Consider the following 115,343-nt stretch of genomic DNA (forward strand, 5'->3'; position numbering starts at 1 on the left):
TGTGCCTTCCTGCTACTTGCTCTTTCAACCAGTTCTAATATTTTAGATACAGTTGACTCTCTAAAGCCTTTGGTAACTTCTACTGTTAAAACACCATTCTTATTAATAGCTCCACTAAAAACTTCATCTCCTACTTGAACTTTTCTTGGTATAGCTTCTCCAGTGAGTATAGATGTATCTATCATAGATGCTCCTGCCACAACTTTTCCATCTAACGGAATTTTTTCTCCTGGTTTTACAATAATATCTTGACCAATATTCACTTCGTCAGGAGATACCTTAAAAATCCCATCTTTTGTTTTTAAATTTGCAAAATCAGGTCGAATATCAAGTAAAGCTTCTATAGACTTTCTTGAACGATTTACAGCTGCCCCCTCGAAAATCTCTCCTACTCTAAAAAATAACATAACTGCTACAGCTTCTGGAAATTCTTTCATTACAAAAGCACTTATTCCTGCAATAGTCATTAAAAAATTTTCGTCTAAAAATTCTCCCCTAAAAATATTTCTTATCGCTTTTAATAAAACATCTTTACCAATTAAAAGATAACTTACTACATACAATAACAGCTCAATCCAAAAATTAAATTGAAATATTATAGCTATAAAAAACAATACAGCTCCACTAGTAAGGGCTATAACCTCTTTTTTATTGAAGTTTTCATGTTCATGATAATGTTCACCACTGCTTCCATTGCTTTGATCATCATGTGCATGATTATGTCCACAACAATCCCCATTAGCACCATAATGATTATTCTTATCTAGAAAGCATTCTTTTTTACCTTTATCAACCACTTGCACATGAGGCTCTATTTTTTTTATAATCTCTTTAATCTCTTTTATAGTCTCCTCTAATTCATAAGCATCAGACTCAATTGTCAGCTTTTTAGTAGCAAAATTTATATCAGCATGAGTAATCTTTTGAATTTTTTTTATTCTTCTTTCTATTTTTGCTGCACAATTAGCACATCCGAGTCCCTCTAATAAAAATTCTCTTTGTATCTTATTCATGCACTTTCCCCTTTCATATTTCATCTATGATTAATATGATGAAGTCCTTGTTCAAATATTTTCTGAACATGCTCATCATCTAAAGAGTAATAAACTACCTTTCCTTCTTTTCTATATTTTACAAGTCTTTCTTTTTTTAATATCCTCAATTGATGAGATATAGCAGACTGCTTCATTTCAAGCAATGCTGCAATATCACATACACACATTTCTGCTTCAAATAAAGCACATATAATTTTAATCCTCGTGCTATCTCCAAATACCTTGAAAAATTCTGCTAAATCATATAATTTTTCTTCCTCAATCATCTTTTCTCGAACCTTTTTAACTATCTCTTCATGAATAATATTACAGTTACAACAATTATTATTTTGTTCCATAATACTCCTCCTTTTGTAGGCTTGATTTCCTTACATACTATTTACGCTAATCTTTTTAGGTTATATATTTCAACTTACTTCACAACATATGAATAGCTGTTCATATGTTTATATATATTATATTCACCTATCACTAAAAAGTCAATATTCATTTCGTAAAGCTATTGTAAACCATATCTTTTATTTAGTTGACAATGTATTGTTTTAGAGTTATTCTATATGTAAACAAAAAGCTCAGAAAATACCTTTTTATGATTCGAGGTGTAAATATGTCAAAAGGAATTTTTATCGTTGGAACAGATACAGATGTAGGAAAAACTGTTGTTACAGCAGGACTTATCCATCTTCTTCGTTCAAAAGGTTATAATGCTTGTTATTTTAAGCCTGTCTTAAGTGGAGCAGTCTTAAAAAACAACGAGTTGATTCCAGGAGATACCCATTTTGTAAAAACAATAGGAAATATTCCTGAATCTTTAGAAAATATGACCCCATATAAATTTCATACTCCAGTTTCACCACATTTAGCTTCAGAAATAGAAAATATACAAATCAAAATAGCTTTAATCAAAGAAAAGTTTCTCCAACTAAAAGAAAAATATGCTTATATAGTTGTAGAAGGTGCTGGTGGACTAGTTGTTCCAATATTTAAAAATTATATGCTATATGATTTGATCAAGGAATTAAACTTACCCATTCTTATAGTAGCTCATGCAGGCTTAGGCACCATTAATCATACTATGCTTACTGTAAATTTTGCAGAAGATATGGGGATTGAAGTAAAGGGAATTCTATTAAATGGTTATAATGCTTTAAACATATGTCATGCTGACAATAAACAAATCCTTGAAAAAGCTACAAATCTTCAAGTTCTTACTCTACCCAAGCTCAAAAATATAAATGTAGAAAAAATGCAATATGGAGATTTAAAAGAAGCTATAAAAACTCATATTCAAATTGAAACAATCATAAAATGGATGAAAGCATGTTAGGAGAGATGATTATGCATGAATTACAAAGGAAGGATTTACAATATATATGGCACCCATGTTCTCAAATGAAAGATTATGAAGCCTTTCCACCCATCATTATTAAAAATGCAAAAGGTCCTTATCTTTATGATATAGATGGTAATAGATATTTAGATGTGATCTCTTCTTGGTGGGTTAATTTATTTGGACACTGCAATGAAAGAATCAATCAAGCTATTATAAAACAAATCAATCAATTAGAACATACTATCTTTGCAAATTTTTCTCATAAACCTGCTATTGAATTAGCCGAAAGGCTTATAAAAATAACTCCAGAGGGGCTTAATAAAATATTTTTTTCAGATAATGGTTCTTCAGCAGTAGAAAATGCTTTAAAGCTAAGCTTTCAATATCATCAACAAACTGGAAATTCTAGTAAAACAAGATTTGTTGCCCTTTCTGATGCCTATCATGGAGAAACCATTGGAGCTCTTGCTGTAGGTGATATCGACCTTTATAAAAGAATTTATAAGCCTCTTCTTATGGAAACTCATAAAGTACAGGGACCTGACTGCTATAGATGTCCTTATAATAAATGTAGAAAAAGCTGTAACGCCGAGTGCTTTAGCGCTATGGAAAAACTAGTTTTAGAAAAACACAGTGAAATTGCTGGCATAATTGTAGAACCATTAATTCAAGGCGCTGCAGGAATGAAAATATATCCTCCAATTTATCTAAAAAAATTAAGGGAGCTTTGTACAGCCTATAATATTCATTTCATTGCAGATGAAATTGCAGTAGGCTTTGGACGAACAGGAAAAATGTTTGCCTGTGAGCATGCAAATGTGTCTCCTGACATTATGTGTATATCAAAAGGTATTACAGCTGGATATATGCCTCTTTCTGCAATGCTTATGACTGATGAAATTTATGATGCATTCTACAGCGACTATGTGAACTTAAAAGCATTCATGGATAGTCATAGTTATACAGGAAATGCAATGGCATGTGCAGTAGCCTGTGAAACATTGAATATATTCGAGGATGAAAGAATACTTGAAAAAAACAATGAAAAATCTAAAATAATAAAAGAAATGGTACAATCTGCTTTTCACAATCATCCTTATATAGGAGAGTTCCGTCAATTAGGAATGGTTGGTGCATTAGAGCTAGTAAAAAATCAACAAACAAAGGTAGGGTTTGACTGGAAAGAACGGGTAGGCTATAAGATTTATCAGATTGCTCTAAAAAAAGGATTATTACTTCGTCCTTTAGGAAATGTAATCTACTTTATGCCTCCATATGTCATTGAAAAGGAAGATATTGAGCATATGGTATCTAGTACATTATCTTCAATAAACGAATATTTTAGAATCTGATTTAATTTGAGAAAAAAAGGTGAGTCTTAATCACTCACCTACTATACAATCCAATACTTTCCCTATGCTGTCCTGAATTACCAAATTAGCGACATGATCATAAGGAGTAGTACTTTTATTGATAAGTATTAATTTATTTCCTCTATAATATTCAATTAGTCCTGCTGCTGGATATACCACAAGTGATGTTCCTCCTACAATCAACACATCAGCATTAACTATATACTCTATAGACTTTTCAAGTGTATATGTATCTAGTCCCTCTTCATATAAAACTACATCAGGCTTTATAATGCCTCCACATTTTTTACATTTAGGAACCATTTCTATACTATTCACTACATCATCTAAAGAATAGCTTGCTCTACACTTTATACAATAATTTCTATATACAGAACCATGAAGCTCTAAAACATTTTTACTTCCCGCCATTTGATGTAGTCCATCTATATTTTGAGTAATTACAGCTTTTAATTTGCCTTGTTTTTCTAATCTTGCAAGTGCTAAATGAGCCAAATTAGGCTTTGCTTCTGGATAAATCATTTTTTCTTTATAAAATCGATAAAATTCTTTTGTGTATTTCATAAAAAAGCTGTGACTAAGTATTACTTCTGGTGGATATTTTTGTCCCTTACTACTGTATAATCCTGTATCAGCTGTTCTAAAATCAGGTATATTACTTTCTGTAGATGTACCTGCCCCTCCAAAGAAAACAATATTGTCACTTGCGTCAATCATTGATTTTAATTTTTCCATGCTCAAAGCCTCCTCAAATCAATAGGATATCCATATTTTTCATATCTTCATTATATCATATTTGTATTTTTTTAATTTTCCCTCTCTTATGTTCATATATATCTTTATATATTTTCCAAATAATAACCATTTTCCAATTATTTAGAAGGAATTTATAAAAGAATATAGAATATAACAAAAAAAACAAAGATAGGAGTGTCCCCAATGAGAATCTTAAAAGAAAATACAACTGCTGTTATCATTGATATTCAGGAACGTCTTCTTCCTCATATGAATAGTAAAGAATTATTAAAAAATCTAACAATTCTTATTGAAGGTTTAAAAGCTTTGGATATTCCCATTATAGTATCTGAACAATACACAAAAGGATTAGGCCCTACTGTAAGTAAAATAAAAGGAATGCTAGAAGACTCTGAAAATATAGAAAAAATATCCTTTAGCTGCTGTGATGAACCAAAGCTTCAAGAAAAAATTGATAATTTAAATAAAGAATGGATTATTATTGCTGGAATTGAATCTCACATATGCGTCCTTCAAACAGTAATTGATTTAATAGACAATGGTTATACTCCTGTTGTAATAGAAGATTGTATCTCTTCAAGAAAAGAAAATGATAAAAAAATAGCTATTGAAAGAATGAAAAAAGAAGGTGCAATTATCTCGACATATGAATCTATTCTTTTTGAATTATGCAGATATGCAGGTAATGATACCTTCAAAACAATATCTAAGCTAGTTAAATAAAGCAAGCCAAAATTTTGGCTTGCTTTTATCTTTTTAATAAATTTTTCAACTTTTTATATAAATATATAATTATAACTATTTATGTAAAATATATGCAGGATTTTTAAAATTTATGTAGAAATTTGTTGTATATAGATTATAGCCTTATGATATATAGGAGGAATAACAGATGAAAAAGATAAGCACCAAAATTATTTTAACTGTTGTTATATGCTCAGTACTCATGGCGGCTTTTATAACAACTATAAGCCTCAATAAATCTACCAAAGTAATCGTTAATGAAATCGAGAAAAATCTTTCCTTAAAATCTGAAAATATAAGCAGTTACTTTAACAGTACAATTTCTACTGTAGAAATGAATGTAAATAATCTAGAGTCAGCATTAGCAGTAAGCTTTGATAAAAGTAAAATGAATGACCCTAATTATTATAAAGAATATACTGATCATGTCTCTTTGACAGTTAAAGATTTTGGAGAATATTCAAAAGGAATTACAGCTTCCTATTTTATCTTAAATCCTGAACTTACTAAAAACATTTACAATATTCTCTATGCAGATCAAGAAGGCAATGGAGAATTTATAAAAATAGAAGGTGACATTTATACAATAGAGGATTTTAATCCTGATAATGAGCTTTTATCATGGTATTATGATCCAATAAAATTAAAAAAAGGGATATGGAGTGATATTTACATAGATAGTTTAACTAAAAAAGAAATTATCACATATAGCACTCCAGTTTTTGTAGATGATATTTTAATTGGTGTAGTAGGAGTAGACTTTGATTGTGATATATTTAAAAATAAAATTAATAATATTAAACTCTATGATACAGGATATGCATTTTTACTGAATGAAAAATATGACTATATTATACATCCTACATTAACAAAAAATGATAACTTATTGACTTTAGATGGAGGAAGGTATAAATATATTGCTGACCTTCTTTCTAAAAAAGATAAAGGACTGTCTGAAGTTAAATTTGGTGGGGTTGATAAAATTTTAAGCTATGAAAAATTAGATAATGGTTGGTTCCTACTTATGGCAATAAGTAAAGAAGAAATTTTTAAAGATATGAAAGACCTCACACAGCTATTAATAATTGTTACATTATCAGGAATAATTTTATCTATACTAATTGCTCTTTATTTAGGAAGAAAAATAGCAAAACCAATTGTTATGCTAACAGAATTAATAGATAAAACAAAAAACTTTAATCTAATCTATGACAAAAAATTCGAATCAGCTTTAAAATATAAAGATGAAACAGGAGTTATTGCACAATCAATATTTGATATGCGCCAAGCTCTACGAACAATCGCCGAAACGATGAAAGAAAATGCACTGCACGTTACAGCATATGCTCAAAATCTTGCAGATTCATCTAGAGATGTTTCTGCATCTGTTGATGAAGTTGTAAAAGCTGTTGAAGAGCTCGCAAATGGAGCAACCTCTCAAGCTCAAGAAGCTCAAGCTAGCGCATTAAAGCTGTCTGACTTTGCAGATAAAATAAAAAATGTAACAGAAAGCTCCAGTTTAATGGAAGAAAGCTCAAATGAAGTTATAAAAGTAAATCAACAAGGTATTAAAGCCATTACAGATTTAGAAAAGAAATTTGTTGAAAATAATAAAATCATTGATGAAGTAGGGAAAAAAGTTAATGCACTTTCAAATAAATCTGGTACTATAAGTGAAATAGTTCATGCTATTAATACAATCTCTGAACAAACAAATCTTTTGGCTTTAAATGCAGCTATTGAAGCTGCAAGAGCAGGTGAAGCAGGCAAAGGCTTTGCTGTAGTTGCTGAAGAAATTAGAAAGCTTGCAGAAGAAACAGGTAAATATTCAAAGGAAATAGAAAAAATAATACATGAAATTCAATTAGAAGTTCACGGAACAAAAGAACATACAGACCTAGCTCAAGAAATAAATGATCAAACAAATGAAGTTTTATGTAGTACTGCACAAGTATTTGACAAAATAGAAGAAACCATAAAAAATACTGTACAGCAAATACAAAATGTATATATCAATATAAAAGATATTGATGAAAATAAAGAACATATTGTTACTTCTATCCAAGAAATTTCAGCAATATCTGAAGAAGCTGCTGCATCTACAGAAGAAGTTTCTGCATCTGTCGAGGAACAATCAACAAGTATAGACGTAATTTCTAATACAGCACAAGACCTTAATAAGGTATCAATCCAATTAAAAGAGCTTGTTGACAGATTTAATATTTAAAGTGGACAATTTTGTCCACTTTAAATCATTTCAATAGCAATAAGGTGATTTTATTATTATTAATCATGTATTCTAATATGATCGTCTCTATTTTCCTAATATAACATTTTTTTATATTTGATTCATATAGCTTTGCCTTGTATAATGAGGCATAAAATGATTCGAGGTGAAATATGAAAGGATTCATACAATTATTAATTATTATATGCATATGGCAATTAGGGGAATGGCTTCATGGAATATTAAATATTCCTATTCCAGGAAGCATATTAGGAATGTTCATACTCTTTGGCTTATTATCATTAAAAATAATCAAACTATCTTGGGTTGAAGAATGTGGAGAATTCTTTTTAAAGCATCTGGCTTTTTTCTTCATTCCCTCTGGTGTAGGACTTATTGCTTCTTTAGAACTTATAAAAGCAAACTGTCTCCCCATTACTATTATTATTATTTTAAGCACCATTATTGTAATGGGTGTAACAGGCTTGATCGTACAAAAATTGATAAAGGACTGAAATTTATGCTTGACAACCCATTATTTGGAATAATTGTTTCTTTATTATCATTCAACATTGGATTATATATCTATAAAAAAACAAAGCTGGCTATTTTAAATCCCATACTCATAAGTATTTTTATTATCATTACGATTTTATTGTATTTTAATATACCACTAGAGGTTTACAACAAAGGTGGAAATTTAATTTCTTTCTTTTTAGGCCCTGCTACAGTAGTATTGGCCATTCCTATGTATAAACAAGTTCCAGCTCTAAGGAGTCATATGACAGCTATTATCATTGGTATTACTACTGGAGTTATTACCTCCATCACTGTTGTTGCTTTATTAGCAAAATTATTTGATTTAGAAAATCGTCTTAAGCTTTCTTTAATCCCTAAATCAATTACAACACCTATTGGTATCGCTGTATCAAACAGCTTAGGTGGATTAACCTCTATTGCTGTTATTGCAATTATTATAACTGGGATTATTGGGGCGGTGATTGCACCATTAATATGTAAAGCTTTAAAAATCAATCACAGTGTAGCAAAGGGTATTGCTATTGGAACAGCTTCACATGCTGTTGGAACATCTAAAGCTTTTGAAATGGGAGAAACAGAAGGAGCTATGAGCAGTCTTTCTATTGCCTTAGCAGGAATTATAACTGTTTTACTCGCCCCTTTATTAATCAATTTATTTTCTCTTATAAACTTATAATAATAAAGACAAAAGAATGGTACTCCATTAACAAAGTACCATTCTCTTTTATTATAATCAAAATTTATATCTTAACTTATTTCATACTTCCTGTTTTCATAAACCTTGTATGCCATGAAAGAGCTTCTTCTAATATATGAGGCGTATGCTTATATCCACTTTCATAAGCTCTATTATAATAATCTAATAATTTATCCTTATAATCTGGGTGTACGCAATTATTAATAATTTCTAACGCTCTTTGCTTTGGACTAAGTCCCCTTAAATCTGCAACTCCTTGCTCTGTTACAATAACCATAACATCATGCTCTGTATGGTCTACATGTGAAACCATTGGTACAATAGATGAAATATCTCCATTTTTTGCAGTAGATGCTGTTGTAAATATTGTAAGATATGCATTTCTAGCAAAATCTCCAGAACCACCGATTCCATTCATCATACGAGACCCCATCACATGAGTAGAATTAACATTTCCGTATATATCAACCTCTAGGGCTGTATTCATAGCAATAACCCCTAATCTTCTTGCCACTTCTGGATGATTGCTGATTTCTTGCGGTCTTAAAATAATTTTATCTTTAAAGAATTCAATCTCTTCTTCAAACTTTACCAAGCCTTCTGGTGACGGGCTGACAGATGTAGTAGAAGCTATTTTTGCCTTCCCACATCTTAATAACTCAAGCATTGAATCCTGAACAACTTCTGTATAACATGTTAAATCTTCAAAGCTTGATTCACATAGTCCATAAAGTACTGCATTTGCAACACTTCCTACACCTGATTGTATTGGAAGTAAATTTTTAGGAAGCCTTCCTAATTCTACTTCTTTTTGTAAAAACTTTAATATATTAGCAGATATTTTTTTAGATACATCATCTACTGGTGTAAGTGGTCTAGTTTTATCCTGTAAATCTGTTATAACAATTCCTGCGATTTTATCTAACCCACATGGAATATAAGTAGTTCCTATCCTTTGATCTGGCTTTGTAATTGGAATAGGCTCTCTATTTGGTGGATTTTCAATCATATAAATATCAGCCATTCCTTCTAGTGCTAAAGGCTTTTTCAAATTGATTTCCACAATAACCTTATCTGCTTGTTTTACAAATACAGGTGTATTACCAATACCAGTAGTAGGAATAATATGTCCTTCTTCTGTAATCGCTACAGCTTCTACAATAGCAACATCAACCTTTGGTAATATTCCATAGTTTACATACTGAGGTGTATGACTTAAATGCATATCTAAATACTCGGCTTCTCCGTTATTGATAGCATTTCTTAATTTACTATTTGTTTGATAAGGAAGTCTTTTAGCAATAATACCTGCCTCTGTCCAAGCCCCATCTACCTCTGGTCCTAACGAAGCTCCAGAATACAGGCTTAAACGCATTTTTTCTCCACTCTTTTTTACTCTTTCTGCAAGTGCAAGAGGTACTGCTTTTGGATATCCTGATGGTGTAAATCCACTAACACCAATTACCATACCATCATGAATCAATTCTGCTAATTCTTCAGCTGTTGCTATTTTATTAATTAAATCCTTATTTCTTATTCTGTCGCCATACTTCATGTCTCTTCCCCCAATCTTGTATCAATAACATTATTATATCATTACATTGGCATCTTATGGAGTATAATTGTAAAAATAACCATTCCTAATAATGCAAATGGATAAGTTGCTCCATAACCTGCAGCAGGATCATCACTACCTATTGCATCTACTGCTGCTCCAAGTCCAGGTGTAGATGTCATTCCCCCACAGATTGCTCCTGATAACATGATCCAATTGATTTTGAATATATATCTTCCAATAAAAAAACCAATAAGCATTGCTACTATCCCTACTACTAAAGATACTAATGCTAAATAAGTTCCTGTACCCATTAGTGCATCAAATACCTTAAAACCATATCTTAATCCTACAATAGCTAAGAAAAATGCAAGAGATAATTGTCTAACAACACCTAAAATCTTACTATTCATCCTAAAGTTAATAAAACCTATTTTCCCAATATGTCCAAGTATCAATGAACCGATCAATACCCCACCAGTAGATCCTAAACTAAAATATCCTAAAGGTCCTAAGAAAATCTTAATCTTTCCTATAGTATATCCAAAGAAACAGGCAATTGAAAATGCAATCAAATCAAAGCTAGTCTCTTGAATTTGTTTTCCTCCTGCTGCACTTCTTGCTTCTTTCATTTCTGTTCTAAATTCTTCTTGTTCCTTTTCAACATCAATTCCAAATATTTTCGGGAAGAAATTCACTGCAATTATTACAATTAATACACCAAATGGATATCCTATAGCATGACCTACACCAATACCTGCTTCTGCATTCCTTACGAATTGCTCCTTTTGTTCATCTGTCAATACAGGTGTATTTTCTGGTGTAAGTTTTCCAGAAGAATCTAATAGCTTTAAAAATCTTGCTTTTTCATTTTTATCTAATGCTTCATATTTTCCAACCCATTCAGTAGAATGTCCTCTTGCAGTTTCTATAGCTGCTGCAAGACCCGGAGAGCTTGTTAAAGCTCCTGTATATACTCCTGATACTTCATATGGACTAGCTTCTGAACTTAATAAAGTCATTCCATAAGTAGCCGATGCTCCTAAAAAAGTTATCAAAAATCCTAATATTACAAATTTTACTCCATATTTTTTAAGTACTACTCCCATATCCTTTGCTGCTAGCAGACCTACTGCTGCAACAAATAATATTAAAAATAATAAGAAAAAGTTTTTACTAACCACTCCAGCTTTTATCATCTTTTGAACTGCATCAAAGCCAGCATCTCCTTCAGAAAAGCCTTTTGCATATTTTACAATCCACCAACCTAAAATAAGTCCTGTAAACAATGTCCCTGAAACACCAAAATTAAACTTTCCAAATTTTATTTTCCCAAATAGCATTCCTGTAAAAACAGCTATAAACATTAATACAAATGGATTTGTAATCCAAGCAACTACATCAAACTTCATAATACTCCCTCGCTTTCTTTTATCATTAATGATAATTCAACTCTTATTCATTAATATTTTGTTTGTTAAATAACTAACACCTAATTTTTCAAAAAATACCTTTGCATGGATACTTTTATTATTTGCTCTTTTTTTATTACTTCTAAAAATAATACCTATCTTCTTTTAACCGGTTTTCATATTATTGCTTTAAATATTTCATTAGGAATTCCCTTTTATACTCTTTTACATAGTAACTTTTTATGTTAATTTATTAACTATGTATGATAAAAAAAATGCTCTAATTAATCAAGTACTTAATTGTATACTTGTGCATTAGTATTTTGTTAATATTTTAACATCTTTTCTTGTAATCTTCAATCCTTTTTTTATTTTTATTAATAGAAAAACAGCATCAACATAAAAAAAGAACTATCTTTTATATATTTCTTTTTAAAAGTATCTATCTATAATAAAAAAAACAGCATCAAAATTAATGCTGCAAAACAAATATTTTTTATCAAAGCTCGTCCATTTACTATTTATTTTTCTTTTTTAACAAATAATATATACCCATGCTAACACAAATAATCAGAAGTAATGCTACAGCAACTCTGTGAAAATTCTTCACCCAAAGCTCCCATCTTTCACCTACAAAAACTCCTAATGTAACAAATGTAGTTACCCAAAGCAAACCTCCCAAATTTGCATAAAAAGCAAATCTCATGTAAGGTCTCTTTGTAATTCCTGCATAATAAGCATTCAATTGACGAACCCCTGGAATAAAATAACCTATAACAATCGCATACTTTCCATATTTGTCAAACCATTTTTCAACCTTGTTAAAGGATTTCTCCTTGATATGCAAAAATTTTCCATACTTTTCTAAAAACGGCCATCCCAAACAATACCCGATCATATAGCTAACAGATACCCCTATAATACTTCCTATAAAAGCAATGCAAACCACTGAAAAAAAATCCATTTTCCCTTTGGTAACTAAAAAGCCTGCAAAAGTTAATAATACCTCATCAGGTATCGGAAGTCCTATAATTCCAAATACTAAAGCTAAAAATATACCTATATATCCATAAATAGTAATTAGATACAATACTTTTTCTTGGAGCAACTTGATTCCTCCTTATTTTATGACTTCATTCTTTTTGCTCAAAATATGCTCTATTAAAAGTTAGCAAATATTATCAAAAAATGTCAATGATAATTGCAAAAAATTTTTCTACCTATTTTATTATAATGCAAAAGCACCTTTGAACTCAATGATTTCTGTTTTTTACCACTAGGATTATTTTATATCATAATGATCTACTTTACATAGTAGAATAATTTAGATATTTAAAAAGACCCAAGGGAATTTAATCCCTTGAGTCTTTTATTCATTTACATTATATGCTTGTTTTTCTACTTTTATAAAAGCTTTTTTTACCTGTATTCCTAATGGCAATGCAATAAGTAATCCTACACTTGTAGTAAGTAATGAACCCGGTATTTTTGCGATAGGTGCAATAAAGTTTCCACTAAAATATACATTTGTTAGATAATATCCTACCAATGAAATAATTCCTCCAATAATATATCCTAAAAAGTTTATCTTTATATTTGTCCCATTATAGCTCTTTTGTTGAACAATTTTTGCTACAACATATGCCATTAACCCCTTGATTACTAAAGTAAATGGTGCATAGCTAAAATAGCCTCCAAAAATATCAAATAAAAACATTCCTCCACCTGCCGCAATAGCTGAATCAATTGGATTTAAAATAAGCGCTGTGATAAAAAGAGTTGTTGTGCCTAAATGCATCATACTAGGTCCTACAGGAATATGAATATAGGTAGCTGTCATATTCACTGCTATAAATAATCCTAAAAGAACCATTCTTCTTGTTGTCCAAGTATTATTTTTCATTATTTTCCCTCCCTATATTATGACCATCCAATTTTGTTAAAATATTACACAATCATTACAATTATATTATTGCACAAATATTGTATCGCGTCAACACTACAATACAAAATTGTATTGTAGTGTTTCTAAAAACAAATAAAATAAATTTTCTCTGTCTGCAATTATCATTTTTCATAAATTATAAAAAGGTCATAAATTCAAGCTTTTCAGCCCAAATTTTATGACCTTTAAAAATATGCTTCTTTTAAATTTATAATATTTCCTTTAACTTATCTAATGACTTTACTGCATTTTCTCTTGGTCTTACTTCAATAATATAATAAACATCTATATCTTTCATTTTTTGTATATGCCATTTAAAATCTACATTACCTCTACCTATAATCTGATGATCACTTTTTCCATTATGATCATGTAAGTGGCAAGTCTTTATATACGCTATATGCTTTAAGAAAAATGCTATTTCATTGTATTGATTAGTATAGCTATGTCCTATATCCCAAGTCAAATAAATATTTTCTTTTCCAATAATTTCATCTAACACTTCTTGAACAACTTTTTCTGGAAATCTTCCTGAATTTTCAATGCATAAATAGACTTTATTCTCAGCATAGTTCCCTAATTCTATCAAGCTTTCTTTTAGCACCTTCTTGTATTCTTCACAGTAAAATTCATCTAAATAAGATTTTCTATCTGTAAGGGTAAAGCATACTACACTACCTATATGCATTGTAATTCTACTTGCCCCTATATCATGTCCAAAATCAATAACCTCCTTTAATCTGTCTATAGTAGCTCTTCTAATATTTTCTTGAAGCTGCAAAAGTGTAATATCCTCAGGAGCATGAAGAGTTATAGCAATATTATTTTCCTCTTTATATTTTTTTATTTTTTCTCTATCTTCCTTCGTAAAGTTTTCTGGAAAAAAAATTGGCATATTTACATTTAGTTCAACACAATCAAAACCATTTTCTTTCGTATATTTTAGCGTATCAAATATATCTATTTCCCCAGCAGATGCTGCATATCCTACTTTCATATTCAATCCTCCTAACATAAACTTCATAATTTATTGATACATTACAAACCTTCAAAAGTTATCTGGAATGAACTGTTCTTTATATTTCATTTTGAAGTTGGATCCATATATATTATAATATAAAAATTCATTTAAGTTCATTTTATCATTCATTATTTTCTAAAATATTGCAATGCTTCTAACACATTACTTACCTGCATTGCTACACCAATAGTAAGACAATCCTCATCTATATCGAAGCAAGGATGATGATGTTTTCCTTCTATTCCTTTCTCTAAATTTTTGCATCCTAATCTAAAAAAAGCACTTGGTTTTTCTGCTGCAAAATAAGCAAAATCTTCTACCCCTAAAGAAATTTCTTCTATAAAATGCAACTTATCTTCTCCTAAAATATTTTTTACTGAATTCACTACAATATCAACCATTCTGTCATCATTGACAAGAGTTCTATATCCTTCAGTCTGAATAAGTTCTCCTCTTCCTCCTAAAGCCTTAGGAATAATTTTTACAATATCCTCAATTCTCTTCATTACTTCTTTTCTTGTAGCTTCATTAATGTTCCTAACAGTTCCCACAAGAACAACATGATCTGCAATGATATTTTCTTGGGTTCCTCCTATGATTTTTCCAATTGTAACCACAGATGCATCTGTTGGTGCTACATTTCTTGATACAATAGATTGAAGAGCAACAACTACATGAGATGCTATCAATATACTGTCTGCACCTTCATGAGGATATGCCCCATGTGTTGATTTTCCATATATATGAATTTCAATCGTATTAGAAGCTGCATTCATTTGATTATATTTTATACCTATTTTTCCAGTATCTAAATCTGCATCTACATGAAGTCCAAATACAGCATCTACCTCTGGATTTTTAAGGACTCCTTCTTCAATCATAGGCTTTGCCCCTCCAACTGTTTCTTCTGCTGGTTGAAAAAGCAGTTTGATATTTCCATGAATTTGATCCTTCATTTCGTTTAAAACCTTTCCTGCCCCTAAAAGAATAGCTGTATGAGCATCATGGCCACATGCATGCATTACCCCATCATTTTTTGATTTATATAAAACCTTCTTACCATCTTGAATAGGTAAAGCATCTATATCAGCTCTTAACGCAATGGTTGGACCATCATATTTTCCTTGAATAAGCCCAACAACTCCAGTATTTACAACATTATTATTATATGAAATATTCATTTTCTCTAAATATTTACATATTTTTTTTGATGTTCGAAATTCCTGCATTCCCAATTCTGGATATTGATGAAAATCCCTTCTAATATTAATAAGCCAATCTTTAATTTGTTCACTTTTTTTCATTATTTTTTCCATATCTGCCAGCTCCTTAAATAGGATACGACCACTATATACAATCATAGTGATCGTATTTCAATTTTTATCTTTAATAATTTTTTATAATAACCTTTTTATTTGTTGCATCTAATTCACAAACCCTTCCTAGAGGAATAGTAATCATCGGTTCACAATGACCTGACCTAAAATTATATACTGTAGGCTTAGAAATAGGCTTTATAATATTTTCAAACACTTCAAAAACAGTAAAGCCTTCATCATCTTTGCAATCAGCAAAATCACCTAAAATAATGCCTTCACACTTCTCTAATTTCCTTGATAATACAAGCTGTGTAAGCATTCTATCTATACTATATGGTTTTTCATTTATATCTTCTATAAAAAGGATTTTGCCCTTTGTATCTATTTCGTATGGTGTTCCCATAGTAGCAACAATCAAAGCTAAATTTCCACCTACCAATCGTCCCTTTGCAAAGCCTTCTACCATTACTTTTATTTCATTATCTTCTGGATTCTTTAATTCTATATCATCTTTTTCATTTATAACATTGAAAAATGATTTCTTAGTAAATGGGTTGAAATCTAGCATATTTGATACAACCATAGGTCCATGATATGTAGCCAAATCAGCTTTTTGGTTAAAAAGTAAATGGAGTGCTGTTACATCTGAATATCCTACAAATATTTTAGGATTTTTCTTAATCAACTCTATATCAAGCAGCTCCATCATACGTGTACAACCATATCCACCCCTGATACAAATAATTGCAGCTACATCCTTATCTTTAAACATATTATTTACATCTTCAGCTCTTATTTCATCTTCCCCAGCTAAATATCCACCATATGACAAATAACAACTCTTTCCCATTTTTACCTTAAATCCCATTTCCTCCAAAACAGCTTTTGCACAATCTGCTTTTTCCCTGCTCACTGGTCCTGCTGGAGCAACAACCCCAATAGTGTCTCCAAAATTTAATCCTTTTGGAATCATCATTTTTTATTCCCCCAAAATATCCTTTAATAAAATATCAAAAATCCAGTAAAATTCTATAATCCTAAGCTTTTACTGGATTTATTTCTTCATAAATTATGTTATAGTATTGCATCTACTAATTTTAATATATTTTACAAATTTTCCTATTATTAGTATAGCTAAATTGTTATATAATTTAAAGTGTTTTCCTAACCCATAAAACTTCGCAATTTTCTACAATATTCTCTTTTTTCAAATTTATACAAATTATGCTATAATAGAATTAATTACTACATTAGGGGGGACAGTCTATGCGAATAGAATTTTTAGGTGCAGCAAAAGTTGTAACAGGTTCTAATTATTTAATAACCACCAATAAGTATAAAATATTGTTAGATTGTGGTATGTTTCAAGGCAGTAAACAACTAGAAAAATTAAACTTTGAAGATTTTGCATTCAATCCTGCTGAAATAGACTTTTTAATCCTTAGTCATGCTCATATTGATCACAGCGGCAGAATCCCAAAGCTTGTCAAAGATGGCTTCAAAGGAAAAATAGTAACTACCAAAGCAACAAAGGATTTATGTAACCTCATGCTAATAGACAGCGGACATATTCAAGAAGCCGATGCTTTATGGGAAAACAATAAAAGAAAAAGAGCAGGCTTACCTTTTATTGAACCTTTATATACAGCTGAAGATGCTAAAATCAGTTTAAATTACTTTGATGCTTACCTTTATGATCAAATTATTGAATTAAACGAAGATATTACTGTTCGTTTTAAAGATGCTGGACATATATTAGGCTCTTCCATTATTGAGCTATGGGTTACTGAAAATAATAAAACTGCTAAAATTGTTTTTACAGGAGATCTAGGGATCAAAAATAAACCTATTCTTAAAAACCCCGAGCTTATTGAAGAAGCTGATTATCTCATTATAGAATCTACTTATGGTAATAGACTTCATGAAAAGCAAGAAGAAAGAACTAAGGAATTAATATCAATCATCAACAAAACAGCCCTTCGCGGCGGAACTGTCATTATACCTTCTTTTGCCATCAACAGAACACAAGAACTCATTTATACTCTTAACAAATATTATGAGCATACAGATGAATTAGAAGCCTTTATGAAAGTACCGATATACATAGATAGTCCTATGGCTATATCAGCAACACAAGTTTATAGAAATAATTCTTATTGCTTTGATGATGAAACAAAAAAACTTATTTTAAGTGGAGAAGATCCTTTCCAATTTGAAAATCTTTACTATGTAAACAGTCAGCAAGAATCCATGCGATTGAATAGCCAATCCTATCCAAAGGTAATTATATCTGCTAGTGGCATGTGTACAGCAGGAAGGATTAGACATCATTTAAAGCACAATTTATGGAAGAAAAATAACAGCGTAGTTTTTGTAGGCTATCAAGCAGAAGGTACATTAGGCCGTCAGTTAAAAGAAGGTGCAAAAAAGGTGCGTCTTCTAGGAGAAAAAATCTCAGTTGAAGCTGAAATTTACAGTATTGAAGGTTTTTCAGGACATGCCGACCAAAAGGATTTATTAGATTGGTTAAAAGGCTTTAAAAAGCTACCTAAAAGAATATTTGTTGTTCACGGAGAAGAGGAATCCGCAAAAACCTTTGCAGCACTCATTAAAGAAAAGTTTAATGTGCAAACAATCATTCCTAATATGGGCTATGTATTTGAAATTAAAAATGATCTTCTAAAAAGCTATTCAGGAGAAATGCTAGAACCATTAAAGAAAAAGGAAAATATCATCAAAGAGCTTCAGGAGGTTTATGATACCTTTGATAGTTTAGTACATAAAACAGATTTCTTAATCGATGAAAAAGTTCTTCAAAAGGATTATATACAACTTAAAAATAAGCTTTTAGATTTGAATCAAAAGCTTTTGGATATTAATATGCTTATTAGCAAATAATCAAAAGCATAGCATTATAAAAAGACCCAATCGGGTCTTTTTTCTATTAAACCTATTTATATAAACCAAATTTTCTAATTTTTTCATATCTTTTATTGAGCAATGTATCATGATCTAATTTTAATAAATTAGGTATTTCTTTTAATACATAATCCTTTATTCCTTTAGCAACAAAATCTATATCTTTATGGACACCACCTAATGGTTCTTCAATAATCTTATCAATCACTTTAAATGATAATAAATCCTCAGCAGTTAATTTCATAATGTCCGCTGCTTTTTCAGCTAAAGTTGCATCTTTCCAAAGAATACTTGAAAGTCCTTCTGGAGAAATAACGGAGTATATTGAGTTTTGAAGCATACAAACCTTATCTCCTATTCCTAAAGCTAATGCTCCTCCACTTCCACCTTCTCCAATCACTATATTAATGATTGGTGTTTTAAGTCCGCTCATTTCAAATAAATTAAGGGCAATAGCTTCTCCTTGCCCCCTCTCCTCTGCACCTAATCCACAGTAAGCACCAGGCGTATCTACAAAAGTAATAATAGGTCTTTTAAATTTTTCAGCCTGCTTCATAAGCCTTAAAGCCTTTCTATATCCTTCTGGATGAGCCATTCCAAAGTTTCTTTTTATATTTTCCTTAGTATCCTTACCTTTTTGATGTCCAATCACCGTAACAGGAATTCCTTCAATAGTTCCAATCCCACCAACAATAGCTGCATCATCTCCATATACTCTATCTCCATGAAGCTCTAAAAAATCAGGAATAATTCTCTCTATATAGTCTAAAGTAGTAGGTCTTCCCTGCATTCTTGCTAATTTTACTTTCTGCCACGGTGTCAAATTAGTATATGCATCTTTTTTAATATTTTCTAATTTATCTCTTAAAATATTGAGTTCCATATCTAAGGATACTTCATTTTCTTTTGCAAAATTCTCTAATTCTTTTATTTTATTTTCAAGCTCTATAATAGGCTTTTCAAAGTCTAGACAATTATTCATTTTTTTCACCTCTTAATGTGTGGATGCTTAATATTTTATATAATACATCTCTTAAATCTTTTCTATGGACAATCTTGTCTACAAAGCCTTTTTCCTTTAAAAACTCAGCCCTTTGAAATCCTTCAGGTAATCTTTGTCTTATTGTTTGTTCGATAACCCGAGGACCTGCAAAGCCTATTAATGCTTTTGGTTCTGCTATAATAATATCTCCAAGCATAGCAAAGCTAGCTGTAACACCACCTGTAGTTGGATCTGTCAAAACTGAAATATACAATAATCCTTCATCTGACAATCGTTTTAGTGCCAAAGATGTCTTCGCCATCTGCATTAAAGATAATATCCCTTCCTGCATTCTTGCACCACCAGAAGCTGAAAAAATAATCACAGGTAATTTTTTCTCTACAGCACTCTCAATAGCTCTAGTTATTTTTTCTCCAACCACACATCCCATACTTCCCATCATAAAATCTGGATTCATTACACCTATTACAAATGGAATTCCTTTAATTTTTCCTTCACCTGTTATAACAGCATCTTTTTCACCTGATTTTTCCTTTGCCCTAAGTATTTTATCCTTATATTCTGGAAAATCTAATGGATCGTTAGCTTCCAATTCTTTATCATATTCTACAAAGCTGTTTTCATCTAATAATAGATGAATTCTTTCTCTCGCTCCTATTCTAAAATAATGGTCACATTTTGGACATATATGCATATTTTTCTTTACATCTTCTTTTAATACTAATTCATTACATCCTTTGCATCTGACCCAAAGGGCATCATCTATTTTTTCATCATCACTTTTATTATTAGACTTAAAGTTTAAAGAAGCTTGTTTGTTTTCTTTATTATTATATACATTGATTGTTCCATACTTTTTTTTGCGAAATAATTCTTTAATCATATTATTCACCTTTCTACAATAACCTACTTCATTATTTCCTTCTCTATAAAGGAAGTATCCATTTTATTCTCGATAAATTTGTCATTATTTAAAATCTCTCTATGAAAATCCATATTAGTTTTTATACCTATAATAATCATCTCATCAATAGCCCTTCTCATTCTAGCTATTGCTTCATGCCTATCTCTTCCCCATACAATTAGCTTCCCAATCATAGAATCATACGTAGACGGGATCTTATACCCCCTATAAATATGAGTATCAATACGAATGCCATTGCCTCCAGGTATAAAATAATCTTCAATAGTTCCTGGACATGGCGTAAAGTTATTGCTAGGATCCTCTGCATTGATTCTGCATTCTATTGCATGTCCATTGATTTTTATATCTTCTTGAGTAAAGTTTAATTTTTCTCCACAAGCAATTTTTATTTGTTCCTTTATCAAATCTATCCCTGTAACCGCCTCTGTAACAGGATGCTCCACTTGAACTCTCGTATTCATTTCTATAAAGTAAAAGTTATTATGTTTATCTAATAAAAACTCTATCGTCCCTGCACTTACATAATTTACAGCTTTTGCAGCTTTTATAGCCATTTTCCCCATTCTTTCTCTTAAATCATCATCAAGCCTACTACACGGAGCTTCCTCTAACACCTTTTGGTTTCTTCTTTGCAAAGAACAATCACGCTCACCTAAATGAATAATATTTCCATATTCATCTGCTAAAATTTGAAATTCAATATGTCGTGGCGCTTCAATATACTTTTCTATGTACATAGCATCATCATTAAATGCAGCAGCTGCCTCTGATTTTGCCATATTAAATTTATTTATAAAATCTCCTTCTTTATGAACAATTCTCATGCCTCTTCCGCCGCCACCGCTTGAAGCTTTGATCATAACAGGAAATCCAATTTTTTTAGCAATTTCTAAAGCTTCTGAAGGATCTGTCGTAGCAGACTCTGACCCCGGAACAACACTTACTCCAGCTTTTATCATAGTTTTTCTAGCCTCTGATTTATTCCCCATTTTTCTTATATGCTCTTCTTTTGGTCCAATAAGCTTAATCCCTTGTGCTTTACATATTTTAGCAAAATTTGGACTCTCCGATAAAAATCCATAGCCTGGATGGATAGCCTCTGCATTTGTAATAAGCGCAGCACTAATAATATTATTTATATTTAAGTAGCTTTTAGATGAAATTGCAGGCCCTATACATACAGCCTCATCTGCCATATGTACATGAAGTGAATCCTTATCTATTTCAGAATAAACCGCAACCGTCTTTATGCCTAACTCTTTACACGCTCGAATAATTCTTAATGCAATTTCTCCTCTATTCGCAATCAATATTTTTTTTAGCATAATAGGCTACCTCCTAATTTTCATTAAAGGCTGACCATATTCTACGATATCCTCATTTTTGACTAAAATCTCTACCACTTGACCTGATTCTTCACTTTGAATTTCATTCATAATCTTCATAGCTTCTATGATGCAGATAGGTTGTCCTTTTTCTACACGATCTCCCACCTGAACAAAAGCTTTCGCATCAGGACTAGGTGCTGCATAAAAAACCCCTACTATAGGAGACTTCACAATATATAAATCTTCATCATCTACAAATATATTTTCATTATCATCTTCAACAGCTTTTTCTATTTTCATTTCATTTTTATTTATTTCATAAGAAGTATGATAATCACTAGATGATTTTGTAACACTGATCTTTAAATCCTTTTGCTCAATATCTACTCTTTGTATACTTGTTTGATCTATTGTAAGCAATAATTCTTTTATATCTTTTATATTCATCTATAAATCCCCCCATTTTTTATAGCTAGTTTTAGTATCTAGTACTAACACTGGATACTATTATAACATATAAAATATACTTATATCAATTTATTTAATATTATCTATAATTTCTAAAGGTGTATAATAAAGTAAGGATTTACAATCATGATTGGCAGTTCTTCAAAGGATGAAGATTTGCTTAAAACAATTATTGAATTCTTTTAAAAATTCACAACATTGATAGGATTACCCTCTAAAAATTGTTTTAAATTGTCTACCGCAATATTCATAAGTCTTTCTCTTGCTTCCTTTGGTGCCCATGCAATATGAGGAGTAATAATACAATTTTTTGCCGATAATAATGGATTATCAATAGATGGTGGTTCTTCAGATAATACATCTATCGCAGCCCCTGCTACCTTTCCGCTATTTAACGCTTCTGCTAAATCCTTTTCAACAATCAATGGTCCCCTTGAAGTATTAATGATCATCACACCATCTTTCATTTTTGCAATATTTTCTTTATATATTATCCCCTTAGTACTTTCAAACAATGGGCAATGTAAACTAATCACATCTGATTTTTTAAACAGTTCATCAAGTTCTACGTACTTTAAGCTTTCACTTTCTAGCTCTTTTTTTGGATACTCATCAAAGGCTAATACTTTCATATCAAAGGCTTTGGCAATTTCAGCTACCTTTTGACCAATTCTTCCTAATCCAATGATCCCCATTGTCTTTCCTGCAAGCTCAATCAATGAAGCATTCCAAAAACAAAAATCTTTGCAATTACTCCATACTCCTCTTTTTACACTTAAATTATGCTCCCACACATGATGACACATTTCTAAAAGAAGTGCAAAAGTAAACTGTGCAACAGCATTTGTTCCATATGTAGGAATATTTGTTACGATAATTCCTAATTCCTTTGCTGCATACACATCAACCACATTATATCCTGTTGCTAATACACCAATAAACTTTACATTTATCAATTTTTCAAGGGTTTCTCTTGTCAAAGCGGTTTTATTAGTATAAATAATTTCTGCATCACCAATTCTTTCAATGATTTGTTCATCTTTTGTACGGTCATACACAGTAACATCACCTAATTTTTCTAAACCCTCCCAGCTTAAATCACCAGGATTTAATGTATATCCATCTAGCACAACAATCTTCATATGTTTTCCTCCTCATTCATTTTATTTAATAACACTTCCTTCTTTATTCTATTCATATCCACTCGAAAAAAAAAGACATTCTATAAAATTTATAGAATGCCACCAAAACTTTATCTAAAATCAATAGCCTGTACAGGACATCTCTCCATAGCTGGTTTTAATTTTTCTATTTTTTCTTGATCCAACTTAGATTCTTTCCATCTTGCTTTATTATGAACAATTTCAAATGCTTCTGGCATTAATTTTTCACACAAGCCACAGCCCACACAATACTCTTCTTTAATATGAACACCAGTTATTTCAGTCAAATTCATATCTTTATCCATAGGTATACTTTCCTTCTTCACAAATAATGCAACAAGATAAGACATAAATAATATAGATATTACTGTCAAAATCCACCTAATTTCCATAAACTGAAGACCTAAAAATTTTGCTTCATTTGCAAGCATAGGTACTTTTATGACTGCCCATGCACTTAAAATGATAACAATATTAGTAATACTTGCTCCTTTCTTTAACAGCATCTTACATACAGGAAAAGCTGCATATATAGGTCCTGCCGAAAAGCTTCCTAATAAAAATGAAAAAATTATCCCCTTTATGCCTGAATTCTCTCCAAATCCATTTATAATAACCTGTTTAGGAACCCATGCCTCTATAATAGATGTAAGTATAAAAATGACTGGCATAATTTCAAGCATCTCTATAATATAATACATACTATTTTTAACAGATAAATTCGCCTTATCAGGCATTGCAACAAATAGGAAAATATATGCTAAAAATACTCCTGTTAACAATTTATTCTTTTTAATTATTTCAACTAACTTCACATAATCACCCCCATAATTAATGCTATAACCATAGCAAATACAAAGCTAAGCGCATTTCTAATAACCGTAAATTTCATTCCGAATTCCTGTTTTTCTAAAGGAAAAGTAACCACCCCTACCATAGTTAAAGTAGTTAAAAATGCCACTGCTGGAACTATACTTATTCCTACATCTACCAAAGAGCCTACCAGCGGGAATGCTACAAATGCAGGAATCAAAGTAATGCTTCCTAATGCTCCCGAAATAATCGTTGAAAAAAACAGATTAGATTTTCCTAACATACCTTTAATAGTTTCTGGTGGTATGAAAGTTAGTATTAATCCTATCAAAAATAAAATTCCCAAAATCTGACCTATCATATTTTTCATCATGCCTCTTGCCATTTGCATAGAATGAAATGTTTTTTTCTTGTCTTTAATCAGAGATACAACAAACATAATTCCTGTAATCCCCCATAAAGATATTGTAAAAATATCCATTTCTCAATACGCCTCCTTCTAAAATTGTTAATTCTATATTATAATAAATTATAAGTTTATGAAGTTACCACGGTAACTAATTTAAAAAAAGGTGATATTAATGAACATAAAAAAATATTTAAATATTTTAAAGCTTACAGATTTATTTCGTGAATTCTCTTCTATGGAATTACTTGATTTATTTAAAACAAATAAATATACCCTTTCTCAGTATAAAAAAGGAAGCATTATATATTTTGAAAGTGAAACATGTACTTCTTTAGATATCATTCTAAAAGGAGAAGTAATTGTTCAAAAGATTGATGAAAAAGGAAATGTATTGACTGTAACAGAATTTAGGGCTACAAATAATATTGGAGGCAATCTATTGTTTTCAAAGCATCCTTATTATCCAATGAGTGTACTTGCAAAATCAGATACTGACATATTACATATTAATAAAGATTTTGTGCTTCAGCTTTGTCAAAATAACCAAGCTTTCTTAATACAGTTTCTGACTTGTATTTCAGATAAAGCTGCAATATTAACAAATAAGATTAAATCAATTTCCATGAAATCCATAAGAGCATCTATTATAGATTTCTTAAATTATGAATATTATTCCCAAAAGAATACAACTATTAAACTTCACATGACAAAAAAAGAATTGGCTGAACGATTAGGCATTCAAAGGACTTCCCTTTCACGTGAACTGAATAAAATGAGAAAAGACGGATTACTCACTTATGATGCTCACAGCATTACCATTTGTGATTTGAGTATCATAAAAAAGACTTAATTTATTAACTAAAATAAAAAGCCATGTAAATATAGACATTTTCAGTCTATATTCACATGGCTTCATGAATTTTTTTATTATTTTATAAAGCAGGTCTCTTAAACCCTTTCCCATGTACCTCAGAAGTATCCAATATAGAAATAAATGCTTGTGGATCTGTATCTTCAATCACTTTCTTAATTTTGGGCAATTGTCTCAAGGTAGCTATACAATAAATAACATTTCTTTCATTTCCTGTATATGCACCCTGCCCATTAAGAAAAGTTACACCTCTGCCCACTTCCTTTATAATAAGATCTGCTATTTCTCTTTCCTTTTGTGTTACAACAAATAATAGTTTTTTTCTTTCTATTCCATTTAACACTCTATTCATCACTTCTGACGTAATATACATAGAAATCAAAGTATAAAGTGCAATACTTATTCCATTAATAGTTGAACCAATCATTACAACTATGAGATTCATAATAAACAAATAACTTGCTATATTTCCTCCAGTTTTTTTTCTTAGTACAACAGCAATAATATCCGTTCCTCCCATAGAGGCTCTATTTTGAAATACAATAGCTCCACCAATCCCTCCTAATATTCCTCCATATATACTAGATACGACCATATCATCAATTGCATAATAATCAGATATGTGTTGTGTTAAAATCATAAATACAGATAAAGACACCATCCCAAGCAAACTAAAAACGCAAAAGTCTTTATCCACTTGCTTCATACCTATTAAAAATATAGGTACATTCACAGCTAATATATAATAACCAGATGGAATATTTGTCATATACTGTAGTATTAATGCAATCCCTCCTACCCCTCCACTTAGAAATTTATGAGGGATTAAAAAAATATTAATACCTATTGCAGTTATTGCACTTCCTAACATAATCCACAATATTCTTCTTGCTAACTCTTTTTTATTATAATTCATTAGAAATAACACTCCCTTTTGAACAATATAAATACTCCATCAAAGCTTTTGAAAATAATTCGTTTTCTTTCTCCTTATCTTTTATTAAGGTAATATTACAATATTATTAACTACAGGTCTTTCCCTTCCATCAGAAGGTTTATTTAAAATTTTTCCATCATAATACATAACACTAGAACCACCACCATCTAAATTATATGCATCCTTTACACCTAATTCTAACAATTTATCCTGTAATCTTTCTAAAGAAATCCCTATGCTCCAATTATTTCTTCTTCCATCTATAACAATCACGATCAAATCATCATTTGCATATTTTCCTATAATAGTTCTAGGGTGTCTTGTTTTTTTCCATTTAATTGGAATTTCTACTTTTTTCCCATTTTTTAATAATACAGGTGAAAAACTTACTCCTTGATATGGATCAAGCTTCATAATATCTTCTTCTTTATGCGGTACCGTTCCAATAACTTGTCCCTTCCTATTAATTCCAGCAAAGAATAAATCTCCAGGATAACCATTAAAAGGTTCTACCAATTTTCCATCTATAACTGTATTGCCTATTAATCGTGCATAAGTCTTTCCGTTTCTTTTCTCTTTATAAAAGCCCCCTCCATTAATAGCAAGAATTGCATTTGTTCTTTTAGCTGCATTAGATGTAGTTTCTAATGCTCCAAGCTGATCTTTTGCCAATACTACTTTGAAGGCTGTAGGATCAAATAATTTTATTTTGGCAATATATCCTCTGTACCCAAGCTCTGCTAATTTAAAAATCTTAATCTCTGTACGATCATTAATATGAGTCTTTACTGCTGGGCCTAACATTTTTAATATCTTCTTTTCATAAATATCATCTGATAATCGTCTTTGTGAATCGCTCAATTTTGATAATTCACTAATTTTCTCATCTTGAACATTGAAAACCTCTTTTTGATTTTCTGCAACCAATCCTATTTTTACAATACTATCTTCTAGCCGACTTACTTCATCATATAATTTCTCCACGTCTTCCGTCAGTACATTTACAGGAAATTCCAGATACTGACTCTCATCTTTAAATTCTAAACTGACAAAAAAGAAACCGATAAACGGGGCAATCAAAAAAAGTATAAATATATTAATTTTGCCCATTTGGTGCCTCCTGCAATATTTTTAAGCTCTTTTCTAAGGTTTTTAATTGCCCATCTAAATCCTTTAACTTTTGATCGATTCTCTCTTGAACAGCTGTAGAATTAGAAATCGTATCATCTGTATTTTCAATTCTATTTTTTAAATTATTTATCTCTTTACTAAGCAGCTCTATTTTTTCACTTAAATCTTGAATGTTCACTGCATTTTCTTGCTGAACATTTTTTATAGATACATCAATATAATTTTTAGCATAAGTATAACCATAATACACTACAGCACTCCAAACACTAGCACTGACAAGAAAAATAAGTAAATTTATCCATATTCTATTTTTTTTCTTATCTTTTTTTCTTGATCGCTCTTTACTTTTTGCATCTTCTTGTGATAAAGCAATATCTTTTTCCATCATCTCATCCTTTCCAACCTTATTCCTACAAATATAGGTTATCGCAAATACTAACATTTATCAACAAAAATAATTTACAAGTATTTCAATTATATGACCTTTTAAAAGCCATATACATCAAGAGCTTTCTGCTCTAAATATATATGGCTTTCTTATAGCTATAAATTGTATTTATTTTTACACTTTAAAACAATTTACTGTTTCCATTAAATTCTCTGCTACTTCACTTAAGCTTTGTGCTGTAGCTGCAACTTCTTCTGATGATGCAGTGAGTTCTTCAGAAGATGCTGCTACTTCCTCTGTAGCTGCTGAATTTTCTTCTGTTACAGCACTTACCTGTTCTACTCTTTCCATTACGGCGTCCTTAGATTTTACAATTTCATCCATAGCATCATATGTTTTCTTCATAAGAGGTGCAATATTTTCAATAGATATCAATATATCTTTAAAGGATTTTACTGTATTTTCAACAGATTTAGCTTGTTCTTTGACAGATTGTTCTACACTTTTAGAAGTATAAATAACTTCATCAGTATCCTTTGTAATAGAATTTACTAAATCTACAATTTTTTCTGTAGACTGTCTTGATTCTTCTGCTAATTTTCGTACTTCTTCAGCTACTACAGCAAAGCCCATTCCTTCTTCTCCTGCTCTTGCTGCTTCTATAGCAGCATTAAGTGCCAATAGGTTTGTCTGTTCAGATATACTTGATATCATTTCAGTAATACCACTTATTTCTTTTACAGAATTAGTTAATGTCTCTACTTTACCAACAACTAATTCAAAAGCATTTTTTATTTCTTCAATAGATTTAATTAATATATCCATTTCTTGCTTACCGATATTAACTTTATTTTCTGCATTTTCTGTTTCATTTTTCACATTTTGAAGCTCTTCATATACATTTTCTATGCTATTTGTAAAATCTGATAAAGAATTTACTATATCCATCAAGTCTTGTGCTTGACTTGTACTTCCCTCTGCCACCTGCTGCATCGTACTAGCAAGCTCCTGTGAAGCTGCTGACATTTCTTCTGATACAGTAGCAAGTCTTTTAGATTGACCTGTTACTTTATTTGAGCCTCCCTTCACCTTAGCCAATACATTTTTTATATTTCTAATAACTTCTGCTAATGAGCGATTCATTTGAGCAAATTCATTCTTACCCTCTTCTTCTAAATCAACTATAAAATCATATTTTGAAAGCTTTTCCAATGCGTTATTGATTTGAGTCATAGAATCTTTTAGGAATTTTAAAAACATAAAAGTAAAAATTACTAAAACAGCAATAATTACTACTGATAAAGCTATAAAAATCTTCTTTGTATTTTTATATAAACTATTAGCTTGATCAACAACGTTTTGAGCAGTATTTGCATTAAAAGCTACTAGTTTATCTATGTTTTCTTGAGCCTTATCTGCATAGTTGATTACTTTTGCAACTTCTCCTTCATTTAACATGACTCCCTGTTGTAGTTTATTTAATAATTTGTCTCCTTCATTTAAATACGCTTTATAATTACTTTCAATCTTATCAAATAAAGCTATTTCTTCATTTGTTAAATGGTTATTTCTATATTTATCAAAGAGTTGAATTAAACTAGATTTTTGATTTTTTATACGATCTGCTACAGCTCTATCATACTTATTGTAATAAAGCATCTTATTAACATTAGCCCTTATTATATAAAATTCTGTTTCAAGATTTTTTAATTCAAGAGAGGTAAGCATATTTTTTTCATAAAGAGAGTTCATATCATTGCTTAAAATTTCCATATCGCTTAGAGCTGAATATGATATATATCCTATAGATATTGATGTAAATATTAATATTATAAATAACAAAGAGGTAATTTTAAGATTTTTAAAAAAATTACTGATTACTTTGTATGGAGCAAACTTATTTGCAACTTTCATAAAAATCCCTCCCAATATGAAATTTAAAGTGAATGTTTTCAAATAATAGAATATCAAAAAAATATCAACTGTTCCAGTTTTTTAATTAAATTAGTAATTATATTCATAAATTAGAAAGCAGTGTTTATAATCAGACACACCATCATGATCCAGCATGTATATCTGTTTTTTTCAAATATCCTATCAATCCAATCAAGAAAATGATAAACATTCCTGTTAAAATGATTCCTGCATTTATACAAACTGATCTAGGATCATCTATATTATCTCTAAAAATATAAGCTATTGGAATGCTCCATGGAAAAACATCTATATATTTTGAATTGACTACTACAATATTTGTAATCACCCCACTAATTCCTAATACAATAGGAGGGATAACATTTTTGCCTATTACTCCCAAAAGAGAACTTACAGGAGTTAATGCAAAAAACATCATTCCTATTAATAATTGACTTTTCATAGTATCTATAAGTAAACTTCCCGTTATTGATTCTTTAATCAGCATCATGCCTCCAACCAATAAAGATACATAATTTATAACTAAAGTTATATATATCATGATAAAAATCACTATTAATTTTGCAAAAATAAATTTATATTTATCTACTGGATAAGTATATAAAGTATTTACTGTATTTTCCGTATACTCTCTTGAAAATACGTATCCTGAAATCAACGAAAATAAAGCAACCCCCATAATCAAAGTCATAAATACAAAATTATTTTTAAAAGCTGATTCCCAATGTATATTATAATTTTTTAAATTATTTATAATGATTATTATATTCAATAAAGTTGGAAGTAACCCTCCGATGGGCAATAACCACATAACCTTCGCTCTTTTTAACTTCAAAACTTCTGTATATAGTAGATTAAACACACCCTTCACCCCCAGTAACCTTTAAAAAATAATCCTCTAAGCTATCTTTCATCAATCCAATCTCACTAACATTCACATGATTTTGTATAAAAATTCGGTTGATTTTTTCAACATCAGAGAGTTGTTCATAAACTCTTAAAATATTTTTTTCAATAACCATATAATCACAAATCCCTAATCTTTCTTCAAGAAGCATAGCTGCTTTTTTATCATCGCTTACCTTTATTTTTATATAATGTCTATTTTTATTTTGAAGGGTATGAAAATCAATCTCCTCTATCAATCTCCCCTCATGGATAATCCCAATAGTGGTAGCCATTTGCTGTATCTCACTTAAATTATGACTAGATATTAAAACTGTTATATTCTTTTTACTAGATAACTCTAATATCAATTCTCTTATTTCTTTTATGCCCATAGGGTCTAATCCATTGGTAGGCTCATCTAAAATAAGTAACTCTGGATGATGAAGTAGCGCTCTTGCAATACCAAGTCTCTGCTTCATCCCTAAAGAAAATTCTCTTACTTTTCTATTTTTAGCGTGAATTATCCCAGATATATCCAAAGCCTCGTCTATACATTTTTTCCCCTGCACTCCCATTAATCTTCTATGAATCTCTAAATTTTCTTTAGCTGTTAAATTTGGATAAAAGCCTGGAAATTCTATGATTGATCCGATTCTTTCTAAGTATTGATTTTTATTTGAAGTAATATTTTCCCCAAAGATTTCAATACTCCCACCCGTTGGCTTTACAAGCCCCATAATCATCCTAATAGTAGTTGTTTTTCCTGCTCCATTTTCTCCTAAAAATCCATAAATTTCTCCTTTTTTAATATGGATATTTAAGTTGTCTACGGCTGTTTTGTTTTTATATTTTTTCGTTAAATTCACCGTTTTTAATACATATTCCATATATATCCCTTCCCTTCTGATTATAGGATATCCTATAAAGCTTACATGGCTTTAACATGAATCTTACAAATTTCTTAAATCATATTTTATTGAACTAAAGGAAAGGTAAATGAAAACTCCGTTTTTTTATAGGGAATACTACTTACATAAATCCTTCCATCATGCTTTTCTATAAGCTTTTTTACGATGGTAAGCCCTAACCCATTTCCTTGAAAATGAGTATTTCTTGAATCCTCTAGGGTATATAATCGTTCAAATATATGAGGAATCTCATTATTAGGAATTCCTTTTCCATTATCCCAAACAGTGATCCTTACAGACTCCTTTTCTTTTTTGATCTCAATACCTATTTTTCCTCCATCTTTTCCATATTTTAAAGCATTCGATAAAAGATTATTTAATATTCTATGAATGCTTTTTTCATCTCCTGATATAAATAACTGTTCATCTGGCAACTGAATCTCTGGAATAATATTATTTTTTGTAAAATCTTCATAAAACGTAAGTATACTCATTCTTACTGATTCACAAATATTTATTTTCTTAAAATTTAATACATCATCATTAGATTCAATCTTTGATAACGCAAAAAAATCTTCCAAAAGTACATGAAGAAGCTTTCCTTTTGAATAAACAACCTCTATATATTTTTCTTTTTCTTCTTCCCTTAGAGTTGGATCATTTTTTATGGCTTCTATATATCCTAAAAGAGAAGTAAGAGGGGTTCTTAGATCATGAGAAATATTTGAAATAATTTTTTTCCTTGATTCTTCTATTTTTTTATATTCAATAAGAATTTTTTGAAATTTATTGACGAGTATATTAATTGTTTCACATAATTTCTCCATATTTCTATTATTAGTATTTAGCCTTACTCTTTGATTAAAGTTTCCTTTTTCTATTTGCATAAGCACTTTATTTATTTTTTTGATTTGTTTATTTTGCTTAAAAAGTATTAAACTCAAAAACATACAGATAGTGCTTAAAATCAAAATAATCCTCTTAGTCATTTTTTATCTCTCCAAGCTTATAGCCTATGCCCCAAACCGTTACAATAATTTTAGGATTTGAAGAATTTTCCTCTATTTTTGATCTTAATCTTCTTATATGTACCATAACTGTATTTTCATCCCCTATATAATCATCTCTCCAAACATGCTGAAATATTTGTTGTTTTGTAAACACTCTATTAGGATTCTTAAAAAAAAGCTTTAATATTTCAAACTCTTTCCTTGTAAGGGCAAGCTTTTCTCCTTTTTTTCTAACTTCATAATTATTTACATCTAAAGAAATATCTCCATAAATAATTTTTTCTTCTTTTGCTATACTCGATTCTTTAAAATAAAAACTTCTTCGAATTGTTGATCCTACTCTTGCTAAAAGCTCTGCTGTAGAAAACGGCTTTATCATATAATCATCTGCCCCCATCCTAAGTCCTAGGATTTTATCTATCTCTTCATCCCTTGCAGATAAGATGATAATAGGGACAATACTTTCTACTCTTATTCTCCTCATAACTTCTATTCCATCTATTTTAGGAATCATAAGATCTAGTAGGATCATATGATAATTTTTTTCTTTATATTTAAGTAAAGCCTCTTCTCCATCCATAGCTGCATCTACTCTGTATCCTGCTTTTTTTAAAGTCGTGCAAATAAGCTGATTGATGGCTTCATCATCTTCAACCACTAAAATATTTATAAACTCCATACTTTTATCCCCCTTTTAAAAAACTTTTTCCTTTATGTCATAAAAGCATGTGTATATTTTACCATATTTTTCAATAATTAAGCATATGTAAAATGAATTCTTCTTTGCTCCTCTATTTTTCTCTCTTTTGATATCTTTTTCTTTTCTATTTTATTAGATTCATATTGAAGTTTTATTGCAATTTGAGCCTTTGTTCCAATTCTCTACTAAATCATATATAAATGAAAAGTTAATATATTTATTGATTTTTCTAATCAAATGATCTTCAGAAACTAGGTTCTCAATCATAACAGTTTCAATTCTATTTTGGTATCCATTATTCTTAGTTAACAATACAATCAGTCTCTTCGGGAAATTATTCTATATATATTTGTTCTACATGAAAAGCGAGAATCCTTTTTGAAAAAAAGAATTCTCGCTTTTTATACTTTGTCAACAATCTGATTATCTCTTATCCCTCAACTACTAAAACTTCTTTTCCTTCAAATGCTATTCCTAGCTCCATTATGTTTTCAATTCCCATATCCAATAATTCCTGTTTATAATTCTTATCTTTTATTTGCGCTATTGCTTTATCTGCTGCAATTTCCAATGTTTCTTTTCTTCTTTTATTTACTTTTTTAAACTCCATAATTATCCCTAGTTTATTTTTATCTTTTGGAATTAATGCTACATCATATCTTCCATATCCACTTTCTCTATTTGATTTTACTTCATATTCTTCATTTAATGCTACTAAAATTCCAAGCACAAATGCATGATAGAATTTTTCACTTTCCTCTATATCAAAATAGCTTGCACTTTTTATTATATACTCACTAAATATATCTTCAAATGTTTCTATATCTCCTGTTGTCAAGCTCTTTAGCATATAATTAAATTTTTCATTATTAATACTTTCTTTAAACCAAGACAATATTATTTCTTCATATAGATATTTCACTTCAAAATTTGGTATTTCTAATGTACAAAAACTTCTCCCCATTTTTAAATTTTCATTTATAACTTTTAAATACCCACTAAAAAGCAAAAAACTCCATACATTTTCCGATCCATTTTCTACATCATTCATCACTATATCTTCATTTATTTGTTTTACAATAGCTTTTCCTTTTATCAAATCTTCAAGTTCTTTTTTTACTGTTTCTCCTGCTTTTGTCAATACTATTTTTACTAAATCATTACTGCTCGTATTTACCCAATAAGCTCTAAATCCTTTTTCATAGTTATCTACGTAATTAAGTATTGACCATGGATTGTATATTATATTTTCTCCAAATATATATCCATTATACCATTTTCTAACTTCATCCATTTCAGACTCTATATTATAATACTTTAATATTTCTTCTACTTCACTTTCTAAAAAACCAAACTTATCACTATAGTGATTTTTTAATATTGTACAAACCTTTAAATTATTAAGTCCTGAAAATATACTTTCTTTTGCTACTCTTAATATTCCAGTAAGAACTCCCTTTTGCAAATACTCATTATCTTTAAGAGCACCACTCAAAAAATTTCTCATAAATTCTATTATTTCTTTATAGTATCCACTTAAATATCCACTTTGTATTGGTGTATCATATTCATCTATCAACACAATTGTTTTTTGATTATAATATTCACTTAAAAACTTGCTTAAATTTTTAAGACTTGTTTCATACTGTCCTTGAGAAGCCTCCATAGATAGTATTTTCTTAAAATAAGTTTCTTCTATACCTTTTAAATAATTATCTAGTAGATATTTGTGTTTATAATATTCAATAGATATAATTTCTTTCATTTTTTCATAACACTTTTGAAAATTTCCATCTTTTATATCTTTGAATGTTAGATATATAACTGGGTATTTTCCCTGCATACCCATTATATCTTTATACTTATTCACCTTTAAATTCTCAAATAAATATTTATTATCTTCATCACTTTTCTCAAAAAAATATCTAAGCATACTCATATTAAGTGTCTTTCCAAAACGTCTAGGTCTTGGCAGCAGTATTACTTCCGAACCATCATTTATTATTTCCTTTATAAATAAACTTTTATCTACATAATAATAATTTTCAGTTATCAATTTTTTAAAATCACTTATTCCTATCGGTACTTTCTTCATAAATTACTCTCCTCTAATTTAAGGTTATTACCTATTATTATATCATAACCAATCATCATTGATCTATTTCTCAAAATCACCCCTTGTTTTAATGGATGTATCTCTTAAATAGCACTTTTTCACAAAAACGTTGTAATTTCAACCTCTACAAAACATCACTTTAAAATTTCAAATATTTTTGTAGGAACAAAAGTTTTTATCGATAATATCATTTATATTTTTTTACAAAGCTTCTTAAAAAATTAATCACTTCTATTTAACTTTTACAACTTCTCACTCTCAAGTTCTTCCATCTTTTCCATTCTTAATTCATGCAGTGTCTTATTACTTCCTTTTAAAATAGTCCATTCATAAATATTTACAGATGACCACTCCGTTATTTTCTCTCCCCATCGATTAAAAGACATTACTTCATCTTTGTACTTCACCTTTTGAATATCAATAACCTCTGCCTCTGAATCTGGATAGTTCCTAATCTCAACCATATCTCCTGATTTAATAATTCCCCATTCAAACAGCTTATTCATTCTAGGTAAATATTTTCTAGTTATTTTACTTTGTCCACTTGTAGTTGTCTTTTTATCCTCTATTTCAACATAATAATCGTATAGTTTTTGTAATGGTAATATCTGATTTGACTGCAATAGCATTTGCTCACCTATTTTTACGGGAACAAGTTCAATACAGTTTATATCAACACCGTTTTCAATTAGCCAAGCTACTGCTGATAAAGTTTGAGCATCAAACCCTGAAGCAACTAAAATAATCCTCTGTTTTCTATTGAATGTCTTCAACGCATTGTTCTTTTCAAGAAATTCATTTAGTATTCTCTTTCCCTTTTCCTCTGGTGTAAGCTCACCTAATTCAAATTCATTATTGTACTTCAATATGTAAGGTGCAAATATTTTTTCTACTGCCTCATCAACATTTTTTATTTTTGCATAACTTGCAGCATATCTAATAGCTTGAAATTCAAAGGGTTCTTGTCTCATTTTAACATCATCTAAATCTCTTTTTATTTCAATCAAAACTAAGTTTCCATCTTTATCTATTGCAGTTAAATCACTTCTACCTTTTTCTGCATTTCTAACTTGTCTCCCAATTACTAACAGAGTTTCATCATCAATAATTATCTCAATATTTTTTCTTAAAAACTCTTCTATATGTTCTTCTTTAATATTCAAATCCTTAAATTGCAAAATCTCTACATCTAAGTTGTTTACTTCAATTGAGCTATTTATATTTACAGGAATCAACATAAATTTACCTCCAAATTCTAGTTTCATCAAATTTATCAAATTCTTTTTAAATAAGTAAGTAATTACAAGAACTCTACTCACACAACCTAATGAAGGCAAACAAAAAAAGAACCTTTACATTTATGCAAATTCAATATTTTTTTATTGAGCTTTGCTCTAAATGAAAGACTCTAACGATTTAATACTTCTCTAAAATATTCAGCAAGAATACCTTCACCTTTAAATCTATCAACTAATAATAGCTTTGACATTTTACAAGATTTTTCATATTCTTTAGGATTTTCATTATAATTGTGCCCTAAATATACCATCTTAACAATTGAGTCACTAGTATCCAAATGATGTGCCTTCCTTAACATTTCTATACCTAATTGTTCCATCTCCTCATAATCTCCAAAATAATAAGGAAACATAGATATCATATAACCAAATATCCATAGAAATTCAATCTCTTCACTAAAATTCATTAATCCAAATTGAGTTACCTCTTTTAAACTATTCTCAAATTTTTCTTGGTTTACTCCTTCTGAATTTATACAATCCCATTCAACCAAAACGTACCAACATAGAAATCCTAATCTAATTGTTACTTTTAAATCTAGTTGATTTTCCATCCATTTAGTATAAATATATGTTCTTGCTTCATTCCACTGTTGATTTTTTTCTAAAATATCAGCTTCATTCCATTCCCAATTAATCACTTTTTATCACCTATTTAAACTTCTTGTTTAGCCATACATCCTAATTTTCATAAGTATATCTATAAGTTACATTGTATAAATCAAGTATCTTTACTAGTTGTAAATCAAAAACTTTAAATGTTTTTATCAATTCATTTATAGGCATTCATCTTATTCGTCATCCATAGAAACGACTAATGCTCTATATTCAAGTATTTGAGCAATGTTTTCTCTTATTAGACTTTCCTTCTTCAGCTCTACAATAACAGGTCTATTATCTCTAGTATCCTTAAACAATAAATCAATGTATCTATTCAGCCCATTCCTGCCAATATTAGTTAGTACGAGTTTATTTTGTTAGCTCATCTGTCATATTTAATTAATTTCTCTTTTTATTTTTTCTATATCTTCTTTACTTAGTTCTGATGCCTTTATAATTTTTTCAATATCTACTCCTAATAGCAATAAATTCCTTACCATTTCTTTCTTTCCTTGCTGTATTCCCTGCCGTATTCCACGCTGTATTCCACGCTGTATTCCTTGTTGTATCCCTTGCTGTATGCCCTGCTGTATTCCCTGCTGTATTCCCTTTTTTTCTCTATGCTTAAATTCTTCTTCTAGCTTTCTTCCTAAATTGCTTACCATATCATCCACCTCCATTTCTGATACTTCTACCAGTAATCTATATATATTCTCTCTTTTCTCTCCTTCAAACCTATTCTTAAATATATTTAAAAGCCAACTTCTAAACGATTTTTCCTGCTCCTTTGTTGCACTACTTCTTATTATTCTTCCTATTAATTTAAGTCTTTTTATTATTTCTTCTATTTCTACATCTTGATCTAATAAAAATACACTACTTACTACATTTGCTATATTAAATAATTCTTCCTTATCCATTCTATTTACATCAAATAATAAATATTTAAAGTCTACAACATTTTCTTCGAATAATTCATATCCATTTAATATTTCTTTAAAGCTTCTTACTGCTGTCCATTTATTCTTTCCATTCACCATCTTCTTTGGTATATATTTATTATAACATACAAATAATTCATCATAAGTCTTGTTTTTTATATTTGACTTATTTATATCTTCTTTAAAGTGTTTTGAAATGCAATATTAACTTGCCTTCCAAATTTTTGAGTACCATAGAGCAGGAATTAAGGCTCAAGATTGGTTCCATTTATGTTTTCTACTTTTCTTTTTTTATTTCCATTTTTTCTCCCCAATATCGTGAAAATAAAAAAGACACGTAACTAGATTTTACTCTAATTTACGTGTCCTTAACGAACAAATTTATTTTGCTCCGAAGAGTTTTTTTTACAGCAAAAAAGATTTTTTTGCTAATACATCACTGTAGGTTTAAAATAAAGTTTGATCAAAATATGCTCTAAAACCATTGAATCTTCGTCAAACTTAAAGATAAATTTTAAAACAAAGTTTGATCATTATTCAGTTATCTAGAATTTATTAGATAATTATTTTTAAAACAAAGTTTGATCAGAATAGCCTACTCATTCTTATTTTCTTTCTATAGATTATATATATATTATTGATTTTTTTCTTCACCTATATTTCTATATTATATTCTGTAAAATCCATTTAAGCTATCTTTCAAAAACACTATTTTATTTATTTAAGTCAATATTTCTTCACATTCCTTAATTTCCATTTCAATTTCTTTTTTTTCTTCGTCATTCTCAACTACACTTAATACACTTTTGTTAATAGATAAAAAATACTCACATATTTCTTCTTTATATTCATTGCTGTTCAAATCTTTTTTTATTGCATCCTTAGTTTTTATACAATACTCATATATTTTTCCACCACAATATCTTATATTCTCACAAATAGCTTTATACCATATTCTTCTCATCGAAATAGTCTTCTCCTCTTCTATATACTTTAAATAAATTTCTATTAAGTTATCATGTACTCTTTCTCTAATTTCAAGAAATAATTTCATGACACTATCATCTCTATCTATGCGATAATATTCTATATAATTGAAGATATTATTAATTTCTTTGCTATATGTGTCTATACATCTATCATCTTTAGGTTTTGCATTGCTATAATTTTCTATCATCTCATCTATTATTTGTGTCTTGAAAGCTTCATCAATATTTTCAATTAAGTAGTTAATAACATTTTTTATATATTTAAATTTAAATCTAAATTCTGTCTTCTCATTTATAAAGCATTCTTTAAAAATTCCTTTAAAAATATATTTATTTGTTCTATTCTCTTTCATAGTCTGTATATAGTTTACGCACTCATCAGACCTCCCTTCTGCTGCTTGTAATATATTTCTACCCAACTCTTCTAATTTTTCACTATTTACTTTTTCTATTTCACTCATATCTAATTCTTTCAACGCTCTTACTGCAGGATTCTGATGAATATGCCAATCATAACTTTTCAATTCTTTTATTATTCTATCTATTATTAAGTTTATTTCTATATCTTTTAAATTCAATCTATAAAATGGCATTTCAAAAATTGAATTTATAAACTTTTCTTTATTAATTTTCCCACGTAAATATCCACCTTTATATAGCATATTCAATCGCTCTATCCCTAAAGGTAAATAATATACTTTTTTATTATAACCCACCCCATCTTCTTTTTGCATAAGTAATCTATTTACAATAGAATCTCTCATCTCTTGACTTGCAAATTGCCACAAATTAAAGTTTGTCAACAAAATTGCACTACCTAAATCACTTATTGAAAAAGGTTTTATATTTTCTAATATTTCTTCATCCTCAAAAAAAGCATCCGAAAACCAAATCAATCTTCTAGTTACCCACTGTCTTTCTGGTACATTAATTGTATCATTTAACTCTCTGGCTATCTGTTCAAATAATAACCTGTATGCTGATTTCTGTATTAGTTTTTTCCTTTTCTTAGCAAATTCATATACGCTGGCTTTATTATCATGTAAAAGGCTTTGTTCTGAACTCATCTTATCTATTAATTCTTTAACATATTCATGTCTTAACTTAAAGCTTTTTGACAACACTTCTTCAACCGCAATATTTAAAGCTGATACTAATTCAAACTGTTTAGGCTCTGCATTTCTAGGATGTGCATATACATGTCTCATTTCTCTTATATGCTGTATTCTTTTAATCGCAACTTCATTCAGAATATTTAATTTTTTAGCCTGTTGCATAATCATTTCATCTGTAGATTTATGATATTTCTCTTTGTCCTCAATATCATTTAATACTTTCAATGCTTGTCCATCATACTTAGACATATTTTTGATTTTCCCTTTAATTGATTCAGCAATACATATCCAAGTCATTATATATGCCGCTCTATATGCTTTACTTCTAGTACATAGAATTATTTCATTCAACATTCTTCTATCATCTTCATCTAAAACTTTATTTTTTAATTCATCTAAATTACAAATATAATCCATAGCCTATCTCTTCCCCTCTCGTATTCACTTTCTTTAATCTGCTAAAGAAATTTTCCTTCTCTATTATACCTTCTTGCTATAAAAGTTTTAAACAAATAAAACATTCTTGATCTATTTCATTTTTCTTAATTCCTTTAAGCATTTATTTCTATCTCTTTATATAATTTAACCTCATTATTACTGTAACAACTACTAAACGCCTTTATCTTCATTTCTTTTTTCATACATTTTTTTAATAGTTTAGAGTATTTTTCATCAAAGCTATTAATAGTTATGCTTTTTACAATAGGACTTAATGAAATGTAAAAATAATACACTTTATACCCACTTTTTAATAATTCTAATAATGCTCTTAGCTGATCAATGGCTCTTTGAGAAAATACACTTGGAAATACAACATCCCTTCTAGCTGAAATAATACCTTTAGCTTCTACTACTACTTTTTCTTTTCCTTCTAACAAAAAATCTGCTTTATATCCATTAACAAATTTTTCCTTATACAAATTTTCACATGAATGCTCATCTATTTTCTCGATAATATATTCTTCTACTAAATTGTTCACAATATTTAAATTCAGCATAATGTATTTTCCATAGTATTCAACAGCAAACAAGCTATATTTAGTTCTTCTTTTTTTCCCTTTATTAAGTGTCAATAATACCTTTTTATTCTTTAATATTAAATAATTTTCCAATCTAGATGCACTAGGCACATAACATTCTATTTCTTCATTGTTTATCAATACTTTACAAATGAATCTATTCTTGCTTTCATATAAAAATTTACCTTCAATTATTTTGCTACTAATCTTCAATACTTTATCTCCCTTAAAATATTTTTTGTAATTCATTTAATAGTAACGGTTTTATATTTCAAAATTTTTCAAATCAATTTCATTAAATATTTCATTATAAATCCAATAATCTATAAGCTTTGTTAATGAATGAACCTGCTTTTTTTGTAATGGGATTCCTAGTTCAAATACGTTCTCCAATGCAACCTTACTAAAGTTAGCCGATCCCATATAGCCTTTATTATCATCAACCAGTACTAGCTTAGCATGAAATTTAAAGCTATCCTTCTTATCTTTATTTTTCGCTTGAAACAATCGCAGGTTATTATTGTCTATCTTATTAATTCTACTTAGCAAAAACTTAAATGCTTGTTTATTGCTATTTATATTAATATCATTTGTAATAAAATCTATTGAAACTTCCCTTCTATTTTTCATTAAAGCTTCTATACTTATAAATAGCTTTTTAATTCCAGAAATCGTATAGTATGGCGAAAAAAATATTATTCTCTTTTCTGTAATCTGAATAAGGCGCTGTATCCAAATATTAAGATATATGTAATCCTTACATGCATCTTTAGGTGCAAAAGCTTCCTTTGGAGGAGTCCATAATAAGCTTTGTTGCTTTTCTCTATAAAAGCTATTGATATCAAGCTTTGTCATTTCATAAACTATTTCAAAATATCGCTGAAGTTCATTTTCTTTTAAAATTCTAAATATACTTTCCACCAGCCCACTATCGATATACTCATTGTTTAATTCAAGCCATTTTTCTAAAGTAAATCCTTTTTTACTATAGCACGCTCCTAAATATCTAAATATTCCAGCCCATTTCATTAATTGTTTCTCTAATCTATATTGATTAACTAATGCAATCATTTTAGAATAATTCAACCTCTACACATCCCAGCTTTTAAGCATCTTATCTACTTCTATCGAATAGTACCCCTTGATAGCATAATTTTCTACCTCTCCACCATTTAATAAATTTCTACTTAAACCATGATTAAAATGTTGACATGAAAACTTTAAAAATAAACAAGCATGACATGCACCACTTTTTTCTTTGCATATTGGATCATACAAACACGTTTGAGTCTTTTCATATGTATTCCTTAACCATCTAGCCAAATCATTTTCAAATGCAGCAATAAGTGCTCCCATACCACCACCTTGAAGCTTCGATACATATATAGCACCTGCCATACATGAAGGAAATAAATATTCTGACATACTATCTACATCCAGCCCTATGATCGATTTACCAGAATGAAATAGTACATGCATAAAAGAATGTAACAATCGAAAAGTCAAAATAGAAGCCTTCATTCTATTATCATTCATATAGTCTTCTAATTTACATTTCGATAGATCTTCGTTAGAATTATATGAAAAAACTAAATATTTATATAATATTGCATGCGCTTTAGCTTTTGTCATTTTTTTATTCATATCAATTGTTATAAGCTCATTTACCTTTAGCCATGCTAATACTCTTAATGGATCTAGCTTAAATACAATCGCTTCATTTTCATTTTTAAATACAGGAATATGAATTTTATGCCTATTATTTTTAATCTTTTGTACAAAAGGATTTAGAACAGCTTTAGAGCGATCGAAGCTTCTTCTTGTATAACCTATCCCCATTGTAATAACAGGAAATTTTTCAAATAGAGTTATGGTGTCAAGACCTAAATTCGTAGCTTCATCCTTTGCATTAATATAAGCAGTCTCTTGAATTGAATTATAGCTTTCTTGAGCTTCATTAAGCTTTTCATCCAATGTACTTCCATTATTCTCATAACATGTATATAAAAATTCATGTAGAAGATTATCTTTTTTTATTAATTCTATTGGAACAGCTTGATCAAACAAACTCTGTATTTCATCCATCAAGTTCTTCTTTGAATCATTAGGTTGAATATTAGTTTCTTTTGCTAATTTCATTAACAGTTCTTTTTCTGCATTATTTTTAGCAGCTTCTAGCAATTTTCTTATTGTACTACTACTATCTTTTTCTAAAAAATTTTCATTATACCTTTCCTTATTAATTGAAGGCAATCCAAGTAATGCTCCAATTTGAACATATGGAAAAATGTCTAATTCCTTTCTTTGGGACAATTTCTCATGCTCTAAATTAACAAAAGATAATAATGCTGGATAATAATTACTTCCATCTGCAATATAAGATCCTCCTAAATAGTATTTATTATTATCTCTCATTGTTTTTGTTAAAGGTAAAGTTGTCCTTTTAGTACCCAAAGAACCAAGAGATTTTTTCTGTATATAATTATACCAAGTAGCCGTATCAAAGCGACGCGTATCTCTCATCCTTATACCCCTATATTTTTCTTCCCAAGTTTTCTTACCTTTATTTGTTTTAACATTTAAAGCTTGTATATCTCCATTTAAATGTACTAAAGCATAAGGATACTGCTTCAGCTTGCCTTGACCACAAAATTTACATTTTAATTGAGGATTCCTTCTTTTTAATTCCTCGAGACTCTTATATTCATGTACATTTCCACATGCTTCATTATCACATTTGAATACTAAAGGAAATAATTCAAATTTAATTTCCTCCACTTCTCCAAAGCAATACATATCATCTCTTTTTGGATATAAATCATTCTTTAAGTCATTGTTTATTATCCAATTATCTACAAAGCTATAAACATTTTGTAACAAATGCTCAGTATTTTCATTTAATTCTTTCATTTTCATATCTGTAACTATGTACCATATTTTAGAATCAGCAAATAATGCTCCTGGTAAATATCTAAACATTACTTGACTTGTTCCTCGTTTAAGACTTGGCATTATCACTCACTTCCTTCTTTTTTGTTAAACTCATCAAAAGCAAATCTTAAAATATAATCCGTTTCAAAGTTTGACTGTAGGGTTAAACCTTCTTCAATATCTCTAAAGCTTGTTATTGGATTAAGTACATTTTCATCCTTTATCTTCATTGTTGATGGTTGCTTATTTAAAATATAAATTTTATCTTGAAAAGCTTTTTCAATAGCTTTTTCAGCCTTTTCCCGTGCTACAATTGAGAATAAATCACTATCTACTCCAATAATTCTTTTTAAAGACTCTAATAGCTCATCTTCAATACGATTTCCTTTTGTATTTTGATCTGCTATATATTTTTGATATTGTCCACAGTTATAAAGAGTATACTTATGTCTTTGCGAATGAACACAATATAGTAAACCTGCTAATAATCCAGATATACTTCTTTCAATAGCTTTAATCGCAAATCTATTAATAGGTACTGGGTCCACTAATCGATCTAAAAATATATGGTTTTGAATAAAAAACTCATATTGAGACCTTTCTCTCAAATCATTAGCCCTAAAGCTAACAAGTACTAAGCCTGTATGTGATCTAGAAGAACGACTACTAGCCTGAATATATTCCGCATACTTCGATGGCATACCTGCCATAAAGAAAGCATTGATTCGCTCTAAATCTACACCATGACTAATTAAACTAGTTGCTATTAAAGTATGCAACTTATTTTTATACTTCATATAACTTCCATCCGCTTCAATTTTATCAATAACCTTCACGATTTTATCCATTTCATTATCGCCAGTTAATATCTCTGTATGCATATCAAAATCTAAATTTATATTTTTCTTCAAATCCAAATATACAGACTCATCCAGTCTTCGTTTCACATCATGTCCCATAGCTTTTTTGTTAACATATACTACTGAAAGGTCATAGTTTGATATAAATTCAAAAAATTCTTTTTCATCTTTAATACTTTCTAAGCATATTTTTTTCCAAGAATTCTTTGCCTGTGAGTATAGTCTCAAAATTTCTTTATGGTAAAGATATAAACATCTTCCTATTACTTCGTCTTGTGACCGAGCATGAGAAAGAACACCCATATATAAACGTCTTTTTATAATAGGCTTACTCGTAGCATAAAAGGATTCTCCATTTTTAAAGCCCATTGAAGGATATTTCCTAGCGCGCCTTAAATACAAATGCTTTACATGCTTTTCATAAGCTTCAATAGTAGCTGTTGCAGCAATTATTTTAGGTAAATGAAATTTTTCTCTTCCAAACAACCGAGAGCACTCATTAAGCATTCCTTCATAATGTCCATTTAAAACCCCTAGTTCCTCCTTCAATAAATGTAACTCATCCTGAATTAATAATGATGGTATAGGATCATAAAATACATTTTTCTTATGCTCTTCTAACTGAGCTTTGTATAATTTTGTTTCTTTTGCTTTAGCATCACATGCCCCATATTCATCATAGGTTCCAACAATACATCTATCTGAAAAATAACCATGCTTCTTGCAGAAGCCTCCTACTTGTCCAAAAATATGAGAAAACTCTCTATATCTACCAAGAATTGCAAGCTTATCTACAGTACCACATAAAACACTAGGTACAAATCTATATACTTCGGAATCTGTCATATATAATGGTAATTTCCCTTTCAAGCTACTTTTATAGACAAAGCAATCTTTATTAGTGCAAACATGCATAAATTTCCAATAATCATTATCAAACTCTAGTGTCAAATCTTTATTACACATAGGACATTTGTGAATCATCATCCTCTTTTTCTTATTAATTTCATTTCTCATATATTCTGTTACTTTTCTTTTATTGACAAAATTATCTGTATTACTTCCACCTGCAAAAAAACCTATAGAAAATGGATCTCCTTTTTCTAATAATTCATTAGAAGTTTGCCTGTATTTTTCTGCATAAATTAATATTTTAGCTAGTCTATCCAACTGGTTTTTTGATAGCATTCTTAGCGGAAATCTTATCCATGCTGTACATCCTCTTTTTTTGCCTCTTAATCTATCATAAAATAAGGCACATATAATCAATCCAAAATATGCTTCTGTTTTTCCTCCTCCTGTAGGAAACCATAGCACATCTGCATAGCTAGCAGATTCCTTTATTTCTTTACTTAAAATGTCTTTTTCTGGTAATTCTCTAACCAATAAGCTGGGTAATATTCTAACCACAAAAACAATCTGAAATAGTCTCCATGATGAATATTTACTAGCTTCACTAAAAATCTTATTCATAATATTGAAAGCTAACATTAGTCTATCGTCTCTTTCCAATGTATAAATACCTAACTCAAAAGACTCTATCTCTTTTTCAAAAGCTTCCATATCTTTTATACAGCTTTCTACCTCTTCCTTTGTATTTAATTGCTGTTCCTTGTCCCCATTATTATTTATGAAAGCTTGCCAATTACTTGAATATTTCTTCATTTCCAATGCAATTTGCTTTAATACTTTAATTGTATTTTGTTTATCAGCTAAATCATCAAATTTAACCGCTAGGTCTTCACGAGTTCTATAATGATTCTGAAAATACGAGGGCACCGTCTCTGTCGATAGTATTATATGATTCTTAATTTCTTCAGATATACCAACGCAATTTATCCCTTTAACTTTATATTTTTTATCATATTTATAATCCTTTGGTGCTCCATCAAATTCAAAATATCTATGTATATTTTTATCGACTTTTACTGATAAATTACAATCAAAAAATTCTAAAGGATGCCCAGTTGGTTTTTCTTTTCCAGAAATATCCACTTTAGGTGTCTTATTAATTAAAGAAACAACTATTTTAAATAGTGTTTTTCCAGATCTATCTTTATATGTTATTGGATCTATAACAATTTCTGCGTTCCATTCTGGTATATTAAAATTTTCATCCTTTATATTACTTATCATTTTATTAAATTCATCTTCACTATTTGGTACTTCATAAATAGGTACAAAGCCTCTAGCATTTATAAAGCTTTCTTTAATAGAAAAAAAATCCTTCATATCCACCTTGCTTTTAAACTGATCTATTATTATATCTTTAAGTAAAAAACTTTCTTTCTTAAGATTTTTTGTATTTATCTCAAAGTAATAGTCTTCTACTTCTATTTTCACTTGTCTATATTTCTCTAACAGCATTAAGCCCTTATCTTTTTTTATGTTGCTAATATTATTTTCAGAATCCATCATATTGAATTCATCACTATTTAGCTCTATATCCTCCTCTTTATTCAAATATTCAAGTGTTTTTCGTTGTTCTTCATAGCTTGGGAAATATCTTGGATATAAATTAAAAGAAAAGCTTAGATATCCACTTATCTTTTCTTCCATTGGTTCAACTAAAAATTCCAACCCTAAATTAACATTTTTAAAAAGGTTAACTCTTTGTATTTGAAAATCTACCTTATTCTCTTCATTAATATCATTGTTGAATTCTGAATCTGAAAATAATACTCCAGAGAAAAAACGTCTTGTAGGTTCTTCTCCAATAACTTCTATTTCATTTCTTCCTAAAAGCCCATCTTTTATGACATTATGTAAATGCTTTACTATTTTTACCTCGTCATTAATTCTTTTTTCTACTTTTTCATTTTTCATCATATTTCAATAACCCCTTTTTTTTAATCAGATGATAATTGTCTTTGCTAATTACCTTTTCTAAAATTGCAGAATGCACTAAATATTCCTTTTCGTATTCAAGCTGCTGCACTTCTAGTAATTCTAATACTTCTAATACATCTTGAGTACTTATATAAATATCCTTTCCTAGACTAATCCATTCATTGGTATTAATTGTAATATTTGATGAAATATTATTTACTTGGTTCATTATAATTTTTCCTAGAGCTTTGCCTAATTTGATATATATCCCCCACAGCTCTTTCATTGCCTTGTAAATAGATTTAATACGCCTAGTATAATATTCATCCTTTAAAATTTTTGCTATGGCATATAAATTTTTTTCATCTCTTACTAACGACACTTTTCCTTCTATCCAATTGCCAATTGTTAAAACTGAAGAAATGTTTCCACCATATGCATTAATTTCTTCTAGTATCCTTTGATAAATAGCACTTTTACTTTGATATGAACTATAAAATTTCTTCCAAATTAATTTCATCATATCTTGCCATTCATTTACATTAAGCTCAATCCATTTCATTACTAATGTATTCGATGCCATATTTAAAAGCTCATCAAATATCTCCCTACGTTCCTTTTGCTTGAGCCTTATTAGAATGTCACCTCTTTTAAATTCAAAAGGTCCTATACTATCAACTTCATCTTTATCAAACCTTTTTACTCTAAATGCTTTATCCCTTGAGACAAATATTAATTGCTCTTCAATCCTTCCTTTTTTTTCATTTAATTTATTCACATGTAGCTTTACACATGATATATACTCATACCTTTTTTCTGCATAGCTTGTAATATCATAGCTTATCTGCTCACAAATATTCATATCTATTTCTTCATCTAATTCATCTTCCATAAGGTTAAATAGCTTTTCATCTTCAAATAATTTATCTATTTTGTCTATTGGCGAATTTTCTTTTTTTTCATTCTTATACTGCTGCGTTACTTTATAATCTACAATACTTATGGATGTTTTATTATTTTTAGGTACTGTATCCCATATTTTGCTTTCTACTTTAAATAAATTATTGAAGGCATTTTTTAAATATTTCACAAAACTTTTATTAAAAACCATATTGATTTGGTAATCAATAATCTTTTTTTCATAAAATCCACATACAATATAAAACTTTGTTTTTGCTAAAAAATAAAATGAGCTTAGATATTTTTTATTCCACGGATTTGTTAATATAATAATACTTGGAGCATTATCCTCTTGGTTAAATATTTCTCTTATTTGTTTTCTTGCCCAATCTGATTGAGTTATGACTTCAATTCTAGATAAGTCTTTCGTACTTAAATATAAAGAAGCTCTTAACCATAGTTTATATTCTTGAGCTACTAATTTCTCCCCTACAATAATAGTAATTTTATTTCTGTTAGAAACATTAGCCCTAACGATATTAGAAATAACCTCTCCTCGAGGACTACCTTCCTTCTTATAGTAGTACTCATATATTTCAAGTATTTTATGCTTTAAATGGGGCATCATAAATTTTTTTATGGTTTCTTCTTCTAAAGTATCCGTTGGTATTTTTTCACAAGCATTAATTAATTGTCTTAAAGTAGCCTTTCCCTCTGCTAATCTAGTTCTTTCATACCATACTAAGGGTAAAGGCAATGATACTAACTTAATCAACATATCTTTCATTCGCTTAAAGCCTTTACTTAGATTACCTTTTTTAGTATATGATCTCTTTAAAATAATGAAGGCATCTCTTATTTTATTTTTCACCTTATTTGCTTCAATGATGTTGTAAATTTTAATATTCGACTCAGCTTTATCTAAATAAGGCAATGAAGCTTGGATATTCCACGATGCTGTTATGGAATTAGTCTTGAAGCATTCTTTTTTTACAAAAAAATTATTGAAGAGATAGATAGAATTTTGATTTACTGGAATGATATTATTGAAAGTAGCTATTGCTTTATATGTTGATTGATCAAAATTAGGAGCTATTGCAATCACATGTTTAGAATGCTCCTGTGCCCATTTTATAATTTGTTCAGCCCTCCCCCTATGTCTATAAGGTACTAAATCCACAATGATTACATCTGCCTCTTTCTTAATTTCCTCTGGAAGATTTTTTCTATATGCTCTATATAAAGCAATCCATGGTAATGTTCCATCATCTTTGTTTTTTATTTTGCTATTTTCCCTTTTATTGTTAAAGGAAAACTTCTTAAACGTATTTGCTTCAATTGTGTATATATTAAAAAAATCCCTTAAAAAATTTCCGTTTATACTGGTTCTCCAAATATGTGATAGCAATTCAATATTATCAGATATTATTAATATCCCTGAACCCACACTGAATTTGTATTCATTATTCGATAACAAGCTACTAACTAAATGCTGTAGGATTAGATGATAGGACAATAATAGTGGAAACGCATATGAAAAAGGAGGCATAATAAAAGCAATATTCCCCTCATGTTTATTATTTTTTGAAAGCATATATGCTTTTAATGATACTGTTAATATAATATTGTCTATCTCATTTAAATTAACTTTAGCTTGTTTAGATTGAAAATTGATATTATTTATACTTTCAAATAAACAATACTTCTCATGGCTTAACATTCCTCTCCCTAAATCTTCATTTGATAAATCTATTAAATTTTTAAAGTACAATTCATGTATCTCTTTATTCACCTGCAAGGATTCTGGAATTATACTACTAAGTGCTTGCTTTTTTCTTTGCTCTGATAATTGTCCATACAAAACAAAAACCTCCAAAGGTTGCATTTTATTAGAATACAAACGTATTTATAATGTTTATTATTTCGACATTTGAAATAGAATCCCCTTCATATTTTTACATATTTAATCATAATATGTATTTTTTACATGTTACTGTTTCTATATGAAATACATTCATTCTTAAAATCATTGAATTTCCTTTTAATAATGTAACAGTCATATATTCATTAATAAGCTTATACCCAATAATTATTATATTTTGAAACATTGGCTCAATAATGTTTATCTAATTATAAAAGCTAATTAAGAAGATTCCACTTCCTAATTAGCTTATTCATAAAAATATTTAAAATTTTTCTTAATCTGGGCCTTTGTCGTAAATTTTGGTTTTCTTGGTTCCCCCTTAGATATAATTAATATCCTATCAACCTTAGTTGCTTCTCCCTTTCTTTCCTGCCCCCAAATTTTAGTAACCTTGTTATTGCCTTCTATTTTATCCTCTATAATCTCAACAAGCTGCAAATTAGTATATGGCTCTACATATTCCCAAACTTCTTCAGCTAGCTTTAACTCCTCCACATCTCCTATTACTATACAGGCTAATGCACCTGGCTTTAATATTCGTTCCCAGCCACATATCAAATTCCTCATAAATATTAAATATTCCTCTAGCTTTAAACGATCTGATAATTTTATATTCGAGCCTTCTTCATAAGCTTTGTTTATTTTCAGCTGATCATCTACCATATCAAAATCTTTACCCAACATCCAAAGTCGTATCCAATTATATTTTCCATATCGAATTAATTTTAAATATGGAGGACTAGTTACAATTAAATCTATAGCTTCATCCTTTAATATTCTTCTATAGTTATTAATTTTTAAAGCATCATATTGATAGCTTTTACCTTTTCTTAAAGCCCTGTTCCATGGATATGTTTTAGCTATTCTATCTCTTAATAATTCAAATACATTTTGTTGTAATTTTACTAAATTATTTTCGGCTATATATTTTCTAACATAATTAGGTGACATAGAAAAGGTATTGGGCATAGATATTGATAAATACATAGATGTGCCATCCTTTCTATGCTTGCCATGCATTATACCAAGCAAAATAGCCATAATATATCGATCTATTTTCCTACGTATATCTAATTCATTCTTTAAGTATAACAGCATAGGCAATGTTACTTCCTCGTCATATAACATTCTTATATCAGGGTCAATCCTTAGAATACTCTCTCTAGAAATATATGTATTATTAAAATTTTCTTCTAATTCACATAACCGACGCATTATATTTTCATATTTAGGAATATAGGTTTTAGCTCCAGTAAGAACACAAGCTAAAGGATTTAAATCATTACCAATTCCTACTCTATTATTTAAAGCAGCTTCTAAAACAGTTGTACCTCTGCCTGAAAAGGGATCATATACCTTTTCACCTTCCTCCGTAAATTGCTTTATAAAATAGTTTGGTAAAGAAGGGGGAAACATAGCTAAGTACGAGCAAATATTATGTGCTGGATTTTTCCACTTTTTTTTATTTGTTTTCCATATTGGCTTCAACCAAGCACGTTGCTTTCGAGCCATAAAATCAACCCCTTAAATTTAATTATACACAGTATCTGGAAAATTACTATATAAACATTATAACATATTTTGTGTATAATGTACATAAAACATATTGCATATACTCAAGTATTTTACTATAATATATCATATAGGAGGTTGTAAATTATGTCACGAAACAGATTGAAAATTCATCTAACCTTTAATAAGGCTACTCATAAAAAATTAGACTATATATCGACTAAGCTTTTTATCACTAAAGGTTCAATTATTGACGAATTAATAGAATATATTTTAAAAAAAGAACTAGCTTGCAAATACACACATTATGATAGAGATAAACTTACTACTACAGTTAATCCTAGCTTTTGGATACAATTTAAGGAATATGCTGATGAGAATAAATTTAAATACAATCACCTAATTGAATTAGCAATGTCAAAGCGATATAGACATTACCTTAGAAAAATTCAAGCACTAAGAAAAACTTAGTAAAAAAGAATGATACTTAAGGAGTTTAAATACCATTCTAGAATTTAAAATTTTCACTTAATATTTAATTTTTGATAGGTTCACACATCAAAAACTTTTAATATTATTTATGCTAACTATTTTCTATAATTTTCTCATATATATACTCACACTTATCGTATATACTACTTTTATCATACTTATGCCTAATTCTCTTAGAAAATATACCTTTTCCTTCTAATTTCTTCAAGCCTTGTGAGTCCCAAGTACCATTTTTATTCACTAGCCCAAGAATTACTTTTAAATATACATTTCCCCAATTTATTGCTTTCACTGCATATAATAATAGTATAGATAAAGACCTTTCTTCTCTTTCTACTTCTAGCAAGCTAATTTCTTTTCCATTATTCATTGTTATCTTTCCTACTACATATTGTCTCTTTGTTTTTCCATCATGAAGCTTAGAAAATTTCTTACCTTTCTTTCCTTCTGGTAAAGCATTTATCATAACCTGGACATCTTTAATATTTGGTTTACTCTTTAATAGCTTCATAATCTCAATAAATTCTTCTAGCTCACCTTCTACACTTATATCATCTACGCTTTTATACTCTAATCCCCTAGCTCTGTCAATTCCCCCAGTATCCGCTGTAGTTCTTAAAGCTTCATTTTCGATTTCATAAAGCTTAGTATTTTCATCTTCATTGTCTCTAACATAGCTTTCTCCAATCTTTACTCTATTGATTTTACTATCCTTTGAGTAAGCATGCTTTATATTAGATGTTTCAACAAAATCTGACTCCGAATTTTTCGATCCATCTACTTTAGGATCTAATTTCTTATCATCCGTTTCCTTTAATGCTCTGTATTTTCTTTTTTTAGGTTGGTTGATTTTTCTAATATGCTTAATATATTTTGAACTTATAAATATCTCTTGTGCATTGATTTCCTTTTCCCTAAATTCCATGATTTCTAGAATTCTTATAATATGCTTCTTCTTTCTTATTCTCGCTTTAATATTAAAGCGATTAAATAAAAAATCAAAGCTTATATTTTCCTTTAACCATAGCTTCATTCCTACTTGATTAAACATTTTAAGTATACTCTCATTAGTTATGATCCAAGCTAAATGCTTCACATATTCTGTATTTAATAGCTTTCTCTCATATTCATCAAAAAAATTTATATGTAAATTTCTTTGTTTATCATAGCTGTAAATAAAGTATTTATCAAGAGAGTCTAATTCAACAATTCTATTGAGTAAAAATCTATTTGTAGCAATAATAGCTCTTATAATCTCTAATGCAGGAATTCTATATTCAACCTGGTCTTTGTGTCCCACAAATATTTTTGTAGGAATGTCTTTTTTGCTTCCTTCAGCTTCTAGTTCTAAAAAGTCTTCTACTATTTCAAATGCAATATCACTTAAATCTAAATCAATAATAGTAGCATCCTTTTTAATCTCACTATTGTTGATATTCCCATCCTTATAATATCTCCCAAAGGCTAAAAAATGGATAGTTGCCCAATCAAAAGTAATTTTTTTAATTTCCTTGTATCCCTTAAAATATACATCTAGCATCCATTTATTGTTGAGCTTATAGGGCTTATCCATCCAATATAGCTTAACCTTTTCTCCTTGTTGAAAAGGCCAATTCTTTACAATTATGTTTTCTTTACCCCCGATGCTTATCCCCCCCTATTTATGTATGCTTCTAAGCTGTCCTTGATTTTATTAAAAGCCTTCGTTCTAATCCCTGCTAGTCTTTGGATTTCCCATAATCGAACAGGCTCTTTTCTAGCTATTTTTTCATCTATTATTTTCTTGGATCTCCTTATTTGAAAGTCCGTTACGCTTTCCAAAATACTATCTAAAAATTCCTTTGTTTTTGGTAGCTTATCTAAATTTTTTTCAAGAGTAGGAAGAATACCTAACATTTTTCCTATATTAGATTTTGTGATTCTTATAGGCTTTTGGCTTGCTAATAGCTTCCTATGAGCTTCTTTTACAGCTTCTACTATTTCTGTATCTCTTACATCCCAAGCTACTCTTTGATCACTTTTATAATCAATCTCCTGCTTATTCATCTTCTTTGGAAGGTTTGAAAAAAGCCATTCCTTTTCATGACTATATAAATAAGAGTACTCCTTCTGACATAGTCTTCTAATTTGCGTTCTTGAAAGACTTGGCTGCTCTCTTATGGTACCTATAATCTTATCCTTATATGCTTGTATATCAATTTCTTTTCCCTGAGCTTTATTAACTTTTACTTCCTTTACAATTGCTTTAGAGCCTTCAAAATAGTTAAGCCCTAATTTTTTATCAAAATTTTTTATTGTTTTAGGATCACACTTCATTAATCTAGCCACTTCTCTTAATCCATACTTTTCTTCTTTTAGATATGCTTTGAGTTTATTTTCCCATACATGTCCAAAGGCTTTAATTCTTCCCACCCTATATCGATCTTCTTCAAATTGATCTGGTCCTTTTCTAGAGTAAACAAAGCCACAAGTACAAGAAAAGGTTCCTACTGGCAGCCTAGTTTTATAATCAGCAGTTATTTTCAAATTGGTAACAACATCCTTTTTATAATGCTCTGCAACAGGATTCAAGCATGGCCAGGGACTTTCGCCAAAGGGAGAATAGCCTTCTTCCTTTGACTTGAAAAAATGTTTTATATCCTCAGTTAGAAAATCGATAAAAAGTATATGTCTTATAGGATGTACTGTTCTTTTACTGTTTCTTGAAATGACCTTCAACCAATTATATTCATCGTCCTGATCTATATCGGATTCAAGCTTATTTAGTAGCTCCTTTCCATAAAACCAAATAAACGCATTGTATAGCTTCTTTTGCTGTATTGTCTTATTGACCGATAAAAAACCCTTTTTATCAAGAAGCTCTTTATACTTCTTTGCTACAAACTCTTTATCAAATGCTGCTAGATCATTATCTAGTAAATAACGTGCAGCTTGAGCTATTTTCACTAATTCTTTATCAATAGCTTTTCTTTCTATATCCAGCTCTAGTAACTTTTCATCTAGTCTTATAAATTCAATTCTACTTGCTTTTGTTTTATCTATTTTATATTTCTTTAGCTTTACTTCATGCTCAGGGCAAACAAACACCCCTTGGACTTGATGTATTCTGTGGATATAGGCTTCTCCATATTTCTTTATCTCTTTCTGCGAGCATAGTGGACAATAATATATACCTTCTTTCTTGCATATACCTCCTGCTACCATACCAAGCCTTGTATAAATACCTTGTCCATCCTCAAATTTCATGGTATTTATTAAAGTATTTTTCCTTTCCTTTGGTAAAAACGGAGCATAAAAAGGAAAAAGTGTATGGTTTTTTATAAGGTAATCTGACGTATATTTTTTCCCTAGCTGCTTTGCTAAATGCTCTAGCTTGCATGGTAAATATAAGCTTGGGATAACACTATCCCTACCAAATAATTCTCTTAAGGTATCCTTGTAATCAATATTACCTATATAGTAGTGATACCTAGCTATAGCTCCATATAATAATTCATCTTCATGGGGGTCGGTGAAAAATGTAAGCATTTTTTATTCCGCCTTTATAAACTCCTTTACAGGATCTTTAATATATCCTTTTTGCTTAAGTAGTTCATAGGCATGTACCTTTTTTTGCTTTGCAATTTTGAATATTTTCCTTAAATCCTTTTCTTCATAGGGTACATCCTTACGGATATTTTTCCCTATTTTCTTTTTTTCATTAGCATTGATTGCTTTTTTGATGACTTCTGCTTTTATTACATTGAAATCATCATCTACTCCAAATTTTTGAACTGTTCTTTTCACCAAATCCCCTAATTCCTTTTCAGTAAGCTCATCAAAGATCCCCAATGTACATACTTCTACTATTAGGTTCTCTACTATATTATTTCTTTTCATTTCAAAATATTTTTCTTGATGCTTTGCCATTTCCTTAATCTTTCCTGCTAAATCAATATCTCTTTTATGACTGAAGGAAATATCATCTAAATTTATGGCTATGTCTTCATAGTTATTCATCTGTTCCCTATTATTGCTTCTAAGTGCCTTGATCATTGGTTGAATCATGTGTAAATCTTCCTTTGAAGCTTTTTTGATGATTGCCTTTGTTAACTTTTCCTTATCAGTATTCAAGGCTCTTTCCTGTGCTAGAGTAAATAAATTCACTGCTACAGAAGTAATTCCCTGACATTGATCATAGAATAAATCCTTCATTTCCTGTGTAAGCTCTGTTTTCTCCCTAAGCCACTGAAACTCCCAAAGGGTTTCAATAAAAAAATCCCATTCATCACTTTCTCGACTCATACGATCCCATATAATATTTCCTTCACTTCCAGCTCTTCTAGCCTGTCTAAAATCCTTTTTAAATATTTTAAGGGCTTTAAAGGTTCCTATTAGTACTGTTGGTATTCCTACTGTGTTTGTTAAGGTTACAAAGAAATTCAGCATTTCATCAGAATCATTTTTTGCATTTATTAAATGTTGAATCTCATCTATGACCAAAATTCCAATTCCATATATATTAGCAAGTGATGTCATGTGTAGCAACATAGAAGAAGTGATCCGATTTAAATACCCATACTTTTCAAGATATCGAGTCCCAAGAAGATCATCTATAGCCTTGAAAAAGCTTTTACAAAGGGTTGATAAGCTTCCGTCATAGGGACAATCAATTTTTAACCACACAAGCTGTGTTCTGCTTAATAGCTTTCCCTTATACTCTTCATGCTTGATGATTTGAGGATACATCAACAGTAGCCTTTCTATTGCTGTAGTTTTTCCTATCCCAGATATACCAATGATAGATAGAGAATCTGCTGTAGAACGTATATGCTCCATATTTGATATTAAAGCTTGCTCTCTTTCTTCCTTTTTTTCAGAACGCACTTCATTTAATATCTTTAATCTTTCAAAATAACTTTTATCCAAAGGATTTCTTGCTAAATATCCTCTTCTAATCATTGAAGATAGCTTACCTTCTATAGAAAAATGATCTGGCAGTGGCTGTATAAAATTTTTAAGTCTTTTAATCATATGAAATCTTAGATTTTTACTTTTAAATCTTTCATTTTCTTGAAGAATTGGATATCTTGTAAATTGATCTATAATCTTTTCCTCTGTAAAAATTGCAGGTAACGCTTCTATATATGGATTATCCGCATAATCAATAATTTCTTGCTCTTTGTATTCTGCAAGCTCTATCCTTCCCTTGAGTAAAGGATTACTTTTACTTCTTTCCAAGCTTCTCATCCCTTTTTCTTTTGATTTTTTCCATCAAGGTTAATCGCCTTGTATCCTGTTCTTCCTCATCCTCTTTTACAGCTTCTTTATTAAAGGCTTTTATGATTCCTTCCTTTTCTTCTCTTCCTATTTCAAAGGCTTCTTTTTTTCTGTTAATTTCTTTTTCTAAAGCTCTATTTTCTCTGATTCCTTTAAGCTTCTTTGATTTTGAAATAGTTTCTACAATAGTATTTTTCTTTTCTTTCTCTGCTTTTTTTACAAGGTCTTCTATTTCCTTATCTAAATCTATATTTAATTGATTTTGTTTATCCTTTTCCCATTCTATAAGCTCTTCCTTTAATTCTTCTTGAAATATAATTTCTTCTAGTCTACAATCCTTATATTGAAGGCTTTTCTTTAAAAGATGACATACTTCATAGCCTTTTCCGTCTTCATTAAGAATATATATAGCATTCATATTTCTAGGGTCATATACAACATCAACCCATCTCTGCTTAGCTTTTACAAACCACTGCTCCTCAATGGCTTTTTTAGAGCTATAGAATAGCTTCTTAAACTTTAATCCTGCTCGTGATATGCTTGCTTTACCCTTTGGTAGAAGATTTAGCTTCATAATATCCCTATCTATGACTCTTAATCTTCCTTTTTTATTTTTAATTCCCCAATTCCATAAATTGATTGGAGTTGGATTTAATTCATCAGAAATCATTTCTTTATCCATATTGTAATTGGTAATAATCTTATGATTATGATGCAGTACCATCTTTATAAGTATTTGAGTAAATTCTTCTAGTGTTAGTGTTGCATCTAATCTATAATCTCGATCTCCTCTTTCCCTAAACTCCTTTTGTATTGCCCCTGGTGTTTTATGCTTGAGCTTTTCATTAACGGTTCTAAAGCTTCTCTCAACAATTCCCTTTAAATCTCCTCTGTAAGGCGGTGTATTTTCTATTTTCACATTTAAATTATTTATTAAATTTTCAACAGAATAGCCTTCAAATTCTCCTCGGTCAGCTATGATTGTTTCTGGTAGATGCTCACATGGCCATTGTTCCTTTGTAATATGAATATCATACTCCTTACAGAATTCTACCTTATCTGCTATCATATTATCTAATGCCATCATAGCCCCCATCCAAGATGGCCCTTCTAAACCTGTATAAATCCCTGTAACCAACCTAGAGTACACATCTATTACCATATATATTATGGGTCTACCTATAATCCTATTTCTGTTCAAGGAGCTTACAATATATATATCTGCTACTGTAGCATCAATCTGAAATCTAGTTCCTGGTCCATCCGTTTCCATAGCAGTAGTTCCTAATATAGGTCTATACTTCAATTTATATTCCTTTTTGCTCCCCCTAAAGGTTACATTCTTTTGTATATCCTCGTAATTTTTAAACCAGTAATAAAATTGTCTATAGGAAGGAATTCTAGCTTTACTCCATACCTTATATTTAATTTCTCCATTCTCTACATATTTGTCTGAAAAGAATTCCTTTAGCATAGAATTATATGCAGCCTTTATAGTAGGTTTTTCCTTCTTTCTATAAAATTTATCTATAGATAGGTTTATAATTTTCTTTATATCCTCTGTTATATTTATTCCTTCTTGTACTTCTCCCATATAATCTACTTTTTTAGGCCTTCCAACCTTCTTGCTTTTTAAATTTCTTTCTTTCCCCTTTGCTCCTGAATTTTTGTAATCAGGTAATAGAGCATTTTTAGTCATTCCTCTTTCCCAAAATCTATTAAATATTCTTTTTAGACTAACTCTAGCTATGTTTTCTTTATCTGCTATCTCTTTAAATAGCTTTTCTCTTCCCTTTTTCTCTAGAAAAGCTTCTTTATTACTCTCCCAATATTTTTTTATGATCTCCCATTGTTGATCTCTCTTATATCTTGCATTTTCTGATAGATCCTTTTCATCAATGTTATTAAGATATGGATCTGGAATTTTAATAAGTACTCCAGTTGCAATTTCTTCTTCTAATTTGTCTATATGCTCTTTTTTTGGCATGCACATGGTCATGCCCATTATTACATAGTATAAATACATGCTTTCATGATCAATATATAATATCCTTAGCTTTTCTCCATTTTCTTTATTGGTATATTGGAGTGTCATATTCTCTAGAATCATGATATGTTCAGCTCCTTATTTAGCTCTTCCCTTGATAACTGGACTTTCATCACTTTATTTATATCCAAAGGCTGAGACAAGTCTACCTTTAATATTTTTCTTATGAGCAAATGCTTAAACATACATATTCCTGTCCCTGCTGCTAAAAATAAATCCTTATCAAACTGACTTGAAATGCTTCTTATACTTTCCTTGCTATCTATAACTCGTCTAATATATTCAACAAGTATATCTCCTATATACTCTTTATCTAGCTCTTTTAGAGAATCTATTTCATCAATATTATAATAGCTGTATATATAGCTTATATTCTTAGCCATAGTATTATTAATTTCTTTTTCTGTAGCAATGCCCCAATCAATCCCTTGCTTTTCCCAATATCGTCTTTCAATCTCAAATTTTTCTATAACCCTCTCATCCATGAGTTTCTCTGAAGGCTTTATTGTTCTTGCTACATCTATGTTTTTACCATCTACTCTTTTAGTTACTAAAAAATCCGTAGTCATTACTGTATATTCATTTGTCCTTGGATCAGTAGGATGCTTGATACCTAATTCATCAGCAATTAGGATTGTTTCTTCTATTGGTAATAAAGGGAATTGCTCTCTGATGTCTATTACTTCATCTGAAAAATCTGAAATATAAAAATAATTTTTTTCTAGATCTGATAGAAAATCATATTGTCGATTAATTTTGATTCCAACTAACCTACTTTCTCTTCCTGTTGAAGGCACATCCTGAATTAAAAGCCATGGTTTATAGGCTTCTTCTATACCTTGTCCTCGCCCTTCTTTGATAAGCTTTTCTATTCTTTCTCTGTTTATATATCTTTCTCTTTTACTCATAAAGAAAAATCACCTCTTTGCATTTATTCTAACACAAAGAGGTGATTTTAATTCAAACTTTATTGAAAACATTCATTCTTTATTGTAAATAATCAAACTTTGTTGTAAATATTCAAACTTTATTGTACGAATACAATCACCAACTATCAACAACTAACCCCTATTCAACAGTTACACTTTTTGCTAAATTTTTTGGCTTATCCACATCACACCCTCTAGCTACTGCAATATAATATGCTAAGATTTGTAGTGGAATTACACTTAATATTGGACTAAGCTCATCTAATGTATCTGGAATATAGATAACCTTATCTGCTGATTTTTCTATTTCTTTATTCCCTTGTTTTGCAACACCTATCACATAAGCACCTCTTGCTCTTACTTCTTGAATGTTTGAAAGCATTTTATCATAAAGCTTATCTTGTGTAGCAAGGGCTATCACTAATCTACCCTCTTCAATAAGTGCAATAGTTCCATGCTTTAATTCTCCTGCTGCAATAGCTTCTGAGTGAATATAAGAGATTTCTTTTAATTTTAATGATCCTTCGTAGGCTACATAAACATCTAATCCTCTACCAATATAGAATACATTTTCACTATTGAACTGTTCGTCTGCAAGCTGTTGAATAACTTCATTATTTTCTAATATCTTTTCAATCTTACCCGGCATAGCTTTCAATTCTTCAATATATTTTTTATATTCTTCATTTGTCAAACTCCCCTTAGTCATTGCCATATGAAGAGCTATTAAATACATAGATACAAGCTGAGTTGTGTATGCCTTTGTTGAAGCTACAGCAATCTCAGGTCCTGCCCAAGTATAGAATACATCATCAGATTCTCTTGCTACAGATGAACCGACTACATTGACTACTGATAAAATTCTTGCACCTTTTCTCTTTGCTTCTCTTAATGCTGCAAGTGTATCCAAAGTCTCTCCCGACTGACTTACTGCAATAAACAATGTATTTTCATCAATAAATGGCTCTCTATATCTAAATTCTGATGCAACCTCTACATCTACAGGAATCTTTGCAAATTTTTCAATAGCATATTTTCCAATAAGTCCTGCATGATATGCAGTACCACAAGCTACAATATACACCTTATTAATCTTATCTAAATCATCTTTCGTAAGCTTAATACCATCAAGTACTATATTGTCTTCTTTGTCTAACCTTCTGTGAAGAGTATCATATACTCCCTTTGGCTGCTCATTAATTTCTTTCATCATAAAATGAGCATAGCCTTCTTTTTCTGCTGCTTCTGCATCCCAAGTAACTTTAAATACATCTCTTTTTACTTCTTGTCTTAATTCATTAAATATCTTCACTCCATCTTTTGATAGAACTACTATTTCATCATTCTCAATCAAATACATATCTTTTGTATATTTAAGAAGTGCTGGTATATCTGATGCAATAAAGTTTTCATTTTCTCCAATTCCTACAATCAAAGGACTGTCTTTTCTTACCGCTACGATTTTATCTGGTTCGTCTTTGCAGATTACACCTATTGCATAAGCTCCTTCCATCTTTTCAATTGCTTTATATACTGCATCTAATAAATCGCCTTCATAAAAATAATCTATTAAGTGTGCGATTACTTCTGAATCTGTTTCAGATTTAAAATGATCTCCATTAATCTCAATTAACCATTCTTTTAATTTCATATAGTTTTCAATAATCCCGTTGTGAATCAGTGCAATGCTTCCAGAGCAATTTGTATGAGGATGAGAATTCACATCTGACGGCTCCCCATGAGTTGCCCATCTTGTATGCCCAATCCCAATAGTTCCTTGTATTTTTTCTTTATTTAAATGCTCTTTTAATATACTCATTCTTCCTTTAAATTTTCTAACCTTTATTTCTCCTTCATCAAAAATCGCAACACCTGCTGAATCATATCCTCTATATTCAAGCTTTGATAATCCATTTATCAAAATAGGTGCTGCCTGTTTTTCTCCTATATATCCAACGATTCCACACATATTAATTCTCCTCTCAAAATATTAATTTTTATTTTTGACAATAAAATACCGTGGGTAGAATTTTTAAAAATTTTCCTACCTTTTTACATAAAATCCACGCAAGCTAATAAATATCCATCACCCAAGCCTATTTGTCCCTTCGATCACTCGAAGGTTTTGTAAGCTCTTTATCGGTGGTGACACACCGCAGGGTATCCGCCGAAAAACTCGATAAACCCTGTCCTCGTCAACTTAAATCCTTTTTCCGATCGGATTTTAAGTTCTGGCGCTTTTATTTTATATATTGTTGTATTTTTTCTCCTATAGACCTCACCCCTTTCTGCATTTTCTTATTTATTCATATATAAGAAAATACCTTTGATAACTTTTGTAAAAAACTTTCTGAAATAGAACAGATTTTAGTTTTTTCAAAAGTTATCAGGTATAATACTTACAAAGTAATTCATATTATTATAATTTATGCAAAAAATTGAATTTTGATAAAACTATTTCAATCTTTTTTCAATAATTTCTGCTAATTCCTCACTTAAAAGCTTTAATTGTTCGAGATCTTTTCCCTCAAGCATAACTCTTACCAAAGGTTCTGTTCCAGAAGGTCTAATAAGCACTCTTCCTTCTCCATCCATAATTTTTTCAAGCTTTTTGATTTCATCTACGATCACAGTATCTTCCATGTATTTCATCTTCTTATCATTGCTTACCTTTGCATTTACAAGTACCTGCGGATAAGTAGTCATAGCACTTGCAAGCTTTGATACAGACTGTTTTTTCTCTTTTACCACGCTTAAAAACTGTAGTGCTGATAAAAGTCCATCTCCTGTTGTATTATGTTCTAAAAATATGATGTGTCCTGATTGTTCTCCTCCAAGAACATATCCCTCTTCTTTCATTTTTTCTAAAACATATCGATCTCCAACCTTTGTTTTTTCTACTTTACATCCGACTTCGTTTAATGCTTTTTCAAGCCCCATATTACTCATAACAGTAGCAACAACTGTATCTTTAGCTAGCTTTCCTTTTTCCTTTAAACTTGTACCACATATTGTAAGAATTTTATCTCCATCAACAATTTGTCCCTTTTCATCTACAACAATCAATCTGTCTGCATCTCCATCAAAGGCTAATCCTACATCAGCCCCCCAATCAAGAACAACTCTTTGGATTTCTTCAGGATGTGTCGAACCACAATTTAGATTTATATTAAGACCATCTGGCTTATGATGAATAATTTTTATCTCAGCACCTAAAGCCGATAATACAGCTGGTGCTGCTACATACGCTGCCCCATTAGCACAGTCTACAGCAATCTTCATACCTCTTAAATCCACATCAATCGTACTCTTTAAAAAGTTTGCATACTGCTTGATTGCATCATCAATTTCAATCTTTCTTCCAAGATCCTTCCCCCATGGATTTACATCTATTTCTTCATCCTTTAAAATTATCTCTTCTATCTTTTCTTCAACTTCATCCAAAAGCTTAAACCCATCTTTATTGAAAAACTTTATTCCGTTATATTCGACTGGATTATGAGAAGCAGAAATAACGATACCTGCATCTGCGCCATAATGTCTTGTCAGATATGCTACTGCTGGTGTAGGTACAACTCCTACGCACAAGCAATCTGATCCTGTTGATAAAATTCCTGCAACTAATGCTGATTCTAATAAATCTCCTGATATTCTTGTATCCTTACCGATAACAATTTTTGCTTTCTTTTTTCCGTTTGTAAGTACAAAAGACCCGATTCTTCCTAGTTTATATGCTAAATCTGCTGTCAATTCTTTGTTTGCTATACCCCTTACACCATCAGTCCCAAACAACTTTCCCATTTGAGTAGACTCCTCTCATCATAGTCTATCTTTTCATTTTAATTATTATAGATAGACATTATCAAAATATAAATAGTAAATCTATATTATTTTATCATATTCAAGTGTTGTATTCAATTTTACAGTAAAAAAAGAAAGATGGCAAACGCCATCTCTATTTATGTTATGCATCTATTTTTTCTGAAGGCTTTCTTAATATTTTAATTCCTGCAACAGCTAATATAATTGCTAATAGCAATAAAAATACTGCAAATAATATAAGAATCCCATTTCCTGAAGCTAAGTTTGCTTTTAATAGTTGAAGAAGAGCAGTTACAGTAACTAAGAACATAAAAGTCATAGGCACTGTAAACATCATATAATTTTTTCCACTATTCTTTAACCATACAGCAAGAGTAATAAGTGCTAGTGCTGCAAGTAATTGGTTAGCTGAACCAAATATTGGCCAAATAGAAGTCCAGCTTCCTAATGCTAACATTCCTCCCAACCCAACTGTAATAGCTGTTGCTACAAAACGATTTGTCAATATAGATTGTGTTTCTTTTGTTGAATCTTCAAAGAATTCTTGGAATATAAATCTTCCAAGTCTTGTACCTGTATCTAAGCTTGTTAATGCAAAAGCAGATACAGCTAAAGCAACAAATGATTTTCCTACCCCATAGTCTATACCAAATTTAGACATAAACACACCAATACCATCTGAAAATACATTTACAGGTCCACCTGCTGCTGCTAATTCTGCAAATTTTTCCTTTGAAATATAAGCTGCTGTGATAATAGCAATTACTGCTAATACACACTCAATAAGCATTCCACCATATCCAACAGGCTTTGCATCAGCTTCATTATCCATTTGCTTAGAAGTTGTTCCTGAGCCAACTAATGAGTGAAATCCTGAAATAGCACCACAAGCTACTACAACAAATAGCATTGGGAACATATTCCAACCATTAGCTGCTGTAAATCCTGTAAAAGCTGGTAATTGTATAGTTGGTCTATAAAATAATAGTCCTAATACTGCACCGATAAGCATTACGTATAATAAGAATGAGTTCAGATAGTCTCTTGGTTGAAGTAATATCCATACAGGTGTTACAGATGCAATGAAAATATATGCTAATAATATACCAACCCATACATTTTTACTTAATACAAGTGGAAACTTATTTCCAACAACAATACATGCAAATAAAAGAATTACACCTATTACACTAGATATTCCTATTGGTGCACCTTTTCTATATACAAAGAATCCAAATAAAACAGCCAATATGATAAATAACACAGATGCAGAGGCTGCTGCTGGAACACTTACAAATGTATTTGCAACAATATTTGTAAACGCTGCAACAACTAATAGCAATGTAAGCCATGCAAATATTGCAAATAGTTTTTTCATACTTTTACCCATGTTTGCTTCAATTATTTGACCGATAGATTTACCATCATGTCTTATAGATGCAAACAGTGAACCATAATCCTGTACGCCTCCAAAGAAAATACCTCCTATTAAAATCCAAAGCATTACAGGTACCCATCCAAATACTGCTGCTGCAATAGGACCTACTATTGGACCTGCTCCAGCAATAGATGCAAAGTGGTGTCCCATAAGTACAGGTGCTTTTGCTGGTACATAGTCTACCCCATCATTCATTGTATGAGCAGGTGTTTTTCTTGTTGGGTCAACCCCCCACTGTTTTGCAAGCCAACTGCCATAGGTTACATAGGCAATACCAAAAATCAAAATACTCACAATAATTAACCACAATGAGTTCATAAACATCCTCCTTTATATTTTTTTATTTTAAAGCTTATAAACCTCACTAACCTCCTTTCCTTTTTTATTAGTAATAATATCTCCATTGCCTAAATGGACTAAAATCAATCTTATATCTACCCAGCCTTTCAGTCCAAAGGCAAAGCTTTTATGAAATTTGAATTTTCTGACAATATTTGATATTTTTTTATCTTCTTCTTGATCTGTTACCAGCACTCCTGTAATAACACTTGACATATGCTCTGAATGAGGATGTACAAAATCACCTACAGAAAGCTTTAAAATTTCTATGAATTTTTTTAGTTTTTCCTCTGTCAGCAAATCTAAATATTTTATAAAGCAGTATTCATGGTTTTCAAATGCATAAATAGGTATTTTTTTCGTTGCCATATACTTCTCATTTCTTATATGGTATTTTGCATATAAATCTATTTGTAAATCTTTATACCCATAATCTCTTTCAATATCAAAATGTCTCTTTAGCTTTTTTTCTATTTTTTCTATATATTCTGTATATTTCATATACTATCTCCCGTCTATGTATCTTTTTCATCTTTATATTTGAAGAATTAGAAAAAAAAACCTGTTTTGCCTATTATACAAAAATTCATATAATATTTAAAGAGTTTTTGAAAATCCCTCATCTCATTTTCATGAAATGCATTATTTTATACATGAAATACATTTATTGCGCATGAATGGTATTTTGAAAAATGACGAGTATCTCTACTCGTCATCATCTTTAGCTTCTTACGTACACTGCACCCTTTTCAAGAGCTTCTTTATTCAATGGAAGGAGATGTTCTTTACTAGGACCAAATACTTTTTTAAAAGCAGCAAGAATAGATTCTATTTTTACAGTTTTAGTTATTTCTAAAAATGCACCAAGCATAACCATATTTGCAACTTTTCCATTTCCTAATTCATTTGCTATTTCATTTGCAGGTATATAATAAGCGCTTACATCTTCTCTTGATGTTTTTTGATCTATTAGTGAAGAGTTGACAAGTAATAATCCATCTTTAACAAGAGTCTTTTCAAATTTAATAAGTGAAGGAAGATTCATGACAATAGCAGCAGTAGATTGGGTTACAATAGGAGAACCTACTGGATGCTCTGAAACTACTACCCCACAGTTTGCAGTACCTCCACGCATTTCCGGCCCATAAGATGGCAACCACGAAACATGCTTTCCTTCAAGCATTCCTGCATATGTTAAAAGCTGCCCCATTGACATAACACCTTGACCACCAAATCCAGCACAAATAATTTCTTGTGTTGCCATACTACTTCACCTCCTCTGGTGTACGGAAATTTCCTAACGGATAGTATGGAATCATATTCTCTCTTAACCATTTTAAAGCTTCTGTAGCACTTAATCCCCAGTTTGTAGGACAAGTTGATAATACTTCTACAATACCAAAACCTTTTCCTTCCATTTGAACCTCAAATGCTTTTTTTATCGCTTTTTTAGCTTTTCTTATATTGCTAGGAGTATCTACTGCAACCCTTTCTACAAATACTGCCCCTGTAATAGTTGCAAGCATTTCAGAAACTTTAAGAGGCATACCAGCATGATTCGCATCTCTACCATAAGGAGATGTAGTAGATTTTTGTCCGATTAGTGTAGTTGGTGCCATTTGTCCACCTGTCATACCATAAATAGCATTATTTACAAAAATAGTAGTGATTTTTTCACCTCTATGAGCTGCATGAACTATTTCTGCAGCACCAATAGATGCTAAATCCCCATCTCCTTGATAGGTAAATACAGCAGCATTAGGATGTACTCTTTTTATTCCTGTTGCAACAGCTGGTGCACGTCCATGAGCAGCTTCATGCATATCACAATTAAAATATTCATAAGCAAGTACAGAACATCCAACAGGAGCAACACCTATTGCCTTTCCTAATAGGTCCAATTCTTCTAAAGCTTCTCCTACTAATCTATGAATAATCCCATGTGTACATCCCGGACAATAATGAGTAGGTATATCCTTTAAACCCTTTGTTCTTTTAAATACAACTGTCATTACCTCTCACCTCCTAAAATTTCCTTTACTTTTCCTACTATTTCATCTGGTGATGGAACCATTCCTCCACTTCTACCATAGAAATGAACTGGTAGTCTGCCCTTATTAGCAATCTTTACATCATCTATCATTTGACCCATACTCATTTCAACACATAGTAAAGCTTTTGTAGTATTAGGAATTTCATCAAATGCTTTCATCGGATATGGCCATAAAGTAATAGGTCTAATAAGTCCTACATTTATTCCCTCTTCTTTTAATGCTGCAATAGCATTTTTTACAACCCTTGAAGTTGTACCATATGAAACAATCACAACTTCTGCATTTTCCATATTGTATAATTCATAGCGAACTTCATTTTTTTCCATTTGCTTATATTTTTCTTGTAGCCTAATATTATGTTTTTCTAGCTCTGCTGGATCTAATGCTAAGGAATTAATGATGTTTGGTTCTCTTTCTCCCTTTGTTCCATCTGTAATCCAATCCTTTTTAGGAAGTTCTCTTTTTTTAATATCTTTGAATTCAATAGGCTCCATCATTTGTCCAATCATACCATCTCCAGAAATAATAACTGGATTTCTATAATAATCTGCTACATCAAAAGCTTCCATAGTCAAATCTACTGCCTCTTGAAGAGTTGCTGGAGCATATACTAACAATCGATAATCTCCATTTCCTCCTCCTCTTGTATTTTGAAAATAATCTGCTTGAGCTGGCTGAATACCACCAAGTCCTGGACCTCCACGAGATATGTTTACAATTACACAGGGAAGCTCTGCTCCTGCAATATAACTTATTCCTTCTTGTTTTAATGCTATTCCTGGAGATGATGAGGATGTCATTACTCTTGCTCCTGCTCCTGCTGCTCCATATACCATATTTATTGCTGCTACTTCACTTTCTGCTTGTACAAAGCATCCTCCATTTTTTTGAAGCTCTCTTGCCATATATTCAGGTAATTCATTTTGTGGCGTAATCGGATAGCCAAAGAAGAATTTACATCCGCCTTTTATTGCTGCAGCAGCAATTGCTTCATTACCTTTCATCAATATTTTTGACATTTACTTATCCTCCTTTCCCATTTCTCTCTCAACAGTAATTACCAAATCAGGACACATAGTAGCACAATTACCACAGCCAATACATTTATCCATTTCCTTTACAGTAGCAGGATGATAGCCTTTAATATTGATTCTTTCTCGATCCATGACTACAATGTTTACTGGACAGACCTGTGTACATAGTTCACAACCCTTGCATAAATTTTCTTTAAAAGAAACTCTACCTCTTGCTTTTGCCATTGATTCAACCCTCCTTAATTTTTACATCCAACTTTCCCTCATATACATTTTTATAGGAAAAAGCTCTCCTTCCATAGAACAAGGAATATCTCTTGCAACCTTTTCCAAAGTACTTATATATTTAATTGGGATATTTAGACTCTCTGAAACCTGTCTTGCTAAACGCTGTCCTTTCAATACATCTTCTACTGTTGTTTCTTTTAGAAGATGTGTATTGTTTACAAGCCCTGTAACCTTTGCACCTATCGCAGCTTCAATAGTTTTTATATGATAAATTGCGCCCTTTACATCAGCTGTTTGAGGCCTATTGGCATTAAGTACTGCAAACATATCATACTTACCCTTCTTCAGATAATTTGCATACCTTCCTAAAGCCCTAGCCCCTACAGCATCTCCACCCACATCTAAAATTAGTTCATAGCTTTCATCCTGCAAAGGGTGCAGAATAGATGCTGCAACAGCTGGCAAATCAACACCTGTTGATCTTTCAAGACTACTGGCTATCACCTTTATCCCTAAAGCTTCAAGAAACTCTTGTTTTTCTCTGCTTCGAAAATATGGATTGACAATGTCTAAATCTGCCAAAGCTACTTTTTTCCCTAAAGCTCTAAGCTTTATAGCATAATTTACAGCAAATTCAGTTTTTCCACTACCATAATGTCCAATAATAATTCTGACTCTTTTATCATTTAGCATAAGCTCACCTTTTATTCATATTCTTTTGCCTGCTCTTCCCCTCTTAATACTCTTAAAGCACCTTGAGCTAAAGCAATCATTTCTTCTTCTCCAGGATATACTATTACCTTACTAATAAATGAAACATGCTCTTTTATCCATTCTACAAATACTTTATCATAAGCAATACCACCTGTTAGTACAATAGCATCTACTTCTCCCTTTAGCACCGCAGCACAGCTTCCAATTTCTTTTGCTACTTGATAAGCCATAGCCTTATATACAAGCTCTGCTTTTTTGTCTCCTGCTTCAATCATCTTTCCTACTTCTCTACCATCATTCGTTCCAAGATATGCTACAAGACCACCTTTTCCTTTAATCTTTTTCTTGATTTCATCTATTGTTACTTCTTCTGAAAAGCATAGTTTTGCCAAATCTCCTACAGGAAGTCCTCCACTTCTTTCTGGAGAAAATGGTCCTTCTCCATCTAAAGCATTATTCACATCTACTACTTTTCCACATTTATGAGCACCTACAGAAATACCTCCTCCCATATGAGCTACAATAAAATTTCCTTCTTCATATTTTTTTGAAAGCTCCTTAGCTGCACGTCTTGCAACAGCCTTTTGATTTAAAGCATGGAATATACTTTTTCTTTCAATCTCAGGCATTCCTGATATTCTTGCTATATCATCCATTTCATCTACCACTACTGGATCTACGATAAACTTTGGAACATCTAGCTGTTTTGCAATTTCATTTGCAAGTATTCCTCCAAGATTAGAAGCATGCTCTCCTAAAACACCTAATCTTAAATCCTCAAGCATTTTTTCAGATACTTTATAAGTACCTCCCATAATGGGCTTTAATAATCCTCCTCTTCCTACAACTGCATTTATTTTTGTAATATTTATGCCGTTTTCATTCAAAGTGTCTAATATGACTTGTTTTCTAAATTCATATTGATCATAGATTCTTTCATATTTATTGATTTCATCAGCACTATGCCTTAATGTTGTCTCAAGTACTGCTTTTTCATCATCAAATACAGCAATTTTTGTTGATGTTGATCCTGGATTAATAGTCAAAATTCTTAATGCTTTTGTCATAATATGCTCTCTCCTTTAGTCTTATTTCTTAATCTCCGTTTTTTGCCGCCATTAAAACAGCCAAAGCAATAGAGTTTAATTTTGTTTCATTACTATCTGCACGAGATGTAAGCACTACTGGTGCTTTTGCTCCCACAATCACTCCAGCATTTTTTGTATCAGAGAAAAATACCATAGATTTGTATAAAACATTCCCAGCTTCTATATTTGGAACTAATAAAATATCAGCATGACCTGCAACTGGATGATGTATTCCTTTATGCTCAGCAGCTTTAATGCTTACAGCATTGTCTAATGCAAATGGGCCACCTACTAAAGCACCTTTGATTTTTCCATTTTTATTCATTTCTTCTAATTCCTTAGCATCTACTGTTGCCTGCATTTTAGGATTTACTTTTTCCTTCGCACATATAACAGCTACTTTAGGCTCCTTTATATCTAGTGCATGAGCTACTTCTACAGCATTTTCTATGATTTGTTTTTTCACCATAACATCTGGTGCGATATTCATAGCTGCATCTGTTACAAAAATCAGCCGATCATAGCTTGGTACCTGAAATACAGCTGTATGACTAAGGACATTTCCTGTTCTTAAGCCTATTTCTGGATGAAGGACTGCCTTTAAAATAACAGCTGTATCTACCAACCCCTTCATAACAATATGGGCTTTGCCTGTTGAAACAAGCTCTACTGCTTTTAAAGAAGCCTTCACAATATCCTTTTCATCAATCATTTCAAATGTTGATAAGTCTATATCATTTTCTTTAGCTATTTTTTTAATTTTTTCTGTATCTCCAATAAAAATCGCCTCTGCAATTCCTAAGTTTTTTGCATCCCTTACAGCAGTCAATACTTCTAAATCCTCAGCAACTGCCACAGCAATAGTCTTTGGCCCTCTCATTTTTGCAAACTTAATAATCTCATCCATATTTTTTATCATCTACTTCACCTCTTGTTCATAAATTTTAACTTTTTCCTCCCCTGAAAGTACTCTATGTACTCCTTCATTAAGAGCTGTCATTTCATCTTCCCCTGGATGAATAATTACTTGTGCAATAAACCCTATTCTATTCTTTATAAACTCTGTCAATCTCTTTGAATAAGCCATCCCACCTGTTAAAACAATAGCATCTACCTCTCCTTTAAGAACTGTTGCCATAGCACCTATTTCTTTTGCAATCTGGTAGCCCATTGCTTCATAAACTAATTTTGCTTTCTCATCTCCATCATCAATCATTTTTTCAACCTCTCTTGCATCATTAGTACCGAGATATGCAACCAATCCTCCCTTTCCAGTAATCTTTTTCTTTATCTCACCTAAAGTATAATTCCCTGAAAAACACATTTTTACCAAATCTCCTACAGGGACACTTCCGCTTCTTTCTGGAGAGAATGGTCCCATTTCATTAGCATTATTAGCATCAATCATTTTTCCTTTTTGAATCGGTACAATAGAAATCCCTCCACCTAAATGGGCAATAACCATATTCAAATCATTTACATGACAGTTCTTTTCCTTTGCTACCCTATAAGCCACTGCTTTGATATTTAAAGCATGTAAAAGAGAGCGTCTTTTTATATCGGGTAATCCTGATATTCTAGCTACTTCATGAAATTCATCTACTGCTACAGGATCTACAATAAAGCTTTTCACATTAGCTTCATCTGCAATACTCTTTGCAATGATGCCTCCTAAATTTGAAGCATGCTCTCCCTGTACCCCTATCTTCAAATCATGAATCATAGGATCTGTTACAATATACGTTCCACTTGGCATAGGCTTTAATAAGCCTCCACGACCTACTACAGCTTTTAATTCTTTAATGCTAAAGCCTTCTTCTTCCATCCATTCGAGTATCATTTTCTTTCTATATGAAAATTGTTCTGCAATTTTCGAAAACCTTTCTAATTCTGTTGATAAATGGTTCAAATTTTTCTGCACCATATTATTGTATCCTTTAAATATTGCTACCTTTGTAGAAGTTGATCCTGGATTAATCACTAAAATATATTCTCTCGACACTTCTCTCACCCCATAACGATTTCTTTATTTTATATATTGCAAGTTATATGCCATATCCCTGCATAAATATAGAATATTTTTTCTTATATTTCCTTTTATCCTCCGTATTTGAAATTGCTTTATTTGATATATTTATTTTTCACATTTCCTTTTCTTTTTCATATTTTATGAATAAAAGAACAAAGTATTCAATGCAATATTTTTCATGCAAAATTTTGCATTGAATGCTTTTCATGCAAATTTTTGCATGATATATTTTATGTATACATAAACAATATCAACATGAACTGTTCTTTATATTTTATTTTAAATTTGTTTACCTATATATTTACTCAATATTATATTTCTCTAGCTTGTAATATAAATTTCTTATAGATATACCTAAATCCTTTGCAGTTTTTGTTTTGTTATAATCATTCTCATGGAGTACCTTCAAAATATATGCTTTTTCACTAAACGTTACAATTTCTTCTAGCGTTTTCTTCTGTTGATTTTTTTCCAAAAATACATCTACAGAAGCACTCAATCCTTTTTCTATCTTTTCTTTAGTAGCTGGAAGATGTTTAGTTCTTATGACCATTTCATTAAATTTCATATTTATCATGGCACGCCCTATAAAATTTTCAAGCTCTCGTATATTTCCTGGCCAATCTAAATGCATCAATTTCTTTAACGCATTTGCAGATATATCTTGAACAAATCTTCCATACTCTTGATTATATTTTTTGATAAAATGCTTTACCAACAATGGAATATCTTTTTTATGATGCCTTAATGGTGGTATAATAATTGGAATTACATTAAGTCTATAATATAAATCTTCCCTAAATTTCCCTCTCTTTATAGCTCTTTCTAAATCTAAATTAGTAGCAGCAATCACTCTTACATTAATGTTGATAGCTCTACTTCCTCCAACCCTTACAATTTCCTTTTCCTGCAATACTCTTAAAAGCTTTGCTTGTGTATTTAAGCTCAATTCTCCTATTTCATCTAAAAATATTGTCCCTCCATTTGCCTGCTCAAACAGCCCCTTTCTTCCCCCTTTTCTTGCTCCTGTAAATGCTCCTTCATCATAGCCAAAAAGTTCACTTTCCAATAGGTTTTCACTAATTGCTGCACAATTTACCCTAACAAATTGTCGATATTTTCTATTGCTTTCGTTGTGAATTGCATGAGCAAAAATTTCCTTTCCTGTTCCACTCTCACCTCTTAAAAGCACAGTTGCAGGGGTTACTGCTGCTTTTTTTGCCCTTTCAATAGCAGACAATAACTGCTCATCTTTTCCAACAATGTCCTCAAATGTATATTTTGCCTCCAATTTTCTTATAATTTTTTTTGCTTGATCTAATTCATATGTAAGTCTTTTAATCTCGGTCAAATCATGCAATACTGCTACACTCCCTCTTAATTCTCCATCTACAATAATAGGTGCAGCATCTGCTAATACCTCCTTTCTTGAAGGTCCTACCTTTAGCCTAGCATTCTTCACAGGACCCTTTGTATTTAAAACCTTTAGATGAATACTCTCGCCCTCTGCAATATCAACAGTACAGACTTCTCCAATAATTTCTTCTTCCTTAAGTCCTGTTAATCTCGTATAAGCAGGATTAATCATTACACCTATACCTTTTTCATCTACAACAGATATGGCATCCTCTGTAGAATGAAATATCGCTTGAAGCATACTCTGCATTTCCTTTAGATTTGTAATTTCCTCTGCTAATTCCTTAACCTCTGTAATATCCCTAAAAACAGCCACAGCACCAATAATCTTTCCACTATCATCCTTTACAGGCATACGATTTGTAACAATAGATATATCACCTAACGGCTGTTTTTTATTTAGCTCTGATTTTCCTGTCTTTAAAATCAGAGGCAGTCTAGAATTAGGTACAACCTCTATAATATGCCTACCAATAATATTCATCTCTTCAAGCTTTGTAAGCTTTTTGGCAGCTGCATTAAATAGAGTGATAATTCCATTTTCATCTACTGCAATCATCGCATCATGAGTAGAATCAAGTATTACCTCTAACTCTCTTTTCATCATCCTTCTCCTTTACATTTAAAAACAACCTGGATAATATAAAACTATCCAGGCATTCTTTCTAAATTTCAGAATTAATAACTTCCTCTGTTCTATCTGTTGGTGTGATTTCTTCTCTCTTCTTTATTATCAAATCTACTTCTTCAGGAATAACCCTGATTCCCTCAACCTTTTTATTTATATCATATGCAATGCGAATAGCATACAAGCCTTCTGATAAATCACTACCATTAATATAAAGCTTTATATTTTCTTTGTTGATTGTATCTACCATGCTCTCTACAGCTCTTATCTCAACCTTTATATTTTCTGGCAGCTTGCTCAAATCTACAGTATAATCTTTCTTCAAGTCTTTGATATTTATTTCTTCTTTTTTGAAGAATATCTCCTTTGTTTTTATTGGTTCAACCTTTATAAAAACAGTAGGATTTTCCTCTAAACCTTTAGTACTAACTCCTTCTGGCAATATCAATACAATTTCCTTTCGAACAGTTTTATCCAAACCGCTTAGATAAATTTTTTCTGCTTTAATTTTTTGTATATCTTCTATTATTTCCTTTTTCCCTTCAATCATGATCTTTTCTTGACTTAGAGTAACATTAGTGATCTTAAAGCCTTCCTTTGCTTCCCCTTCATAAGCTATATCGATAGGCACTTCTTTAACTCTTAATATAGGTAGCGTTACATTTGCATATTTATTTTTCACATCTACTCCACTTACTTCCTTTCCTTCTCTATTCACAGCTTTAAGTGGAAGCCTTTCTATTATATCTTCCTCTCTATTTGATAAATCAATATCTGCTACAACCTTTGTTACTGCATTTACTAAGCTCTCTGGTCCTTCTACCATAACTTTATCAGGGGATATGCTAGCAGCTCCTGGTTCAAATCCTTCTAAACTCTTTCCAATAAAATGGACTTTTACTGGCTTTTGCGCCTTTACTATTTCATCTAGTGTAATCTTTATTTGCTTTGGAGATATATCTACAATCTCTGCATTAGGTGGTGCACTAACCTCAACAGGCACACTATTTACTCCCTCATGAAATCCTCTTAAATCAGCTCTTACCAATATATCCTTATGGCTAATTTTATATATTTCATTTCTTCTGCCACTAATTTTAACATTTACCGTAAAATCCTTTTGTCCCATAATCATAAGACCAGACTGCTTTAGATCTTCTATATTTAGAAGCTGTACCTCTACATTATTGATCTCCATGATACTCTGCGGATTTACCTCCCCCATTACATAAAGCCACAAACTCACCGCAAAAAGTATCGATATCATCTTTGGAGTTGTATTTTTACTAAAAAATCTGCTATTTTCTATATTCCATTTAATTTTTCTCCAAATATTATTCATCCTTTTGCCTCCAATTCCATCTGAACAAAGGCTTATCATTTTCATGTTTATAAGCATTTTTCAGCACAGCTCTTAATGTCTTTCCATCTAAATATCTAGATAGCTTTCCATCCATAGCAATAGATATAGCTCCTGTTTCTTCTGAAACCATAATAGCAACTGCATCGCACCTTTCACTGATTCCTATTCCAGCTCTATGTCTTGTTCCTAGTTCTTTACTTAAATTGGGGTTTTCTGTAAGCGGCAGCACACAACCAGCCGCCATTATTTTGTCCTTTCTAATAACTACTGCACCATCATGAAGAGGCGTATTAGGAATAAAAATATTTATCAATAGTCCCGAAGAAACCTTCCCTTCTATAGCTGTCCCTGTTTCAATAATATCACCTATGCCTGTTTCTCTTTCAAGAATCATTAAAGCTCCTATTTTTAGCCTTGATAAATATATAGCTGCTTCTACAATCTCATCAATATTATCACTTAAATCTTCGTGCGTCATTTCCATAATAGATTTCGTAAATAGCTTTGTTCTTCCTATATGCTCAAGTGCACGCCGTAGTTCTGGTTGAAATACAATTAATAGTGCAATAACACCTACTGTCATAGTATTTTTTAAAATCCAGTTTGTAACATATAATCTTGCCCACTGACTAAGCTTCGTGGCAATAAGAAGTACCACTAACCCCTTTAATACTTGTTCAGCACTTGTATGCCGAATGAGCATAAAAAGTTTATAAAAAACAAAAGCAACAATTGCCATATCTATTACATCTCGCACTCCTATATTTAAAAATATCTCCATTACTTCTTTCAATCACAACACCTCTTCAAGGAATAATATACATATTGTCTTTATTAATTATTCTAATATACACAGTAAAAACCCTTCAAGTCCTATAAAAAATTTTTATTTTTTAAATTAATTAATTATTTTACATGATTTTGAATTAAAATACTTTTACATGATTATTTTATTTTGTGGAAAAATAAATAATGAGGTGATAATATGAATTATGAACAAATTATTCAAAGTACTATAAAATCAAATAATTCAAAGATCGTTTTACTCGTGCTAGATGGTGTTGGCGACATTAGAAGCCCAAAGTTTAAAAATAAAACCCCTCTTGAATACGCACATACTCCTAATTTAGATAAATTAGCAAAAGCATCTGTTACAGGACGTATGCATCCAATACTTCCAGGTATCACTCCTGGAAGTGGTCCAGGTCATCTTGGTCTCTTTGGCTATGACCCTATGTACCATACAATTGGCAGAGGAGTTTTAGAAGCCGTTGGTATTGGTTTTGAGTTGAAATCTTATGATGTCGCTGCAAGATGTAATTTTGCTACGATGAATGATGCAGGGCTTATTATAGATCGCAGAGCAGGGAGAATCCCTACAGAAACAACTATCGAATTATGTAATATACTAAAAAGCATTAAAGAAATTGATGGTGTAGAAATTATCATAAAGCCCGGAAAAGGCCACCGATTTGTTACCATCTTTAGAAGCAAAGAAAAAGAAATCGGATCAATGATCAATGATATAGATCCTTTAGTAGAGGGAAAAGCACCCCTTACAGCTATTGGGAAAAATCCCCCTTCTCAATTTCTTGCAAATGTAATCAACCAATTTATTAAAGAAGGCTATGCACTGCTCAAGGATAAAAGTCCTGCAAATGCATTTTTAATGCGAGGAATTGCATCAAAACCCAAAATTGCTTCAATGAGAGATAAATATTTACTAGAGTCTGCTGCTATTGCTACATATCCTATGTATAGAGGTATTGCTTCTTTACTTGGAATGACATTGCTACCTGCTCCTGATTCCATAGAAGGATTATTTGAAACTTATATAAATGCACACAATAAATATGATTTCTTCTTTATTCATGTAAAAGGTACAGATCAAGCAGGAGAAGATGGAAACTTTGATTCAAAGGTAAGCTGCATTGAAAAAGTAGATAAAGCACTGCCTATTATTCTAGAAAACAAGCCTGATGTTTTAGCAATAACAGCTGATCATTCCTCTCCATGTGCAATGCGCTCTCACAGCTGGCATCCTATTCCTATACTTATCCACAGTCAATTTGCTGGAGTAGATGATGTAAAAGTTTTTCATGAAAACGCTTGTAGTAATGGAGGATTGGGATTTTTTGAAAGTAAATATTTAATGGGAATACTTTTAGCAAATGCTAAGAGGCTGGATAAGTTTGGTGCTTAATATTTTTATGCTATAATGATATAGATCTAATATATATGGGTAAACAACATCAACATAAAAAAAGAAATATATAAAGATAAGTGAATGACTTCGATAACTTTTGTAAAAAAACTTACTGAAATTTCATGAAAAATACGTTAAGAACCTTCATTGTTTGAACGAAGTGAGTTTTGAAGGTTTAGTATTTTTTCATGAAATGAAGTTTTGTTTTTTCAAAAGTTATCTGGAATGAACTATCTTTTATATTTCATTTTAAAGTTGTTTACCTATATATATAAATTCTTAAAAACAGAAAGGAGGAAAATAATGGATGTCAAACAAGTATTAAAAGAAATGATAGAAAATCCTAGCGTCTCAGGCTTTGAAAGCTCTATGGCTAATAGGATTGAAGCCTATTTAAAGGATATAACAGATAATATCAAAAGAGATAAACTAGGAAATCTAATCGCTTATAAAAAAGGTACTGCAAAAAATCCTATTAAAATTATGTTAGCTGCGCATATGGATGAAATCGGTCTTATGGTAAAGGATATTGACAAAAATGGATTCATCAAGGTTACCAATATTGGTGGAGTAGATCAAAGAACTCTTCTTGCTCAGGAAGTAATCATTCATGGAAAAAAAGATTTATTTGGCGTTATTGCTACAAAAGCACCTCACCTTCAAACTCCTGAAGAACGAAAGAGTGCTGTAGCAATAGAAGATTTACTTATCGATATTGGACTTACAAAAGAGGAAGCTGAACAATTCATAAGTATTGGTGATCCTATTACCATAAATAGACAAATGATTCCTCTACTAGGAGATACAATTGCAGGCAAAGCCCTTGATGATAAAGCTGGGATTGCTGCAATGATAGAATGCTTTAGAGAACTAAAAAAAATAAATCATCAATGTGATGTTTTTGGAGTAGCGACAGTCCAAGAAGAAGTAGGAACTAGAGGAGCTATAGTAAGTACTTTTGGCATATCCCCCCATATTGGCATCGCTGTAGATGTAGGTTTTGGAAAAACTCCAGAATTATCTAAAGATGATACCCTAGAGTTAGGAAAAGGTCCAGGTATTACTTTAGGTGCAAATATTCATCCAAAAATACATAAAAGATTCAAAGAAATTGCAAAAGAATATAATATTCCATTTCAAATTGAATTAAGTCCTGGTAACTCTGGAACAGATGCTCAATCTATGCAAATCACCCAGTCTGGCGTAGCAACTGGTGTACTCTCTATTCCTCTTAGGTATATGCATACCTCTGTTGAAACAATCAACCTACAAGATATAAAAAATACAGGCAGACTACTTGCTTATTTTATTGCAAGCTTAGATGATGAGGATTTGGAGGGATTTTTATGCTTCTAAAAAAGCTTTGCGAGCTTTCTGGTGTTTCAGGAAATGAAAAAGAAGTAAGAGACTTTATTTATGAGGAAATAAAACCTTATGTAGATGAAATAAAAATTGATTTTTTAGGAAATCTTATTGCAATAAAAAAAGGAAAAGAAAACTACCCATCTATCATGCTCTCAGCACATATGGATGAAGTAGGCATGATGGTAAAAGCTATTGATGAAAATGGATTTATTAAGTTCCTACCTGTAGGGGGTATGGATGATCGTATTTTTGTTTCCAAAGTAGTTGAAATCGGTAAAAATAAAATTAAGGGTGTCATTGGTGCGAAGGCCATTCATCTTCAAGAACCAGAAGAAAGAAAAAAAGCCCTAAAGTACAAAGAGCTTTACATAGATATTGGTGCAAGTTCAAAGGAAGAAGCTGAAAAATTAGTTTCAAGAGGAGATTATATTCATTTTGTAAGCAATTATACAGAGTTTGGCAACCATCTTATAAAGGCTAAAGCTTTAGATGACAGAGCAGGCTGTGCAATGATAATGGAAATACTTAAAAACGAATATAACTCTACAATTTATGCAGTATTTTCTGTACAAGAAGAAGTAGGATTGCGTGGTGCTGGAGTTGCAGCCTATAGACTAAATCCTGATATGGCTCTTGTACTTGAAGGAACTACTTGCTACGATGTAACAGATATAGATGAGCCAGATTTTGCTACTCGTCTAGGTGCAGGACCTGCCATTTCATTAGTAGACAGCGGTTCATATTTTGACAAAAATATAATTAAAAAATTATTGCAAATTGCAAAAGATCATAAGATCAATATACAATTTAAACAAACAACAAAAGGAGGAAATGATGCAGGAAGAATCCATTTAACAAGAAATGGCATTCCCACCTCAGCTATTTCTGTCCCATGTAGATATCTTCACTCTCCTATTTCTGTAATTCACAAGGAGGATTTTGAAAACGCAATAAAGCTTGTAGCTCTTTTCCTTGAATCAGTAAAAAAGGAGGATAACAATGAATAGCGAATTATTAAAAAAACTTACTAATGCGTACGGTCCTGCAGGAAATGAAGAACAGATTCGTCATCTGATTCAAACTGAAATTCAGGATTATGTAGATGAAATAAGCGTTGATAGAATGGGAAATCTTATAGCCATTAAAAGAGGAAATGGAAAACGCGTGATGCTTGCCAGCCATATGGATGAAATTGGTGTTATCATAACAGGTATTACAGATGAAGGATTCTTAAGATTCTCAAATATAGGAGGAGTTTCTCCATATATTTCTCTTAGTCAAAGAGTTTTATTCTCTAATAAAACCATAGGCATCATAGGCATGGAGCATTTAGAGGATATGAAAAAGCTAAAGCTTGAGAAAATGTATATTGATATTGGTGCAAAAAATAAAGAAGAAGCACTAAAAAAAGTAAATATTGGAGATGTGGCTTCATTTTACAGCTCCTTTACAGCTCTTGGCGATTTTATTACTGCAAAAGCTTTAGATGATCGAATTGGTTGTTTTATTGCCATCGAAACAATCAAAAACTTAAAAAATTCTCCAAATGAACTATACTTCGTCTTTACCGTTCAAGAGGAATTAGGTTTAAGAGGAGCAAAAACTGCTGCTTTTTCAGTAGATCCTGATATAGCTATTTCTATAGATGTTACAAGTACGGGAGATACCCCTCATGCAAAACACATGGCTGTTAAACTAGGAAGTGGTCCTGCTGTAAAAATAAAGGATCATTCATTACTTAGTCATCCTGCTGTTAAAAATCTAATGATTAATACAGCAAAAGAAAATAACATTCCTTATCAACTAGAAGTATTAGAATTTGGTGGTACAGACTCAGGATCAATACACTTAACTAGAAGTGGTGTTCCTTCAGGTGTTTTATCTATTCCTTGTAGATATGTTCACACCCCTTCAGAAATGGTTTCTAAAGAAGATGTAGAAAATGCTATTATTCTTTTGACGAAGATATTGGAAAATGAAATATAAAAAAAAAAACGTTCATACCAAATAACTTTTGAAAAAAACTATGTCAATCATATTGACATAGTTTTTATATAATCACTTCAAAAAATAAAATGGAGCGGAAGACGGGATTCGAACCCGCGACCCTCGCCTTGGCAAGGCGATGCTCTACCACTGAGCCACTTCCGCTTAATTATTGGTGCGGGTGGAGGGACTTGAACCCCCACGCACAAGGCGCTAGATCCTAAGTCTAGTGCGTCTGCCAATTCCGCCACACCCGCAAATACTAATATTTTTTAAAATAATAAAGTTAACACAATCGTGTTAACTAAAATTGGTGGGCGCAATAGGGATCGAACCTATGACCCCCTGCTTGTAAGGCAGGTGCTCTCCCAGCTGAGCTATGCGCCCAAAATGGTGACCCATCCGGGAATCGAACCCGGGTTACCGCCGTGAAAGGGCGGTGTCTTGACCGCTTGACCAATGGGCCTTAATGGCTCCAAGGGTGGGACTCGAACCCACAACCTATCGGTTAACAGCCGAGTGCTCCACCATTGAGCTACCTTGGAACACAAACCAGCGGCGACCTACTCTCCCAAGGCGTCTCCGCCTAAGTACCATCAGCGCTGAAGGGCTTAACTTCTGTGTTCGGTATGGGAACAGGTGTGACCCCTTCGCTATTGCCACTGGATTACTATATTATACCCTCAAAACTAAACAATGCATATTTTGGTCAAGCCCTCGACCTATTAGTATCGGTCAGCTAAAGACATTACTGCCCTTACACCTCCGACCTATCAACCAGATCGTCTTTCTGGGGTCTTACTGGATTAACTCCATGGGAAATCTTATCTTAAGGGGGGCTTCGCGCTTAGATGCCTTCAGCGCTTATCCCTTCCGTACATAGCTACTCAGCTGTGCCACTGGCGTGACAACTGATGCACCAGAGGTACGTCCATCCCGGTCCTCTCGTACTAAGGACAGCTCCTCTCAAATTTCCTACGCCCACAGCGGATAGGGACCGAACTGTCTCACGACGTTCTGAACCCAGCTCGCGTGCCTCTTTAATGGGCGAACAGCCCAACCCTTGGGACCTACTTCAGCCCCAGGATGAGACGAGCCGACATCGAGGTGCCAAACCTCCCCGTCGATGTGGACTCTTGGGGGAGATAAGCCTGTTATCCCCGGGGTAGCTTTTATCCGTTGAGCGATGGCCCTTCCACTCGGAACCACCGGATCACTAAGCCCGACTTTCGTCCTTGCTCGACCTGTGTGTCTCGCAATCAAGCTCCCTTCTGCCTTTGCACTCTTCGCGCGATTTCCGACCGCGCTGAGGGAACCTTTGGGCGCCTCCGTTACTCTTTAGGAGGCGACCGCCCCAGTCAAACTGCCCACCTGACAGTGTCCCAAAGCTGGATTCACAGCTTATGGTTAGAACTTCAGTATTACAAGAGTGGTATCCCAACGTCGACTCCACACACACTGGCGTGCATGCTTCTCAGTCTCCCACCTATCCTGTACATGTAATACCAAAATCCAGTGTCAGGCTACAGTAAAGCTCCACGGGGTCTTTCCGTCCTGCTGCGGGTAACCGGCATCTTCACCGGTACTACAATTTCACCGAGTCTATTGTTGAGACAGTGCCCAAATCGTTACGCCTTTCGTGCGGGTCGGAACTTACCCGACAAGGAATTTCGCTACCTTAGGACCGTTATAGTTACGGCCGCCGTTTACTGGGGCTTAAGTTCTGTGCTTCACTTTCGTTAACACTTCCCCTTAACCTTCCAGCACCGGGCAGGCGTCAGCCCCTATACATCGTCTTTCGACTTAGCAGAGACCTGTGTTTTTGCTAAACAGTCGCTTGGGCCTATTCTCTGCGGCCACCTCGGGCTTGCACCCTAACGTGGCACCCCTTCTCCCGAAGTTACGGGGTCATTTTGCCGAGTTCCTTAACAATAGTTCTCTCGCTCGCCTTAGGATTCTCTCCTCACCTACCTGTGTCGGTTTGCGGTACGGGCACCTACAATCTCGCTAGAGGCTTTTCTTGACAGTGTGGAATCAGTAAGTTCGCTACTTGTTTTTCGCTCCCCATCACGTCTCAGAATTATCGAAACGGATTTGCCTATCTCGACTTCCTAAACGCTTGGACGCACACAACCAACGGTGCGCTTAACCTATCCTCCTGTGTCACCCCATTGCTCAAACGATTTTCGGTGGTACAGGAATTTCAACCTGTTGTCCATCGCCTACGACTTTCGTCCTCGGCTTAGGTCCCGACTAACCCTGAGTGGACGAACCTTCCTCAGGAAACCTTAGGTTTTCGGCGGGCAGGATTCTCACCTGCCTCTCGCTACTCATGCCAACATTCTCTCTTGTATACAGTCCACTGCTCCTTACGGTACAGCTTCAACCCGTATACAATGCTCCCCTACCCATCCCAAAGGGATGCCGTAGCTTCGGTGACAGGTTTGAGCCCCGGTAATTTTCGGCGCAGGATCACTCGACTAGTGAGCTATTACGCACTCTTTGAATGAATGGCTGCTTCTAAGCCAACATCCTAGTTGTCTATGCAATCCCACATCCTTTTCCACTTAACCTGTACTTAGGGACCTTAGCTGACGGTCTGGGCTGTTTCCCTCTCGACTATGAATCTTATCACACATAGTCTGACTCCTAAAATTATGATTACGGCATTCGGAGTTTGATAGTCTTCGGTAACCGGTGAGGGCCCCTAGGACATTCAGTGCTCTACCTCCGTATCACAACTTTTAAGGCTAGCCCTAAAGCTATTTCGGGGAGAACCAGCTATCTCCGAGTTCGATTGGAATTTCTCCGCTATCCACAAGTCATCCCAGCCTTTTTCAACAGACATGGGTTCGGTCCTCCACGAAATTTTACTTCCGCTTCAACCTGCTCATGGATAGGTCACCCGGTTTCGGGTCTACGGCATACAACTAAAATCGCCCTATTCAGACTCGCTTTCGCTGCGGCTCCGTAGCATAACTACTTAACCTTGCTGCATACCGTAACTCGTTGGCCCGTTCTACAAAAAGTACGCGGTCGTTCATAAAAAGAACTTCCACTGCTTGTAAACATAGGGTTTCAGGTTCTATTTCACTCCCCTCCCGGGGTTCTTTTCACCTTTCCCTCACGGTACTATGCGCTATCGGTCACCAGGTAGTATTTAGCCTTGGGGGGTGGTCCCCCCTGCTTCCCACAAGGTTTCACGTGTCTCGTGGTACTCTGGAGTATACTCGAAAGTCTTCTTGTTTCGCCTACAGGACTATTACCTTCTACGGTGAGCCTTTCCAGACTTCTTCGACTACAATACCTCTTTCTTAATGAGTATATCCACAACCCCTAAAGAAAATTCTTTAGGTTTGGGCTAGTCCCCTTTCGCTCGCCGCTACTTAGGGAATCGAGTTTTCTTTCTCTTCCTCAGGGTACTTAGATGTTTCAGTTCCCCTGGTATGCCTACCATTACCTATGGATTCAGTAATGGTTACTTAAGTATTACCTTAAGTAGGTTTCCCCATTCGGAAATCCCCGGATCAACGCTTGCTTGCAGCTACCCGAGGCTTATCGCAGCTTACCACGTCCTTCATCGGCTCCTGGTGCCAAGGCATCCGCCCTATGCTCTTTATAGCTTGACCAGTAAAAATTGTATTTTATATGCATTGTTCAGTTTTCAAAGTACATGTGGTGGAGACGAGGGGGATCGAACCCCTGACCCCCTGCGTGCAAGGCAGGTGCTCTCCCAGCTGAGCTACGTCCCCATAATTAACTTTTGAAGGTTTGATCCTTCAAAACTATACAGTATAAGTTAAGCCTTTCTCCTTAGAAAGGAGGTGATCCAGCCGCACCTTCCGATACGGCTACCTTGTTACGACTTCACCCCAGTTATTGATTTCACCTTCGGCAGCTTCCTCCATAAGGTTAGATAGCTGACTTCGGGTGCCCCCAACTCCCGTGGTGTGACGGGCGGTGTGTACAAGACCCGGGAACGCATTCACCGCGGCATTCTGATCCACGATTACTAGCAACTCCAGCTTCATGTGGGCGAGTTGCAGCCCACAATCCGAACTGAGACTGGCTTTTAGGATTTGCTCCAGATTACTCCTTCGCTTCCCGTTGTACCAGCCATTGTAGCACGTGTGTAGCCCAGAACATAAGGGGCATGATGATTTGACGTCATCCCCACCTTCCTCCGAGTTATCCCCGGCAGTCTCTCTAGAGTGCCCATCCGAAATGCTGGCAACTAAAGACAAGGGTTGCGCTCGTTGCGGGACTTAACCCAACATCTCACGACACGAGCTGACGACAACCATGCACCACCTGTCTCTCTGTCCCCGGAGGGATTTCACCGATTAAGGTTAATGCAGAGGATGTCAAGTCCTGGTAAGGTTCTTCGCGTTGCTTCGAATTAAACCACATGCTCCGCTGCTTGTGCGGGTCCCCGTCAATTCCTTTGAGTTTCAGTCTTGCGACCGTACTCCCCAGGCGGAGTGCTTAATGCGTTAGCTGCGGCACCGAAGGGATGAACCTCCGACACCTAGCACTCATCGTTTACGGCGTGGACTACCAGGGTATCTAATCCTGTTCGCTCCCCACGCTTTCGTGCCTCAGCGTCAGTTACAGTCCAGAGAGTCGCCTTCGCCACTGGTGTTCCTCCTAATATCTACGCATTTCACCGCTACACTAGGAATTCCACTCTCCTCTCCTGCACTCAAGCCAATAAGTTTCCAAGGCTTACTACGGTTGAGCCGTAGCCTTTCACCCCAGACTTTATCGGCCGCCTACGCACCCTTTACGCCCAGTGATTCCGGATAACGCTCGCCCCCTACGTATTACCGCGGCTGCTGGCACGTAGTTAGCCGGGGCTTCCTCCTAAGGTACCGTCAGTTTTCTTCCCTTAGGACAGAGTTTTACGACCCGAAGGCCTTCATCACTCACGCGGCGTTGCTGCATCAGGCTTTCGCCCATTGTGCAATATTCCCCACTGCTGCCTCCCGTAGGAGTCTGGACCGTGTCTCAGTTCCAGTGTGGCCGATCACCCTCTCAGGTCGGCTACTGATCGTTGCCTTGGTGAGCCGTTACCTCACCAACTAGCTAATCAGACGCGGGCCCATCCTATACCGCTAAAGCTTTGACTCATGTACCATGCGATACTAGAGCTTTATCAGGTATTAATCCCGGTTTCCCGAGGCTATCCCTGTGTATAGGGCAGGTTGCCCACGCGTTACTCACCCGTCCGCCGCTTTCCACTAATCAAATCTCCCGAAGGATCATTGACAGCTTCTCGCTCGACTTGCATGTGTTAGGCACGCCGCCAGCGTTCATCCTGAGCCAGGATCAAACTCTCAAATAAAAGAATTCGAATTGAACGTTTCTCGTTTATAACGAGTATCTGGCTTAATTTCTTACACTGTATAGTTTTCAAAGATCAAATGGTGCCCAGAGGCGGAATCGAACCACCGACACGGGGATTTTCAGTCCCCTGCTCTACCGACTGAGCTATCTGGGCATTTTGGTCGAGGTGGCAGGATTTGAACCCGCGGCCCTCTGGTCCCAAACCAGATGCGCTACCAAACTGCGCTACACCTCGATATTTTTTCATGTGGCGGAGGGGGTGGGATTCGAACCCACGGCCCCTTGCGGAGTCACTGGTTTTCAAGACCAGCTCCTTAAACCACTCGGACACCCCTCCGTATTTGGTGACCCATCCGCGGCTCGAACGCGGGACACCTTGATTAAAAGTCAAGTGCTCTACCGACTGAGCTAATGGGTCTAGTATGGCGGGTCCACAGGGACTCGAACCCCGGACACACGGCTTAGAAGGCCGTTGCTCTATCCAGCTGAGCTATGAACCCATATTGGTGCGGGTGGAGGGACTTGAACCCCCACGCACAAGGCGCTAGATCCTAAGTCTAGTGCGTCTGCCAATTCCGCCACACCCGCGATATAAAATTTGGTGGAGGAGAGTGGATTCGAACCACTGAAAGCTTAGCTAACGGATTTACAGTCCGCCCCCTTTGGCCACTCGGGAACTCCTCCTAATTCTTTGGAGCTGGCGAAGGGAATCGAACCCCCAACCTGCTGATTACAAGTCAGCTGCTCTACCGTTGAGCCACACCAGCACATTTATTGGCGACCCGGAAGGGGCTCGAACCCTCGACCTCCAGCGTGACAGGCTGGCATTCTAACCAACTGAACTACCGGGCCATAATCAAATTTTAATGGTGGGCGCAATAGGGATCGAACCTATGACCCCCTGCTTGTAAGGCAGGTGCTCTCCCAGCTGAGCTATGCGCCCAAAATGGTGACCCATCCGGGAATCGAACCCGGGTTACCGCCGTGAAAGGGCGGTGTCTTGACCGCTTGACCAATGGGCCTTAATGGTTGCGGAGGCAGGATTTGAACCTACGACCTTCGGGTTATGAGCCCGACGAGCTGCCAGCTGCTCCACTCCGCGATATTTTGGTGCCGGGGACCGGAATCGAACCGGTACGGTCTGTAAGGACCGCAGGATTTTAAGTCCTGTGCGTCTGCCAGTTCCGCCACCCCGGCATTCTTTGGCTCCAAGGGTGGGACTCGAACCCACAACCTATCGGTTAACAGCCGAGTGCTCCACCATTGAGCTACCTTGGAACACAAACCAGCGGCGACCTACTCTCCCAAGGCGTCTCCGCCTAAGTACCATCAGCGCTGAAGGGCTTAACTTCTGTGTTCGGTATGGGAACAGGTGTGACCCCTTCGCTATTGCCACTGGATTTTTTGAGGACAAGATATATTTTATCTCGTTTTTCGCAGTTTGTCAACACTTTTTTTAAAGAATTTGCATTTTTTTAATCCTACACAAATCCTTATACATACTAATGTTGAGTTAAGACGAAATTTATTTTACCACCTTGCTAGAATTTTGTCAACTGCTTTTTTATACCCTCAAAACTAAACAATGCATATTTTGGTCAAGCCCTCGACCTATTAGTATCGGTCAGCTAAAGACATTACTGCCCTTACACCTCCGACCTATCAACCAGATCGTCTTTCTGGGGTCTTACTGGATTAACTCCATGGGAAATCTTATCTTAAGGGGGGCTTCGCGCTTAGATGCCTTCAGCGCTTATCCCTTCCGTACATAGCTACTCAGCTGTGCCACTGGCGTGACAACTGATGCACCAGAGGTACGTCCATCCCGGTCCTCTCGTACTAAGGACAGCTCCTCTCAAATTTCCTACGCCCACAGCGGATAGGGACCGAACTGTCTCACGACGTTCTGAACCCAGCTCGCGTGCCTCTTTAATGGGCGAACAGCCCAACCCTTGGGACCTACTTCAGCCCCAGGATGAGACGAGCCGACATCGAGGTGCCAAACCTCCCCGTCGATGTGGACTCTTGGGGGAGATAAGCCTGTTATCCCCGGGGTAGCTTTTATCCGTTGAGCGATGGCCCTTCCACTCGGAACCACCGGATCACTAAGCCCGACTTTCGTCCTTGCTCGACCTGTGTGTCTCGCAATCAAGCTCCCTTCTGCCTTTGCACTCTTCGCGCGATTTCCGACCGCGCTGAGGGAACCTTTGGGCGCCTCCGTTACTCTTTAGGAGGCGACCGCCCCAGTCAAACTGCCCACCTGACAGTGTCCCAAAGCTGGATTCACAGCTTATGGTTAGAACTTCAGTATTACAAGAGTGGTATCCCAACGTCGACTCCACACACACTGGCGTGCATGCTTCTCAGTCTCCCACCTATCCTGTACATGTAATACCAAAATCCAGTGTCAGGCTACAGTAAAGCTCCACGGGGTCTTTCCGTCCTGCTGCGGGTAACCGGCATCTTCACCGGTACTACAATTTCACCGAGTCTATTGTTGAGACAGTGCCCAAATCGTTACGCCTTTCGTGCGGGTCGGAACTTACCCGACAAGGAATTTCGCTACCTTAGGACCGTTATAGTTACGGCCGCCGTTTACTGGGGCTTAAGTTCTGTGCTTCACTTTCGTTAACACTTCCCCTTAACCTTCCAGCACCGGGCAGGCGTCAGCCCCTATACATCGTCTTTCGACTTAGCAGAGACCTGTGTTTTTGCTAAACAGTCGCTTGGGCCTATTCTCTGCGGCCACCTCGGGCTTGCACCCTAACGTGGCACCCCTTCTCCCGAAGTTACGGGGTCATTTTGCCGAGTTCCTTAACAATAGTTCTCTCGCTCGCCTTAGGATTCTCTCCTCACCTACCTGTGTCGGTTTGCGGTACGGGCACCTACAATCTCGCTAGAGGCTTTTCTTGACAGTGTGGAATCAGTAAGTTCGCTACTTGTTTTTCGCTCCCCATCACGTCTCAGAATTATCGAAACGGATTTGCCTATCTCGACTTCCTAAACGCTTGGACGCACACAACCAACGGTGCGCTTAACCTATCCTCCTGTGTCACCCCATTGCTCAAACGATTTTCGGTGGTACAGGAATTTCAACCTGTTGTCCATCGCCTACGACTTTCGTCCTCGGCTTAGGTCCCGACTAACCCTGAGTGGACGAACCTTCCTCAGGAAACCTTAGGTTTTCGGCGGGCAGGATTCTCACCTGCCTCTCGCTACTCATGCCAACATTCTCTCTTGTATACAGTCCACTGCTCCTTACGGTACAGCTTCAACCCGTATACAATGCTCCCCTACCCATCCCAAAGGGATGCCGTAGCTTCGGTGACAGGTTTGAGCCCCGGTAATTTTCGGCGCAGGATCACTCGACTAGTGAGCTATTACGCACTCTTTGAATGAATGGCTGCTTCTAAGCCAACATCCTAGTTGTCTATGCAATCCCACATCCTTTTCCACTTAACCTGTACTTAGGGACCTTAGCTGACGGTCTGGGCTGTTTCCCTCTCGACTATGAATCTTATCACACATAGTCTGACTCCTAAAATTATGATTACGGCATTCGGAGTTTGATAGTCTTCGGTAACCGGTGAGGGCCCCTAGGACATTCAGTGCTCTACCTCCGTATCACAACTTTTAAGGCTAGCCCTAAAGCTATTTCGGGGAGAACCAGCTATCTCCGAGTTCGATTGGAATTTCTCCGCTATCCACAAGTCATCCCAGCCTTTTTCAACAGACATGGGTTCGGTCCTCCACGAAATTTTACTTCCGCTTCAACCTGCTCATGGATAGGTCACCCGGTTTCGGGTCTACGGCATACAACTAAAATCGCCCTATTCAGACTCGCTTTCGCTGCGGCTCCGTAGCATAACTACTTAACCTTGCTGCATACCGTAACTCGTTGGCCCGTTCTACAAAAAGTACGCGGTCGTTCATAAAAAGAACTTCCACTGCTTGTAAACATAGGGTTTCAGGTTCTATTTCACTCCCCTCCCGGGGTTCTTTTCACCTTTCCCTCACGGTACTATGCGCTATCGGTCACCAGGTAGTATTTAGCCTTGGGGGGTGGTCCCCCCTGCTTCCCACAAGGTTTCACGTGTCTCGTGGTACTCTGGAGTATACTCGAAAGTCTTCTTGTTTCGCCTACAGGACTATTACCTTCTACGGTGAGCCTTTCCAGACTTCTTCGACTACAATACCTCTTTCTTAATGAGTATATCCACAACCCCTAAAGAAAATTCTTTAGGTTTGGGCTAGTCCCCTTTCGCTCGCCGCTACTTAGGGAATCGAGTTTTCTTTCTCTTCCTCAGGGTACTTAGATGTTTCAGTTCCCCTGGTATGCCTACCATTACCTATGGATTCAGTAATAGTTACTTAAGTATTACCTTAAGTAGGTTTCCCCATTCGGAAATCCCCGGATCAACGCTTGCTTGCAGCTACCCGAGGCTTATCGCAGCTTACCACGTCCTTCATCGGCTCCTGGTGCCAAGGCATCCGCCCTATGCTCTTTATAGCTTGACCAGTAAAAATTGTATTTTATATGCATTGTTCAGTTTTCAAAGTACATGTGGTGGAGACGAGGGGGATCGAACCCCTGACCCCCTGCGTGCAAGGCAGGTGCTCTCCCAGCTGAGCTACGTCCCCATAATTAACTTTTGAAGGTTTGATCCTTCAAAACTATACAGTGTAAGTTAAGCCTTTCTCCTTAGAAAGGAGGTGATCCAGCCGCACCTTCCGATACGGCTACCTTGTTACGACTTCACCCCAGTTATTGATTTCACCTTCGGCAGCTTCCTCCATAAGGTTAGATAGCTGACTTCGGGTGCCCCCAACTCCCGTGGTGTGACGGGCGGTGTGTACAAGACCCGGGAACGCATTCACCGCGGCATTCTGATCCACGATTACTAGCAACTCCAGCTTCATGTGGGCGAGTTGCAGCCCACAATCCGAACTGAGACTGGCTTTTAGGATTTGCTCCAGATTACTCCTTCGCTTCCCGTTGTACCAGCCATTGTAGCACGTGTGTAGCCCAGAACATAAGGGGCATGATGATTTGACGTCATCCCCACCTTCCTCCGAGTTATCCCCGGCAGTCTCTCTAGAGTGCCCATCCGAAATGCTGGCAACTAAAGACAAGGGTTGCGCTCGTTGCGGGACTTAACCCAACATCTCACGACACGAGCTGACGACAACCATGCACCACCTGTCTCTCTGTCCCCGGAGGGATTTCACCGATTAAGGTTAATGCAGAGGATGTCAAGTCCTGGTAAGGTTCTTCGCGTTGCTTCGAATTAAACCACATGCTCCGCTGCTTGTGCGGGTCCCCGTCAATTCCTTTGAGTTTCAGTCTTGCGACCGTACTCCCCAGGCGGAGTGCTTAATGCGTTAGCTGCGGCACCGAAGGGATGAACCTCCGACACCTAGCACTCATCGTTTACGGCGTGGACTACCAGGGTATCTAATCCTGTTCGCTCCCCACGCTTTCGTGCCTCAGCGTCAGTTACAGTCCAGAGAGTCGCCTTCGCCACTGGTGTTCCTCCTAATATCTACGCATTTCACCGCTACACTAGGAATTCCACTCTCCTCTCCTGCACTCAAGCCAATAAGTTTCCAAGGCTTACTACGGTTGAGCCGTAGCCTTTCACCCCAGACTTTATCGGCCGCCTACGCACCCTTTACGCCCAGTGATTCCGGATAACGCTCGCCCCCTACGTATTACCGCGGCTGCTGGCACGTAGTTAGCCGGGGCTTCCTCCTAAGGTACCGTCAGTTTTCTTCCCTTAGGACAGAGTTTTACGACCCGAAGGCCTTCATCACTCACGCGGCGTTGCTGCATCAGGCTTTCGCCCATTGTGCAATATTCCCCACTGCTGCCTCCCGTAGGAGTCTGGACCGTGTCTCAGTTCCAGTGTGGCCGATCACCCTCTCAGGTCGGCTACTGATCGTTGCCTTGGTGAGCCGTTACCTCACCAACTAGCTAATCAGACGCGGGCCCATCCTATACCGCTAAAGCTTTGACTCATGTACCATGCGGTACTAGAGCTTTATCAGGTATTAATCCCGGTTTCCCGAGGCTATCCCTGTGTATAGGGCAGGTTGCCCACGCGTTACTCACCCGTCCGCCGCTTTCCACTAATCAAATCTCCCGAAGGATCATTGACAGCTTCTCGCTCGACTTGCATGTGTTAGGCACGCCGCCAGCGTTCATCCTGAGCCAGGATCAAACTCTCAAATAAAAGAATTCGAATTGAACGTTTCTCGTTTATAACGAGTATCTGGCTTAATTTCTTACACTGTATAGTTTTCAAAGATCAAATTTTTACTCAATCGCCGTTCAGCGACTTTTTTATATTAGCACTTTTTGTCGAATCTGTCAAGCACTTTTTTTATTAATTCTTTGTGCTTTTCATCAGCGACAAAATATATTTTACCATCTCATCTCAAGCATGTCAACTAGAAATTTTTTCTAGCTTTCAAAAACTATTCTCTAAATGAGACAAGTAATACTATACCATCATACATGAATACAGTCAATACTTTTTTTATGGTATTTTATGTATTTACACAACACTTATTTGAACAAATTGCATATTGCATAAAACTTACGCTAAATCCGAATAAAAAAACTCAATTCTCTTAAAGACAAAATGAAGTCTATTGTATATGCAAAAAGCTTTTATAAATAATTAAACTTTGAAGTTGGATCCCTATAGGTAAACAACTTCAAAACGAAATATAAAAGATAGTTCATTCCAGATAACTTTTGAAAAAACTAAACTTCATTTCATGAAAAAATACTAAACCTTCAAAACTCACTTCGTTCAAACAATGAAGGTTCTTAACGTATTTTTTATGAAATTTCAGTAAGTTTTTTTACAAAAGTTATCGAAGTCATTCACTTATCTTTATATATTTCTTTTTTTATGTTGAAGTTGTTTACCTATATATATAAAATGGATTTAATGAAAAAAAGTTTTATATTGAAAGAAAAAATTTTGTTCCTTTCCATTGAAAAAAATCATATATTCATATATATTATCTATAAATCTTTATTCCATAAAAGGAGGTTTCTCATGCTATCTTCAAAGTTAAAAGAAATTACCCCTTCTTTTACTATAGGAATCAGCACAAAAGTAAAAGAACTCAAAGGTCAAGGACAAGATATTATTAATTTAAGTATTGGAGAACCAGATTTTTTAACACCTCAAGCTGCTAAAACTAATGCTATAAAAGCAATAAATACGAATAAAACAAAGTATGATTCAGCAGCTGGATTACTCACATTACGTAAAGCTATTCAAAACAAACTTCAAGTTGAAAACAATATTTCATATGAATTAGATGAAATTATTGTATCAAATGGTGCAAAGCATGCTATTACTAATACACTTATTGCTTTATTAGATCATGGTGACGAAGTGATTATTCCTAAACCTTATTGGGTTAGTTATCCTGAAATGGTTAAGCTTGTAGGAGGCAAACCTATTTTTATGGATACAAAAAAGGAAAATCATTTCAAGGTTACACCTAAAGCTATTGAACATATTATTACTCCTAAAACGAAAATGATTTTTATTACAACCCCTTCTAATCCAACAGGAGCTGTATATTCAAAAGAAGAATTAAAAAGAATTGTTGATGTTTGTCTTAAGCACAATATCTATATTTTATCAGATGAAATATATGAAAAAATTTGTTACACTAATTCTTTTGTGAGTATAGCTTCGTTATCTGATGAAGCAAAAAATATCACCATTACCATTAATGGACTTTCTAAATCTGCCGCTATGACTGGATGGAGAATTGGATACTCTGCTACAAATAAAACATTAGCAAAGGCTATTGCTACTGTACAAGGTCATCTCGTATCCCATCCTAGTACTATTTCCCAATGGGCTGCTGTTTCTGCTTTAAATTCCTGTCATACAGAAATGGTTGAAATGATAAATACTTATCAAGCCAGAAGAGATTTAGCTGTAGAAGCACTCAAAAAAATTAAAGAGCTTGAATTTATTGAACCTCAAGGCGCTTTCTATTTGTTTATTGATATATCCAAACTAAAAAATAAATTGAAATGGAATAATAGCTTTTCTGTTGCTTTTTCCGATATGTTATTAAACAAAGGAAAGGTTGCCGTTGTTCCAGGAATCGCCTTTGGAATGGATGATTTTATTCGTATCTCCTACGCATGTGATACAGAAGAATTATTAGAAGGAATAAGCCGAATTCAAGCTTTTATAGAAAACCTATAATACGATAAAAAGAACACTACTTTATTTTTAAAGAGTGTTCTTTTATGTTTATAATATAAAAAAAATGTGAATAACTTTAAATTTTCTATATACTTATCCACAGTATTTTCTAAAAATTGTTGATTTATCTTTCAATAATAAAAAAATAAAAAAAAGACCTAAAACGAACCCGTTTCGTCCTAAGTCCTTTATATAACCAGCGGCGACCTACTCTCCCAAGGCGTCCCCGCCTAAGTACCATCAGCGCTGAAGGGCTTAACTTCTGTGTTCGGTATGGGAACAGGTGTGACCCCTTCGCTATTGCCACTGGATTATTATATATACCCTCAAAACTAAACAATGCATATTTTGGTCAAGCCCTCGACCTATTAGTATCGGTCAGCTAAAGACATTACTGCCCTTACACCTCCGACCTATCAACCAGATCGTCTTTCTGGGGTCTTACTGGATTAACTCCATGGGAAATCTTATCTTAAGGGGGGCTTCGCGCTTAGATGCCTTCAGCGCTTATCCCTTCCGTACATAGCTACTCAGCTGTGCCACTGGCGTGACAACTGATGCACCAGAGGTACGTCCATCCCGGTCCTCTCGTACTAAGGACAGCTCCTCTCAAATTTCCTACGCCCACAGCGGATAGGGACCGAACTGTCTCACGACGTTCTGAACCCAGCTCGCGTGCCTCTTTAATGGGCGAACAGCCCAACCCTTGGGACCTACTTCAGCCCCAGGATGAGACGAGCCGACATCGAGGTGCCAAACCTCCCCGTCGATGTGGACTCTTGGGGGAGATAAGCCTGTTATCCCCGGGGTAGCTTTTATCCGTTGAGCGATGGCCCTTCCACTCGGAACCACCGGATCACTAAGCCCGACTTTCGTCCTTGCTCGACCTGTGTGTCTCGCAATCAAGCTCCCTTCTGCCTTTGCACTCTTCGCGCGATTTCCGACCGCGCTGAGGGAACCTTTGGGCGCCTCCGTTACTCTTTAGGAGGCGACCGCCCCAGTCAAACTGCCCACCTGACAGTGTCCCAAAGCTGGATTCACAGCTTATGGTTAGAACTTCAGTATTACAAGAGTGGTATCCCAACGTCGACTCCACACACACTGGCGTGCATGCTTCTCAGTCTCCCACCTATCCTGTACATGTAATACCAAAATCCAGTGTCAGGCTACAGTAAAGCTCCACGGGGTCTTTCCGTCCTGCTGCGGGTAACCGGCATCTTCACCGGTACTACAATTTCACCGAGTCTATTGTTGAGACAGTGCCCAAATCGTTACGCCTTTCGTGCGGGTCGGAACTTACCCGACAAGGAATTTCGCTACCTTAGGACCGTTATAGTTACGGCCGCCGTTTACTGGGGCTTAAGTTCTGTGCTTCACTTTCGTTAACACTTCCCCTTAACCTTCCAGCACCGGGCAGGCGTCAGCCCCTATACATCGTCTTTCGACTTAGCAGAGACCTGTGTTTTTGCTAAACAGTCGCTTGGGCCTATTCTCTGCGGCCACCTCGGGCTTGCACCCTAACGTGGCACCCCTTCTCCCGAAGTTACGGGGTCATTTTGCCGAGTTCCTTAACAATAGTTCTCTCGCTCGCCTTAGGATTCTCTCCTCACCTACCTGTGTCGGTTTGCGGTACGGGCACCTACAATCTCGCTAGAGGCTTTTCTTGACAGTGTGGAATCAGTAAGTTCGCTACTTGTTTTTCGCTCCCCATCACGTCTCAGAATTATCGAAACGGATTTGCCTATCTCGACTTCCTAAACGCTTGGACGCACACAACCAACGGTGCGCTTAACCTATCCTCCTGTGTCACCCCATTGCTCAAACGATTTTCGGTGGTACAGGAATTTCAACCTGTTGTCCATCGCCTACGACTTTCGTCCTCGGCTTAGGTCCCGACTAACCCTGAGTGGACGAACCTTCCTCAGGAAACCTTAGGTTTTCGGCGGGCAGGATTCTCACCTGCCTCTCGCTACTCATGCCAACATTCTCTCTTGTATACAGTCCACTGCTCCTTACGGTACAGCTTCAACCCGTATACAATGCTCCCCTACCCATCCCAAAGGGATGCCGTAGCTTCGGTGACAGGTTTGAGCCCCGGTAATTTTCGGCGCAGGATCACTCGACTAGTGAGCTATTACGCACTCTTTGAATGAATGGCTGCTTCTAAGCCAACATCCTAGTTGTCTATGCAATCCCACATCCTTTTCCACTTAACCTGTACTTAGGGACCTTAGCTGACGGTCTGGGCTGTTTCCCTCTCGACTATGAATCTTATCACACATAGTCTGACTCCTAAAATTATGATTACGGCATTCGGAGTTTGATAGTCTTCGGTAACCGGTGAGGGCCCCTAGGACATTCAGTGCTCTACCTCCGTATCACAACTTTTAAGGCTAGCCCTAAAGCTATTTCGGGGAGAACCAGCTATCTCCGAGTTCGATTGGAATTTCTCCGCTATCCACAAGTCATCCCAGCCTTTTTCAACAGACATGGGTTCGGTCCTCCACGAAATTTTACTTCCGCTTCAACCTGCTCATGGATAGGTCACCCGGTTTCGGGTCTACGGCATACAACTAAAATCGCCCTATTCAGACTCGCTTTCGCTGCGGCTCCGTAGCATAACTACTTAACCTTGCTGCATACCGTAACTCGTTGGCCCGTTCTACAAAAAGTACGCGGTCGTTCATAAAAAGAACTTCCACTGCTTGTAAACATAGGGTTTCAGGTTCTATTTCACTCCCCTCCCGGGGTTCTTTTCACCTTTCCCTCACGGTACTATGCGCTATCGGTCACCAGGTAGTATTTAGCCTTGGGGGGTGGTCCCCCCTGCTTCCCACAAGGTTTCACGTGTCTCGTGGTACTCTGGAGTATACTCGAAAGTCTTCTTGTTTCGCCTACAGGACTATTACCTTCTACGGTGAGCCTTTCCAGACTTCTTCGACTACAATACCTCTTTCTTAATGAGTATATCCACAACCCCTAAAGAAAATTCTTTAGGTTTGGGCTAGTCCCCTTTCGCTCGCCGCTACTTAGGGAATCGAGTTTTCTTTCTCTTCCTCAGGGTACTTAGATGTTTCAGTTCCCCTGGTATGCCTACCATTACCTATGGATTCAGTAATAGTTACTTAAGTATTACCTTAAGTAGGTTTCCCCATTCGGAAATCCCCGGATCAACGCTTGCTTGCAGCTACCCGAGGCTTATCGCAGCTTACCACGTCCTTCATCGGCTCCTGGTGCCAAGGCATCCGCCCTATGCTCTTTATAGCTTGACCAGTAAAAATTGTATTTTATATGCATTGTTCAGTTTTCAAAGTACACATGGTGGAGACGAGGGGGATCGAACCCCTGACCCCCTGCGTGCAAGGCAGGTGCTCTCCCAGCTGAGCTACGTCCCCATAATTAACTTTTGAAGGTTTGATCCTTCAAAACTATACAGTGTAAGTTAAGCCTTTCTCCTTAGAAAGGAGGTGATCCAGCCGCACCTTCCGATACGGCTACCTTGTTACGACTTCACCCCAGTTATTGATTTCACCTTCGGCAGCTTCCTCCATAAGGTTAGATAGCTGACTTCGGGTGCCCCCAACTCCCGTGGTGTGACGGGCGGTGTGTACAAGACCCGGGAACGCATTCACCGCGGCATTCTGATCCACGATTACTAGCAACTCCAGCTTCATGTGGGCGAGTTGCAGCCCACAATCCGAACTGAGACTGGCTTTTAGGATTTGCTCCAGATTACTCCTTCGCTTCCCGTTGTACCAGCCATTGTAGCACGTGTGTAGCCCAGAACATAAGGGGCATGATGATTTGACGTCATCCCCACCTTCCTCCGAGTTATCCCCGGCAGTCTCTCTAGAGTGCCCATCCGAAATGCTGGCAACTAAAGACAAGGGTTGCGCTCGTTGCGGGACTTAACCCAACATCTCACGACACGAGCTGACGACAACCATGCACCACCTGTCTCTCTGTCCCCGGAGGGATTTCACCGATTAAGGTTAATGCAGAGGATGTCAAGTCCTGGTAAGGTTCTTCGCGTTGCTTCGAATTAAACCACATGCTCCGCTGCTTGTGCGGGTCCCCGTCAATTCCTTTGAGTTTCAGTCTTGCGACCGTACTCCCCAGGCGGAGTGCTTAATGCGTTAGCTGCGGCACCGAAGGGATGAACCTCCGACACCTAGCACTCATCGTTTACGGCGTGGACTACCAGGGTATCTAATCCTGTTCGCTCCCCACGCTTTCGTGCCTCAGCGTCAGTTACAGTCCAGAGAGTCGCCTTCGCCACTGGTGTTCCTCCTAATATCTACGCATTTCACCGCTACACTAGGAATTCCACTCTCCTCTCCTGCACTCAAGCCAATAAGTTTCCAAGGCTTACTACGGTTGAGCCGTAGCCTTTCACCCCAGACTTTATCGGCCGCCTACGCACCCTTTACGCCCAGTGATTCCGGATAACGCTCGCCCCCTACGTATTACCGCGGCTGCTGGCACGTAGTTAGCCGGGGCTTCCTCCTAAGGTACCGTCAGTTTTCTTCCCTTAGGACAGAGTTTTACGACCCGAAGGCCTTCATCACTCACGCGGCGTTGCTGCATCAGGCTTTCGCCCATTGTGCAATATTCCCCACTGCTGCCTCCCGTAGGAGTCTGGACCGTGTCTCAGTTCCAGTGTGGCCGATCACCCTCTCAGGTCGGCTACTGATCGTTGCCTTGGTGAGCCGTTACCTCACCAACTAGCTAATCAGACGCAGGCCCATCCTATACCGCTAAAGCTTTGACTCATGTACCATGCGCTACTAGAGCTTTATCAGGTATTAATCCCGGTTTCCCGAGGCTATCCCTGTGTATAGGGCAGGTTGCCCACGCGTTACTCACCCGTCCGCCGCTTTCCACTAATCAAATCTCCCGAAGGATCATTGACAGCTTCTCGCTCGACTTGCATGTGTTAGGCACGCCGCCAGCGTTCATCCTGAGCCAGGATCAAACTCTCAAATAAAAGAATTCGAATTGAACATTTCTCGTTTATAACGATTATCTGGCTTAATTTCTTACACTGTATAATTTTCAAGGTTCAATTTTTTACTTAATCGCCGTTCAGCGACTTTTTCATATTAGCACTTTTTGTCGAATCTGTCAAGCACTTTTTTTATTAATGCTTTGTGCTTTTCATCAGCGACAAAATATATCCTACCATCTCATCTAAAGCATGTCAACTAGAAATTTTTTCTAGCTTTCAAAAGCTATTCCCTAAATGAGACAAATAGTTGTTGAATAACTAAATTTGGGAATTGTTGATTTGTCGAATTTTTATAAACAATATTATATAAAGATAAGTGAATAACTTCGATAACTTTTACAAAAAAACTTACTAAAATTACATAAAACAAACAATTTCTCATTATACTATAGATAAACAATATCAACATAAAAAAATATATAAAGATAAGTGAATAACTTCATTAACTTTCGCAAAAAAACTTACTGAAATTATATGAAAAATACGTTAAGAACCTTCATTGTTTGAAAAAAGTGAGTTTTGAAATTGTTTATCTATAGATAAACAACATCAACATAAAAAAAGAAATATATAAAGATAAGTGAATGACTTTGATAACTTTTGTAAAAAAACTTACTGAAATTTCATGAAAAATACGTTAAAAACCTTCATTGTTTGAACGAAGTGAGTTTTAAAGTTGTTTACCTATATATAAAGTAATTGAAGATGCATACCGAAAGGAAGCTGTGGAATGGTTATTATTTTAATCAGAACAGTATTATTGTACATATTTGTTTTATTTTGCATAAGATTGATGGGAAAGGGCGAGCTTAGTGAAATGCAGCCCTTTGAGCTAGTTATTCTTCTTATGATTTCAGAGCTTGCAGCCTTGCCTATGGAAAATACTGCACTACCTTTACTAAATGGCCTTACAGCTATTATAGCTTTATTATTCATTCAAGTTGTTCTCTCTTATATCAACTTAAAAAGCGAAAAAGCTAGAAAAATCATCTGTGGTAAGCCTAGTATATTAATTGATCATGGACATATTAATGAAAAAGAAATGAAACGTTTAAGAATCAATATGAATGATTTGATTGAACAAATGAGAGTTAAAAATTACCATAACATTGCAGACGTTGAATTTGCAATATTAGAAACCAACGGCGATTTAAGTATTGTTCCTAAAGCTGAGAAAAAAACTGTAACTTTAGAAGATATGCATATCAAGCCACCTGATAATGACCTTCCTGTTACTTTGATTATTGATGGACATATTAATGAACATAATCTAAGCAATATCGACTGCTCAAAGGATTGGCTTATCTCTCAAATAAAAGCAAAAGGAGTAAAAAATCCTAAGGATGTTTTATTCTGCTATATAGATGCAAATAAAAACGTTTATGTTTATAAAAAAGATAAGGTGTGATAATTTATGCGCGTACTGATCATTTCAACACTAGCAGTTCTTTTAGTTATTGGTGGATGGATGATTTTATATAACACTATCAATAATAATTTTACCGAACTCACCAGTACTTTAAATAAGGTTAGTGAAAATATTGAAGCACAAGATTGGCAACTAGCTTATTCTGAATTATCTAAAACAAACAAAAAGTGGAAAGGGTTAAAGAACTTTCTTCCTTTATTTTTAGATCACCGAGAAATTTACAAAATTGATTTAATGATGACAAGAGCAGATATTTATTTGAAGAAAAAAAATGTACCTCTATCTCTTGCAGAAATAGAGGCTTTAAAAACAATTCTTCATATGTTAAAAGAAGAAGAAGTCCCTAATTTAATTAACATCTTATAAAATTTAGAATTTCAACTGACCTACTAAAGCTTTGATAGAAGAATATCCTTTTCTTTTTAGATATTCTTCTATCCCTTCTAATATCTCTATACTCACCATTGGATTTACAAAATTTGCTGTCCCTACAGCTACAGTCCATGCTCCTGCTAAGAAAAATTCGACAGCATCTTGATAATTCATAATCCCTCCCATACCTATTATAGGAATATTCACAGCTTTTGAAACCTCATACACCATGCGAACTGCTACAGGCTTTACTGCTGGTCCTGATAGTCCTCCTATTCCTCTCGCAAGAATAGGTTTTTGTTTTTCAATATCAATTCCCATTCCAATCAATGTATTGATAAGCGAAAGACAATTCGCTCCTCCGCTTTCTGCTGAAGCTCCAATCTCTTTGATATCAGCTACATTTGGACTCAATTTGACAATCAAATATTTATCAGTGTTTTCTTTTACCTTCTTAGTTACTTTATACACCATATCAGGATCTCTTCCAAATGCTACTCCTCCTTCTTTTACATTTGGACAGGATATATTAAGCTCTAATGCATCTACAGCTGTATTAGATAGTTTTTCCGCTAGCTTACAATACTCATAAATAGTATTACCATTAATATTTGCAATAATTTTTGTATCATACGAAGACAAATATGGAAGCTCCTCTTTGATAAAATAATCTACACCAGGATTTTGAAGTCCTACACTATTAAGCATTCCCATAGGGGTTTCTACAACTCTAGGAGTAGGATTTCCCTGTCTTTCCTCAAGAGTAAGCCCCTTAACAGCAATTGCTCCTATTTTGTTTAAATCTATATATTCTCCATATTCTCTGCCAAATCCAAATGTTCCAGAAGCAACTGTCACAGGGTTATTCAGTACTAACCCATTTAAATCTACGCTCATGTCAATTTTATTCACCAAGCATCACCTCATCTCCCCAAAATACAGGTCCATCCTTGCAAGTTCTTACCTGCTTGACCCCATCTTCACTTTTCACCTTACAAGTGCATACCAAACACGCTCCTACCCCACAAGCCATTCTTTCTTCAATAGACAACTGCACCTTCACTTTATATTCTTTGGCTATTTTTTGGACTTTCTTTAGCATAACCTCTGGTCCACAGCTATATATAATATCTGCTCCATCATTTTCTAGCTTTGCTTTTAATAAATCAGTAACATACCCTTTATATCCCACACTCCCATCCTCTGTTGCAACATCTACGACTTTTACATATTTCTTAAAATCATCTACAAGATAAGGCATATCTTTATATCCTACTAATACAGTTACATCCTTTTCCTCTAAATTTTTTACCAATTCAAGAAGAGGAGCTGTACCAATTCCTCCACCAATAACAATAACCCTCTTTCCGTCATTCACAGTAAATCCATTTCCTAAAGGTCCTAATACATCGAGAATTTCTCCTTTTTTTCGATTACACAAAGAAACTGTTCCTTCTCCCGCTTTTCTTACTACGATACCTACTTTATCCTTTTCGGCATAACTAATACTAATAGGTCTTCTTAAAAGTAATGCATCAGAACACTTTATGTGTAAAAATTGTCCGGGTTTGATATTTCCAAGTCCATCTACTCTTTCCATTTCTATTTTATGAATACTCGGTGCAATCTCTATATTGTCAAGTATTTTACAATAACATCTATTTTTCACGCTTATCCCTCCTAGTAGTAGCATTTTCCATTTGCTATCAATACTTTATTAATAGCATCTCTCATCTTTAATGCTTCTGTCCTTGCAGCTTCACCATATTTTTCTTCAGTATAGCCTGCATTTTTATATGCAAATATAATTCCTCTTGATGAATTAATCACAGCCCCTAATCCATCTTCATTAAAGCAGTGAATAATATCCTCTGCTGTACCTCCTTGTGCTCCATATCCCGGTACAAGAAAATACGTTTTTGGCATTTTCTTTCTTAAAGATTTAGACTGCTCTTTATAAGTTGCCCCAACAACTGCTCCTATAGAAGAATATCCACATTTTCCTAGTGATTGCTTTCCTATTTCATCCACCAGCTCTGCCACAACTTCATATATTTTTTTTCCTGCTACTTCTAAATCCTGTAGCTGCCCAGATCCTTTATTAGAAGTTTTTACAAGTACAAACATACCTTTATCTTTTTCATTTATTTCTTTTATAAACGCTTCTAAAGTATCTCCACCCATATACGGATTTACTGTAATGCTATCTACAGCAAATGTCTCATGGATAACTCCTTCTATATTTACATTTCCCAAATGAGCATTGGAATAAGCCTCTGAAGTACTTCCAATATCTCCCCTCTTGATATCACCAATAACCACAAGCCCCTTTTCTTTTGCATATTTGCAAGTTTCAATATAAGCCTTTAATCCTTCTAATCCATACTGCTCATAAAAAGCAATTTGAGGCTTCACTGCTGGTACAATATCATATACATAATCTATAATCTCTTTATTAAATCCTAATATAGCTTTACCTACAGCTTTAAGCGTATTTCCGTATTTTTCAAAGCACTGATCTTTTACAATCTTAGGAATACTTTCAATTCTTGGATCTAATCCTACGACTACATTGCTTTTCTTTTCTTTAATCCTCTTTACTAGCTCATCAATAAACATGACCTTTCCTCCTCTTTATTGATATAAAATAAAAAACCTCCTGCCAGAGGCAGAAGGGCATAAATATCCTACAAAAACAAACAGCATGCTTGCATTTTTTCCCGTCCTTTCCGGCCTCTCTGGACCAAATTAAAGGCATCATTATTCATTTTTACCATGTTACCATATAATTTTCATTGCTGTCAACTTATTCTTCATCCAAAAAATCAAATATATTATCCTTGTCACTATGAATAAATTCATACAAAAGAGAATGATCTAAAGTTATTTTTTCTTCTAACTCTAAAACTTCTTCAAATTTGCTTTCCACAAAATAATTTTGTAGCTCCTCAATAATCTTCTCATCATAAGCTGCTACAACTAATTGATCTGCTGTTGTCATATAATATACACCATATACATCTTCATTCAAATAATAGGTTTGTCTTTTTACATGATCATTCGTAGGATTAAACTCTGTATACAAATATCCTAATTCATAGCTGCTTTTCATCGCATGAACCTTTTCTTTTGCAAACACTTTCATAAGCTTTCCCATATCTGATACATAATATACAAGCAAATATTCCTTTCTTGCAAGTGCAAATGCAGCTTCCGTACTAGTAATTCTCATCATAGACTTTATCTGTGCAGCTTTTACCTTAAGACCTTTCTCAGTGTCTACTAATTTTATTTCTGATACCACCATTTTATATTTTTTCTCTGTATCTATCAAAGATTCCGTAATATAAGAAATCTCTTTTCCCGTCTCATCAATTTCAATAGTATTCTTGAGTAAAATAGAAGGACTATTGACTATTTTATAGTCTATATCCTTTACCGATAAATAATTTACTGCCTCATCATCTTTCCCAACAGAGCGCATAATATAATAATGAATCAACTGAAATGGAGATTCTATAGGTTCGCAAATTCTTTCCCATAAATTCATTTTTTCTTCTTTAGATAAATCAACTTCATCATTTATCAAAAAAGTATATTCCCACTGTGGCTCTGGCAAAGGTGCATTCCATTTTTGATTCTTCTTCACATAGCTTTTTATAATATACCTTGCCTCTCGTTCATTGACAGGAACAAATTTGCCACCAAGTCCCCCCATCATACCTCCTTTAATTCTCTCTATTTCCACTCTATCTTCTCCATAAACGCTCTCATAATCATCTAATCCATATTCCTCTGCATCTAAATGAAAAAACTGGTAAAAAATCTTTCCGTCTTTTCTTTTCCATTTAATCCAAAGCCCTATAACCCCCATAAGCCTTGTATCTGTTACATAGCCTTTTAAAAAATCATATTCCATACAAATAGAATCATATTTTGTTCCTTTAATGACTTTAAATTTCTTATCCATTTTAGTCTCCTTTTAGTGCTACTTTAAAATTCAAATAACTCTTTTATCTCATCTTCAGTTAATTTTGTTACCAATGTTTCTCCCGGTTTTATTACTGCATTTATTATTTCCTTTTTCTTTTCCTGTAGTTTAAAAATCTTTTCTTCTATCGTTCCTCTAGTTATAAGCTTCATAACATGAACTGACTTTTCCTGCCCTATTCTGTAAGCTCTATCTGTAGCTTGCTCTTCTACAGCTGGATTCCACCAAGGATCAAAATGAATAACTGTATCCGCACCTGTTAAATTCAAACCAGTTCCCCCTGCTTTGAGTGAAATCAAAAATATTTTTCCTTCTCCTTCATTAAATGATTTAACTAACTTTCCCCTTTCTTTTGTAGCCACAGAACCATCAAGATATTTATACTCTATATCCTTTTTTTCTAGCATTTCTCTTATTATTTTAAGCATGCTTGTAAATTGTGAAAATAAAAGTATTCTATGTCCACTTTCTATTGATTCATCTATTATTTCTTCTAAAAGAAGTAATTTACCACTTTCTCCTTTAAAATTTTCTACAAACATTGATGGATGACAGCATATCTGTCTAAGCCTTGTAAGTCCAGCTAAAATCTTTATATGACTTTTTTCAAAACCTTTACTTTTTATTTCTTCATCTATTTCACTTTTTATTTGATTTAAATAAGCAAGATAGATTTTTTTCTGTTCTTTTGTAAGTTCTGCTACTACTTTATGTTCTATCTTTTCTGGAAGCTCTTTTAATACATCTTTTTTGAGTCTTCTCAAAATAAATGGTTTTATATATTTGCTCAGTTCATTTAATACACTTTTGTCTTTATCTTTTACTATAGGCTTTTCAAACTTTTTTTTGAATTTTGTGTGAGATAATAAATATCCCGGCATAACAAAATCGAATATTGACCAAAGTTCTGTCAGAGAATTTTCAATAGGAGTACCTGTCAAAGCAAAATATCCTTTAGCATTAATCAGCTTTACTGACTTTGCATTTTGTGAAGCTGGATTTTTTATATGCTGTGCTTCATCGAGTATACAATATCTAAATGAAATATCTTTATAAAAGTCTATGTCCCTTCTTATAAGTGGATAAGAAGTTACTACTACATCATAATCCTTTATATTTGCTATATAATTTTCTCTCTCTTTTTTATTTCCCGATATAGCTATAGTCTTTAATTCTGGAGTAAACTTTTCAACTTCTGAAATCCAGTTATAGACTAAAGATGTAGGAGCCACTATTAATGAAGGATAGCTTCCCTTTTCTTCTTTTTCTGAAAGTAAAAAAGTCAAAACTTGAAGTGTCTTTCCAAGTCCCATATCATCAGCAAGAATTCCACCAAATCCATATGCACTTAATATCTTAAGCCATTTAAAGCCAAACTTTTGATACTTCCTCAAAATTTTATCTAAATTATCTGGTATTTTATATTTTATATCGTTTGGCTCTTTTATATTTTGAACTAACTGTTTAAATGGCAAATTTCTCTCAACATTACGTAATCCTATATCTTTTAAATTTTCATCAATATAAGCAGCTCTAAATTTAGGTATTTGTACAACTTCCTTTTCAAAATCTTTTTTATCTAAATCCAGCCCTTCTACTAATTTTAAAATTCCATGCAGCTCTTTTATATCAAGTGGAAGAAAAGAACCATCTTTCAGCTTATAAAACCTTTTCTTTTCTTTTAAAGAATTAAATACATCTGCAAGTTCTGATCTATCTATTCCTTCTATTTCAAAACTAAACTCCAACAAATCATTTTCTGTATTTAATCTAACTCCACCTGAAAACGATGAAACATCTCTTATTTTCATATCTTTGAATGCTTCACTATAATAAATATCAGCTAATTTTTGAAGCTTTGGCATCGTATCATAAATAAAATCATATATTTTTTCTTCACCATTTAAATATACATAATTATTTTTCACTTTAAAATCTGCTCTTTCAAATATATCTATTAATTCCCTTTCCATTTCAATATCTCTAACTAAAATCTTTTCGTCATCTAAAGGCTTGTATTCATCTTTTGAAAATGGATTTATAGATATTTCTCCATATACAAACTTGATTTCAGCTGTAATATCATCTCCAGCTCTATCAAAATAAACTTCTTTCCTCAACTCTGGCTTATAAATACATGTTCTTACCTTTTCATCAATATGAACATCCCCTGATTTTTCCAATCTTGGAATTATCTCTGATACAAAGCTCTCACTATATTCTTTTGGGATTTTTATAGTATAATTTTGATTCCTGATAGCTGTATTATAAAATGGTACAAATATTTTCATTTGAGTTTCTGAATTTTTGTAAATCTTATTTTTTGCAAAAAAATACTCTCCATCTACTGTCAAAGGAATAATTTGATCACTTAAAACACCTATTTTTAATGTCAAATCATCATCTTCTTTTCCAAGTATATATTCTATAGGCATGTCCTCATTGACTATACTAACATCTGGAAACTCTTTTCCAAATACAACCATATTAAATTTCCTATCTTTCATTATTTCAAAGAATCTCTTTAATGTATATTGATTTAATATAGCTTTATTTCCTGCTAAAAGACTAGCTCCGGTATCCCAGTACGATAAATCATCTAAAGCTTTTTCATTTCCATAAATCTCCATAAGAAGCTCAATAATGGGTTGATCTTCTTTTTTAAATTCGTACTTATTAAAATCAAGAGTAAACTGTTTTCCAAAATACAATTCTTCCTTAGTGTCTATACTTTTGAGAAATTTTTTTATATTCCTTACTTTATAAAGCTTTTTCTCACCTATTTTAAAGCTTAAATGCGATGCATTTTTTATTTTATATCCATTAGGAATAAATTCATAAGTTACTTCTAATTCTAAAGGTGTTTTTTTTACTGATGCTTTTAGATTTCTAAAATAATCTACAATCCATTCTATTTCATCTGAATTTTTCGATAAATCAAATTCTCCTTCTCTATCCCTATCCATTATCTCAAACAAAGCTGCTACTATATGTTTACAATATCCAAAATAATTTTCATATGCTGGGCATGTACAACTTGCACCCTCAAAAAATCCTTTTTCATCAAATACAACTTCTACATAATAATTCTTATTTCCTTTAACTAATGCTTTAACTAAATTTAATTCTGGAATATATACTAGTTCTCTTACTCTATCGTTTAAATAGTAATTTTCCCCTTTTGAATAACTATTATAGTTACCAATAGTATCAACTATTATAGATTCATCAAGTTTGAACATATTTCACCTCAATATATTTTATAACTATTTTGAATAACTATTAAAATAGCTTATAGTATTTTTTTCTTATCAATTCTTCTGCTTTTATTGCTTTTTCTTCATCATAAGTATGAACCATTAGATTCCTTTTTTCTAACGCATCAATCCACATATGCCAATCATCAATCAACTGTGTCTGATCACACAAAACCCTCTTGTTCTAAATAATCTTTCATAGTTTTCCAAGCTAATTCAAAAGTATACTCAAAACATTGTATTAATCCTTAGACTTCAAATTTATTCCTTTCCTCTTTTTCAGTGAACTCTGTACTATTATTATATCATGTTTGTCATTTTATCATATTAAAAAACAGCTTTAATCCTATTCGCAAATAGAACTAAAGCTACCATAACTGACGCATACTTTTATTTTACATTGTTAATATTGATTACCTTTTTTATTTTATCTATATCTTTTGTTTTCTCTTCTAATTTCATAAATTCCGTATCCGCTTCCGTAATAAAATTTAAAATTGATTTTTGTGTAGTCTCTATTCCTCTTTGAGTTTTTTCAAGATTTTCTAGCTTTTCATCTATTTTATTTAATCGATCATTAATAGGCTGTAATTTTCTATCTAATAACATTTCTATTGATTTTAAAAGCAAATCATTCTCCATTATATTCACCACCCACATTTTTAATTAATTCTATTTTAACATCAAATTAGCTTTAACTCAAATTTATAATTTCTCAATATTTTATCAATCTTCACCTATATTAAATTGTTTCAAAGTAAAATAGCTTTAATCCCATTACTAAAAAATAGAATTAAAGCCACAATAACTGAACTGATGAACACCAACAATTTTAAAGAGTTTATCTTTTATAAAATACTTTTCCAAACTTATCTATATGTTTCTTTAACCCTTCATGTTTTAAACCTTCATAGTGTACAACATCAAAATAATATGGTAAAGGCAATTTTTCATTTAACTCTACACTTATCTGATTCACTATTTCTACAGTAATATCAATACCATAAATAACTATATCCACATCAGAACCATTTTTATAGTTTCCAATAGCACGACTCCCAAAAATAGCTGCTTTCTCAATTTCCTTCCTTCTTATTAAAGCATCCTTAATCAAGCCCATACTTTTAGATGGTATACCAAATCTCATCTCTTCTCACCTAATAAAGTATGTACTTGAGATATAGCTTTATAATATTCTTCTTTTATCTTTTTCACAGCAAAATTAAAACGTTCTTCATCATACGTATGAGCTAAAAGATTCCTTTTTTCTAACATATCCATCCACACTTCTCCATCTTGAATCAATTCATAATGAAATGCTGCTTTTATTACCTCTCTTGGAAATTTCACTTCTACTTCTTGAGATTCTAGATAATCTTTCAGGGTTTTCCAAGCAAGTTCAAATGTATATTCAAATCTCTGAATTAAACCTTCTTTTTCAAGTATACTCAATTTATCAAAGTCTAAAATTGCAGCATGCAATTGACTATAAGCCTTATCAAAGTTTTCAAATCTTTGACGCCATCGAATTTCTTTTCCACTCATTTATATACTCTCCTCCTTTATCTAATATTTTCACCTTTGGCGTATTCTCCCTTAAATACTCAAGTATAATTTTTATCCTTTCTATTCCAGCTTTACCCTTCAAAGTAATAGATACTAAATCCTCTTGATAATATCCATTCCTCCAGCTTCAAACAAAGTTCCTTAATCATTTTATAGTATTTTTTTCTTATCAATTCTTCTGCTTCTATTGCTTTCTCTTCATCATAAGTATGAGCCATTAGATTCCTTTTTTCTAACGCATCAATCCACATATGCCCATCATCAATCAACTGTGTCTGAAAAGCTGTTTTTATTGTTGCTCTAGGACTTTTCACATCAAAACCCTCTTGTTCTAAATAATCTTTCATAGTTTTCCAAGCTAATTCAAAGGTATATTCAAAACATTGTATTAATCCTTGTACTTCAAATTTATTCAGTTCCTCTTTTTCAATAAATTCTGTTAGCTGCCTAGCAGCTTTTGTTAAATTAGAAAATCTCTGTTTCCATCTGATATCAATATTCATATATACCAGCTTTATAAAATCTATAAAAATCTAAATAAATATATAAAGGTTATAGATTTTATTCATACACTCAATATTTTTACAAATATTAGTGTACATAATAGCATTTCTCTACAATGCTATACCGCAAGCCAACGGTACTTTTGTTCACTTCCTTTCTTAACAATCAAACAACTAATTTTCCAAAATGAAATTGAATACATTAATATCACCTCTGATATTATAACACCATAGATGTATAAATCATTCAACAAATTTTTATAGATTCTTGTTCTAAATAATCTTTCATAGTTTTCCAAGCTAATTCAAAGGTATATTCAAAACATTGTATTAATCCTTAGACTTCAAATTTATTCAGTTCCTCTTTTTCAGTGAACTCTGTACTATTATTATATCATGTTTGTCATTTTATCATATTAAAAAACAGCTTTAATCCTATTCGCAAATAGAACTAAAGCTACCATAACTGACGCATACTTTTATTTTACATTGTTAATATTGATTACCTTTTTTATTTTATCTATATCTTTTGTTTTCTCTTCTAATTTCATAAATTCCGTATCCGCTTCCGTAATAAAATTTAAAATTGATTTTTGTGTAGTCTCTATTCCTCTTTGAGTTTTTTCAAGATTTTCTAGTTTTTCATCTATTTTATTTAATCGATCATTAATAGGCTGTAATTTTCTATCTAATAACATTTCTATTGATGGATCTATGTCAATATTTTGGACAACAAAAAGTTAGTTTTTAACATACAATTTTAGCCTCATCTTCTACTTGTTGAGGGGTTTTATATTTTAATGATCCATGAATACGACTTCTATTGTACCAACTTTCAATGTATTCAAATATAGCTAATTTAGCGGTATGAAAATCTATATATTTTACATGATGAATTTCTTCTTTTTTTAATACAGAATGGAATGATTCAATAGGAGCATTGTCATAAGGACACCCTTTACGACTAAAGGAATGCTGTATCCCCTTAGATTTAAGGTACCTCCCCAATTCCATGCTTGTATATTGCGAGCCTAAATCGGAATGCAATACAAGTGTATCTGTAGGATTTTGTGAAATATAAGCATTCTTTACAGCCTGTAAGGCTACATTTACAGTCATAGCAGTATCAAATGAATACCCTATTATTTTACGAGAATGAAGATCCATAACAGATGCAAGATAGCACCATCCATCTTTTATCGTATGTATATAAGTGATATCCGTTACCCATTTTTGATTAAGTGCAGTGGTTTGAAAATCACGATTAAGTAGATTAGGATATTCTATGACTTTCTGTTTTGTTGAATAAGGTCTATACTTTTTGACTGTAATAGCATAAATACCAAGCTTTCGCATTATTCTCTGTACTCTTTTTATGCTAACTGTGTATCCTTTTTTTAAAAGCATATGATATATTTTAGGAGCACCATATCTTCTTTTAGATTGAGTATAGATGTTATAAATTGTTTCTTTTAGTTCTTTATTTTCAAGTTCTCGATTAGAAGGTGTATGACAAAGTGCATTATAATAAGAGCTACGAGAAACTTCTAGTATTTTGCACATAGCTTGTATAGAATGTTTATCAGACTGCTCTGTAATAACTTTAAATAATTGATCGTCATTTATGCTTTGGCGAATATGGTGATAGCCTTTTTTAAGATAGTATTCTCCTCCTGAAGGCGTGCAATTTGTTTTTTTAATTCTGCTACATCATTTAATGTAGTAGTTTTTCCATCTGATGTAGATATAGGAGAAAATCTTTTAATCCATTTATATATAGTGACATCTGAAACACCATATTCGCTGCTTAATTCTTTTACAGAACGACCAGAATAATAAAGATCTACAATTGTCTTTTTAAAATCTTGATTGAATTTTTTATTGTTCATTATGGACACATCCTCTCAGTTATTATTTTATATATTTAACCAATTTGTGTCCATAAAACTATACTAACACCATGATTTTAAAAGCAAATCATTCTCCATTATATTCACCACCCACATTTTTAATTAATTCTATTTTAACATCAAATTAGCTTTAACTCAAATTTATAATTTCTCAATATTTTATCAATCTTCATATATATTAAATTGTTTCAAAGTAAAATAGCTTTAATCCCATTACTAAAAAATAGAATTAAAGCCACAATAACTGAATAACTAAACTTACATCAATTCAATTTTTCTATCTCTATACCAGTATTAATTATTTCTTCAACGATTCCTAGTGGATTATTATAATCATCTAATGTAAATGCTTGAGGTTCTAAATCTATATCATAATCAGATGCTTCCATAAGCAAATACGTAATTCCATCTACCCGACTCATATTTTTAAAGTAGTCTGAAAAAACAGCTAAATCTATATCACTATCA

89 protein-coding genes, 22 tRNA genes, 9 rRNA genes and 1 pseudogene (2 of these 121 running past the window's edge) are annotated in these 115,343 nt (G+C 33.4%); 16 read left to right on the plus strand and 105 right to left on the minus strand.

The genetic code is table 11. The features are described from left to right. Positions 1-1,013: the 5' end (the start) of a heavy metal translocating P-type ATPase gene (locus KVH43_RS02220; protein ID WP_255547791.1), read on the minus strand. It extends 1,183 nt beyond the left edge of the window; only the first 1,013 of its 2,196 coding nucleotides appear in the window; its start codon is at positions 1,011-1,013; its stop codon lies beyond the left edge, outside the window. Positions 1,014-1,033: 20 nt separating this feature from the next. Further along, on the minus strand, positions 1,034-1,393 hold the full coding sequence (locus tag KVH43_RS02225; protein ID WP_218283283.1) for an ArsR/SmtB family transcription factor: 360 nt from the start codon (positions 1,391-1,393) through the stop codon (positions 1,034-1,036). Positions 1,394-1,662: 269 nt separating this feature from the next. On the opposite strand from KVH43_RS02225, the gene bioD reads away from it, so the two are divergent. Further along, entirely contained in the window at positions 1,663-2,382 is a 720-nt protein-coding gene (gene bioD / locus KVH43_RS02230) for a dethiobiotin synthase (RefSeq protein WP_218283284.1), read from the plus strand. Positions 2,383-2,393: 11 nt separating this feature from the next. Further along, positions 2,394-3,740, plus strand: coding sequence for an adenosylmethionine--8-amino-7-oxononanoate transaminase (bioA, locus tag KVH43_RS02235; protein WP_218283285.1), 1,347 nt, complete (start codon positions 2,394-2,396; stop codon positions 3,738-3,740). A gap of 30 nt (positions 3,741-3,770) precedes the next feature. Here bioA and KVH43_RS02240 read toward each other — a convergent pair whose 3' ends face one another. Continuing rightward, positions 3,771-4,496, minus strand: coding sequence for an NAD-dependent protein deacylase (locus tag KVH43_RS02240; RefSeq protein ID WP_338028354.1), 726 nt, complete (start codon positions 4,494-4,496; stop codon positions 3,771-3,773). 204 nt (positions 4,497-4,700) lie between these two features. Here KVH43_RS02240 and KVH43_RS02245 point away from each other — a divergent pair, with 204 nt between their 5' ends. The 4 genes from KVH43_RS02245 (at position 4,701) to KVH43_RS02260 (ending at position 8,704) form a co-directional block, all read left to right on the plus strand. Continuing rightward, positions 4,701-5,240 (plus strand): hydrolase, encoded by a 540-nt coding sequence (locus tag KVH43_RS02245; RefSeq protein WP_218283287.1) that lies wholly within the window; start codon positions 4,701-4,703, stop codon positions 5,238-5,240. A gap of 169 nt (positions 5,241-5,409) precedes the next feature. Next, a complete protein-coding gene (locus KVH43_RS02250) occupies positions 5,410-7,488 on the plus strand; it encodes a methyl-accepting chemotaxis protein (RefSeq protein WP_218283288.1) in 2,079 nt (692 codons plus the stop codon). 173 nt (positions 7,489-7,661) lie between these two features. Then, positions 7,662-8,003 (plus strand): CidA/LrgA family protein, encoded by a 342-nt coding sequence (locus KVH43_RS02255; RefSeq protein WP_218283289.1) that lies wholly within the window; start codon positions 7,662-7,664, stop codon positions 8,001-8,003. Between the two features lie 5 nt (positions 8,004-8,008). Then, positions 8,009-8,704, plus strand: a complete 696-nt coding sequence (locus tag KVH43_RS02260) for an LrgB family protein (RefSeq protein WP_218283290.1) — start codon at positions 8,009-8,011, stop codon at positions 8,702-8,704. A gap of 76 nt (positions 8,705-8,780) precedes the next feature. Here KVH43_RS02260 and KVH43_RS02265 read toward each other — a convergent pair whose 3' ends face one another. From KVH43_RS02265 to KVH43_RS02295, 7 genes are all read right to left on the minus strand, one after another. Further along, complete coding sequence (locus KVH43_RS02265) at positions 8,781-10,280, minus strand: acetyl-CoA hydrolase/transferase family protein (protein WP_218283291.1); 1,500 nt, start codon at positions 10,278-10,280, stop codon at positions 8,781-8,783. Between the two features lie 41 nt (positions 10,281-10,321). Next, positions 10,322-11,692 carry an aspartate-alanine antiporter-like transporter gene (locus KVH43_RS02270; protein ID WP_218283292.1) on the minus strand — a complete coding sequence of 457 codons (1,371 nt, stop codon included), beginning with the start codon at positions 11,690-11,692 and terminating at the stop codon, positions 10,322-10,324. Between the two features lie 517 nt (positions 11,693-12,209). After that, positions 12,210-12,800, minus strand: a complete 591-nt coding sequence (locus KVH43_RS02275; protein ID WP_218283293.1) for a DedA family protein — start codon at positions 12,798-12,800, stop codon at positions 12,210-12,212. Positions 12,801-13,061: 261 nt separating this feature from the next. Further along, the gene (locus KVH43_RS02280; protein WP_218283294.1) at positions 13,062-13,595 is read right to left on the minus strand and encodes an ECF transporter S component; all 534 of its coding nucleotides are present in this window, start codon (positions 13,593-13,595) and stop codon (positions 13,062-13,064) included. A 250-nt stretch (positions 13,596-13,845) separates the two neighbouring features. Next, positions 13,846-14,634, minus strand: coding sequence for a sugar phosphate isomerase/epimerase family protein (locus KVH43_RS02285; RefSeq protein WP_218283295.1), 789 nt, complete (start codon positions 14,632-14,634; stop codon positions 13,846-13,848). A 152-nt stretch (positions 14,635-14,786) separates the two neighbouring features. Beyond that, positions 14,787-15,974, minus strand: coding sequence for a M20 metallopeptidase family protein (locus KVH43_RS02290; RefSeq protein WP_218283296.1), 1,188 nt, complete (start codon positions 15,972-15,974; stop codon positions 14,787-14,789). Positions 15,975-16,044: 70 nt separating this feature from the next. Further along, positions 16,045-16,953 carry a S66 peptidase family protein gene (locus KVH43_RS02295; RefSeq protein ID WP_218283297.1) on the minus strand — a complete coding sequence of 303 codons (909 nt, stop codon included), beginning with the start codon at positions 16,951-16,953 and terminating at the stop codon, positions 16,045-16,047. Between the two features lie 290 nt (positions 16,954-17,243). Here KVH43_RS02295 and KVH43_RS02300 point away from each other — a divergent pair, with 290 nt between their 5' ends. After that, the gene (locus KVH43_RS02300; RefSeq protein WP_218283298.1) at positions 17,244-18,875 is read left to right on the plus strand and encodes an MBL fold metallo-hydrolase RNA specificity domain-containing protein; all 1,632 of its coding nucleotides are present in this window, start codon (positions 17,244-17,246) and stop codon (positions 18,873-18,875) included. Positions 18,876-18,927: 52 nt separating this feature from the next. Here KVH43_RS02300 and KVH43_RS02305 read toward each other — a convergent pair whose 3' ends face one another. From KVH43_RS02305 to KVH43_RS02335, 7 genes are all read right to left on the minus strand, one after another. Then, the gene (locus KVH43_RS02305; protein WP_218283299.1) at positions 18,928-19,878 is read right to left on the minus strand and encodes an acetyl-CoA carboxylase carboxyltransferase subunit alpha; all 951 of its coding nucleotides are present in this window, start codon (positions 19,876-19,878) and stop codon (positions 18,928-18,930) included. Next, a complete protein-coding gene (gene accD, locus KVH43_RS02310; protein WP_218283300.1) occupies positions 19,871-20,782 on the minus strand; it encodes an acetyl-CoA carboxylase, carboxyltransferase subunit beta in 912 nt (303 codons plus the stop codon). The genes KVH43_RS02305 and accD overlap by 8 nt, the downstream gene beginning before the upstream one ends. A 23-nt stretch (positions 20,783-20,805) precedes the next feature. Then, a complete protein-coding gene (locus KVH43_RS02315; RefSeq protein ID WP_218283301.1) occupies positions 20,806-22,149 on the minus strand; it encodes an acetyl-CoA carboxylase biotin carboxylase subunit in 1,344 nt (447 codons plus the stop codon). A 6-nt stretch (positions 22,150-22,155) separates the two neighbouring features. After that, a complete protein-coding gene (gene accB, locus KVH43_RS02320; RefSeq protein ID WP_218283302.1) occupies positions 22,156-22,599 on the minus strand; it encodes an acetyl-CoA carboxylase biotin carboxyl carrier protein in 444 nt (147 codons plus the stop codon). 203 nt (positions 22,600-22,802) lie between these two features. After that, positions 22,803-23,762 (minus strand): D-2-hydroxyacid dehydrogenase, encoded by a 960-nt coding sequence (locus KVH43_RS02325; RefSeq protein ID WP_218283303.1) that lies wholly within the window; start codon positions 23,760-23,762, stop codon positions 22,803-22,805. 110 nt (positions 23,763-23,872) lie between these two features. Then, positions 23,873-24,598, minus strand: a complete 726-nt coding sequence (locus tag KVH43_RS02330; protein WP_255547792.1) for a permease — start codon at positions 24,596-24,598, stop codon at positions 23,873-23,875. Next, complete coding sequence (locus tag KVH43_RS02335; protein WP_218283304.1) at positions 24,595-25,077, minus strand: permease; 483 nt, start codon at positions 25,075-25,077, stop codon at positions 24,595-24,597. Before KVH43_RS02335 ends, KVH43_RS02330 begins: the two co-directional genes overlap by 4 nt. A 100-nt stretch (positions 25,078-25,177) precedes the next feature. Here KVH43_RS02335 and KVH43_RS02340 point away from each other — a divergent pair, with 100 nt between their 5' ends. After that, positions 25,178-25,855, plus strand: coding sequence for a Crp/Fnr family transcriptional regulator (locus KVH43_RS02340; protein ID WP_218283305.1), 678 nt, complete (start codon positions 25,178-25,180; stop codon positions 25,853-25,855). A gap of 82 nt (positions 25,856-25,937) precedes the next feature. Here KVH43_RS02340 and KVH43_RS02345 read toward each other — a convergent pair whose 3' ends face one another. The 22 genes and pseudogenes from KVH43_RS02345 to KVH43_RS02445 all read right to left on the minus strand — a co-directional run bounded on the left by KVH43_RS02345 (position 25,938) and on the right by KVH43_RS02445 (position 52,807). After that, positions 25,938-26,792, minus strand: coding sequence for a YitT family protein (locus KVH43_RS02345; RefSeq protein WP_218283306.1), 855 nt, complete (start codon positions 26,790-26,792; stop codon positions 25,938-25,940). An 84-nt stretch (positions 26,793-26,876) separates the two neighbouring features. After that, entirely contained in the window at positions 26,877-27,923 is a 1,047-nt protein-coding gene (locus KVH43_RS02350; protein WP_218283307.1) for a phosphodiester glycosidase family protein, read from the minus strand. After that, positions 27,910-28,329, minus strand: coding sequence for a hypothetical protein (locus KVH43_RS02355; RefSeq protein WP_218283308.1), 420 nt, complete (start codon positions 28,327-28,329; stop codon positions 27,910-27,912). The genes KVH43_RS02350 and KVH43_RS02355 overlap by 14 nt, the downstream gene beginning before the upstream one ends. 177 nt (positions 28,330-28,506) lie before the next feature. After that, complete coding sequence (locus KVH43_RS02360; protein WP_218283309.1) at positions 28,507-30,246, minus strand: methyl-accepting chemotaxis protein; 1,740 nt, start codon at positions 30,244-30,246, stop codon at positions 28,507-28,509. Between the two features lie 142 nt (positions 30,247-30,388). Further along, positions 30,389-31,129, minus strand: a complete 741-nt coding sequence (locus KVH43_RS02365; protein WP_218283310.1) for an ABC transporter permease — start codon at positions 31,127-31,129, stop codon at positions 30,389-30,391. Next, positions 31,122-32,042, minus strand: a complete 921-nt coding sequence (locus KVH43_RS02370) for an ABC transporter ATP-binding protein (RefSeq protein WP_218283311.1) — start codon at positions 32,040-32,042, stop codon at positions 31,122-31,124. Before KVH43_RS02370 ends, KVH43_RS02365 begins: the two co-directional genes overlap by 8 nt. 86 nt (positions 32,043-32,128) lie before the next feature. Beyond that, positions 32,129-33,052: a sensor histidine kinase gene (locus KVH43_RS02375; protein WP_218283312.1), complete on the minus strand. Its 924-nt coding sequence runs from the start codon at positions 33,050-33,052 to the stop codon at positions 32,129-32,131. Beyond that, positions 33,045-33,752 (minus strand): response regulator transcription factor, encoded by a 708-nt coding sequence (locus KVH43_RS02380; protein WP_218283313.1) that lies wholly within the window; start codon positions 33,750-33,752, stop codon positions 33,045-33,047. The genes KVH43_RS02375 and KVH43_RS02380 overlap by 8 nt, the downstream gene beginning before the upstream one ends. Positions 33,753-33,829: 77 nt before the next feature. Next, complete coding sequence (locus KVH43_RS02385) at positions 33,830-33,952, minus strand: DUF2992 family protein (protein WP_218284058.1); 123 nt, start codon at positions 33,950-33,952, stop codon at positions 33,830-33,832. Beyond that, positions 33,951-34,085, minus strand: a pseudogene (locus KVH43_RS02390) (IS5/IS1182 family transposase); the annotation flags it as partial. The pseudogene KVH43_RS02390 and the gene KVH43_RS02385, both read right to left, overlap by 2 nt. 118 nt (positions 34,086-34,203) lie before the next feature. After that, a complete protein-coding gene (locus KVH43_RS02395) occupies positions 34,204-35,868 on the minus strand; it encodes an AAA family ATPase (RefSeq protein ID WP_218283315.1) in 1,665 nt (554 codons plus the stop codon). A gap of 263 nt (positions 35,869-36,131) precedes the next feature. Further along, a complete protein-coding gene (locus KVH43_RS02400) occupies positions 36,132-37,127 on the minus strand; it encodes a PDDEXK family nuclease (RefSeq protein WP_218283316.1) in 996 nt (331 codons plus the stop codon). A gap of 170 nt (positions 37,128-37,297) precedes the next feature. After that, entirely contained in the window at positions 37,298-37,828 is a 531-nt protein-coding gene (locus KVH43_RS02405; RefSeq protein ID WP_218283317.1) for a hypothetical protein, read from the minus strand. A 150-nt stretch (positions 37,829-37,978) separates the two neighbouring features. Continuing rightward, positions 37,979-38,104 carry a hypothetical protein gene (locus KVH43_RS13165; RefSeq protein ID WP_255547793.1) on the minus strand — a complete coding sequence of 42 codons (126 nt, stop codon included), beginning with the start codon at positions 38,102-38,104 and terminating at the stop codon, positions 37,979-37,981. A gap of 78 nt (positions 38,105-38,182) precedes the next feature. Beyond that, positions 38,183-38,827, minus strand: a complete 645-nt coding sequence (locus tag KVH43_RS02410) for an RpnC/YadD family protein (RefSeq protein WP_218283318.1) — start codon at positions 38,825-38,827, stop codon at positions 38,183-38,185. 622 nt (positions 38,828-39,449) lie between these two features. After that, the gene (locus tag KVH43_RS02415; RefSeq protein ID WP_218283319.1) at positions 39,450-41,249 is read right to left on the minus strand and encodes a hypothetical protein; all 1,800 of its coding nucleotides are present in this window, start codon (positions 41,247-41,249) and stop codon (positions 39,450-39,452) included. Between the two features lie 134 nt (positions 41,250-41,383). Next, the gene (locus tag KVH43_RS02420) at positions 41,384-42,064 is read right to left on the minus strand and encodes a DNA/RNA nuclease SfsA (RefSeq protein ID WP_218283320.1); all 681 of its coding nucleotides are present in this window, start codon (positions 42,062-42,064) and stop codon (positions 41,384-41,386) included. A gap of 51 nt (positions 42,065-42,115) precedes the next feature. Further along, positions 42,116-42,937: a phospholipase D-like domain-containing protein gene (locus tag KVH43_RS02425; protein ID WP_218283321.1), complete on the minus strand. Its 822-nt coding sequence runs from the start codon at positions 42,935-42,937 to the stop codon at positions 42,116-42,118. Positions 42,938-42,940: 3 nt separating this feature from the next. Then, positions 42,941-44,869: a DUF1998 domain-containing protein gene (locus KVH43_RS02430; RefSeq protein WP_218283322.1), complete on the minus strand. Its 1,929-nt coding sequence runs from the start codon at positions 44,867-44,869 to the stop codon at positions 42,941-42,943. Next, positions 44,866-48,471 carry a DEAD/DEAH box helicase family protein gene (locus KVH43_RS02435; protein ID WP_218283323.1) on the minus strand — a complete coding sequence of 1,202 codons (3,606 nt, stop codon included), beginning with the start codon at positions 48,469-48,471 and terminating at the stop codon, positions 44,866-44,868. Before KVH43_RS02435 ends, KVH43_RS02430 begins: the two co-directional genes overlap by 4 nt. Beyond that, positions 48,458-51,232, minus strand: a complete 2,775-nt coding sequence (locus KVH43_RS02440) for a DrmE family protein (RefSeq protein ID WP_218283324.1) — start codon at positions 51,230-51,232, stop codon at positions 48,458-48,460. The genes KVH43_RS02435 and KVH43_RS02440 overlap by 14 nt, the downstream gene beginning before the upstream one ends. A 309-nt stretch (positions 51,233-51,541) precedes the next feature. Beyond that, the gene (locus KVH43_RS02445; protein ID WP_218283325.1) at positions 51,542-52,807 is read right to left on the minus strand and encodes a DNA methyltransferase; all 1,266 of its coding nucleotides are present in this window, start codon (positions 52,805-52,807) and stop codon (positions 51,542-51,544) included. Between the two features lie 147 nt (positions 52,808-52,954). Here KVH43_RS02445 and KVH43_RS02450 point away from each other — a divergent pair, with 147 nt between their 5' ends. Further along, complete coding sequence (locus tag KVH43_RS02450) at positions 52,955-53,278, plus strand: hypothetical protein (protein ID WP_218283326.1); 324 nt, start codon at positions 52,955-52,957, stop codon at positions 53,276-53,278. A 112-nt stretch (positions 53,279-53,390) separates the two neighbouring features. On the opposite strand, the gene KVH43_RS02455 is transcribed toward KVH43_RS02450, so the two are convergent. From KVH43_RS02455 to cdaA, 20 genes are all read right to left on the minus strand, one after another. After that, entirely contained in the window at positions 53,391-54,872 is a 1,482-nt protein-coding gene (locus KVH43_RS02455) for a Tn7-like element transposition protein TnsE (protein ID WP_218283327.1), read from the minus strand. A gap of 74 nt (positions 54,873-54,946) precedes the next feature. Next, the gene (locus tag KVH43_RS02460) at positions 54,947-56,827 is read right to left on the minus strand and encodes a TnsD family Tn7-like transposition protein (protein ID WP_218283328.1); all 1,881 of its coding nucleotides are present in this window, start codon (positions 56,825-56,827) and stop codon (positions 54,947-54,949) included. A gap of 3 nt (positions 56,828-56,830) precedes the next feature. Beyond that, the gene (locus tag KVH43_RS02465; protein WP_420829643.1) at positions 56,831-58,519 is read right to left on the minus strand and encodes an ATP-binding protein; all 1,689 of its coding nucleotides are present in this window, start codon (positions 58,517-58,519) and stop codon (positions 56,831-56,833) included. Beyond that, entirely contained in the window at positions 58,506-60,668 is a 2,163-nt protein-coding gene (locus KVH43_RS02470) for a Mu transposase C-terminal domain-containing protein (protein WP_218283330.1), read from the minus strand. The genes KVH43_RS02465 and KVH43_RS02470 overlap by 14 nt, the downstream gene beginning before the upstream one ends. Further along, complete coding sequence (locus KVH43_RS02475; protein WP_218283331.1) at positions 60,665-61,513, minus strand: TnsA endonuclease N-terminal domain-containing protein; 849 nt, start codon at positions 61,511-61,513, stop codon at positions 60,665-60,667. Before KVH43_RS02475 ends, KVH43_RS02470 begins: the two co-directional genes overlap by 4 nt. Before the next feature lie 160 nt (positions 61,514-61,673). Next, a complete protein-coding gene (gene glmS / locus KVH43_RS02480; RefSeq protein ID WP_218283332.1) occupies positions 61,674-63,503 on the minus strand; it encodes a glutamine--fructose-6-phosphate transaminase (isomerizing) in 1,830 nt (609 codons plus the stop codon). Positions 63,504-63,988: 485 nt separating this feature from the next. Continuing rightward, positions 63,989-65,335 carry a phosphoglucosamine mutase gene (glmM, locus tag KVH43_RS02485; protein WP_218283333.1) on the minus strand — a complete coding sequence of 449 codons (1,347 nt, stop codon included), beginning with the start codon at positions 65,333-65,335 and terminating at the stop codon, positions 63,989-63,991. Between the two features lie 163 nt (positions 65,336-65,498). After that, on the minus strand, positions 65,499-67,112 hold the full coding sequence (locus KVH43_RS02490; protein ID WP_218283334.1) for a carbon starvation CstA family protein: 1,614 nt from the start codon (positions 67,110-67,112) through the stop codon (positions 65,499-65,501). A 27-nt stretch (positions 67,113-67,139) separates the two neighbouring features. Then, positions 67,140-67,634 carry a DUF8052 family protein gene (locus tag KVH43_RS02495; protein WP_218283335.1) on the minus strand — a complete coding sequence of 165 codons (495 nt, stop codon included), beginning with the start codon at positions 67,632-67,634 and terminating at the stop codon, positions 67,140-67,142. 220 nt (positions 67,635-67,854) lie between these two features. Further along, positions 67,855-68,397 (minus strand): 2-oxoacid:acceptor oxidoreductase family protein, encoded by a 543-nt coding sequence (locus KVH43_RS02500; RefSeq protein ID WP_218283336.1) that lies wholly within the window; start codon positions 68,395-68,397, stop codon positions 67,855-67,857. A 1-nt stretch (position 68,398) separates the two neighbouring features. Then, positions 68,399-69,145: a thiamine pyrophosphate-dependent enzyme gene (locus tag KVH43_RS02505; protein WP_218283337.1), complete on the minus strand. Its 747-nt coding sequence runs from the start codon at positions 69,143-69,145 to the stop codon at positions 68,399-68,401. Further along, positions 69,145-70,206 carry a 3-methyl-2-oxobutanoate dehydrogenase subunit VorB gene (locus tag KVH43_RS02510; protein WP_218283338.1) on the minus strand — a complete coding sequence of 354 codons (1,062 nt, stop codon included), beginning with the start codon at positions 70,204-70,206 and terminating at the stop codon, positions 69,145-69,147. Before KVH43_RS02510 ends, KVH43_RS02505 begins: the two co-directional genes overlap by 1 nt. Beyond that, positions 70,207-70,446 carry a 4Fe-4S dicluster domain-containing protein gene (locus tag KVH43_RS02515; RefSeq protein WP_218283339.1) on the minus strand — a complete coding sequence of 80 codons (240 nt, stop codon included), beginning with the start codon at positions 70,444-70,446 and terminating at the stop codon, positions 70,207-70,209. It lies immediately after the preceding gene. Positions 70,447-70,467: 21 nt separating this feature from the next. Continuing rightward, the gene (locus KVH43_RS02520) at positions 70,468-71,142 is read right to left on the minus strand and encodes an ATP-binding protein (RefSeq protein WP_218283340.1); all 675 of its coding nucleotides are present in this window, start codon (positions 71,140-71,142) and stop codon (positions 70,468-70,470) included. Between the two features lie 11 nt (positions 71,143-71,153). Then, the gene (buk, locus tag KVH43_RS02525) at positions 71,154-72,230 is read right to left on the minus strand and encodes a butyrate kinase (RefSeq protein ID WP_218283341.1); all 1,077 of its coding nucleotides are present in this window, start codon (positions 72,228-72,230) and stop codon (positions 71,154-71,156) included. Positions 72,231-72,258: 28 nt separating this feature from the next. Continuing rightward, positions 72,259-73,170 carry a phosphate butyryltransferase gene (gene ptb, locus KVH43_RS02530; protein WP_218283342.1) on the minus strand — a complete coding sequence of 304 codons (912 nt, stop codon included), beginning with the start codon at positions 73,168-73,170 and terminating at the stop codon, positions 72,259-72,261. Further along, positions 73,171-74,253: a butyrate kinase gene (gene buk / locus KVH43_RS02535; protein ID WP_218283343.1), complete on the minus strand. Its 1,083-nt coding sequence runs from the start codon at positions 74,251-74,253 to the stop codon at positions 73,171-73,173. It abuts the gene before it with no gap. Positions 74,254-74,581: 328 nt separating this feature from the next. Continuing rightward, positions 74,582-76,300: a sigma-54 interaction domain-containing protein gene (locus KVH43_RS02540; protein WP_218283344.1), complete on the minus strand. Its 1,719-nt coding sequence runs from the start codon at positions 76,298-76,300 to the stop codon at positions 74,582-74,584. Between the two features lie 61 nt (positions 76,301-76,361). Continuing rightward, on the minus strand, positions 76,362-77,666 hold the full coding sequence (locus tag KVH43_RS02545) for a CdaR family protein (RefSeq protein ID WP_218283345.1): 1,305 nt from the start codon (positions 77,664-77,666) through the stop codon (positions 76,362-76,364). Continuing rightward, a complete protein-coding gene (gene cdaA / locus KVH43_RS02550; RefSeq protein WP_218283346.1) occupies positions 77,659-78,480 on the minus strand; it encodes a diadenylate cyclase CdaA in 822 nt (273 codons plus the stop codon). The genes KVH43_RS02545 and cdaA overlap by 8 nt, the downstream gene beginning before the upstream one ends. Positions 78,481-78,672: 192 nt before the next feature. On the opposite strand from cdaA, the gene KVH43_RS02555 reads away from it, so the two are divergent. The 4 genes from KVH43_RS02555 (at position 78,673) to KVH43_RS02570 (ending at position 83,244) form a co-directional block, all read left to right on the plus strand. After that, a complete protein-coding gene (locus tag KVH43_RS02555) occupies positions 78,673-79,890 on the plus strand; it encodes a 2,3-bisphosphoglycerate-independent phosphoglycerate mutase (RefSeq protein WP_218283347.1) in 1,218 nt (405 codons plus the stop codon). A gap of 306 nt (positions 79,891-80,196) precedes the next feature. Continuing rightward, positions 80,197-81,249: a M42 family metallopeptidase gene (locus KVH43_RS02560; RefSeq protein WP_218283348.1), complete on the plus strand. Its 1,053-nt coding sequence runs from the start codon at positions 80,197-80,199 to the stop codon at positions 81,247-81,249. Beyond that, complete coding sequence (locus KVH43_RS02565) at positions 81,240-82,265, plus strand: M42 family metallopeptidase (RefSeq protein ID WP_218283349.1); 1,026 nt, start codon at positions 81,240-81,242, stop codon at positions 82,263-82,265. Before KVH43_RS02560 ends, KVH43_RS02565 begins: the two co-directional genes overlap by 10 nt. Then, positions 82,258-83,244: a M42 family metallopeptidase gene (locus tag KVH43_RS02570; RefSeq protein WP_218283350.1), complete on the plus strand. Its 987-nt coding sequence runs from the start codon at positions 82,258-82,260 to the stop codon at positions 83,242-83,244. The genes KVH43_RS02565 and KVH43_RS02570 overlap by 8 nt, the downstream gene beginning before the upstream one ends. A 90-nt stretch (positions 83,245-83,334) precedes the next feature. Here the strand turns inward: KVH43_RS02570 and KVH43_RS02575 are convergent. The 27 genes from KVH43_RS02575 to KVH43_RS02705 form a co-directional block, all read right to left on the minus strand. Then, positions 83,335-83,409, minus strand: a tRNA-Gly gene (locus tag KVH43_RS02575). A gap of 8 nt (positions 83,410-83,417) precedes the next feature. Next, positions 83,418-83,501, minus strand: a tRNA-Leu gene (locus tag KVH43_RS02580). 54 nt (positions 83,502-83,555) lie between these two features. Continuing rightward, positions 83,556-83,631, minus strand: a tRNA-Val gene (locus KVH43_RS02585). Positions 83,632-83,635: 4 nt separating this feature from the next. Further along, positions 83,636-83,710: transfer RNA gene (locus KVH43_RS02590), tRNA-Glu, on the minus strand. 4 nt (positions 83,711-83,714) lie between these two features. Then, positions 83,715-83,789: transfer RNA gene (locus KVH43_RS02595), tRNA-Asn, on the minus strand. A 5-nt stretch (positions 83,790-83,794) separates the two neighbouring features. Further along, positions 83,795-83,911: ribosomal RNA gene (gene rrf / locus KVH43_RS02600) — 5S ribosomal RNA — on the minus strand. Positions 83,912-83,949: 38 nt separating this feature from the next. Continuing rightward, positions 83,950-86,873 (minus strand): 23S ribosomal RNA (locus tag KVH43_RS02605). A 47-nt stretch (positions 86,874-86,920) separates the two neighbouring features. Next, positions 86,921-86,996: transfer RNA gene (locus KVH43_RS02610), tRNA-Ala, on the minus strand. A gap of 65 nt (positions 86,997-87,061) precedes the next feature. Then, positions 87,062-88,588, minus strand: a 16S ribosomal RNA gene (locus tag KVH43_RS02615). An 80-nt stretch (positions 88,589-88,668) separates the two neighbouring features. Next, positions 88,669-88,744: transfer RNA gene (locus KVH43_RS02620), tRNA-Phe, on the minus strand. Between the two features lie 4 nt (positions 88,745-88,748). Further along, positions 88,749-88,825 (minus strand) — tRNA-Pro (locus tag KVH43_RS02625). Positions 88,826-88,838: 13 nt separating this feature from the next. Next, positions 88,839-88,927: transfer RNA gene (locus tag KVH43_RS02630), tRNA-Ser, on the minus strand. Positions 88,928-88,932: 5 nt separating this feature from the next. Next, positions 88,933-89,008 (minus strand) — tRNA-Lys (locus KVH43_RS02635). 5 nt (positions 89,009-89,013) lie between these two features. Continuing rightward, positions 89,014-89,090 (minus strand) — tRNA-Arg (locus tag KVH43_RS02640). Positions 89,091-89,094: 4 nt separating this feature from the next. Further along, positions 89,095-89,178 (minus strand) — tRNA-Leu (locus KVH43_RS02645). A gap of 11 nt (positions 89,179-89,189) precedes the next feature. Further along, positions 89,190-89,274 (minus strand) — tRNA-Tyr (locus tag KVH43_RS02650). 8 nt (positions 89,275-89,282) lie between these two features. Then, positions 89,283-89,357: transfer RNA gene (locus KVH43_RS02655), tRNA-Thr, on the minus strand. Positions 89,358-89,365: 8 nt separating this feature from the next. Beyond that, positions 89,366-89,442: transfer RNA gene (locus KVH43_RS02660), tRNA-Asp, on the minus strand. Between the two features lie 15 nt (positions 89,443-89,457). Beyond that, a tRNA-Val gene (locus tag KVH43_RS02665) sits at positions 89,458-89,533 on the minus strand. A gap of 4 nt (positions 89,534-89,537) precedes the next feature. Beyond that, positions 89,538-89,612: transfer RNA gene (locus KVH43_RS02670), tRNA-Glu, on the minus strand. 4 nt (positions 89,613-89,616) lie between these two features. Then, positions 89,617-89,692 (minus strand) — tRNA-Met (locus KVH43_RS02675). A 6-nt stretch (positions 89,693-89,698) separates the two neighbouring features. Further along, a tRNA-Leu gene (locus tag KVH43_RS02680) sits at positions 89,699-89,787 on the minus strand. 6 nt (positions 89,788-89,793) lie between these two features. After that, a tRNA-Asn gene (locus KVH43_RS02685) sits at positions 89,794-89,868 on the minus strand. Between the two features lie 5 nt (positions 89,869-89,873). Next, positions 89,874-89,990, minus strand: a 5S ribosomal RNA gene (gene rrf / locus KVH43_RS02690). A gap of 194 nt (positions 89,991-90,184) precedes the next feature. After that, positions 90,185-93,108, minus strand: a 23S ribosomal RNA gene (locus KVH43_RS02695). 47 nt (positions 93,109-93,155) lie between these two features. Further along, positions 93,156-93,231: transfer RNA gene (locus tag KVH43_RS02700), tRNA-Ala, on the minus strand. Positions 93,232-93,296: 65 nt separating this feature from the next. Continuing rightward, positions 93,297-94,823: ribosomal RNA gene (locus tag KVH43_RS02705) — 16S ribosomal RNA — on the minus strand. The 16S, 23S and 5S rRNA genes sit together here with 21 tRNA genes alongside, the layout of an rRNA operon. An 837-nt stretch (positions 94,824-95,660) precedes the next feature. Here KVH43_RS02705 and KVH43_RS02710 point away from each other — a divergent pair. Further along, a complete protein-coding gene (locus tag KVH43_RS02710; protein WP_218283351.1) occupies positions 95,661-96,839 on the plus strand; it encodes a pyridoxal phosphate-dependent aminotransferase in 1,179 nt (392 codons plus the stop codon). Positions 96,840-97,033: 194 nt separating this feature from the next. Here the strand turns inward: KVH43_RS02710 and rrf (KVH43_RS02715) are convergent. The 4 genes from rrf (KVH43_RS02715) to KVH43_RS02730 all read right to left on the minus strand — a co-directional run bounded on the left by rrf (KVH43_RS02715) (position 97,034) and on the right by KVH43_RS02730 (position 101,826). Further along, positions 97,034-97,150: ribosomal RNA gene (gene rrf / locus KVH43_RS02715) — 5S ribosomal RNA — on the minus strand. 37 nt (positions 97,151-97,187) lie between these two features. Next, positions 97,188-100,111, minus strand: a 23S ribosomal RNA gene (locus tag KVH43_RS02720). A gap of 47 nt (positions 100,112-100,158) precedes the next feature. Continuing rightward, positions 100,159-100,234: transfer RNA gene (locus tag KVH43_RS02725), tRNA-Ala, on the minus strand. 65 nt (positions 100,235-100,299) lie between these two features. Then, positions 100,300-101,826 (minus strand): 16S ribosomal RNA (locus KVH43_RS02730). 751 nt (positions 101,827-102,577) lie between these two features. Between KVH43_RS02730 and KVH43_RS02735 the strand changes: the two genes are divergently transcribed. Both KVH43_RS02735 and KVH43_RS02740 read left to right on the plus strand, forming a co-directional pair. Continuing rightward, complete coding sequence (locus tag KVH43_RS02735; protein WP_218283352.1) at positions 102,578-103,255, plus strand: DUF421 domain-containing protein; 678 nt, start codon at positions 102,578-102,580, stop codon at positions 103,253-103,255. A gap of 6 nt (positions 103,256-103,261) precedes the next feature. Beyond that, on the plus strand, positions 103,262-103,642 hold the full coding sequence (locus KVH43_RS02740; RefSeq protein ID WP_218283353.1) for a DUF4363 family protein: 381 nt from the start codon (positions 103,262-103,264) through the stop codon (positions 103,640-103,642). A gap of 3 nt (positions 103,643-103,645) precedes the next feature. Here the strand turns inward: KVH43_RS02740 and KVH43_RS02745 are convergent, their stop codons facing one another. From KVH43_RS02745 to KVH43_RS02810, 15 genes are all read right to left on the minus strand, one after another. Beyond that, on the minus strand, positions 103,646-104,563 hold the full coding sequence (locus KVH43_RS02745) for a dihydroorotate dehydrogenase (protein WP_255547794.1): 918 nt from the start codon (positions 104,561-104,563) through the stop codon (positions 103,646-103,648). Next, positions 104,553-105,317: a dihydroorotate dehydrogenase electron transfer subunit gene (locus tag KVH43_RS02750; RefSeq protein ID WP_218283354.1), complete on the minus strand. Its 765-nt coding sequence runs from the start codon at positions 105,315-105,317 to the stop codon at positions 104,553-104,555. Before KVH43_RS02750 ends, KVH43_RS02745 begins: the two co-directional genes overlap by 11 nt. Positions 105,318-105,328: 11 nt before the next feature. Further along, positions 105,329-106,267 (minus strand): orotidine-5'-phosphate decarboxylase, encoded by a 939-nt coding sequence (pyrF, locus tag KVH43_RS02755; protein WP_218283355.1) that lies wholly within the window; start codon positions 106,265-106,267, stop codon positions 105,329-105,331. Between the two features lie 187 nt (positions 106,268-106,454). After that, positions 106,455-107,618, minus strand: a complete 1,164-nt coding sequence (locus tag KVH43_RS02760) for a hypothetical protein (RefSeq protein ID WP_218283356.1) — start codon at positions 107,616-107,618, stop codon at positions 106,455-106,457. Between the two features lie 23 nt (positions 107,619-107,641). Then, complete coding sequence (locus KVH43_RS02765) at positions 107,642-110,881, minus strand: DEAD/DEAH box helicase (protein WP_218283357.1); 3,240 nt, start codon at positions 110,879-110,881, stop codon at positions 107,642-107,644. 40 nt (positions 110,882-110,921) lie between these two features. Further along, complete coding sequence (locus tag KVH43_RS02770; RefSeq protein ID WP_255547795.1) at positions 110,922-111,068, minus strand: nucleotidyltransferase substrate binding protein; 147 nt, start codon at positions 111,066-111,068, stop codon at positions 110,922-110,924. Beyond that, entirely contained in the window at positions 111,061-111,138 is a 78-nt protein-coding gene (locus KVH43_RS13395; protein WP_255547835.1) for a nucleotidyltransferase substrate binding protein, read from the minus strand. Before KVH43_RS13395 ends, KVH43_RS02770 begins: the two co-directional genes overlap by 8 nt. 148 nt (positions 111,139-111,286) lie before the next feature. Then, positions 111,287-111,538, minus strand: coding sequence for a hypothetical protein (locus tag KVH43_RS02775; RefSeq protein ID WP_218283358.1), 252 nt, complete (start codon positions 111,536-111,538; stop codon positions 111,287-111,289). 199 nt (positions 111,539-111,737) lie between these two features. After that, entirely contained in the window at positions 111,738-112,043 is a 306-nt protein-coding gene (locus tag KVH43_RS02780) for a nucleotidyltransferase domain-containing protein (protein ID WP_218283359.1), read from the minus strand. Further along, positions 112,040-112,441, minus strand: a complete 402-nt coding sequence (locus KVH43_RS02785; RefSeq protein ID WP_218283360.1) for a nucleotidyltransferase substrate binding protein — start codon at positions 112,439-112,441, stop codon at positions 112,040-112,042. Before KVH43_RS02785 ends, KVH43_RS02780 begins: the two co-directional genes overlap by 4 nt. Before the next feature lie 92 nt (positions 112,442-112,533). Then, positions 112,534-112,965 carry a nucleotidyltransferase substrate binding protein gene (locus KVH43_RS02790; protein ID WP_218283361.1) on the minus strand — a complete coding sequence of 144 codons (432 nt, stop codon included), beginning with the start codon at positions 112,963-112,965 and terminating at the stop codon, positions 112,534-112,536. A gap of 247 nt (positions 112,966-113,212) precedes the next feature. Next, positions 113,213-113,296, minus strand: a complete 84-nt coding sequence (locus KVH43_RS13400; RefSeq protein ID WP_218284060.1) for a nucleotidyltransferase substrate binding protein — start codon at positions 113,294-113,296, stop codon at positions 113,213-113,215. A 148-nt stretch (positions 113,297-113,444) separates the two neighbouring features. Then, complete coding sequence (locus tag KVH43_RS02800) at positions 113,445-113,663, minus strand: hypothetical protein (RefSeq protein ID WP_218283362.1); 219 nt, start codon at positions 113,661-113,663, stop codon at positions 113,445-113,447. Positions 113,664-113,712: 49 nt separating this feature from the next. Beyond that, positions 113,713-114,854, minus strand: a protein-coding gene (locus KVH43_RS02805) for an IS3 family transposase (RefSeq protein ID WP_420829644.1) whose coding sequence is annotated in 2 segments (ribosomal slippage) — positions 113,713-114,614 and positions 114,614-114,854 — 1,143 coding nt in all. Because the reading frame shifts where the segments join, the coding sequence is not laid out codon by codon here. Between the two features lie 284 nt (positions 114,855-115,138). Next, positions 115,139-115,343 carry the 3' portion of a nucleotidyltransferase domain-containing protein gene (locus KVH43_RS02810; protein ID WP_218283364.1) on the minus strand. The gene runs 122 nt beyond the window's last position, so 205 of the gene's 327 nt are visible here — the last part of the coding sequence; its start codon lies off the right edge, out of view; it ends in the stop codon at positions 115,139-115,141.

Source organism: Crassaminicella indica (genome assembly GCF_019203185.1).
GTDB lineage: Bacteria > Bacillota > Clostridia > Peptostreptococcales > Thermotaleaceae > Crassaminicella > Crassaminicella indica.

Coding starts and splice junctions, on each gene's coding strand:
- KVH43_RS02225 (WP_218283283.1), bottom strand. CDS start 1,393: ATGGAACAAAATAATAATTGTTGTAACTGTAATATTATTCATGAAGAG.
- bioD (WP_218283284.1), top strand. CDS start 1,663: ATGTCAAAAGGAATTTTTATCGTTGGAACAGATACAGATGTAGGAAAA.
- bioA (WP_218283285.1), top strand. CDS start 2,394: ATGCATGAATTACAAAGGAAGGATTTACAATATATATGGCACCCATGT.
- KVH43_RS02240 (WP_338028354.1), bottom strand. CDS start 4,496: ATGGAAAAATTAAAATCAATGATTGACGCAAGTGACAATATTGTTTTC.
- KVH43_RS02245 (WP_218283287.1), top strand. CDS start 4,701: ATGAGAATCTTAAAAGAAAATACAACTGCTGTTATCATTGATATTCAG.
- KVH43_RS02250 (WP_218283288.1), top strand. CDS start 5,410: ATGAAAAAGATAAGCACCAAAATTATTTTAACTGTTGTTATATGCTCA.
- KVH43_RS02255 (WP_218283289.1), top strand. CDS start 7,662: ATGAAAGGATTCATACAATTATTAATTATTATATGCATATGGCAATTA.
- KVH43_RS02260 (WP_218283290.1), top strand. CDS start 8,009: ATGCTTGACAACCCATTATTTGGAATAATTGTTTCTTTATTATCATTC.
- KVH43_RS02265 (WP_218283291.1), bottom strand. CDS start 10,280: ATGAAGTATGGCGACAGAATAAGAAATAAGGATTTAATTAATAAAATA.
- KVH43_RS02270 (WP_218283292.1), bottom strand. CDS start 11,692: ATGAAGTTTGATGTAGTTGCTTGGATTACAAATCCATTTGTATTAATG.
- KVH43_RS02280 (WP_218283294.1), bottom strand. CDS start 13,595: ATGAAAAATAATACTTGGACAACAAGAAGAATGGTTCTTTTAGGATTA.
- KVH43_RS02285 (WP_218283295.1), bottom strand. CDS start 14,634: ATGAAAGTAGGATATGCAGCATCTGCTGGGGAAATAGATATATTTGAT.
- KVH43_RS02290 (WP_218283296.1), bottom strand. CDS start 15,974: ATGGAAAAAATAATGAAAAAAAGTGAACAAATTAAAGATTGGCTTATT.
- KVH43_RS02295 (WP_218283297.1), bottom strand. CDS start 16,953: ATGATGATTCCAAAAGGATTAAATTTTGGAGACACTATTGGGGTTGTT.
- KVH43_RS02300 (WP_218283298.1), top strand. CDS start 17,244: ATGCGAATAGAATTTTTAGGTGCAGCAAAAGTTGTAACAGGTTCTAAT.
- KVH43_RS02305 (WP_218283299.1), bottom strand. CDS start 19,878: ATGAATAATTGTCTAGACTTTGAAAAGCCTATTATAGAGCTTGAAAAT.
- accD (WP_218283300.1), bottom strand. CDS start 20,782: ATGATTAAAGAATTATTTCGCAAAAAAAAGTATGGAACAATCAATGTA.
- KVH43_RS02315 (WP_218283301.1), bottom strand. CDS start 22,149: ATGCTAAAAAAAATATTGATTGCGAATAGAGGAGAAATTGCATTAAGA.
- accB (WP_218283302.1), bottom strand. CDS start 22,599: ATGAATATAAAAGATATAAAAGAATTATTGCTTACAATAGATCAAACA.
- KVH43_RS02325 (WP_218283303.1), bottom strand. CDS start 23,762: ATGAAGATTGTTGTGCTAGATGGATATACATTAAATCCTGGTGATTTA.
- KVH43_RS02335 (WP_218283304.1), bottom strand. CDS start 25,077: ATGGATATTTTTACAATATCTTTATGGGGGATTACAGGAATTATGTTT.
- KVH43_RS02340 (WP_218283305.1), top strand. CDS start 25,178: ATGAACATAAAAAAATATTTAAATATTTTAAAGCTTACAGATTTATTT.
- KVH43_RS02345 (WP_218283306.1), bottom strand. CDS start 26,792: ATGAATTATAATAAAAAAGAGTTAGCAAGAAGAATATTGTGGATTATG.
- KVH43_RS02350 (WP_218283307.1), bottom strand. CDS start 27,923: ATGGGCAAAATTAATATATTTATACTTTTTTTGATTGCCCCGTTTATC.
- KVH43_RS02355 (WP_218283308.1), bottom strand. CDS start 28,329: ATGGAAAAAGATATTGCTTTATCACAAGAAGATGCAAAAAGTAAAGAG.
- KVH43_RS02360 (WP_218283309.1), bottom strand. CDS start 30,246: ATGAAAGTTGCAAATAAGTTTGCTCCATACAAAGTAATCAGTAATTTT.
- KVH43_RS02370 (WP_218283311.1), bottom strand. CDS start 32,042: ATGGAATATGTATTAAAAACGGTGAATTTAACGAAAAAATATAAAAAC.
- KVH43_RS02375 (WP_218283312.1), bottom strand. CDS start 33,052: ATGACTAAGAGGATTATTTTGATTTTAAGCACTATCTGTATGTTTTTG.
- KVH43_RS02380 (WP_218283313.1), bottom strand. CDS start 33,752: ATGGAGTTTATAAATATTTTAGTGGTTGAAGATGATGAAGCCATCAAT.
- KVH43_RS02395 (WP_218283315.1), bottom strand. CDS start 35,868: ATGAAGAAAGTACCGATAGGAATAAGTGATTTTAAAAAATTGATAACT.
- KVH43_RS02400 (WP_218283316.1), bottom strand. CDS start 37,127: ATGTTGATTCCTGTAAATATAAATAGCTCAATTGAAGTAAACAACTTA.
- KVH43_RS02410 (WP_218283318.1), bottom strand. CDS start 38,827: ATGGTGAATGGAAAGAATAAATGGACAGCAGTAAGAAGCTTTAAAGAA.
- KVH43_RS02415 (WP_218283319.1), bottom strand. CDS start 41,249: ATGGATTATATTTGTAATTTAGATGAATTAAAAAATAAAGTTTTAGAT.
- KVH43_RS02435 (WP_218283323.1), bottom strand. CDS start 48,471: ATGATGAAAAATGAAAAAGTAGAAAAAAGAATTAATGACGAGGTAAAA.
- KVH43_RS02445 (WP_218283325.1), bottom strand. CDS start 52,807: ATGGCTCGAAAGCAACGTGCTTGGTTGAAGCCAATATGGAAAACAAAT.
- KVH43_RS02450 (WP_218283326.1), top strand. CDS start 52,955: ATGTCACGAAACAGATTGAAAATTCATCTAACCTTTAATAAGGCTACT.
- KVH43_RS02455 (WP_218283327.1), bottom strand. CDS start 54,872: ATGGATAAGCCCTATAAGCTCAACAATAAATGGATGCTAGATGTATAT.
- KVH43_RS02460 (WP_218283328.1), bottom strand. CDS start 56,827: ATGCTTACATTTTTCACCGACCCCCATGAAGATGAATTATTATATGGA.
- KVH43_RS02470 (WP_218283330.1), bottom strand. CDS start 60,668: ATGATTCTAGAGAATATGACACTCCAATATACCAATAAAGAAAATGGA.
- KVH43_RS02475 (WP_218283331.1), bottom strand. CDS start 61,513: ATGAGTAAAAGAGAAAGATATATAAACAGAGAAAGAATAGAAAAGCTT.
- glmS (WP_218283332.1), bottom strand. CDS start 63,503: ATGTGTGGAATCGTTGGATATATAGGAGAAAAACAGGCAGCACCTATT.
- glmM (WP_218283333.1), bottom strand. CDS start 65,335: ATGGGAAAGTTGTTTGGGACTGATGGTGTAAGGGGTATAGCAAACAAA.
- KVH43_RS02490 (WP_218283334.1), bottom strand. CDS start 67,112: ATGAACTCATTGTGGTTAATTATTGTGAGTATTTTGATTTTTGGTATT.
- KVH43_RS02495 (WP_218283335.1), bottom strand. CDS start 67,634: ATGAAATATACAGAATATATAGAAAAAATAGAAAAAAAGCTAAAGAGA.
- KVH43_RS02500 (WP_218283336.1), bottom strand. CDS start 68,397: ATGGCAACACAAGAAATTATTTGTGCTGGATTTGGTGGTCAAGGTGTT.
- KVH43_RS02505 (WP_218283337.1), bottom strand. CDS start 69,145: ATGACAGTTGTATTTAAAAGAACAAAGGGTTTAAAGGATATACCTACT.
- KVH43_RS02510 (WP_218283338.1), bottom strand. CDS start 70,206: ATGTCAAAAATATTGATGAAAGGTAATGAAGCAATTGCTGCTGCAGCA.
- KVH43_RS02515 (WP_218283339.1), bottom strand. CDS start 70,446: ATGGCAAAAGCAAGAGGTAGAGTTTCTTTTAAAGAAAATTTATGCAAG.
- KVH43_RS02520 (WP_218283340.1), bottom strand. CDS start 71,142: ATGCTAAATGATAAAAGAGTCAGAATTATTATTGGACATTATGGTAGT.
- buk (WP_218283341.1), bottom strand. CDS start 72,230: ATGACAAAAGCATTAAGAATTTTGACTATTAATCCAGGATCAACATCA.
- ptb (WP_218283342.1), bottom strand. CDS start 73,170: ATGATAAAAAATATGGATGAGATTATTAAGTTTGCAAAAATGAGAGGG.
- KVH43_RS02540 (WP_218283344.1), bottom strand. CDS start 76,300: ATGAAAAGAGAGTTAGAGGTAATACTTGATTCTACTCATGATGCGATG.
- KVH43_RS02545 (WP_218283345.1), bottom strand. CDS start 77,666: ATGAATAATATTTGGAGAAAAATTAAATGGAATATAGAAAATAGCAGA.
- KVH43_RS02555 (WP_218283347.1), top strand. CDS start 78,673: ATGAATTATGAACAAATTATTCAAAGTACTATAAAATCAAATAATTCA.
- KVH43_RS02560 (WP_218283348.1), top strand. CDS start 80,197: ATGGATGTCAAACAAGTATTAAAAGAAATGATAGAAAATCCTAGCGTC.
- KVH43_RS02565 (WP_218283349.1), top strand. CDS start 81,240: ATGCTTCTAAAAAAGCTTTGCGAGCTTTCTGGTGTTTCAGGAAATGAA.
- KVH43_RS02570 (WP_218283350.1), top strand. CDS start 82,258: ATGAATAGCGAATTATTAAAAAAACTTACTAATGCGTACGGTCCTGCA.
- KVH43_RS02710 (WP_218283351.1), top strand. CDS start 95,661: ATGCTATCTTCAAAGTTAAAAGAAATTACCCCTTCTTTTACTATAGGA.
- KVH43_RS02735 (WP_218283352.1), top strand. CDS start 102,578: ATGGTTATTATTTTAATCAGAACAGTATTATTGTACATATTTGTTTTA.
- KVH43_RS02740 (WP_218283353.1), top strand. CDS start 103,262: ATGCGCGTACTGATCATTTCAACACTAGCAGTTCTTTTAGTTATTGGT.
- pyrF (WP_218283355.1), bottom strand. CDS start 106,267: ATGTTTATTGATGAGCTAGTAAAGAGGATTAAAGAAAAGAAAAGCAAT.
- KVH43_RS02760 (WP_218283356.1), bottom strand. CDS start 107,618: ATGGATAAGAAATTTAAAGTCATTAAAGGAACAAAATATGATTCTATT.
- KVH43_RS02765 (WP_218283357.1), bottom strand. CDS start 110,881: ATGTTCAAACTTGATGAATCTATAATAGTTGATACTATTGGTAACTAT.
- KVH43_RS02775 (WP_218283358.1), bottom strand. CDS start 111,538: ATGGAGAATGATTTGCTTTTAAAATCAATAGAAATGTTATTAGATAGA.
- KVH43_RS02780 (WP_218283359.1), bottom strand. CDS start 112,043: ATGAGATTTGGTATACCATCTAAAAGTATGGGCTTGATTAAGGATGCT.
- KVH43_RS02785 (WP_218283360.1), bottom strand. CDS start 112,441: ATGAGTGGAAAAGAAATTCGATGGCGTCAAAGATTTGAAAACTTTGAT.
- KVH43_RS02790 (WP_218283361.1), bottom strand. CDS start 112,965: ATGAATATTGATATCAGATGGAAACAGAGATTTTCTAATTTAACAAAA.
- KVH43_RS02800 (WP_218283362.1), bottom strand. CDS start 113,663: ATGTTATTAGATAGAAAATTACAGCCTATTAATGATCGATTAAATAAA.